The organism is Isoptericola sp. F-RaC21, from assembly GCF_038593535.1.
Taxonomy (GTDB): domain Bacteria; phylum Actinomycetota; class Actinomycetes; order Actinomycetales; family Cellulomonadaceae; genus Isoptericola.
Genome location: NZ_JBCFYX010000003.1, coordinates 334,726 through 450,068, shown reverse-complemented (window position 1 = coordinate 450,068; position 115,343 = coordinate 334,726). Strand labels below are relative to the sequence as shown.

Here is a 115,343-nt window from a genome sequence, read left to right as displayed (position 1 = left end):
ACAGCGTCTGCAGCGTCGTGAGCATGAGGTTGGTCGAGATGCTGCGGCGGATGGTCGGGAGCGTGACCCACACCAGGCGCTGGGCGGCGTTCGCGCCGTCGACGGTCGCGGCCTCCGTGATCTCCGGCGGCACCTCCGCGATCGCGGCGGAGTAGACCATCATCGAGAACGCGGTGCCGCGCCAGATGTTCGCGAGGATGACGGCGAGCATCGGGTACTGGAACAGCCAGTCGGGGCCGGCGATCCCCACACCCGCCAGCAGCGAGTTGAGCGTGCCGTCGGCGTGGAAGAACGCATAGGCGGCGAAGGCGGCGACGATCTCAGGCAGCACCCACGCCGTCACGACGAGCGTCGAGACGACGGCCCGCACGGGCTTGAGCGCGGACCGCATGAGCATCGCCAGGCCCAGCCCGGCCACGTTCTGACCGACCACCGCGGACGCGATGACGAACAGCACCGTGAGCCACAGGGCCTTCGGGAAGTCCGGGTCGCCGAGCAGCGCGACGTAGTTGTCGAGCCCCACCCATTCGGGGGCCAGCGCGTTCGGGCCCGTCAGCGCCGCGTTGGTGAACGAGCCGTAGAACGACCACACGACCGGCCCGAGCATGAACAGCGCGAGCAGGGCGACGGCGGGGAGCATCGGGACGAGGCGGCCGGCGGTGCGGCGCGCGTGCGCGCGCCGCACCGGCGACGGCCACGCCCCGCCGACGGGGGCGAGGGTGGCGGTCACGTCGTCAGCCGTTCGTCGTGTGCTCTTCGCCGACCTGGGCGATCACGGCCTTGTCGTACACGGCCGCCGCCTCCTCGGGGGTCTGCTGCCCGGTCATCACCGACTCCATCGCGACCTGGATCGCGTTGGAGATCTGGGCGTAGTCGGAGGTGGCGGGGCGGAAGTTCGTCACCTCGACGAGGTCGGAGAAGAACGGCACCGTCGGGTTCGCCTCGGAGTACGACGGCTCCTCAGCGACGTCGGTGCGCACCGCGATCTGGCTGTTGTCGATCGCGAACCGCAGCGAGTTCTCCTTGTCGAGCGCGTGTGTCAGCACGTCGAACGCCACGTCGGGGTTCTTCGACCCGGCGCCGATCGCCATCGTCCACCCGCCCGACATGCTCACCGCGCCGGGGGCCTGGCCGTCCTGGGTGGGCATCGCGGCCGTGCCCATGACGTCGGTCCACTCCGGCCAGGGCGCCGTTCCCTCCTCGAGCCACGTGCCGGGCATCCACGAGCCGTCCAGGGAGATGCCGAGCTTGCCCTTCGGGAGCCACTCGGCCGAGACGGTGTTGCCGACGTTCGGGTCGAGCGCCTGCTGCGGCGTCGGGGCGAGGCCCTCGGTGTAGATGGTCCTGATGAAGTCGAGCGAGTCGACGAACTCCTGTGACCCGACCACCCACTTCGAGGAGTCGGTGTCGTAGAGCGTGCCGCCGGTGCCGTACAGCAGCATCTCGAAGCCCTGCATCGTGGAGCCCTCGCCCATCGGCTTGCCCGAGTAGACGTTGAGCGGGATGACGTCCGGGTCGGCCTTCTTGATCGCACGGGCGGCCTCGAGCAGCTCGTCCCAGGTCTTCGGCGCCCAGTCCTCGGGCAGCCCGGCCTTGGCGAGCACCTCCTTGTTGAACCACAGCCCGCGCGTGTCGGTGCCCATGGGGACGCCGTAGGTCTTGCCGTCGTCGCCCAGCCCGGCCTGCTTGGCCTGGTCGACGAACTGGCCCCAGTCGTCCCAGTCGGCGAGGTAGTCGTCCATCGGCAGCAGGTACCCGGCCTCGACGTCCGACTTGATCATGAACGTGTCCTCGTACATGAGGTCGGGCGCCGTCCCGGGCGACCGGTTCATCAGGGCGAGCTTGGTGAAGTAGTCGTTCTGGCTCGCCTCGATGGGCACGAGCTCGATGGTGACGTCCGGGTTCTCCTTCTCGTACTCGGCCTTGACGTCCTTGAACAGCTCGTCGGCCTGGGTGAAGTTCCCGAACTTCTGGTACGCGATCTTGATCGTCGCGTCCCCGCTGCTGCCCTCACCGTCCGAGCCGCAGGCTCCGAGGGTCAGGACGAGCGCCGTGACCGCGGTCCCCGCGGCGAGGTGTCGTGCCAGTCGCATGCTGCTCCTTTGCCCACATGAGTGGCCCGACGACGCCGGGCCGGCTGACGCGAATTACTCAACCGAATTGAGTTATTCCTGTCAAGGCTCCGCACCCGGCGGTTCGGGGTCGATCTCGCGCGGTCGTCGCCCGGGGCTACGGCCGGGCGACAGCTCGCGCCGCCACGCCGCCGACGAGGCCGGACGGCCGCGGCGTGAACAGCCCGTCGAGCACCAGGCTCGCCGCCCCCACCGCCCCGACGTGGTCACCGACGGCGGAGCCCAGCACCTCGACGGCGTGCACCTCGCGCAGGGTCGCCTGCAGCGTGAGCTCCCGTCGCACGACGGGCAGGTAGTGCGGGGCCAGCCGCGCCCACGCCGGGCCGCCGAAGACCACGACCCCCGCGTCCACGAGGTCGGCCACCACCGTGATCCCGCGCGCGACCCGCTGCGCGGAGGTCGCGAGGATCCCCGCAGCGACCGCGTCGCCGTCCGCCGCGGCCCGGCACAGCGTGGTGAGGGCCGCGTCGAGCTCGGCGGGCGTCGACGCCGGCGTGCCCGCGGGCAGCACCCCGCCGCCGACGGCCTCGGCCACCAGCGTCGCAGGGGCGGCGGAGATGCCGATGCACCCCCGCTGACCGCAGCCGCAGAGCGGGCCGTCGTCGTCCACCATCAGGTGGCCCACCTCGCCGGCGTTGCTCGACGATCCCGCGAGGAGCTCGCCGTCGTGCGCCACCGCCACGGCGACGCCGAAGCCGGTGTAGAAGAAGAGGGACGTGCCGCGCAGCATCCGGTTGCCGCGCCACAGCTCCGCCACCATCGCCGCGGACACGTCCTTGTCCAGCACGACGTCGAGCCCCGTCGCGGCAGCGATGAGGTCGCGCACCGGGACCTCCCCCCAGCCGTCCAGGAGCGGCGGGCGGATCACGGTGCCCGCGGCGAGGTCCACCGGACCCGGCGCCGCCACCCCGAGACCGAGCACGGCCGAGCGGTCGACGCCGGCCCGCTCGAGCATCGCGGCGGCCGCGGCCGCGACCACCTCGGCCACCGCCTCGGGCCCGGTCGGCGTCGGCTCGACGACCTTCTCCACCGTGCGGCCGTCGAGGTCCACGAGCACCGACGTCACCACCACCGGGTCGATGTGCACGCCCAGCGCGAACGCGCCCTGCGGCTCGAGGTAGAGCATCGTGCGAGGCTTGCCGCGACCCTCCGCCCGGCGCTCCCCCTCGACGACGTACCCCAGCGCGATGAGCCGCGCCACGATGTTCGACACCGCCTGGAGCGACAGCCCGGTGCTCGCCGCGAGCTCGCTGCGGCTCGTGCCGTCGGACGCCCGCCGCACCTGGTCGAGCACGACCATCTGGTTGAAGTCGCCCACCCGCGGCAGGTTGGTCCCTCGTCGCACCGTGTCCTCACCTCGCCCGTCCGACTGGTCGCAGCGTAGACGTCCAGCGCGGGGAAACGTTCTCCACGGCCGACTGCCGGGCCGCTACAGTGCAGCCCGACGCCGCATCGCTGCGTGACGTGCCGCAGGAGTCCCGGAGGAACCGATGGCCCAGTTCGACCTGCCCGTGCCCGAGCTCGAGGCCTACGTGCCCGAGATCGACGAGCCCGCCGACTTCGACGAGTTCTGGTCCGCCACGCTCGTCGAGTCCCGCGCGCACGACGACGCCCCGACGCTCGAGCGCGCGGACACCGGCCTCACGGAGCTCGCGGTGGACGACGTGACGTTCCCCGGCTTCGACGGGCAGCCGGTCAAGGCGTGGTTGACCCGACCCGCACGGCACGACGCCGCGGTCGACGGCCCGCTGCCCGCCGTCGTGGAGTTCGTCGGCTACGGCGGCGGCCGCGGCTTGGCGCACGACCACCTGGGCCTCGCCGCCGCGGGGTACGCGCACCTCGTCATGGACACCCGCGGGCAGGGGTCGGGCTGGGGCCACGGCGGCGACACCCCCGACCCCGTGGGTAGCGGCCCGGCGTCCCCCGGCTTCATGACGCGCGGCGTGCTCGACCCGCACGACCACTACTACCGGCGCGTCTTCACCGACGGGGTACGCGCCGTGGACGCTGTGCGGCGCGTCGAGGGGATCGACCCCGCGCGCGTCGCCGTCGCCGGCACGAGCCAGGGCGGCGGCATCGCGATCGCCGTCGCCGGCCTGGTGCCCGACGTCGCCGCCGCCGTCCCGAACGTGCCGTTCCTGTGCCACTACCGCCGCGCCGTGCAGATCTCCGACGCCTTCCCGTACGGCGAGATCACGCAGTACCTGTCCGTGCACCGCGAGCACGAGGACGCCGTCTGGCGCACGTTCTCCTACCTGGACGGCGTCTCGTTCGCGCGCCGCGCCCGCGCGGCCGCCCTGTTCTCGACCGCCCTGCGCGACGACGTCTGCCCGCCGTCCACGGTGTACGCCGCCTACAACCAGTGGGGTGCCCACGGCGAGACGGCACCCGACACGGCGATCGACGTCTACCCCTACAACCGCCACGAGGGCGGCCAGGGCTACCGCTTCGCGCCCACCCTCGCCTGGCTGGCCAAGCACCTCTGACGCCGCAGTCTCGCGAGGTAGTCCGCCGTCTCGCGAGGTAGTTCGAGATCCCGCGAGGTAGTTCAGAGCCCGGCGAGGTAGTTCAGAGCCCGGCGAGGTAGTCAGGAAGTCGGCGAGGTAGTTCGAGACCTGACGAGGTAGTTCGTTCGGGCCCAGTCTGCACGGGTAGCCGTGAAGCTCGAACTACCTCGCGGGATCTCGGACTACCTCGGCCGAGCTCGAACTACCTCGGCAGATCTCGAACTACCTCGCGGGGATCCGGGACTACCTCGGCGCTCAGGGCAGGAGGCGGGCGCCGTGCGCGGGGCCGGAGGTGCACCACACGGAGTCGGCGGCGCCCTCGGCGGTCCACGACGCGGCGATGGCCAACGCGTGCTGGCGCGATCGTGCGAGCGCGGCGACGGTGGGCCCGGAGCCGGAGACGAACGCGCCCAGCGCACCGGCCTCGTGCGCGACGGCGATGGTGCGCTCCAGCTCCGGCCGCAGCGAGAGCGCCGCGGCCTGGAGATCGTTGTGCAGTGCCCTCCCGAGGGCGTGCGCGTCGCCGGCCCGCAGCGCCTGCATGAGCGCCGTGTCCTCCGCGAGGCCGGGGTCGTCGACCGCACCGCTGCCGCCCGGGCCGGCCAGCTCGTCGAAGCGGCCGTAGACGGCGGGCGTGGACAGGCCCTCGGCCTGGGCGGCGAAGACCCAGTGGAACTCCCCGCGGGTCATGGCGGGCGTCAGCAGGTGGCCGCGCCCCGTCCCGACGGCGGTGTGCCCCAGCAGGGCGAAGGGGACGTCCGACCCCAGCTCCGCCGCGAGCGACGTCAGGTCCTCGCGGCTCAGGCCCGTCTGCCAGAGCGCGTCGCAGGCGACCAGCGTGGCCGCGGCGTCCGCCGACCCGCCCGCCATGCCGCCGGCCACGGGCACGCCCTTGGCCAGGTGCAGCGCGACGTCCGGCGCCGTGCCGACCCGGGCGGCCAGCGCCTCGGCCGCTCGCCAGGCGAGGTTCGTCCCGTCGACCGGCACGAGGTCGGCCTGCGGGCCGTCCACGGTGATCGTCACGCCGGCACCCTCCGGCACCTGCGTGGCGGTCACCTCCTCGTAGAGGGCCACGGCCTGGAAGATCGTCGACAGCGGGTGGTAGCCGTCGTCCTGCACCGCGCCGACGCGCAGCGACAGGTTGACCTTGCCGGGCGCGTGCACGCGGACCGACGGCGAGGGGGCGGCGGCGAGATGCGTCACGCGTCCACCGTGCCTGCCGCGACGGGAAGCTGCTCGGCGATCCGCGCGAAGTCTCCGACCTCGAGCCGCTCGCCCCGCAGCCCGGGGTCGACGCCCGCGGCCCGCAGCGCCTCCTCGGCGGCGGCGCCGGAGCCGAACGTCCCGGACAGGGCGGCGCGCAGCGTCTTGCGGCGCTGGGCGAACGCGGCGTCGACGACGGCGAACACCTGCTCGCGCGTCGCGGTCGTGACCGGGGGCTCGCGCTTCTCGAGCGCCACGAGCGCGGAGTCCACGTTGGGCTCCGGCCAGAACACGTGCCGGCTGACGTTGAGCGACCGGCGCGCCTCGGCGTACCAGGCGGCCTTGACCGACGGCACGCCGTAGGTGCGCGACCCGGGTCCGGCCGCCAGGCGGTCGGCCACCTCGGCCTGCACCATGACGAGCACGCGCTCCAGGGACGGGAACCGCTGCAGGAACGTGAGCAGCACCGGGACGGCCACGTTGTAGGGGAGGTTCGCGACGAGCGCGGTCGGAGGCTCCCCCGGCAGCTCGGTGACCTCGAGGGCGTCGGCGGGCACCACCTCGAAGTCCGCCTCGGGCGCGTGCGCCCGGACCGTCTCGGCGATCTGGCCCGCCAGCACGGGGTCGATCTCGACGGCGACGACGGACGCCCCGGCCTCCAGCAGCCCCAGGGTCAGCGACCCCAGCCCCGGGCCGATCTCGACGACCCGCTCCCCCGGCCGCAGCCCGGCCGCACGCACGATCTTGCGCACCGTGCCGGCGTCGTGCACGAAGTTCTGCCCGAGCTGCTTGGTGGGGCGCACACCGAGGCGCCCTGCCAGCTCGCGGATCTCCGCAGGGCCGAGCAGGGCGCCAGGGGTGTTCGTCATGGGTGGGAGTTTATGCGGCTCAGTACCAGCCCACCGACTGCGAGTGGCCCCACGCGCCGCACGGCGTGCCGTACACGTCGGCGATGTAGCCGAGGCCCCACTCGATCTGCGTGGCGGGGTTGGACTGCCAGTCGGAACCGGCCGAGGCCATCTTCGAGCCGGGCAGCGACTGCGGGATGCCGTAGGCGCCGGACGACGGGTTGGACGCCGAGGCGCTCCAGCCCGACTCCTTGGTCCACAGCGACTCGAGGCAGGACCACTCGGAGCCGGTCCAGCCGCGGGCGGCGGCCATCTGCTTGCCGATCGACCGGGTCGAGCCGGAGTAGGTCGGCGTCTTCGGCTCGGGCTCCGGGCGCTTCTTGGTGCCCTTCACCAGCACGCCCGTCACGGGCTTGGTGGTGACCTCGTCCGACACCTTGGTCTTCTTCACGACCTTGCCGTCGATCGTCGTGACCTGGTGGACGATCGTCCGCTCGCCGTCCTTGCCGCGCTTGGCGACCTTCGGGTCGAGGTCGGAGTACCGGTCGCCCGACTTCTTGGTCGTCGTCTTGTGGTCGACGGCCTGGGTCGTCGTGACCTTCTTGGTCTCGACGCGCTGCACGACGACGGCGACCTGCGGCGCGGCGGCCGTGGCGTCGGCGGCGGGCTGCTCCGCGGCGACCTGCTCGGTCTGCGCGCCGTCCTTGCCGGACGTCGCGGCCTGCTCCGTGGCTGGCTTCTCGACCTTCTTCCCGGCCTGCTTCTTCTCGTCCGCGACGGCGGCGGCGACGTGCTTCTTCACCTCGCCGTTGGCGGCGGCGGTGACGTGCACCCGGTCCTTCGCCCCGAGCTCCACGTCCGCCTCGGCCAGCACGGCGTCGACGTCGTCCGCGCCCTCGACCACGTCGGCCGTGCCGTCGTGCACCACGGCCACGGGGCCGTCGGTGTCGACGTCCACGGGCAGCGAGGCGCGCTCGCCGTCGCGGGAGGCCACGATGCGCACGTCGCCGCCGCGGGCGGTCAGGGTGTCGAGCGCCTCGTCGGCGTCGAGCGCGGTGACCCAGGCGTCGGTGTCCTTGCCGTCCACCTGGAGCGAGAGCTCCTTGCCGGAGCGGACGACGACGTCGGCGCCGTCCTCGAGGTCGGCGCCGGCAGCCGGCGTCACGAGGTCGCGGTCGCCGACGACGACACCCTGGGAGGTGAGCAGGTCGTCGACGGAGCCCGAGTAGGAGGTCACGGTCTTCACGTCGCCGTCCACGTCGAGCGTGACGGTCTTGCGGGCGTCGGCGTAGGCGACGGCACCGCCGGCGACGACGACCGCGGCGGCGGTCGCGGCGGCCAGGAACGGCCAGCGTCGGCGGGTGCGGGTCGTGGCGGGCGCGGTGGTGTCGGCGTCCGGCACGGCGGGCACGGGAGAGTTCTGGGAGGAGCGGGTCACGAGAGTCCAGTCGTCGTGCTGTCCGGGCACGGTCGTCGGGAGCGGGCCTCGACGACCCGTCACGCACCGGGGCGGCGCGGTCGCGCCTCGCTCCCGGCCCCTGCGCCCGAGGGCGCCGAGTACCGACCCACCGATCCGGCGGTCCAGGGCCCGCGTCGCATACACCCGAAGGGCATGTCTCGCACGCGGGACACCCGACCGTAACCGATTCGTTATCGACGACCTAATCCGTAGGCCCCGTCGTGACGAGTCCCACTCGCGGAGGAAGCACGGCGGTCGAGCCTGTCGACACGACGAACCCCCGCTGATCGAGCGTGTCGAAATCCGGTGCGGGTTCCGACACGCTCGGTCAGCGGGGGTTCCGACAAGCTCAACCGCCGCGGCTCAACCCAGCGCGGTCAGAGCAGGCCGAGCTTGGCCGCGCACCCGGGCCACTGGCCCCAGCCGGACTGCGCCTGCAGCTTCTGGGCGATGCGGGTCTGCTCGGCGGCCGAGTTCTCGGACGGGAGGCCGGAGCCGCCCATCGCGTGCCACGTCTCGGCCGAGAACTGGTACAGCCCGTAGTAGCCGTTGCCCGTGTTGGTGGCGGGGTTGCCGCCCGACTCGCACTGCGCGAGGTCGGCCCACACGCCCGCGGGCGCCGAGCCCGTGGCCTGGGAGCTGCTGCTCGACGAGGACGAGGACGAGGACGAGCTCGACGAGGACGAGCTGGAGGAGGACGAGGACGACGTCTCCTTCGGCTCGGGCTCGGGCTCCGGCTCGGGGCGCTCCTTGGTGCCCTCGACGACGACCTCCGTGACCGGCTTGGTCGTCACCTTGTCCGAGAGCTTCTTCTTGGCGACGACGTCGCCGTCCACGGTCTTCACGCGGTACGTGAGCGTGCGCTCGCCGTCCTTGCCCTCCTGGGTGACCTTGCTGCCCAGGTCGGCGTAACGGTCGTCGTCCTTCTCCGTGCGCGACTTGTGGTCGACCGCGACCTTCTTGGTGACCTTCTTGGTCTCGACGCGCTCGATGACGATGCGCACCGCGGGGTCGCCGTCGGCCTTGGCCGCCTGGCTCTCGACGAAGACGTGGTCGTCGGAGTCCACCGTGAGCCCGAGGCCCTGGAGGATCGCGTCGAGCCCCACGGAGCCGTCGTCGACGACCGTCATGGTGCCGTCCGCGACGACGGCGACCGGCTGGTCGGCGTCGAGCTGGAGCGGCAGCGACGCGCGGTCGCCGGAGCGGGAGGCGACGAGGGAGACGTCGGAGCCGCGCGCGTCGAGGCCGCGCAGCGCCTCCTCGGCGTCGAGCGCGGTGACCCAGACGTCGTCGTGCTCGCCGTCGACGTCCACCGTGAGCTCGTGCCCGGAGCGGACCACGACCTGGGAGCCGTCGCGCAGGGCCGCGTCGGTGCCGGGGGTCACGGCGTCGCGCTCGCCCACCTCGACGCCCTGGGCGTCCAGCAGGCCGGCGACGGACCCGGAGAAGGTCTCGACGGTGCGCGTCTCGCCGTCGACGTCGAGCGTCACGCTCTTGCGCGCGTTCTCGTAGGCGGTGGCCGCACCGCCCGCGACGACGAGCGCGCCGGCGGCGAGACCCGCGATGAGCGGGAGCCGACGACGACGCCGCGTGGCGGTCGTCGCGGGGGCGGCCGCCTCGGGCAGCGACTCGGCCGAAGGATGGGGAGTCTCGTTCGAGGGGTTCACACAGGTCCAGTCGTCGTGCGGTCCGGCCACGACGAACGGGTCCCGGCTGGGTGTCGGGTCCGCGGTCGATCCGGTGGCTCCGAAGACCGTAACCGGATCGTGACCATCGGCCAAGCCCGGTTATGGTACGGATGCCCGCGTCTGTCCCCTGCCGTCCGATAAGTCGGGACGAAACGCGTGGCCCGACTCACACCCGTCGGTCAGTACCAGCCCACCGACATCGAGTGGCTCCACGCCCCGCACGGGGTGCCGTACCGGCCGGAGATGTAGCCCAGCCCCCACTCGATCTGCGTCGAGGGGTTGGTGCGCCAGTCGGAGCCGGCGGTCGCCATCTTCGAGCCCGGCAGCGACTGCGGGATGCCGTAGGCGCCGCTGGAGGCGTTCTCGGCGTTCCAGCGCCAGCCCGACTCCTTGTCCCACAGCTTCTCGAGGCAGGCGTACTGGTCGGAGCCCCAGCCGCGCTCGGCGGCCATCGCCTTGCCGATCGCCTTCGCGGAGCCCGGGTCGGGGTTCGCCGTCGACACCTCGAGCGTGCCCACCACGACGACCTCGTCCACCGGCTCGCGCGTCACCTCGCGGTCGACCACCGTGCGCTCCACCTCGGCGCCGTCCAGGGTGCGCACCTCGTACGTCGTGACGCGCTCGCCCGGCACGCCGGCCGTGCGCACCACCTCGTACCCCTTCGGCAGCTCGTCGGACTCGACCTTCTTCGTCTCGAACGGGATGACCTCGGTCTTCCGGTCGGCGTCGGTCTCGCCGCGGCTGACCATGACGACCATCCCGTCGACGGCCGCCGCGCCCAGCGGCACCGACGTGCGGTCGTGCTCGCCGAGTGTGATGCCCGCGCTCGCGAGCACGTCGCGCACCGTGGACTGCGTCGTGCGGATCGGCAGCACCAGGCCGTCCACCGCCACCTGCACGGTCTTCGTCGTCGAGACGCGCACCGGCGTCCGGTCCAGCGGGGCGGTGCGCGACGCCGACGTCACGGCGTCCGCGCCACGCGGCCCGAGCGCCGCCAGCAGCTCGCCCACGGTGTGCGCCGTCGTCGGGAACGTCGAGACCTCGCCGTCGATCTCGACCGTCACGTCGCGGCTCGAGCGGACCACGACCTCGCCGCCGTCCGCGGCCGCCGACGACGCCGTGGGCTGCACCAGGTCGTCCGGGCCGGGGGTGATGTGGTGGTAGCGCAGGACGTCGGCCACCGAGGCGCCGTAGGAGTCGACCGTCGCGACGTGGCCGTCGTAGTCGATCGTCACCGTCTTGTGCACCTGCGTGACCGCGGCCGTGCCGCCGACCAGGGCGACGACCACGGCGCCGTGCACCACGTGCCTGGCCGGACCGGCGAGCGGCCCGCGCCGCGGGGTGGACGAGGGAGCCGTCGACCCGCCCGACGTCTGCTTCGCCCTCGACCTCCGCACGAGCACCAGACCGTAACGGAACCGTGACCAGGGCGGAAGCCCCTTCGTCGTCACCGACCGCTCACCAGGCGCCGTAGACGCGCTCGGACGTCGCCGAGATCGCGCGGCACACCTCGTCCAGCGGACGCTCGAGCACGTCTGCCATCGCGCGCACGGTGTGCGCCGCGACGTACGGCGCGTTCGGCTGCCCGCGGTACGGGTGCGGCGGCAGGTACGGCGCGTCGGTCTCGACCAGCACCAGCTCGAGGGGCACGGCGCGCAGCGCGCCGCGCAGGTGGTCGTTCTTCGGGTACGTGACCGGGCCCGCGAACGAGAGGAACCAGCCGTGCTCGGCGGCGAGCGCGGCCATCTCCTCGTCGCCCGAGTAGCAGTGGAACACCGTGCGCTCGGGGGCGCCGTCCGCGAGCAGGACGTCGATCACCTGCGCGTGCGCGTCCCGGTCGTGGATCTGCAGCGCCAGGCCTAGCTCCTTCGCCAGCGCGACGTGCGCGCGGAACGCCTCGCGCTGCACCGCCTCGCCCTGCGGGCCGGTGCGGAACAGGTCCATGCCCGTCTCGCCGATCGCGCGCACGCGTGGGTGCGCGGCGGCCTCCGCGACGCGGGCGAGCGCGTCGTCGAGCGGGACGCCGTGGTGCGGCGCCGGGTCGGGCTCCAGCCCGTCCGGGCCCACCTCGCGCACGCCCGCGTGCAGCACCGCCTCGTTCGGGTGGATCGCGACGGCACCGAGGACCTTCGCCGGTCGAGCCGGTCGCGACCCGCGGGTTGAGCCTGTCGAAACCCGGGTCTCGACCGGCTCGACCACCGGATGGCTCAGCAGCTCCATGGTCCAGTCGATGCCGGGCAGGTCGCAGCCCACCTGCACGACGCGGTCGACGCCGGCGGCGGCCGCGCGGGCCAGGTGGTCGGCCGCGGTCGGGACGGGCCCGCCGCCGAGCACGCGCTCGTCGAGGACGCCCGCGATCGCGTCCAGGTGCGTGTGGTTGTCGGCGACCGGGACGGGCAGGGGCGCGGGGTCCGCCGGGAACCCGCGCTCGCGCTTGCGCGCCACGATCAGGCGTCGTCGGCGAGACGCGGGAAGAGCGCCGCACCCTTCGTCACGGTCGTGCCCGCGGGCAGGACGCCGAAGCGCGCCGCGCCCGCGACCGGCTGCGCGTCGAGCGCCCCCAGCACGGGCTCCGCGCCCAGCGCGTCCCACAACGCCTGCGCCGCCTTCGGCGTCACCGGGTTGAGCAGCACCGCGAGCGCGCGCAGCGCCTCCGCGGCCGTCACGAGCGACGTCGCCAGCCGCCCGCCGTCCACACCACGTCCGTCGTCGTCCGTCTCGCCCTCCGCCTTGGCGACCTTCCACGGCTGCGTCTCGGTGAGGTACACGTTCGTCGCGTCGACGAGCGTCCACGCCGCGCCGACGGCGTCGTGGATCGCCAGCCGGTCGATGGCGGCCTCGGCGTCGGCCACGGCCTTGGCGGCGACCGCCTCGAGGTTCGTCTCGAGGTCCGTCGCCGGCCCCGGCTTCGGCAGCGTGCCGCCGAAGTACTTGCCGATCATCGCGGCGGTGCGCGACGCCAGGTTGCCGAAGCCGTTGGCCAGCTCGCCGTTGTAGCGGGCGACCATGTCCTCCCAGGAGAACGAGCCGTCGCCGCCGAACGCGATCGTCCGCATGAAGTAGTAGCGGAACGCGTCGGAGCCGAACGTGTCGATGATGTCCGCCGGGGCGATGCCCGTGAGGCGCGACTTGCTCATCTTCTCGCCGCCCACGAGCAGCCAGCCGTGCGCGAACACCTGCTTCGGCAGCGGCAGGCCGGCGGCCAGGAGCATGGCCGGCCAGATGACCGCGTGGAACCGCAGGATGTCCTTGCCGACCAGGTGCACGTCGGCCGGCCAGGTCCGGGCGAACTTCGCCCGCCCCGCCTCGTCGTCGGCCCCGTAGCCGATCGCCGTCGCGTAGTTGAGCAGGGCGTCGAACCACACGTAGAGCACGTGCTTGTCGTCCCACGGGATCGGGATGCCCCAGTCGAACGTGGACCGCGAGATCGACAGGTCCTGCAGGCCCTGCTTGACGAAGCCGATCACCTCGTTGCGGGCGCTGGCCGGCTGCACGAACTCGGGGTGCTCCTCGTAGAGCGCGAGCAGGCGGTCCGCGTAGGCGCTCATGCGGAAGAAGTAGTTCTCCTCCGCGAGCATCTCCACCGGCTTGAGGTGGATGGGGCACAGCTTCTGCCCCTCGTACTCGCCGGTGCCGTCGATCAGGTCGCCCGGGAGCTTGTACTCCTCGCAGCCCACGCAGTACGGGCCCTCGTACGAGCCGGCGTAGATCTCGCCCTTGTCGTACAGGTCCTGCAGGAAGGTCTGGACCGCGGTCTCGTGCCGCTCCTGCGTGGTGCGGATGAAGTCGTCGTTGCGGGCGTCGATGGTCTTCAGCACCGGCTTCCAGGCCGACTCCACGAGGCGGTCCGCCCACTCCTGCGGGCTGACGCCGTTCGCCTCGGCGGTGCGCAGCACCTTCTCGCCGTGCTCGTCCGTCCCGGTGAGGAACCAGACGTCCTCCTGGCGCTGGCGGTGCCAGCGCGTGACGACGTCGGCCGCGACCGTCGTGTACGCGTGCCCGATGTGGGGGGCGTCGTTGACGTAGTAGATCGGCGTCGTCAGGTAGAAGGTCTTCGCGGGCTCCGGCATGGTGCCCATCGTAGTTGCGCGGCGGCACCGGTCTCACGGTGTTTCACGCCGCCGGCCACGGTGGCGCTCACCCCAGGCCGACGCGCACCAGCCGGTCGTCGCCGTCGCGCGGGGAGCCGCGGCCGTCGGTGTTGTTGGTCAGCACCCACAGGCCGTCGCCGTCCCCGCCGCCGGGCTCGACGGGCGCGACGTTGCGCAGCCGGCCCAGCTCGCCCGCGAGCAACGCCTGCGGCTCCCCCAGCGCACGGACGCTGCCGTCGGCGTCGACGGCACCCCTGCTCGGCGCGGCCTCGTCGGTGGGCCCGGCGCCCTCGCTCGCCCCCGACGACGTGTCGCCGAAGGGCACGCGCCACAGCCGCTCGCCGCGCAGCCCCGCGAGGTACACCGCGTCGTCGGTCACGGCCAGGCCGGACGGCGACGCGTCGGACGTCGGCCACCAGGCGACCGGCGCGACCGTGCCGTCGCCCGCGCCGTCGGGCCCCTCGGCCTGCGGCCAGCCGTAGTTGCCGCCCGGCTCGATCTGGTTGAGCTCGTCCCAGGTGTTCTGCCCGAACTCGCTCGCGAACATGCGGCCGGAGCCGTCCCAGCCGAGGCCCTGCACGTTGCGGTGGCCGAGCGTCCAGACAGGCGAGGCGGGGGCGTCGCTGTCGAAGACCGGGTTGCCGGGCGCGGGGTCGCCGTCGGGCGTGACGCGCAGGATCTTGCCGGCGAGCGACGCCCGGTCCTGCGAGGCCTCCCCGTCGCCCGCGTCGCCGGTGCCGACGTAGAGGAACCCGTCGGGCCCGAAGGCGAGGCCGCCGCCGTCGTGGTGCCCGGCGCGCGGGATGCCGTCGAGGACGGTCGTGAGGTCGCCGAGCCGCGTCCCGTCCAGCGCGCCGCGCAGCACCGCGTTGTCGTCGGCGCCGGTGCGGTACACGAACACGTCGCCCGAGGCCGGGTCGCGCGCGACGCCGAGCAGCCCGCCCTCGCCGTCGGGCGTGGTCTGCGCGGCGAGCGCGTCCGCGCCGGGGCCGGTGACGTCCGTCGTCGTGCCGGCGTCCGGGTCCACGACGACCAGGCGGGCGTCGTCGCGCAGGCTGAGCAGCAGCGTGCCGTCCGGCAGGGGGGCGAGGCCCCACGGCACGTCGAGGCCGTCGACGACCGTCTCGACGGTCACCTCCGGCGTCCCGGCCGCGGAGGCGCCGCCGGGCTCCGGGCCGACGGCGCCGGACGGTGCGGACGTCGCCGGCGCCTCGGGGCCGGGCCCGCCGCCGGGAGCCCCGCAGGCGCCGAGCAGGGCCAGGAGCCCCACGACGGGGACGGCGACCGCCGCGGAGCGGCGCGGGTGCCGGGACATGCCCCCATCCTGCTGCTCCGCGCCGCCGCCGTCGACACCGACGCGGACCCGGTGGCATGATCCCCCCAAGCAACGGTCAAGGGAGACTGCGATGTCGTTCACGAGATCGATCACGGAACGCCTGCGCCGCCTGCTCCGGCGGTACGACGAGCCGCAGCTCGAGAGGTCGTGGGCCCCGGCGCCCCAGCCCCTGGCGCAGGAGAGGGACAGGCCCTCGGCCGGCACCATGGCGGTCCAGCCGCTCTACCGTCCCGGTTCACCGAGCGGCGGCTGCTGACTTCCTCGAGCGGCCCGTCCGCACCATCGGCGGTGCCCCGGGAGACCGTCGTCGACACCCCCGGCTTCTGGACCTACTCTTGACACAGGTTTTCCTTGGTGCGGGTCCGGAAAAGGAGTCGTCATGAAGATCAGAGCGATGCTGCGGACCACCTTTCACCGGCGCGAGAAGCTGCCGCCGCTCGACCGCGCCGAGCGCCGCCCGCCCTCCTGGGCCGGCGACCCCCGTCTCGAGCCGGACAGGATGGACATGCACAACCGCCGCTCCGCGGACGTGTTCGGCATGGGAGTCTTCGACGCCGGCGGATTCGGTGACGGCGGGGGCGGCGGCGACAGCGGAGGCGGCGGCAACTGAGCCGCACGTTCGTGGCAGGCTGGGCCGCATGAGCGACGACGTCTTCGCCCCTGTCCGCGCCCTGGTCGTCGTCGACGTCCAGCCGACGTTCTGCGAGGGCGGCGAGCTCGCCGTCGACGGCGGCAACCAGGTCGCCCAGGACGTCGCCGCCTATGCGGCCGCGCACCGCGACCGCTACGAGATCGTCGTGACCACGCAGGACTGGCACGTCGACCCGGGCGACCACTTCAGCGACCACCCGGACTTCGTGGACTCCTGGCCGCCGCACGGCATCGCCGGCACCCCGAACGCCGAGCTGCACCCGGCGCTCGCCGACCTGCACCCCGACGTCTCCGTGAAGAAGGGCCAGTACGCCCACGGCTACTCCGGCTTCGAGGGCACCGACGCCGACGGGCGCACCCTGGAGCAGGCCCTGCGCGACGCGCGCGTCGAGGCCGTCGACGTCGTCGGGCTCGTCGAGTCGCACTGCGTGAAGCGCACCGCGCTCGACGCCGTCGGGCTCGGCCTGGACACGCGCGTGCTCACCGACCTCACCATCCCCGTCAGCCCCGAGCAGGGCGAGCAGGCCCGCGCCGAGCTCGCCGCCGCCGGCGTCGAGCTCACCCCCTCCACCGCGAGGTAGTTCAAGATCCGGCGAGGTAGTCCGAGTCCCCGCGAGGTAGTTCAGATCCCGACGAGGTAGTTCACGGGCCGGCGAGGTTCGAACTACCTCGTGCCTTCGTGAACTACCTCGCGGGGATTCGAACTACCTCGGCAGAGATCGGACTACTTCGCGGCGAGGGCGGCCGCGTAGAGGTCGCGCTTGGGCACCCCGGCAGCGGTGGCGACGTCGGCGACGGCGGCCTTGAGCCGCTCCCCCGCCTGGACGCGGGCCAGGACCTCGGGCACGAGGTCCTCGACGCTGGGCGCCGCTCCTGCGGGTGCGCCGCCGACGACGACGCAGATCTCGCCGCGCAGTCCGTCGCCGGCGGCCGCGCGGGCGTCGGCCTCGGCGACGACGTCCGTGAGCGGGCCGCGGAGCACCTCCTCGTACGTCTTGGTCAGCTCGCGGCAGACGGCGGCGGGACGGTCGGCGCCGAACGCCTCGGCCATCGCGTGCAGCGTGTCGGTGATCCGGTGGGGCGCCTCGAAGAAGACCATGGTGCGCGGCTCGGCCGCGAGCGCCCCGAGCCAGCGCGACCGCTCCCCCGCCTTGCGCGGCACGAACCCCTCGAAGGTGAACCGGTCGGTGGGCAGCCCGGACAGGGCGAGCGCGGTGAGCACGGCCGACGGGCCGGGGGCGGCGGTCACGCGCAGGTCCCGCTCCACGGCGCGGGCCACGACGCGGTAGCCCGGGTCGGACACCGCCGGCATGCCGGCGTCCGACACCACGAGCACGGTGCCGCCGTCGGCGACGACGTCGAGCAGCTCGTCGGCCCGCGCCTCCTCGTTGTGCTCGTGGTACGACGTCACGCGCCCGGCCACGGTCACGCCCAGGCGCGCGGCGAGGGCGTGCAGCCGGCGCGTGTCCTCCGCGGCGACGACGTCCGCCTCCGCGAGCAGCCGCCGCAACCGGGGCGATGCGTCCTCGGCGTTCCCGATGGGCGTCGCCGCGAGCACGACCGCGCCGGCCTCGGCGTGCGGGACGGGGCGGGGTGCGGCCGAGGGCGCGGGGGAAGGCTCGGAGGTCATGGTGACCAGGTTCGCACGGCACCTACGATGACCCGGTGACCGCCCCCGACGCCGACGCCACCACCACCGGCGATCCCGCGCCCGCGGGCACGTCGCCGAGCCGCGCGCGCCACCGCGCGGCCGACGCCCCGGACGGGCCGCCCGAGACCGACGGCGCACCGGGTCTCGCGCCGCAGGAGCAGGGCCCACCCCCGCCGGCGTTCCCCGGCAGCCCGACGCCCGCCCTCCCGCCGACGCCCCCGGACGGCGACGGCCGCACCACGCAGGCGAAGCTGCTCGAGCGGCTGCTCGGGGCGCGGCGCATGCGGCTCGACCTGCGCCGCCGGGACCGGTTCTGGGGCTGGCTCGGCACGGTCGTCGTCACGCTGCTCGCCGCGGCGGCCCGGCTGTGGCAGCTCGGCCAGCCGCACAAGCTCGTCTTCGACGAGACCTACTACGTCAAGGACGCGTTCACGCTCGGGCGCCTCGGCTTCGAGGCGCAGTGGCCCGACGAGCCGAACCCGGCGTTCGAGGCCGGCGACGTCCTCACCTACCTCGACAAGGCCGCGTACGTCGTCCACCCGCCGATCGGCAAGTGGATGATCTGGCTCGGCATGGAGGCGGGCGGGGGCGCGACCAGCTCGTTCGCGTGGCGGCTGTCCAGCGCGATCATCGGGATCCTCGCCGTGTTCCTGCTGGTGCGGATCGCGCGGCGGCTGTTCGCGTCGTCGACGATGGGGATCGTCGCGGGCCTGCTGCTCGCCGTCGACGGCGAGGCGATCGTGCACTCGCGCACGGCCCTGCTGGACCAGTTCCTCATGTTCTGGGTGCTCGTCGCCTTCGGCTGCCTGGTCATGGACCGCGAGCAGGCACGCCGCCGGCTGGCGGGCCGGGTCGCGGAGATCCTCGACGCCGGCGGCACGGTGGCGCGCTACGGCCCGCGGCTCGGCTTCCGCTGGTGGCGGCTCGCCGCGGGCGTCAGCCTGGGCCTCGCCTGCGGCACCAAGTGGTCGGGGCTGTGGTTCGTCGCCGTCTTCGGCATCCTCACCGTGCTGTGGGACCTCGCGGCCCGGCGCGCCGCCGGCGTCGGCCGCTGGTGGGAGGACTCGCTCGTCGTCGACGCCGTGCCTGCGTTCCTCACGATCGTGCCCACCGCGGTCGTCGTCTACCTCGCCTCCTGGTGGTCGTGGTTCGCGAACCAGGGCGCGTACCTGCGGCAGTGGGCGGCCGACCACCCCGGCGAGGGCGTCACCTGGCTGCCCGACCCGCTGCGCAGCCTGGTCCACTACCACCAGCAGATGTGGGAGTTCCACACCGGGCTCTCCTCCGACCACCCGTACGCGTCCCACCCGCTGGGTTGGATCGTGCAGTGGCGGCCCACGTCGTTCTTCTGGGAGAAGGAGGCGCCCGGCCAGGGCACCTGCCCCGCCGACGCCGCGGACGCGTGCGCCCGCGCCGTCACGTCGCTCGGCAACCCGCTGCTGTGGCTGCTCGGGGCGCTCGCCATCGTCGCGACGATCTGGCTCGGGGTCCGCCTGCGCGACTGGCGCGCCCTCGCCGTCCTGAGCGGCACCGCCGCCGGGTGGCTGCCGTGGTTCGCCTACGCGCCGCCGTTCAGCGACCGGACGATCTTCACGTTCTACACGATCGTGTTCACGCCGTTCGTGGTGCTCACGCTCGTCTATCCGATGGTCGTGGCGCTCGAACGCACGGAGGGACGACGGCGCGAGCGCGGCCTCGTCGTCGCGACGATCGTCGCCGTCCTCGTGGTGATCCTCGCCGTGTCGGCGATCTTCTACCCGCTGTGGACGGGCATGCAGGTGCCGTACTCGTACTGGCAGAACGTCATGCGGCTGGAGTCCTGGATCTAGGCTCCCTCGCTGGTTGAGCCTGTCGAAACCCGGCCACCCGCTGGTTGAGCTTGTCGAAACCTCGGAACAGGGTCTCGACAGGCTCGACCAGCGGGTTCGGCGGTCCTACCAGTCGACCTGCGGGGTCTGGTGGAAGGCCCAGCCGCCGGCGCGCCAGGCGGGCGCCTGCGCGGCGGTGCGGGCGCGGAAGGCCTCCCAGTCCTTGCGCTCGGGCGCGGTCCAGGCGACCTCGGCGACGGCGCCGAGGCGCGGCAGCAGCATGGAGAACAGCTCGTCGCGGGTGGTGAGGGTCTCGGTCCAGACGGCGGCCTCGACGCCCTCGACGGCGTCGGCGGGGAGGCCGTCGATGACGGCGGTGGGCTCCCAGTCGTAGGAGTCGCGCAGCTCGACGTACCCCGCCCAGTGCAGGCCGAGGTCGTGCTCGGGGGTGTACTTCATGTCGAGGTAGGCGTGGTTGCCGGGCGACATGATGAACCGCGCGCCGGCGCGCGCCGCCGCGACGAAGCGCGCGAACTCCTCGCCCTTGGGCTCCCAGTACTGCAGCAGGGTGCCGGGCTCGACGGGGCCGCGGGCGCCCTCCTGCCAGAAGATCGGCGTCTTGCCGTGCTCGCGCACGATCCTGGCGGCGAGCTCGACGAACTTCGCGAACTCCTCCACCTCCATCGTGTGCACCTCGTCGCCGCCGACGTGCACCCACTCGCCCTGCGTCATGCTCGCGACGTCGCCGATGACGTCGCGCAGGAACGGCTCGGTGGCCGGGTTGTCGAACCAGAGGCGCGAGAACCCGACCTCGATGCCCTCGTACGGCTCGGTGGGCAGGCCGTCCTTGGTCAGCGCCCCGTAGACCTGCGTGGCGGCGTTGATGTGCCCCGGCATGTCGAACTCGGGCACGATCGTCACGAACCGCGCCGCCGCGTACTCCTGCAGCTCACGGAAGTCGTCCACCGTGAGGAACCCGGCCGTGCCGCCGCCCACCTGGCTGTCGGACGCCTTCTCCAGCTCCGGGCGCGACGGCGTCTCGATCCGCCAGCCCTGGTCGTCGGTGAGGTGCAGGTGCAGCACCCGCAGCTTGAACGCGCCGACCAGGTCGACGACGGCGCGGATGTCCTCGGGCCCGAACCAGTGCCGCACGACGTCGAACGACAGGCCGCGCCACCGGTACCGGGGCGCGTCGTGCACGACGACGGCGGGCACCTCGCGCACGCCCTCCGCCGCGCCGGCCGCAGGGACGAGCTGGCGCAGCGTGCGCACGGCGTGCAGCAGGCCGACGGGCTCGGGGGCGGTGGCCTCGACGCCCGCCGCGGTGACGCGCAAGGTGTACCGCTCGGGCTCGGCGGAGCCCCCCGGGCCGGCGGCGGCGTCGAGCCGCAGCACGACCGGCGTGGCGCCGTCCTCCTCCGCGGCCCCCGCCTCGACGACGCGCACCCCCGCCGCCTCGAGCTGCTCGGCCGCGACGGCGGCGAGGGCGTCGTCGGGCGCCACGAGGCGGGCGGCGCGCAGGGCGAGCGGGGCGGCGTCCTGCCCGTCCACGACGGTGGGCAACGGGATGAGGGACAGCACGATGATCGGTCTCCAGGGGCGCGGGTCGACGGCGCCCGGTCGGCGCCGACGGAGGATCAACACGTTACGTTAGCGATCCTGCCGAATAGGCCGAACCCCTGTCAACGACGCCGCCCGCCGGCCCGCGCGGCCCGTCAGGAGGCCGCGATCAGCACGGGCGCAGGGTCGGTGGGCACGACCGACGCGGCCGCCCCGGACGCCGGCCCCGACCACCCGAGGTGCACGCCGTCGGGCAGATCGGCGCTCACCTGGTTCCAGACCCACTCCCCGGTCGTCGCGCCGCCGGTCAGGTCGGCGAGGACCAGCGTCTCCACCTGGGGCACCGACCGCAGCCGGGCCCGGTCGGGCACCGACTCCGGCCGCGTCTGGTGCACGACGAGCAGGCTCGGCGGGAGCCCCTCGCGCGACACCAGGTCGGCCAGGTAGGCGCTCACCTCGTCGAGCTCGGCGGCCGACATCTGGTGCGACGTCGTGCGGGCGCCGTCCCCCACCCGCGACTCGGGATGCAGGGCGACGCCCACGCCGGGCGTGCGCAGCAGCGGCTCGGCCGCGCGCACCTGCTCGACCACGGGCGCCGGGCCCGCGCCGACGTCGAGCAGCACGTACACCCCGGCGTCCCGCGCCGCGGCGACGAGCGGGCGCAGCGCGTCCACGTCCTCCTGCGTCACCCAGTCGCCGTCCTCGCCCGGGCCTCCCGAGGTGGCGCTCACCGGCAGCACCAGCGTCGGCACGACGGGCCCGGCATCGTCGTCGGCATCCGGGCTCGCCTCGTCGTCGGACGGCGTGTACGCGGCGGCGGCCGCCTCGGCCCGCGCGACGGCGGCGGCCGGGTCGTCCCAGACGCTCGCGCCGACCGCGACGTACCGCGCGGGCAGCAGGTGCTGGGACCCGGTGGGCAGCAGCGCCGCGCGCTCGGCCGCGGCCACCCGCCACGCGAAGGTGCCGGCGTCGCCGAACGACCGCCCCACGCCCACGACCGTGAGCGCCTGTGCCCGGTCCACCGTCTCCACCACGTGCCGGGACCCCAGGTCGCCGTCCGGCACCTCGGTCGTCACGGCCCCGGCGGCGCGCAGCGACGCGATCGCCGCCTCCTGGCCGTCCTGCGGGTCGACGAGCGCGAGCACCTCGCGCAGCAGCCGCGGCTCGCCACCGGCCGCGCCCGAGCCGGAGGGGGACGCGCCCGGGCCGTCGCCGAGCAGGTCGTCGAGCCGGGATCCCAGGTCCTCCAGGTCGTCGTCCTCGAGGGTCGGGCCCGCGCCGTCGCCGTCGTCCCCGCCGACGACGTCGGGGGTGAGCTCGAGCGTCTGGACGCCCGCCGCGTCCGCGACCCGGCGCGAGGCGTCCCCCGGGGCGGCGTCGGTGTCCTCGCCGCCCGGGGTCGCGGCGTCGTCCTCGGCGTCGGCGCGCTGCTCGTCGCCGGTGACGACGACCGCCACGCGCGCCCCGAGCCGCCCCAGCTCCTCCGCGACGCCCGTCCCGCTGCCGTCGGTGTCGACCAGCAGCGCCGGGGCGTGCACGGCGACCGCCGTCGCGGCCAGGGCGTCGCGCGCGGCCGCGTCGTCGGTGTCCGCGAGCACCACGACCTCCGAGCGCGCGTACACGGTCTGGCTCGTCGTGAGGGCCAGCTCGGCCGGGTCCGCGGCGTCGAGGAGCACCGTGTGCGTCGCCAGGTCCCGCACCGCGACGGCCGGTGCGCCCGTCGACGGGCTCGACGACTCGCCGGGCGGCGACGTCGCGCAGCCGGTGAGGGCGAGCGCACCGGTCAGGACGACGGCGGGCAGGACGAATCGGACGTTCCGGAGGGGCACGCCCCTCATCTTGGCGCATCCGCGGCGGGCCGGTCGACGCCGTTCGCCACGCTCGCGTGGACCCGTCGCGACGGGTGCAGGATCGGGGGATGCCGAGCGACCTCCTGATGCGCATCCACGGGCCCGAGTTCCGGGCCATGTCCGAGCGGGTGCTGCGCGCCACCGAGCTCACCTCCCGCCTCAACGTGCTGCCGTTCGACGACGCGACGGGCAGGGCGGACCTGTTCGAGCAGATCCTCGGCCGTCCTCTGCCCGCGACGGCGACGATCTACCCGCCCTTCTTCACCGACCACGGGCTGCGCCTGGACCTCGCCGACCGGGTGTTCGTCAACCAGAACTGCACGTTCCTCGACTACGCCGGGATCCGGCTGGCCGAGCGGGTCATGGTGGCGCCGCGGGTCACCTTCGTCACCGTGGGCCACCCGGTGGACACCGACGACCGCAAGGTCTGGCTGACGGGTGGGCCCATCGACGTCGGCGAGAACGTGTGGATCGGCGCGGGGGCGACCATCCTGCCCGGCGTGAGCATCGGCCGGGACTCGGTGATCGCCGCCGGGTCCGTCGTCGCCGACGACGTGCCGCCACGCACCCTCGTGGCCGGCGGCAAGGCGACCGTGCGCCGCACCTGGTGAGCAGGCGCGGGTGAAATGCGGCCCGCCGGTGGAGAGCCGCCCGCGCCCGCTCCTACGCTGCTGAGGTGTCCGAGGCGGTGCGCGACGACCCCAGCACCTCGAGCCGCCGCCTCCGCCGCGAGGCGTGGGGCTTCGCCGTCGGGTCGCTGTGCTTCCTCGTCGGCGCCCTGCCGCCCTACGCCGACGCCGTGGGGGCGGTCGGGGCGGGCGTCACGTTCGTCGTCGGGTCGGTCTTCTTCACCGCCGCCGCCGTCGTCCAGCTGGGCCTCAGCGGCCGCCGGCCGCCCCGCTCCGGCACGCACCCCGCCGACCGGTGGGACTGGTGGGCCGCGGCGGTCCAGCTGGCGGGCACGGTGTGCTTCAACGTGAGCACCACGGCCGCCCTGGTCGCCTCGGTCGCCGACCCCGCGCGGCTCGGCGCGGGCTGGCGGCCCGACGCGTACGGCTCGGTGGCCTTCCTCGTCTCGTCCACGTTCGCGGTCGTCGCGACCCGCGACCGCGGCCATCTGTGGGACCGGGACGCGCGGACCTGGCACGGCACGTGGCTCAACGCGATCGGGTCGGTGGCGTTCGCCGCGTCGGCCGTGGGGGCGTACGTCGAGCCGTCCACCGGCACCTACCTCAGCGCGTGGTGGGACCAGGCCGGCACCCTGCTCGGGGCCGTCTGCTTCCTCGTGGCCGCGCTGCTCTCGCGCCGCGCGGCCTGACCGCGAGGAGGTCCGGGAACGACGACGGCCGCCGCACGAGGTGCGGCGGCCGTCGGCCTTCGGTGGAGCTAGGGGGATTCGAACCCCCGACCTTCTCATTGCGAACGAGACGCGCTACCAACTGCGCCATAGCCCCGAGAGCGGTGCCAACATTAGCACCCCGTCACGGCCGGTCGCCAAATCGGCTCAGCCGGCCGCACGACGCCGGGCGAGGATCTCGTCCAGCGGCAGGCCGAGCGTCTCGGTGCGCGGCCGGGGCTCGTCGCCCGCCGTCAGGTCCGCCGTGCCGTCGGCGGCCGACGACGCCGCGCCCAGCGTGCCGGGGGCGCGCTCGGCGGCCGGGGCCCCGGCGGGGGTCGCGGTCGGGCCGAGCGTCGCGCGCATGGTCGCGGCCAGCGCCGCGCCGCGGTCGGCGTCGCCCGCCGGCAGCGCACGGCCGGCGCCCGACGCCGGGAGCGGCCTCGGCTCGCGCCGCGGCGCCGCGGGCTTCGTGACGTACGTGGGCAGGGGCACGGGGACCGGCTCCCAGGGTTCGCTGCCGACGGGCGGCGGGCCGGCGGGGGCGGGCTCCCCCGGGTCCACGACGACGACGGGCTCGGGCTCCGTCGTCGGCTCGTCGGCGCGGACGTCGAAGACGAGGCGCTCGGACGACGCGGGGCTCCGGCGGGCCGGGGCCGGCTCGGGCTCCGCGCTCTCCTCGCCGCGGGCGTCGTCGGCGGGCACGGTCGCCCGAGAGCTCGGGGCCGGCTCCGGGCTCCGCGTCGTCCGTGCGGACGTGCGGGCCGCGGGCTGGGCCCCGGCCTGCGACACGCGCGGGATCATCTGGGTGTGGGCGGCCGACGGGCGCACCGCGTGGCCGGTCACCCGGGGGCGGTTGCGGGGCGCGTGCGGCCCGCCGTTCGCGAGGGCCCGCGCCTCGGTCGCCTGCCGCTGCGCGGCCTTGCGCTCCGCGACCCAGCGCGCGTCGGCGCGACGTGCCTGCAGCACCGCGACCCGGCCCAGCACCAGCACGACGAGCAGCAGCGCGGACGGCACGGCCCCGGCGTACCAGCCCACGAGGCCGAGGCCGACCACCACCCAGCCGCCCACCGTGAGGAGCAGCAGCAGGACGGTCAGCAGGAGCCGACGACGCGCCCGGGCGGCGCGCTGCTCGAGCAGGGCGAGGCGGGACTCACGGGGGCGTTCGGCCTGCTCCGTGGCGCGCGGGGCCGCCAGGGCGCGCGACACTCCCCTGTCGTCGTCCAGACCCATCGGTCGCTCCCCTCGTCCGCCCTCGGACGGCGTGCCGGGCACCAGCAGCGGCGCCGCGCCGCCGGTCGGGGTCGTCACCCCGCGCGTGCCGCCCGCGCCCGCCACCGCCAGCACCCGGAGCCCGCCGGAGAACCTGTCGTCCACCCGCGCGTCCAGCAGCTGCTGACGGTGCCGCAGCCGGTGCGGCACCCAGAAGCCCAGCCACAGGACGAACAGCGCGAGCACCGCGAGTCCTGCCGCCGACGTTTCCACACACGCGACGGTAGGGGACGCGACGACGCCGCGGACGCACGCCGCCGCGGCGTGTCCGTGGTCGGGACCCTGTCAGCCGCCGTCGCGCACCTGCTGCCAGCGGGCCAGCAGCCCCTCCGGCACGTCCTCGGTGGTGAGGGCGAAGGTGCGGTGGTCGCGCCACCGGCCCTGGATGTGCAGGTAGCGCTCGCGCACGCCCTCGTCCCGGAAGCCGAGCTTCTCCACCACCCGCAGGCTCGGCGCGTTCTCGGGACGGATGTTGATCTCGATGCGGTGCAGCCCGAGCACCGCGAGGCAGTAGTCGCCCGCCATGGCGACCGCCGTCGGGATGACGCCCCGGCCCGCGACCCCCTGCGACACCCAGTACCCGATGCTCGCGGAGCAGAGCGAGCCGTAGACGATCTGGGAGACGGTCAGCTGCCCGACCAGCGCGCCGTCGAGCTCGACGGCGAACGGCAGCGTCGTGCCGGCGCGCGCCTGCGCGGACAGGGCGCGCAGGTAGTCGCCGAACGTCGAGGCGGCGGGCCGCTCCCCCGGCGAGGTCGCCTCCCACGGCTCGAGCCAGCTCGCGTTCACGGACCGGAGGCGCAGCCACTCGGGGCCGTCCTTGCGCCGCAGCGGGCGCAGCACGACCGTCCCGGAGGGCGCGTCCTCGCGCAGCGTCACCGGCCACGGCCGGGACACGGCCCATCCCCGGGCGTGCTTGTGCGTCATGCCACCTCGTTCCGTCCCGACGCTGCCGCCCCCGCCCGCTGGCCGGAGCCGTTCTCGGCGTCACCGGCGCGCGCCGGGAACTCCCCGCACGGGACCCTGCCACAATGGCCCCATGCACGGCGACCGCAAGGGATCGAGAGCACACCAGCCGTACCCCGTCGTCGCCGGGATGGAGCCCGCGGACGCCAAGGAGGAGCTCCGTCGGGCCATCCGCGCCCACCGCGCCGAGCGCTCCCCGCGCCTGCGGGACCAGGCCGCGCACGCGTTCGCCGAGGTCCTGGCCACCGTGCCCGCCGTCCGCGACGCCGGCGTCGTCGCGACCTACGTCTCCCGCCCCACCGAACCGGGCACCCACGTGCTCCTGGAGCAGCTCGCCGCGCGCGGCGCCCGCGTGCTGCTGCCCGTGCTCGGCGCAGGGCTGGCCCGCGACTGGGCCGAGTACGCCGGGCCCGACGACCTGCTGGAGCGCGCCCCGGGCCGGCCGCCCGAGCCGAGCGGACCGACGCTCGGCGCCGAGGCGATCACCCAGGCCGACGTCGTCGTCGCCCCCGCGCTCGCCGTCGACGACCGCGGGGTGCGCCTCGGCCAGGGCGGCGGCTGGTACGACCGGCTGCTGAAGATCCGTCGCCCGGGCGTGCCCGTCGTCGCGCTCGTCTATCCCGAAGAGCTCTACGACTCGGCCACCCATCCCCTGCCCGCCGAGGAGCACGACGTGCCCGTGCACGCCGTCGTCACCCCCGACGGCTGGCGGGACCTGTCGCCAGCCGTTGGTTGAGCCTGTCGAAACCCGGTCACCGGATTTCGACAGGCTCAATCACCGACTCAGGGGACGAGCGTGGTGCGCGTCTTCGCGGCGGACTCGACGGCCTCGCGGCTGAACGGCCACGCGAACGTCCTTCCGGCGGCCCACTCGTCGAGCTGGTCGTCGTAGTGCTTCGACGCCGGGTGCCCGGAGACCCCGGTCACCGTCACCCACGTCGAGGCGTCCAGGTCGGCCATGTCCACCACCATGCGCATGGACGGGCCCGTCGTCACGGCGAAGCTTCCGGTGCCGGCGTCCCACCCCGTCGCGTTGACGATGGACGACCCGCCGGGCATCTTCACCGGATCCGGGTTGACGAGGTCACGCACCAGCCCGGGCACGCTCGAGCCGCCGAGCACCGGGTGCTCGAGCCGCAGCGTGTGCAGCGTGCCCCAGTCCCAGTCCGACGGTTCCTTGGACAGCTCGACCGTGAGGTCGCGACGCGCGCTGGTCAGCGCGCGCGTGAGGATCTCGTCGCGCGACTCGACCACGTTCGCCGTCGTGCGGTCGTCCCAGAACGTGTCCTCGGAGCGGTCGAGCATCGACTTCACCACCAGCAGCCACTGCGACCCGCCGTCGGGCCGCATGCTGGGCGGCAGGTCGTCCCAGAACGCCTCCTGCAGGAGGTTGCGCCACACGGCCGCGAAGTAGGCGGCCGCCGGGGAGTCGGCGTCCATCCGGTAGTCCCAGTCCGCGAGCAGCTCCTGCCCGGCCGCGACGTACGAGTCGTCGAGGTCGATGTCGAGCAGCGTGGGCACCAGGGCCTCCGCGAACGCCGACCAGTCGTCGTTCTGGATGCGGTTCATGTCCTCGGCGGTGAACGGCCGGCCCGCCGCGATCTGCTCGGACAGCAGGGTGCGGATCCGCTCCGAGCGGTAGCCGTAGTCCCAGTCGTCCGCGAGGTACGGGCTGGACCCGTCGCGCAGCACGGCCTGGTTCGCGGCGACGATGAAGCCCTCCCGCGGGTCCAGGGAGCGCGGCATGTCCTCGGCCGGCACCCAGCCCTGCCAGTCGTAGCGCGGGTCCCAGCCCGGGCGCGGCCAGGTGCCGTCGGACGGCACGGGGCCCTTCACCTTGGCGCGCGTCGGGATGCGGCCCGGCGCCTGGTAGCCGATGTGCCCGTCCGTCGTCGCGAAGACGATGCTCTGCGCCGGCACCTCGAACAGCTCCGCCGCGGCGCGCACGTCGTCGGCGTCCTGCGCCGTGTCGAACGCGAAGACGGCGTCGGCGGTGCGGCCGGGCTGCAGCGCCGTCCACTCCAGCGCGACGGCGTACTCGCCGAACTCCGTGCCCTCCGCGGTGGGAGAGCCCACGACGTCCCCGACGTCGAGCACGTCCGAGACGATCGGGCCGTGCGCGGTGCTGCGGACCGTGAGGTCGACGGGCGTGCCGCCCGCGACGCGGATCGTCTCCTTGCGCGTGTCGAGCTGCTCCCACTGCTCCGCGCCGGCGTCCTTCAGCCACGTGTCGCCGCGCACGCGCTCGATGAAGAAGTCGGTGACGTCGGCGCCCATGTTGGTCAGGCCCCACGCCAGGTCGCCGTTGTGCCCGATGACGACGCCGGGGAAGCCCGCGAAGGAGAAGCCGGCGACGTCGAACGGGCACTCGGCGCTCACCTCGTTGCAGTGCAGACCCACCTGGGCCCAGATGCCGGGGGCGGACAGCGCGAGGTGCGGGTCGTTCGCGAGCATCGGCTTGCCCGACTCCGTGTGGTCACCCGACACGACCCACGAGTTGGAGCCCGCCGCGTCGCCGCGACCCACGAGCACCGGCACCGCGTCCAGCGCGCTGCGGGCGGAGTCGACGGCGGCGCCCAGCGCCTCGGAGGCCGCGGCCCGGCCGGTCGTGCGGCCCGTGAGCGCCGACGTCAGCTCGGCGTCGGTCGCGGTGCCGGTCCCAGAGTCGTCCGTCGACGCCTCGTCGCCCGAGGTCTTCGCGGGGCGCTCGTTGGCCAGGTCGCGGCTCCGCAGCACGGGCTGGTTGCCGCTCTCGCCGTACGCCGGGAAGAGCTCGTCGACCAGGTCCGTCTCCCCGAGGGTGCTGTACGCCAGCGCACGGTCGAGCTCGCTGTCGTAGTTGCCGCGCAGGTCCCAGGCCATGGCCTTGAGCCAGGCGAGCGAGTCGACGGGGTCCCAGGGTTCCGGCTCGGCGACGTCCACGCTCGCGCCGAGCACGGTGTACTCGACGCCGAGCTCCTCCGGGTCGCGGCTCTCGAGGTAGGCGTTGACCCCCTGCGCGTAGGCCTGCAGGTAGGCCCGCGAGTCGTCCGAGATGAGGTTCCACTCCTGCTCGGCCACGCGTCGCCACCCGAAGGTGCGGGTCACCTTGTCCGCCTCGATCGCCGACGGCACGTCGCCGACGAGCTCCGCGAGGCGCCCCGACGTCACGTGACGGCGATAGTCCATCTCGAAGAAGCGGTCCTGGGCCTGCAGGTAGCCCTGCGCCCGGAACAGGTCCTCCGGCGTGTCCGCGTAGACCTGCGGCACGTCCTGGGCGTCGCGGCGCACGTCGACGGCGGCGCTGAGTCCCGGCAGCTGCTGCGAGCCCTTGTGGTCCGGCAGCGGGCGGCGCAGCGTGACGACCGTGAAGACCGTGGTGGCCACGAGGGCCAGCACCACGACGACGGCGACGCCGACGACGGCGCTGCGGAGCCGCGACCGCCGACGGGGTGTCTCCTCGGTCTCCGTCACGTCCGGGCGGGGCTCCGGGTCGGACGGGTTTCCGGGTTCTGCAGGGGTGGCGGTCGCTGACACGCAGGCGAGACTACCGTCCGGCGTATGATTGGCACTCGCATCACCCGAGTGCCAGCACCGCCGGTCGCGGCGGGTGCCGGCGTCCGCCCCGAGGAGATCACGTGCCCACCTACGCGTACCGGTGTGCCGACTGCGGCCACGCCTTCGACGTCCACCAGTCGTTCACCGACGAGTCGCTGACCGTCTGCCCCGAGTGCGGCGGCACGCTGCGCAAGCAGTACGGCTCCGTGGGTGTGACGTTCAAGGGCTCGGGGTTCTACCGCACCGACTCGCGGTCCGGGTCGGGCAAGGGCTCGAGCACGACGTCGAGCTCGTCCTCGACCGGGTCGTCCGGCAGCTCTTCCGGCAAGGAGGCCTCGAGCAGCTCGTCGTCGAGCTCGTCGAGCACCTCGTCGTCCGGGTCGTCGAGCACGTCCAAGGCCGCCTCCTCCTGACCGCCCGCGCGCGCCCGGCGGACGACGCCGCGGCTGCGCTCCGGGCACGGACGCTGCCCCCAGGGCACCGTCGTCCACAGGCCGCCGTTCCGCGATGATGTCGCGGCCCGCGGCGGCCTAGCGTCGCCCGCATGCCGCTGCCCGACACGCTCCCCCGCCCCTCCACCCGACGCCGCCCGGGGTCGCCATCCGGGCCTGCCCGTCCCCCGGAGCGCGGCGGCCCGGGCGGACGACGGCGGACCGCGCGCCGCCTGCGGTCCGTCCTGTGGCGCGCCCGCTTCGTGCTCGCCGCCGCGTGCTGCGGCCTCGCGGCCGCCGCCGTCGTGCAGGCCGTGCGACCGGCGCCGCCGCCCACCGTGGACGTCGTCGTCCCCGCCCACGCGCTCCCCGCGGGCGAGCCGGTGGCCGCCGCCGACCTCACCACCGTCGGCGTGGCCGCCGACCTCGCCCCCGACGGCGTCGCCACCGACCCCGCCGACCTCGTCGGGCGCACGCCCACCACCGCCCTGCCCGCCGGGATCCCGCTCCACCCCGACCTGCTCCCCGGGGGCGGCGTCGTCGCGCAGGCCCCGCAGGGGACGGTCGTCGTGCCCGTGCGCCTCGAGGACACCGCGACGGGCTGGCTGCGCGCCGGGGACCGCGTCGACCTCGTGCTCACCGGCGAGGCGGCGCGCGCCGCCGGCTCGGACGGCGGTGAGGAGGGCACCGACGAGGACGGCCGGGGCGACGACGCGTACCTCGCCCGGCGGGCGCTCGTCCTCCCCCGGCCCGAGGCCGCAGCGCCCGCCGACGGAGGCCTGCTGGGCGGCGCGACCGGGACGGCCGAGGGCTCCGACGTCACCCTGGTGGCGGTCTCCGCCGACGAGGCTCCAGGGCTGTCCGCCGCGTCCGGGTGGGGCACCGTCGGCGCGGTGCTCGTGCGCTGACCCGACGAGCCTGCCGTTGCAGCACCCGGCGTCCCCCGCGAGAATCGGCGACCGTCGGCCCGCGATCGGGCCTCCGGCACACCAACCATCCAGGGGGATCACATGAAGAGCCTGCTCGCAGGGTTCAAGGAATTCGTCATGCGCGGCAACGTCGTCGACCTGGCCGTCGGCATCGTTATCGGCGGCGCGTTCACCGCCGTCGTCACCGGGCTGCTCGACGGCATCATCAACCCGCTCATCGCCGCAATCTTCGGCCAGCCGGACATCTCCGGCGTCGGCCACTTCGTGATCAACGGAGCGAACTTCAGCATCGGGCTGTTCCTCAACGCCGTGCTGAACTTCCTGATCATCGCCGCGGCGCTCTACTTCATCGTGGTCGCACCCCTCAACCACCTGGCCGAGCGCCGCGCGCGCGGCCAGGAGGAGGAGCCGGAGCCGCTGGCGCAGGACACGGTCCTGCTGCAGGAGATCCGCGACCTGCTCGCCGCGCAGTCCGGCCGCTCGCAGTACTGACGTCCGGCACCGACGCTCGCCGCCCACGGCACGAGCGACGAACCGCGCGACTCCCGACGCCGCCGGCCGCACCCGTCGAGACCACGTCTCCGGGAACGGCCGGCGGCGTCGTCAGCGTCGGCCCCAGTGCGGCGGGACGTCGCGCAGCAGGCGGTCGTCGTTGTCGTCGTGACCGCCGCGGTCGTCCGCCGTCTCGCCCGGGACCGTCTCGCGTTCCGTGCCCTGGCGCACCACACGGCGGCGTGGCCGCCGGCGCGGGGTCGCGTCGTCCGACGGCACGCCCTCCGACGGGCGGGTCGGCTCGGAGGTGTCGTTCACCCGACCATTGTCGGCCATCCTCGACCAACCGGTCGCAGGCGGGTCAGGCCTCCGGCCGCGCCTCGTCGTCGCCGGTCGACGCGTCGCGGGCCGCCTCGGGCACCACCTCGGGCTCTTCGGGGACTACCTCGCGGCCCTCGGGAACTCCCTCGGCATCCTCGCGAACTACCTCGCGGTCCTCCGGAACTACCTCGGCATCCTCGCGAACTACCTCGCGGTCCTCCGGAACTACCTCGGCATCCTCGCGGACTACCTCGCGCTCCTCCGGAACTACCTCGGCATCGTCGCGGACTACCTCGACGCCCTCCGGGGTGGCCTCGGCGTCCTCCGCGACCACGTCGACGACGTCGGGCGCGACGTCGAGGTCGGCGGGCGGCTCGTCCTCGTCCGGGAGCACGGGCACGACGACCTCGCGCGGAGGGACGACGCCGCCGGCGGTGCCGATCCGCTCGTCGCGCACGCGCTGCACGAGCCGGCGCACCCGGTCGGCCTCGCCGTCGGGATCGAGGAAGGCGGCCGCCGACCAGACCTGCGTCACGACCCACCCCAGGCGCTCGAGCCGCTCCGCGAGCTGCCGGTCGCGCACCCGCACGGATGGCTCCGCGACGTACGCGGCGTCGTCGGTAAGCACGGCTACCAGCAGCTCGCCCGGCAGGTCGGGGTGACCGACGACCAGCGGGATGCGGTCGCCGTCCGGGGCGCCGTAGTCGGTCTCGACGAGGTAGCCGAGCTTCCACAGCCGCTCGCCGAGGTCCACCAGCAGCCGGTCGGGGGCCCGGCCCACGTCCACGCCGTTGCCGAGCCGCACCTGGTCGGCGAGCCCGGAGCGGCGCTCGGCCAGCTCCAGGGTCTCAACGAGGAGCCGCGGGCCGGCGCTGCGCAGACGCTCGGGGTCGAGCGCGTCGGCGGTGAAGCAGGACACGACGTGCAGGCGCTTGCGGGTGGCGGCGAGCGCGCCGACCAGCATGGCCTCGCCCCCTGCCTCGCCGAGCACGCCGAAGCGGTGCAGCACGCGGCCGTGCGGCGTCCGGCCGAAACCGACGGATAGCAGCACCGTGTCGCGCGACAGCCCGGCGACGCCGGTGATGTCCGCGACGACGACGGGCTCGGGCCGCGAGCCGGAGAAGAACGGCGCCAGCGCGGGGTTGGCCCGCACCTCGGCGAGCAGCGCCTCCCGCACCCGGTCCGCGTGCGCGGCCGTCACGGTGACGATCGCGAACGTCTCCTCCGGGCGGGTCAGCGCGTGCTCGATCGACACCTCGACCACGCGGTCCACCTCGGCCTGCGTGCTCTCGACCGTGCCGGAGACCGGGTCCGGCATCCCGGTGCCCTCCACGACGTCGAGGTGCACGAGCGCCTCCGCACGGGGCAGGGGCGCCGGCCGCAGCAAGCCCTCGTACCCGTGCGCGGCGAGCAGCCGGGTCAGCTCCGGGTCGCGGCTGTGCTCGTGGGGCTGGAGCGTCACCGTGGGCAGCAGCGCGGACAGCTCGTGCACGCTGGTGCCGGACGCGGACCGCGGGTCACCCACCACGACGACCTGCCGCCCGCGGGCGATGGCCGGCACCACCACCTCGGTGGGCACGTGCTGCACGGCGTCGAGGATCACGACGTCGGCGGTGCGGTGCTCGGGCAGCAGGTGCGGCACCAGCGTGGGCGTCGCGACCAGCGCGGGCCGCAGCCGGCGCAGGATGTCGCCGTGCCGCTCCGCGAGGTCGCGCAGCGTCGTCATCCGCCCCTCGATGAGCTCGGTGAACAGCGCCTCCGCGGAGTCCCGGTCCTCCCGCATGGCCGCCCCGAGGTGCGCCCGCGCGGCGACACGCACCGGCTGGGACAGCGCGGCGAGGTGCTCGCGGTCGAGGTCGCGGAAGCGGCGGGCGAGCGCGTCGAGGCCGACGCCGTCCTGGCCCGCGAGCACCGGGTCGGCGGCGAGCAGCTGCTCGAAGACCGACGACCACCAGGCCAGCTCGAGCTCCGCGGCGACGAGGTCGCCGGGCACCCGCCGGTCGGTGAGATCGTCCACCAGGTCTCCGACGCCCGCGCTCCGGGCCGCGCGCAGCAGGCTGGTGCGCTCGGGCAGCACCGCCAGGGCGTCCGAGTCCGCGGCGAGCCGCTGCAGCCGCTCGGCGAGGCCGTCCAGGTCGAGGTCGAGGAGGTGGCCGCCCAGGGTGGTCGGGGCGAGCACCGGCTCGAGCGCCTCGAGGTCGATGCGCACCGCCTCGTACGTGTCCTCGATGGACGCGAGCCCCTCGGGGAGGGTCGGCCAGCCGCCCCGCTGGGCGTGCTCGGCCCACACGTCGCGCTGCTCCTGCACCTGGACCAGCGCCTCGTGCAGGTTCGGCACCCGCACGCCGGGCCGCACCATGTCCTTGGCGCGCTTGCGCAGCCGGCGGCGGGCGAACCAGCCCATCTCGATGCCGTGCTCGGCGCGCCAGCGCCGCGTCGCGGTCGCCTGCACCAGGTCGGCCGCCGTCCGCTCGAAGACCATCGGGTGGAACAGGTCGAGCGTGCTGCGCATACCGCCGAGCATCGCGAGCTGCTCGCCCCAGCCGCGGACCGTCGTCGGCGTCGTCAGGCCCGTGACCTCGCCCGTGTACGCCAGCTGGCGGCGCAGCTGCGGCAGCGTGACGTCCCGCAGCCGCTCCACGCGCACCAGGGTCTGGCGCGCGTCGTCGTCGGTCAGCAGGTGCGCCCCGTACCAGGGGGTCGACGACGGGCGCAGCGTGAACGCGCCCAGGGTCGCGGCCCGCTCCAGGCCGGCGGCGATCTCGCGGCGCCGCTCGGGCGTCAGCGCGAGCACCGACTCCGAGGCGAGCCGCACGGTGGTGGACGGCGCCGGCCGCTCCGCGGTCAGGCGCGCGAGCGCCTGCAGCGCGTCGTACGCGGACACCTGCCAGGGCGAGCGCGGCTGGTGCAGCGCCTCGATGTACCCCGTGAGCTGGGAGCGGGTGCCGATCAGCGCGTCCCGGATGCGGGCGGCGCCGTCGACGTCCACCTGCTCCGGCTCGCTCGCCATCGCGGACAGCAGCCGCCGGGTCACGTCCTCCCGCCAGGTCGGGTACGGCGGGACGTCGAGCAGCAGGCTCTCCAGCCCGAGCGAGTCCAGGCGCAGCGCCAGCCGGTCCGCGGCGCGCCGGTGGCCCGTCACGTACAGCACGGAGCGGCCCGCGGCCGTGGCCTCACCGACGACGGCGGCGAGCGTGCCCGCGACGTCCGAGCCGACCGGCGCGTCGACGAACAGGTGCCCGCCCGTGGCCAGCGCGTCCAGCACCGAGCGCTGCTGCGGGTCGAGGTCGCCCACGCCGCGCTCCCGCGTCGGGTCCGCGTCGCCCCGCCGCGGGGCGGGCAGCTCCAGCGCGGACAGCCGCTGGGCCGCGTCCTCCACGCCGGCGAGCGCCGCCACCACCTCGTGCCGGTGCAGCGACGGCGCCAGCTGGTCGAGGTCGTCCACCAGCGCCTGACCGGGGTGCACGAACGTGCCGACGAGCACGCGCCGGTCGAGCTGGAAGTCGTCCAGCACGGCCTCGCCGAGCGCGGCCACACGGGCCAGTACGTCGGTCGGGTCGAACCCGGCGAGCGTGAACGTCGCCTTGGCCAGCGCCGCCGGGTCGAGCAGCGCGCCGTGCGCGCGCAGCGTGCGCGCCACCACGGGGTTGATCTCGACCGTCGGCTCGAGCGTGAGGTCGTAGTCGGCGCCGCCGTCCCCGCGCGGGGTGAGCGTCACCGGCCGCAGCACCACGGGTGCGTGCACCACGCGGCCGGCGGTCGGCTCGGCGTCCGGGTCCGACGGCGTCGCGCGCGGCGCAGCGGCCGGCTCGCGGGACGCCATCGACACGACGGGGATCGACGTCGTCAGCGCCGGTCCCTCGGCGTCCGGGTCGTCCGCTCCCGCTCGGCCGGCCGCGGGGGCGGCGTCGGCGTCCGGGGTCGGCGTCGTGCCCGGCTCGGCTCCGTCACCGGCGGCGTGCTCCGCGTCGAGGGCGGCGTCGCCCGGGTCGTCCCCGGCGGCGGCCGACGCCGTGCCGGACGAGGCGACCCGCGCGAGCGCCGCGACGTCGTGCCGCTGCGGTCCGCCGCCGCCGAACGGGACCTCCGGGCCGTCGTCGTGCTCCGTCCAGGAGGCGACGCCGATCGCGAGGTACGTGGGCGCCACCCCGTACCGAGAGGCGTGCTCCGCGGCGCGCGCCGCCACCGCCCGTGCGCGGCGCCGCGCGGCGGGCAGCGCCTCACCCTCGCGCACCAGGTTGGACAGGCGGGTCGGTCGCCCCGCGAACAGGCCGGCGACCCCGTTCGGGTGGGCCTTCGACAGGTCGACGATCGCCTCGCCGAGCAGGCCGACGTCGGACAGCGACGAGCCGCCCACCATCTCGACGAGCGAGGCCCGCCAGCGGCGTGTGGCCGCCTCGACGGACGCCGCCGCGGCGGACGACGCGCTCTCCCGCCGACCGTCCGCGGACGGCGGTCCGGGCGGTCGGGGGGCCTGCCGCGCGCCGTCGTCGGCGGGCGCGGCGGAGGTGTCCTCGGGGGCGTCGGGCCCGGCCGCCGGGCCGCCGTCCGCGCCCGCCCGCGAGGACGGGGTCGGCGCGGCGGGGTCCCCGGCAGAGGGGGCGACCGCGGTCGTGGCGGTGGATCGTCGGGCGGCTCTCACGCCAGCACGGTAGAACGGGCGACCCCCGCGCGGACGTCGGCGCGCCGACCCCGCGGCGGTTGGGCCCGTCGAAAACTCGGCGAGCGCGGGGCCTTCCGGCGGCCCGGGACGCATTGACGCCCCCTCGGCGGGGGGTCCGAAGGGGCGTCGGGCCGGGCTCGGCCCGGCTTGGGACAGCGCGCACCGCGCAGGGGGCGGGCGATGCGCGCCGTCACCGAGAGTGTGCCGCCCAGCAGGGACGACGTCAATAAGGCACCGGGGCGAACCTCGCAAGCCGTCTGAGGAGAATCAGAGGCAGGCTGCCTGCCCGGGGCATCTAGGCTGGTCGCCCGTGAAGCGAGTGGTCGAGGCGGTGGCCCCCGCCCGGATGGGCACCGGGTTCCGGTGGCTGATGTCGGCATCCTGGGTGAGCAACATCGGCGACGGCGTCGCCCTCGCCGCGGGCCCCCTCCTCGTCGCGTCGCAGACGAGCTCGGCCATGCTCGTGGCGCTCGCCGCGATGCTGCAGCGCCTGCCCTGGTTGGTGTTCGGCCTGTGGGCCGGCGTGCTCGCCGACCGCCTCGACCGGCGGCGCCTCGTCATCGTCGCGAACCTGCTGCGCGCCGTCGTCGTGGCCGCGCTCTGCGTCGTCATCGTGACCGGGCACGTGAACATCGGCGTCGTCCTGGTGGCGATGCTGCTCATGGGCGTGGCCGAGGTCTTCGCGGACACCACGTCGCAGACCCTCCTGCCCATGCTCGTGCGCCCCGCCGACCTCGGCATCGGCAACTCGCGGCTGCAGGCCGGGTTCCTCACCGCCAACCAGCTCGTCGGGCCGCCGCTCGGCGCCGCCCTGTTCGCCGCCGGGGCCGCGTGGCCGTTCGCCGCCCAGGTGCTGACCGTGCTGCTCGCCGTCCTGCTCGTGCGCAAGGTGGTCCTCACGCCCGTGCCCCCGGCCGAGGGCGCCGACCCCGCCGCCCCGCGCAAGGTGCGGCACGACATCGCCGAGGGCCTGCGCTGGATCTGGACCAACCCGCCCGTGCGCACCCTCGCCCTGGTGATCCTCGTCTTCAACGCCACCTGGGCGGCGCCCTGGGGCATCCTCGTGAAGTACTCGCTGGACTACCTGCACATGGGCCCCGTCGGGTACGGCCTGCTCACCACGGCCGCCGCCGTCGGCGGGCTGATCGGCACCTTCTCCTACGGCAGGCTGGAGCGGCGGTACTCCCTCTCCGCCCTGATGAAGGTGTGCCTGAGCCTCGAGGTGCTGTTCCACCTGGCGCTCGCCCTCGCGACGACGGGCTGGGCCGCCATGGCGATCCTGTTCGTCTTCGGCGCGTACTCGTTCGTCTGGGGCACCGTGTCCAACACCGTGCGGCAGCGCGCCACGCCCACCCGCTTCCAGGGCCGCGTCGGGTCCGTCTACATGATGTGCGTGTTCGGCGGCATCGTCGTGGGCAACGCCGTCGGCGGCGTGCTCGCCGAGCACTGGGGCCTCACCGCACCCATGTGGTTCGGGTTCGTCGGCGCCGGCCTCACCCTCGTGCTCGTGTGGCGGCAGCTCGCGCACATCGCGCACACCCAGGCCGACTGACCGCGAGGTAGTCCAGCTCTCCGCGAGGTAGTCCAGGCCCCCGCGAGGTAGTTCCGGATCTGGCGAGGTAGTTCCGGATCTGGCGAGGTAGTTCCGGATCTGGCGAGGTAGTTCCGGCCCCCGCGAGGTAGTTCCAGAGCCCGCCAGGTAGTGCGGGCTACTCCCCCGTCGCACCGTCGCTGAGCTCACGCGCGACGTCGAGGTGCCCGGTGTGCCGGGCGTACTCCTGCAGCACGTGGAAGCAGATCCACAGCAGCGTGGGCGGTTCGCCCTGGTCGGCCGTGAACCGCCCGCCGACGACGGCCCGCTCGGTGAGGTCGTGGCCGGTCAGGATGTCGCGCGTCCGCTCGCCGCCCGCGTGCAGCGCGGCGATCAGCTCCTCCCGCCCGACGCCGTCGAGCACCCGCCACGGGTTCTCGGGAACGGCGTCCGCGTTGTCGCCCCACGGCCGGTCGACCTGCTCGCCGAGGAAGCCCCACACGAACCACCGGCGCTCCATGTGCACCAGGTGCGTGAGCAGCTCCAGCGGAGACCAGCCCGACGGCAGCAGGCTGGTGCGCAGCTGCGCGTCCGTCATGCCGTCGAGCTTCCGGTCCACCGTCGCGCGGTAGTAGTCGAGGAAGTCGACGAACTGTTCGGACGGGTACACGGAGTCCGAGCGGGGCTCGGACACAGGAGAAGTCACCACGTCAGCGTAGGTCCACTCCGCGCGGTAGCAGCCTCACGGCCGCTCAAACCACTGACCTGCATAGATTGCGAAGTCTTGACCAAAGTGCGCCTGAGAGGATTCGAACCTCCGACCTACCCTTTAGGAGAGGGTTGCTCTATCCACTGAGCTACAAGCGCATGCACCCTCGGCGAAGAAGGCGACCCACAGCCTAGCGCCCGCTCGACCTGCGGCCGGAATCTCGCCGGGTGTCGCCTTCCACGGCCGACGGTCGACCGGCGCGGCAGTTCGGGATCAGATCGGTAGTTCGAACTGCCTCCCAGAACGCGAACTGCCGCCTTGACGAGTCCGCCCTCAGACCCACTGCGCCGGATCCGCGACGACCGACCGCAGCACCTCGCGCGCGCCGCCGGTGAGGGCTGCGTGCGGGCCGGCGGCGGCGGGGCGGACGTCGACGGGCGCGAAGGGTGCGGCGAGCGCGCGTTCCTCCACCACCCCGCCGACGACGTGCCCCACCCAACCGAACAGCTCGGCGTAGGTGCCGCCGAGCACGATCGTGGAGACGTCGACGAGGTTGACGAACGTGGCGAGCGCGGCGCCCAGGGCGCGGCCGGCGCGGCGCACGGTGTCCAGGGCGGCGTCGTCGCCGGCGCGCAGCAGGTCGACGACGGCGTGCACGGGCGCGGTGGCGGGCAGACCGGCGCCGCGCAGCAGCACCTCCTTGCCGGCGTACTGCTCGAGGCAGCCGGTGGCGCCGCACGAGCAGCGCGGGCCGGCGGGGTCGACGACGACGTGCCCGATCTCGCCGTTCCAGCCGCGCTCCCCCAGGAACAGCTGCCGGTCGACGACGATGCCCGCGCCGACGCCGACGTCGCCGGACACGTAGAGGAAGGACGACGGGACGTCGCCCGCCAGCTCGGCCAGGGCGGCGAGCTTGGCCTCGTTCGCCACCTCGACGTCGAGCGCCCCGCCGCCACCGGAGCGCAGGTCGAGCTCCGGCACCGGCGCGACCGACGACCAGCCGAGGTTGGGCGCCACCTCCAGCCGGGCGCCGCGCGCGTCGACCAGCCCGGGCAGCGCCAGGCGGGCCCCGGCCACACGCATGCCGCCGGACTCGACCTCCGCAATCGTCTCGGCAGCGAGGGCGCGGAGCCTGCCGAGCACCTCGCGGGGGTCGGAGTCGTGCAGCGACCCGGTGACGACCCGCTCGGCGACGACGTCGCCCACGAGGTCGAGGGCGCGCGCGCCGAGGTAGTCGACGTTCACCTCGAGGCCGAGCCCGACGACGGACCGGGCGGCCGGCACGAGCGGGACGGCGGGCCGGCCGGCACGCTGGGCGGCGACGGGCGGCAGCTCGGCGACGAGCCCCCCGGCCACGAGCCGGTCGACGAGGGTCGAGACGGTGGCGCGCGTGAGACCGGTGGCGGCGGCGACGTCGGCGCGCGACGGTGGTGCGGAGGCCTCGAAGACGGCCGCGGCGACGAGGCGCAGGTTCCGCTCGCGGAGGGTGTGCTGACGCGACGCGGCCCCGCCGTCGGGCACGCGGGGCGCCGCGGCGGGCGTCGTCGTCGAGGTAGCTGGCACGTGTTGACTCTAGCCCAGCGACGCGCAATAGTTCAGCCGTACAACAAAACTCGACGAGGAGAGATCCGTGAGCGACATCAAGTACTCGTTCGGCCTGTGGACCGTCGGCTGGCCGGCCAACGACCCGTTCGGCACCGCGACCCGCCCCGACCTCGACCCGGCGGAGTCCATCCGCAAGCTCGCGGACCTGGGCGCGTGGGGCTTCACGTACCACGACAACGACGTCTTCCCCTTCGGCACCGAGGGCGCCGAGCGCCAGGAGCGCATCGACGCGGTGAAGAAGGCCTCGCAGGAGACCGGCCTCGTCTGCGAGATGGTCACCACCAACACCTTCAGCCACCCGATCTTCAAGGACGGCGCGTTCACCTCGAACAACCGCGCCGTGCGCCGCTACGGCCTGAAGAAGGTGCTGCGCAGCGTCGACAACGCCGCCGAGATGGGCGCCTCCACGTTCGTCATGTGGGGCGGCCGCGAGGGCACCGAGTACGACAACTCCAAGGACCTCATCTCGGCGCACGCCCGCTACGCCGAGGGCATCGACACGGTCGCCGCCTACATCAAGGAGAAGGGCTACGACCTGCGCATCGGCCTGGAGCCGAAGCCCAACGAGCCCCGCGGCGACATCTTCCTGCCGACGATCGGCCACGCCATCGCGCTGATCAACACGCTGGACAACGGCGACATCGTGGGCCTCAACCCGGAGACGGGCCACGAGCAGATGGCCGGCCTCAACTACACGCACGGCATCGCCCTGGCGCTGTACTGCGGCAAGCTGTTCCACATCGACCTCAACGGCCAGCACGGCCCGAAGTACGACCAGGACCTGGTGTTCGGCCACGGCGACCTGCTCTCGGCCTTCTTCACGGTCGACCTGCTCGAGAACGGCGCCCCCAACGGCGGCCCGCGCTACGAGGGCCCGCGCCACTTCGACTACAAGCCGTCGCGCACCGAGTACCTCGACGGCGTGTGGGAGTCGGCCAAGGCGAACATGGCCACCTACGACATGCTCGCCGCCAAGGCCAAGGCCTACCGCGAGGACCCGGAGGTGCAGAAGGCGTTCGAGCACGCCGGCATCTTCGAGCTGGGTGAGTCGACGCTGGCCGAGGGCGAGTCGTTCGACGCGTTCCTCGCCGACACCTCCGCCTACGAGGACGTGGACGTCGACGCGCTCGCCGAGCGCGACTACGGTCTGGTGCGCCTGCACCAGCTCGCGCTCCAGCACCTCATCGGCTGACCTGCCGACACAACCCCGGACGTTGTGAGCGGGCGTTTGGCCCTGTTTCGGTCACGGAACAGGGCCAAACGCCCGCTCACAAGACTGAACGACCCGAGAAGGAAGCAACGATGCCCCTCGTCGCCGGCGTGGACACGTCCACGCAGTCCTGCAAGATCGTCGTGCGCGACGCCGAGACCGGCGCGCTGGTCCGCTCCGGCACGGCCAAGCACCCCGACGGCACGTCGATCGACCCGCAGCACTGGTGGGACGCGTTCCGCGCCGCCGCGCAGGAGGCCGGCGGCCTCGACGACGTCGCGGCGATCGCCGTGGGCGGGCAGCAGCACGGCCTCGTCGCGCTCGACGCCGACGGCCACGTGATCCGCGACGCCATCCTGTGGAACGACAACCGCTCCGCCCCCGCCGCCGAGGACCTGATCCGCGAGCTCGGCGACGGCGACCTCGAGGCCGGGGCGCAAGCCTGGGCCGACGCCACCGGCTCCGTCCTCGTCGCCTCCCTGACGATCACCAAGCTGCGCTGGCTGCGCGACGCCGAGCCGGAGAACGCCGCGCGCGTCGCCGCCGTCGCGCTCCCCCACGACTGGCTGACCTGGCGCATCGCCGGCTACGGGCCGGAGGGCGAGTCGCCGCTCGGGCCGCGGCTCGACGCCCTGTTCACCGACCGGTCCGACGCGTCCGGCACCGGCTACTACGACGCCGAGGCGGTTTCGACGAGCTCAACCACCGGAAAGGGCGCGTACCGGGCGGACCTGCTGAAGCTCGCCCTCGGGCGCGACGACGTCACCCTCCCCCGCGTGCTCGGCCCGGCGGAGTCGGGCGGCGTCGCGCACGCCTCGGTCGCCGGCGCGGACGTCGAGGGCGGCACGCTCCTCGGGCCGGGCGCCGGCGACAACGCCGCGGCCGCGCTCGCGCTCGGCATGACGCCCGGCGACATCGCGATCTCCATCGGCACCTCGGGCGTCGTGTCCGCCGTCGCGCCGACGCGCACCGCCGACGGCTCGGGCGCCATCAACGGCTTCGCCGACGCCACGGGCAACGCCCTCATGCTCGCCGTCACGCTCAACGCGGCCCGCGTGCTGGACGCCGCCCGCGCGGTGCTCGACGTCGACGTGCACGAGCTCGCCGACCTCGCGCTCGCCGCCCCGCCCGGCGCCGACGGCCTCGTCCTCGTGCCGTACCTCGAGGGCGAGCGCACCCCGAACCGGCCCGACGCCACCGGGACCCTGCACGGGGTCCGCCTGGCGACGTCGACCCGCCAGCACCTGGCCCGCGCGTACGTCGAGGGCATGCTCTGCGGCCTGGCCGACGGGCTCGACGCCCTGCGCGCCCAGGGCGTGCCGATCGAGCGCGTCATGCTCATCGGCGGCGCGGCGCAGTCCCCCGCCGTGCAGCAGGTGGCCACGCAGGTCTTCGGCCTCGCGATCGGCGTGCCCGAGCCCGGCGAGTACGTGGCCGACGGCGCCGCCCGCCAGGCCGCGTGGGTGCTGACCGCGGCCGACGACGCCGGCGCGCCCGCCCCGGCGTGGTCGACGACGGTCGCGACCACGCTCGACGCCGACCCGCGGCCCGTGGTGCGCGAGCAGTACGCCGCCGTGCGCGACCTGACCTGAGCCGCCGGGCCCTCCCGAGCGGCGCTCGGCGAGGGCCCTGGCCCGGCGGGAAAGCGGTTACTAGGCTGGCCGGATGATCGCACCGCACCCGCTCGTCGAGCGCGCCGCCGCGCACGACATCGCCCTGCACACCGTCGACGCCCGCGTGGGCGACGACAGGCTGGTCGCCGCCGCGGCGACGACGAGGGGGCCGGGCGTCCCGCAGCGGATGTACTCCGTCTCCAAGACGGTCACCGGCCTGGCGGTCGGCCTCCTCGCCGCGGAGGGCGTGCTCAGCCTCGACGACCCGGTGGTGAAGCACTTCCCCGACCTGGTCGACGGCCACACCGTGCACCCGTGGCTCGAGGCCACCACGCTGCGGCACATGCTCGCGATGGTCGGCCCGCACCGGTCGACGACGTACAAGGTGCGCGAGGGCGGGTGGCTCGAGTCGTACTTCCGCGTCGAGCCCACCCACCCGCCGGGCACGCTGTTCACCTACGACACCAGCGCGTCGTACACGCTGGCGGCGCTCGTCGAGCGGACCACGGGCGGTTCGCTCGCCGACTACCTGCGCCCGAGGGTGCTCGACCCGATCGGCATCTCCCCCGGCCTGCGCTTCCTGCCCGGACCCGACGGCTTCAGCCACGGCGGCTCCGGCCTGATCTGCACCCCCGACGACCTGGGCCGGCTGGCCCGCCTGCTGAACGACGGCGGCGTGCACGACGGCGCCCGGCTGCTCCCGGCGGACTACCTCGCCGCGGCGACGACCCCGCAGTCCGACCCCGCCACCCAGACCTGGGGCGGCACCTTCCGCGCGGCGTACGGATATCAGCTCTGGCTGCCGCCCGTCGGCGGCTGGCTCATGTTCGGCCTGGGCGGGCAGATCGTCTACGGCGACCCGGAGCTGGGCGTCACCGTGGTCGTCACCGCCGACTCCCAGGCCGCGGCGAGCGGCGACCAGAAGCTGCTCGACGCCGTCCTCGACCACCTCGTCGGGCCGGCGCGCGAGGTGGCACGTGATCGGGAACGGTCGGGCATGGCCGGCACGACCTCTCCGGCGGGCGACGAGTGCATCGACCTCGCCTGGCCCGCCCCGCGGCACGACGCCGCGCACGCACGCCCGCTCGCGGGGACGTGGACCACCCTCACCCCGGACGCCGGGCCGGGCTCCCTGACCCTCGACGTCGGCGCCGGGGGCGGCACGGTCGCGTCGTCCGACGGCTGGTCGGTCACGCTCGACACCGCCGGCCCGCTGGCCACCCGCGTGCACGACGAACCGGCCGTGGTCACGGCGGGCTGGTCCGCCCCGGACACCCTCGACGTCCGCGCCGGGACGCACGGCGACGAGCTCGCCACGCTCCGGCTGCGCCTGGCCCTGGCCGACAACGGCACGCTCGCCGTCCAGTCGCAGGGCTTCGGCGAGACGCTCGACCCGCGCTGGACGTTCCACGCGGCGTACACGCCGATCGCTGGTTGAGCCTGTCGAGACCACGCCCGGGTTTCGACAGGCTCAACCAGCGGGGTTCAGCGGGGGTGTCAGCCCTTCACGGAGCCGATCAGCGCGCCCTTGACGAAGAAGCGCTGGATGAACGGGTAGACCAGCAGCATGGGCAGGGTCGCCACGAAGATGACGGCCATCTTCACCGACTGGGCGGGCGGCACCACGTCGACGGAGCCCTCGTCCGCGTTCATGCCGGACGCCACGATGACGATCTGGCGCAGCAGCACCTGGATGGGCCACTTCTCCGAGTCGTTGATGTAGAGGATCGCGCTCTGGTAGGTGTTCCAGTAGTAGACCGCGTAGAACAGGCCGATCGTGGCGATCGACGCGAGCGACAGCGGCAGCACGATCCGCCAGAACACCCCGAGCTCGGAGCACCCGTCGATGCGCGCGGCCTCCTCGAGGCTGTCGGGGATGCCCTGGAAGAAGCTGCGCATGATGACGAAGTTGAAGGCGTTGATCAGCACCGGCAGGATCAGCGACCACAGCGAGTCGATGAGCCCCAGCTTCTGCACCACGATGAACGTGGGGATCATGCCGCCGCTGAAGAGCATGGTGAAGACGACGAGGAAGTTGATCACCCGGCGCCCCCGCAGGTACCGCTTCGACAGCGCGTACGCCATGAGCGCGGTGATCAGCAGGCTGAGGAACGTGCCGACCACGGTCACGAAGACCGACACGCCCATCGCCTGGAAGATCGTCGACGTCGACAGGATGTAGCGGTAGGCGTCGAGCGAGAAGGTGTGCGGGATCAGGATGAACGGCCGGGTGGCGATCTCGCCGGGCGTCGCGAGCGAGCTGCCGAGCACGTTGAGGAACGGGATCAGGCACAACAGCGCGAAGCCGGTCAGGACGACGACGTTGACCACCTGGAAGACGCGCACGCCGACCGAGGGCTTGCGGGCACGACCCGTGCTGGGGGTGGGCCGGGCGGCAGGCGCTGCCGCGACGTTGTTGCTCATCTGGAACTCCCAGTCTCGGGATGCTGATCGGGACGACGCAGGGCGAACAGCCCTGCCGTGACGAAGAACCCGAAGGCGATCGGGTAGAGGAGGAGCTGGCTGCCGAGGAGGCAGGCGAGCCCCGCCGCGAGGAACCACCACCCGCTCGAGCGGCGGGCCGGTCGGCGGCGCGCGACCGCGAACCCGACGGCGGTGAGGCCGAGCACGACCACCACCGTGAAGCCGAACCACGCCGCCAGCGTGCGGGTCGCCTCGTAGGCGGCGTCGACCGAGACGCCCGCGCCGCCCGCGACGCCGGCGTCGGTGAGCAGGGGGTAGAGCGTGCCGGCGAACGTCTGCTCGTCGACGCCGTTCACCACGAGGGCGAACGCGCCGAGCAGGAGCGTCGTCAGCGCCGCCGCCACGCCGGCCACCCAGAGCTCGGCGGTGCGCCGCACGGGCGGGTCCGCCGGCGCGTCGGGGGCCACCGGGGCGTCGGCTGCGGGCGTCTCGGTCATGGCCATGTCAGCCGTTCACCTCGGCGTAGGCCGCGGTGAGCTCCTGCTCGATGTCGTCGAGGCCCTGGCCGCGCAGCTTCTCGATGGCGGCCTCGTAGTCCGCCATCTCGATCTGGCCCACGATGTACTTGTTGTACGCGTCCTTGGCCGCGTCGTGGACCGTGGTCCACTGCCGGTCGTAGGCGTCGGAGGACAGCGACTGCGTCGGGTTGACGACGGCGTACTTCTCGTTCTCGAGCATCTTCTCGTTGCCCTCGTCGACGTAGGGCTCGGTGCTCTTGTACGTCACGACCTTCTCGGACAGCCGCGACGAGGAGTAGGGCTGGACCTCCTGCTCCCAGGCGGTCTGGTCCTCGATCGTCACCACCCCGTCGTCGTCCATCGAGTAGTGCTCGCCCTCGATGCCGTTGGTCATGAGGCCGTACGCCTCCTCGTCGAGCAGCTTGTCGGCGAACCCGAGCACCCGCTTCAGCTCGGCCTCGTCCTTCACCTCCGACTTGGGGAAGGACAGCCAGCCGCCGAGACCGCCGGCGGTGTCCGTGAGGATGCGCCGCGGCACGTCCTCGAAGGTCATGTCGTTGACGAGGGCCCACTTCATCGGGGTCTTCGGGTCGGCGTCCTGCGCGAGTGCGAGGTATCCCTTGGCCTCGAACAGCCCGGTGACGATGATGCCGCCCTTGCCGCGGGCGATGGCGTCCTGCTGGTTCGTCTTCTGCATCGTGACGAACTCCTTGTTCACGCCACCGGCCTCGTAGACGCCGCGGTACCACTCCATGGCCTGCTTGAACGCGTCGCTGTCGAACGTCGACCGCACCTGGCCGGCGTCGTCGACCTCGAAGTCGTCCCCGGCGCCGAAGTACCCCGAGAGCGACCGGAAGCCCAGGTCGAAGCTCTCCTCGCGGTCGAGGAAGCCGGTGGTGTCGTTCTTGCCGTTGCCGTCCGGGTCGTCCTTCGCGAACGCCTCGGCGACCTTTGTCAGGTCCTCGATGGTGTGCGGCACCTCGAGGCCGAGGTTGTCCAGCCAGTCCTGCCGCACGACGACGCCGTAGCGCGCCTTGATCTTCTGGAACGGCACGCCGTAGAGCTTGCCGTCCAGCCGCGCGGCGTCGAGGGTCTGCGGGTCGATCTTCGACAGGTTCGGGTAGTCCTTGAGGTACGGCTCCACGTCCCAGAACATGCCGGACGTCAGCGACTGCCGGACGGTCGAGCTGTCGACCGGCGCCATCGACACCATGTCGGCGAGCGCGCCCGAGGACAGCGCCGCGTTGAGCTTCTCCGCCGACGACGCGGCGGGCACCCACTGGAACTTGAGGTCCTCGCCGGTGTACTTCTCCAGCGCGGTCTGGACGGGCCCGTCCTCGTCCGGCGTCGCCGGCGTGTGGAGCGTCGCCATCCAGGTGATGGGGCCGTCGCCGCCGTCGCTCGCCTCGTCGCCGGAACCGCCACCGCTGCACGCGGTGAGGGCCAGCGCCGCGACGGCCGCGGCCGCCGCTCCCCTGGTGAACAGCCTTGTCCTCATGCGGTCTGCTCCTCTCGTGACGCCTGCTCCGTCGCAGGCGCGCTCGGTGCGCGGGAGACGTCGTCGTCGTCCCGCTCGATGTGACCGGTCGTGTCGGTGATCCGCAGGGTCGGGCTCGCCTCGACGGACACCTCGGGCCCGTGCGCCCCGACCACGCGGACGCGCGAGAACGTGGAGTCCGCCAGGTAGCCGACGCGGAGCCCGGCGCGCGCCACCGGCTCGACGCCGTCCGCCATGGCGGGCACGCCTGGGCGTGCGTCGTCGGCGAACGAGATCGCGACGTCGTCGAGCGTGATCTCGCTCAGCGGCGCCTCGGGCAGCCCGTACAGGTGGGCCGCGGCGGCGTGCACCCCGCGCGCCGTGACGTGCGCCAGGTGGATCCGCCGGAACGCGGGCGTCCGCTCGTCCACCGGGTAGGGGTTGCGGTCGGCCACCCACGGCTCCTTGCCGTCCGGGCCGCAGAAGTAGAAGGGGTTGATGACGAACGGGCACAGCACCCCGTCCATCACCACGTTCGTGACGCGCACGTCCTCGACGACGCCGCCGCGGCCGCGGCGCGACTTCAGCCGGATCCCTCGGTCGGTGCCCTGGAAGACGCAGCCGGTGATGACGACGTTGCGGATGCCGCCGCTCATCTCGCTGCCGAGCACCACGCCGCCGTGCCCGTGCACCATGGTGCAGCCGGTGATGGTGACGTTCTCGCACGGCACCCGCTGGGCGGTGCGCTCGGTGCCCGCCTTGATCGCGATGCAGTCGTCGCCCACGTCGATGTGGCAGTCGCTGATCCGCACGTTGCGGCACGACTCGGGGTTGATCCCGTCGGTGTTGGGCGAGTCGGCCGGGTTGTGGATCCGCACGCCGGACACGCTCACGTCCTGGCACAGCAGCGGGTGCACGGTCCAGGCCGGGGAGTTCGTCAGGGTGACGTCGCGGATCGTCACGTGCTCGCACTCGTGGATGCCGAGCAGGGTCGGCCGGGGGTGGGCGAGCGAGCCGCGGTCGTGGCGGAACGTGTCCCACCAGGCGGCGCCGCCGCCGTCGATCGTGCCCAGGCCGGTGATCGCGACGCCGGTCTCGCCGTGCGCGTACAGGCACGGCTGGTGGATGGTGGAGGTGGCCCCCTCCCACCGCGCCTCGACGGGCGGGTAGAGCGCCGGGTCGGGCACGAACTCCAGCCGGGCGCCGGCCTCGAGGTGCAGCTCCACGTGCGAGCGCAGCCGGAGGGCGCCGGTGCGGTGCGTCCCGGCGGGCACCACGACCGTGCCGCCGCCGGCCGCCGCGGCGTCGTCGATCGCGGCCTGCAGGGTGGCCGTGGCCAGGGTCTCGTCGATGGTCTGCACGTTCGCCTCTCGCTTGTCGGTGGTTGAGCCGGTCGAAACCCGCTGGTCGAGCCTGTCGAGACCGTGCGACGTGGTCTCGACAGGCTCGACCGACGGGGATCGTCAGCCGTTCACCTTGGCGTAGGCCGCGGTGAACTCCTGCTCGATGTCGTCCAGCCCCTGGCCGCGCAGGTCCTCGACGACGGCCTCGTAGTCGGACATCTCGATCTGGCCCGTGATGTACCGGTTGTAGGCGTCCATGGCCTTGTCCTCGATCGTCGACCACTGGCGGTCGAAGGTGTCCGAGGTCAGCGACTGCGTCGGGTTGATGACCGCGTCGGGCTCCTGGGCCGCCATCTTCTCGTTGGCCTCGTCGACGTACGGCTTGCTGCTCTTGTAGGTCACGACCTTCTCCGACGGGCGCGACGACGAGTACGGCTGCACCTCCTGCTCCCAGGCGGTCTGGTCCTCGATCGTCACCACCCCGTCGTCGTCCATCGAGTAGTGCTCACCCTCGACGCCGTTGGTCATGAGGCCGTACGGCTCCTCGTCCATGAGCTTGTCGATGAAGCCGAGCACCTTCTTCACCTCGGCCTCGTCCTTCACCGCCGACTTGGGCAGGGCGAGCCAGCCGCCCATGCCGCCGCCCGTGTCGGTCAGGATGTGGTGCGGCTGGCCGTCGTGGGTGATGTCGTTGATCAGCGCCCACTTCATCGGCGTCTTCGGGTCCGCGCTCTGGGCGATGTCCATGTAGTTCTTGGCCTCGAACAGGCCGGTGACGACGATGCCGCCCTTGCCGCGGGCGATGGCGTCCTGCTGGTTCTGCTTCTGGACGGTGACGAACTCCTTGTTGACGCCGCCCTCCTCGTACACCCCGCGGTACCACTCCATCGCCTGCTTGAACTCGTCGCTGGTGAACGCGGCGTGCACCTGGCCGGAGTCGTCCACGGAGAACTTGTCGCCGGCGCCGAAGTAGCCGCTCAGGGAGCGGAACCCGACGAGGAAGCTCTCCTCGCGGTCGAGGAAGCCGGTGGTGTCGTCCTTGCCGTTGCCGTCCGGGTCGTCCTTCGCGAACGCCTCGGCGACCTTCCCCAGGTCCTCGATGGTGTGCGGCGCCTCGAGACCCAGGTTGTCCAGCCAGTCCTGCCGCACGACGACGCCGTAGCGCGCCTTGATCTTCTGGAACGGCACGCCGTAGAGCTTGCCGTCCAGCCGGGACGCCTCGAGGGTCTCCGGGTCGATCTTCGCCAGGTTCGGGTAGTCCTTGAGGTACGGCTCCACGTCCCAGAACTGCCCGGCCTTGAGCGCCTGGCGGACCGTGGTGCTGTCCGTGACGGTGAGCGAGACGATGTCGGCGAGCTGGCCGGACGCCAGGGCGGAGTTGATCTTCTCCTCCTTCGACGCGTCCGGGACCCACTGCATCTTGAACTCCTGGCCGGTGTACTTCTCCAGCGCGGTGTGGATCGGCCCGTCCTCGTCCGGCGTCACCGGCGTGTGGAGCATGGACATCCAGGTGATCGGGCCGCTGTCGGCCTCCCCGCCGCCGCCGTCTCCCGACCCGCCACCGCCGCACGCGGTGAGGGCGAGCGCCGCCACCGCCGCAGCGGCCGCGCCCTTCACGAACATGGCCTTGCTCATGGGTGTAGCTCCTCTCATGACACCTGCTCCGTCACAGGTGTGTTCAGGTGGTGCACGAAGCGCCCCGGCACGTCCGGGGACTCCGTCAGGGGGCGGAAGACGGCCCGGGTGACCAGGCCGACCGCGAAGGCAGGGATGCCCGCCCCGAAGAGCAGGAGCATCGGCGTGGCGTAGGTCCACAGCAGCCACTCGACGACGCCGACCGCCGTCGCGCCGATGATCGTCCAGTGCAGCGAGCCGAAGCCGATCAGCAGCGCCGCGGCGAACCGCCGGCGCAGGGTGACGACGTCGGTGGCGGCCATCACGGGGAACACGTACGCCGTCGCGATCGCGAGGACCACCAGGGCGAGCACGTTCACCACCTGCAGCAGCCAGGTCGGGGCGGCGAAGACGTTCGTCACGATCACCGCGCCGGCCGCGAGCACGATCCAGCCGGTCACCATCGCCTGCCGGGTCTGCTCCTGGAGGTAGGCGACGAAGGTGCGCGTGGGCGAGGGCGTCTCGCCGTGCCGGAGCCACCGGTCCATGTACTTCGCGGTGGCGTAGCACGCGGGCCCGAACCCGAAGACCCCGAGGCCGAGCACGGTCGTCGCGAGCCACAGCAGGTTCAGGTACGCGACCCGGAACACGCCCCGGCAGAACGCGTCGATGCGCACGAAGCCCTCGAAGGAGAACACCGGCCGCCCCTTTAGTAGACGCCCTCTTCGCCGAACCGCTTGGCGAGCCGGTTCGCGAAGACGACGAGGATCAGGCCGACGAGGCCCTTGAAGAGGCCGACCGCGGCCGCGTAGCTGAGCTGCCCGTTCTCGATGCCCGCGGTGTACACGTACGTGTCGAAGATGTCGGCGACGTCGCGGTTCAGGGAGTTCATCACGAGGAACATGTGCTCGAACCCGAGCTCGAGGAAGTCGCCGATGGCGAGGATGAACATGACGATGATCGTGGGGCGGATCGCCGGCAGCGTGATGTGCCAGGCCTGGCGCAGGCGGCCGGCGCCGTCGAGCTCGGACGCCTCGTAGAGCTGGACGTCGACGGCGGTCATCGCCGCGAGGTAGACGATCGTGCCCCAGCCCGCGCCCTTCCAGATCTCCTGGAAGATGTACATCGGCCGCAGCCAGTCGGGGTCCGTGAGGAACGGGACGGGGTCGAAGCCCCAGGAGACGAGCAGGTTGTTGACCGACCCGCCGTCGGTGGTGAGCAGCACGTAGAAGATCGACACGACGATCACCCACGACAGGAAGTGCGGCAGGTACACGACCGACTGGATGCTGCGCTGGAACCACTTGGTGCGCACCTCGTTGAGGAGCAGCGCCAGGATGATCGGCACGGGGAACGAGAAGAGCAGCATCCCCAGCGAGATCATCAGCGTGTTGCGCAGGAGCACGTAGAACGTGTCCTCGGTGAAGAACCGCACGAAGTGGTCGAAGCCGACCCAGGGGCTGCCCGTGATGCCGAGGAACGGCAGGTAGTCCTGGAAGGCGATGACGAGCCCGCCCATGGGCGCGTACTTGAACAGCAGGAAGTACAGGATGCCCGGCAGCGCCATCAGGTAGAGCGTCTTGTGCTTCCACAGCGCCGACGCGCGCTTCCGGCGCGGGGGCGCCGGCGTCGCGGCGCCGGGCGCCGGCGTCGTCGGCGCCGCGCTCTTCGCGGCGGTGACCGCGCTCACTGCGCGAGCCCCTCGTCGTTCATCACAACCACCATTGGCGTGCCCCTCTGCTCGTCCTCGAGCCTGTTCGCGCTCCTGGTGAAACGCGCCGGTAACCGGTTTCTCGGAAACGTACCGGACGAGTACCGGAATCGGCAAGCGCCTTCCACCGATCGGTGTCGAGATCGTGATGAGACGGCCGGAAACCCGTCCCCCGTCGCCGTGCGCCGAGGTGGTCCAGGGCCCGCCGAGGTAGTCCGAGCGGCCGCGAGGTAGTTCGAACTACCTCGCGGGGCGGGGGGCGCGGGCGTAGGTGAGCACGCGGTGGCGCAGGCCGCCCGGGCCGGACGACGTCGCCCACGCGCCGTCGTCGACGACCTCCCAGGTGGCGCGCTCGACGACGGGGGCGAACGCGTCGCCCTCGACCTCGAGGTCGACCTCGGTGACCACGAGGCGGTCCGCGAGCGCGAGCGTCGCGGCGTAGACGTCGCCGCCACCCATCACCCACACCTCGTCGCCCCCGGGCGCGGCGGCCGCGAGCGCCACGGCGTCGCCGAGCGACGCGGCGGCGACGGCGCCGTCGTCCGACCACCCCGGGCGTCGGGTCACGACGACGTTGGTGCGGCCGGGCAGCGGGCGACGCGGCAGCGACTCCCAGGTGCGACGCCCCATGACGACGGGGTGCCCGGCAGTGGTCGCCTTGAAGTGCGCGAAGTCCTCGGGGATCCGCCACGGGATGGCGCCGCCGGCGCCGATGACGGGCCGGCCCGCGGCGTCGCGGGCCTGGGCCCAGATCATTCCGATCACGTCAGCTCGATCGGGCTCAGACGGCGACCGGGGCCTTGATGCCCGGGTGGTGCTGGTAGCCGAGCACCTCGATGTCCTCGTAGGTGTAGTCGAAGATCGAGTCGCGCGGCGCGAGGCGGAGCGTCGGGTAGGGGTACGGGTCGCGCGCCAGCTGGGTGCGCACCTGCTCGACGTGGTTGTCGTAGACGTGGCAGTCGCCGCCGGTCCAGACGAACTCGCCCACCTCGAGGCCGGTCTGCGCGGCCACCATGTGCGTGAGCAGCGCGTAGGAGGCGATGTTGAACGGCACGCCGAGGAACAGGTCGGCGGAGCGCTGGTAGAGCTGGCAGCTGAGCTTCCCGTCGGCCACGTAGAACTGGAACAGCAGGTGGCAGGGCGGCAGCGCCATGTCGGCGAGCTCCGCCACGTTCCACGCGCTGACGATGAGGCGGCGCGAGTCCGGGTTGACCTTGATCTGGTCGATGACGCCGGCGATCTGGTCCACGTGCTGCCCGTCCGGCGTCGGCCACGACCGCCACTGCACGCCGTACACGGGCCCCAGCTCGCCCTCGGGCGACGCCCACTCGTCCCAGATCGTCACGCCGTGTTCCTGCAGCCAGCGCACGTTGGAGTCGCCGCGCAGGAACCACAGCAGCTCGTACGCGACCGACTTGAGGTGCACCCGCTTGGTGGTGATCAGCGGGAACCCCTGCTGCAGGTCGTACCGCAGCTGCCGGCCGAACACGCTGCGCGTGCCCGTCCCGGTGCGGTCCTCCTTGTGCGTGCCATGGGTCAGCACGTCGCGCAGCAGGTCCTCGTACGGGGTGGGGATCGCGGCCATGCGGCAACCCTACGACCCCGGGGCCGACGGCGGGCGCACCGACGTCTGCGACGTCACACCGCCAGCACGTCACGCGATGACGGGCTGCGCGGTCGACGTGGTGAGAGCGCCCGACGGGGCGCGAAGGAGGCAGTGATGCGACGCATCGTGATCGTCGGTGGCGGCTACGCGGGCTTCACGGCGGCCCGGGAGCTGGAGAAGGGGCTGCGGCGGGACTTGCGGCACGGCGACGTCGAGCTGGTGCTGGTCGACCCGCGCCCGTACATGACGTACCAGCCGTTCCTGCCCGAGGTGGTGGCCGGTTCGGTCGAGGCGCGGCACGCGGCCGTGTCGCACCGCCGCCACCTGCGCCGCACGCGGCTGGTGGACGGGTCGGTGACGCGGGTCGACCACGCCGACCGGGTCGTCGTCGTGCGGCCGCGCTCGGGCGAGCCGTACCGCCTGCCCTACGACATCGTGGTGGTGACGGCGGGCGCGGTGACGCGCGTCTTCCCGGTCCCCGGGGTCGCCGAGCACGCGATCGGCATGAAGCACGTGGAGGAGGCCGTCGCCATCCGCGACCGGCTGCTGACGTCGTTCGACCGGGCCGCGAGCCTGCCGCGCGGACCGGAGCGGGAGCGGCTGCTCACCGTGACCTTCGTGGGCGGCGGGTTCTCCGGCGTCGAGGGCTTCGCCGAGCTGCTGTCGCTGGCGCACGACCTGCTCCCCCGCTATCCCGAGATCGACGCCGACGAGCTGCGGTTCCACCTCGTGGAGCGCAGCGACCGGATCCTGCCGGAGGTGACGGACCGCCCCGGCCGGTGGGTCGTGGAGCAGCTCGAGGGCCGGGGCGCGCGCGTGCATCTCGGCACCGGCCTAGAGTCCGCGACCGGCGGCGTCGTGCGCCTCTCGACCGGCGAGGAGTTCGCGTCCGGCCTGCTGGTGTGGACGGCGGGCAACGCCGCGAACCCGGTGGTCGCGACGCACACCGACCTGCCGGTCGACGCCCGCGGCTACGTCGTCGTCCGCCCGGACCTGCGGGTGGGCACGGTCGACGCCCCGGTCGACGACGCGTGGGCCGCGGGAGACGGCGCCGCCGTGCCGGACCTCGCGGTGCCGCGGCCCGGCGCGCTCGCCGTGCCGAACGCGCAGCACGCCGTCCGGCAGGGACGCCGCCTGGCCCGCAACCTCGTCGCGACCCTGCACGGCCGCCCGACGCGTCCGTACGTGCACGGCAGCCTCGGCGTGATCGCGACGCTGGGTCTCGGCTCGGGGATCTTCCAGTCCGGCCGGCTCGTGGTGCGCGGCCGCCTCGCCTGGCTCGTGCACCGCGGGTACCACCTGCTCGCCGTCCCGACGTGGGAGCGCAAGGCCCGCGTCCTCGCGGTCTGGCTCACCGCCGCGGCGTTCGGGCGCGACGTCGTCTCCCTGGCCTCGGTGCAGACGCCGCGCGCCGCGTTCGCCGCGGCGACCGCCCCGGCCGAGGCGTCGGGGGCCGCACGGGAGGCCGCTCAGGACGCCGCGGCGTAGCCCGCGAGCTTGTCGGGGTTGACCTGGATGTACAGGTGCTCGACCCGTCCGCCGACGACGTCGAGCGCGAGGAGCGCGTACGGCGCGCCGTCCAGGTCGACCACGACCGCGGGCAGGCCGTTCGCCTCGACGACGCGCACCGTGCCGGCGTCCCAGTACTTGCGCCACACGTTGTCGAGGAACAGCGACACCCGCGCCAGGCCGACCAGCTCCACGCGCGACGCGTGCACCCGCCCGCCGCCGTCGGGCCGCGCGACGACGTCGTCGGCCAGGTAGCGCTCGAAGCGGGCGAGGTCGCCCTCGTGCGCGGCGGCGACCAGCTCGTCGAGCAGGCGCCGGTGCTCGCCCGGGTCCACGGGCACGGCCTCGCGCGTGCCCAGCCGGTCCCGGGCCCGCCGCCCGAGCTGGCGCGCGTTCGCCTCGGTGAGGTCGAGGATCTCCGCGATCCGCCCGTACGGGTAGCCGAACGCCTCCCGCAGCACGTAGACGGCCCGCTCTACCGGCGTGAGCCGCTCCAGGAGCAGCAGCGTGGCCAGCTCGAGGGCCTCCGCCCGCTCGGCGCCGAGCGCCGGGTCCTCCGACGTGTCCACCGGCTCGGGCAGCCACGGCCCGACGTAGGTCTCGCGCCGGGCGCGGGCCGACGTCGCCGCGTTGATGGCGAGCCGCGTCGTCACGGTCGTGAGGAAGGCCGCCGGGTTGCGGACCGCGCCCCGGTCCGTGCCCTGCCAGCGGATCCAGGCGTCCTGCACGACGTCCTCCGCCTCCGCCACGCTCCCGAGCATCCGGTAGGCGATGCCGAACAGCTGCGGACGCGCGGCGAGGAACGCGTCGAGCGCCCCGGCGTCCTCGGTGTCGAGGGCGCCGGGGCGCTCGGGCGCCGGCGGGTGCGTCGTCATGCGGTCAACGTACGCCCGCCCGCGGGACGAGGGCGGCCGTCACGAGGCGGCGCGCGAGGTGAAGTCCGCGAACGTCACCGCGCCCAGCCGGGCGTCGCCCTGCGGCACGATCGAGTCCTCGTCGAGCACGGCCCCGAAGTACGGCGCGGCCGGGTCGGCCACCACCCGGCGGGCGTCTCCGGCCGCCGCGAGCGCGGCCGCGATGAGCTCGTCGAACCGGACCCGCTCCGGGCCGGCGACGTCGAGCACCCCCTCGGACGGCTCCGCGGTCGCGGCGTCGGCGACGAACCGGGCCACGTCCGCCGAGGCGATCGGCTGGAACGCAACCGGCGGGATGCGCACCACCCCGTCGACGGTCGCGCCGTCGGCGATCCGCCGCGCGAACTCGAAGAACTGCGTGGCGCGCACGACCGACCACGGCACCCCGCCGGAGCGCACCAGCTCCTCCTGCGCCACCTTCGCCCGCAGATACCCGGAGTCGGGGTTGCGGTCGGCGCCCACGATCGAGAGCGCGACGTGGTGCCGCACGCCGGCGCGCTTCTCGGCGTCGAGCAGGGTGCGCGTCGACGTCGTGAAGAAGTGCAGCACGTCGTCGTCGGCGAAGGACGGCGAGTTCGACACGTCGACGACGACGTCGGCGCCCGCGAGCGCCGCGTCCACCCCGTCGCCGGTCAGGGTGTCCACGCCCGTGCTCGGCGCGGCGGCGACCGCGTCGTGCCCGGCGTCCGTGAGGTGTGCGATGACCTGCTTCCCGATGAGACCCGTCCCACCGACGACCACGATCTTCATGCGAGTGTCCTCTCTGCGTGCGCGGCCCCTGCGGCCGCCCGACACCTGCTCGACCGGGCCGGGCGAGGGTCCGTGACAGGTGCCGGCGTGTGACCCTCGACACGCCGGAATCACGTGCCGTCCTCGCACGTTCTCCATCGGAGCGCCCGGACGTCCCCGGGCGACCAGTGGGAGGATCACCTCATGACGGACCAGAGCATCGCGGCCGACACCGCGGCCGCCACCGAGACCGACACCCCTGCTCCCGTGACGCCGTCGCCCACCGACCCGCTGTGGGTGGAGCGCACCGGCAGCCGCACGTACCGGGGCCACACCGCCCGCGGTGCGAGCGTCGAGATCGGCCCGGTCGAGGCCGGCGCCGTGTTCACGCCGGGCGAGCTCCTCAAGATCGCGCTCGCCGCGTGCGCGGGCATGAGCAGCGACACGAAGTTCGCCCGCGCGCTGGGCGACGCCTACGAGGCCGTGATCCGCGTCGAGGACGCCAAGGACGTGGACGAGGACCGCTACCCCGTGCTCACCGAACGCTTCGAGATCGACCTGTCGGGGCTCGACGAGGCCACGCGGAACAAGACCCTGCTGCTGGCGCAGCGCTCCATCGACCGGGCCTGCACCGTGGGTCGCACGCTCAAGGCGGGCGCGCTGGTGCCGCCGGCGGTCTTCGAGCAGCCCGGCGAGCCGGCAGCCGCCGGGGATCCCGAGGACGCCACGTCGTGACGCGCGCGGGAGGTCCAGGAGACGACCCGGCGCCGGGCGGCGAGGTCGTGCGGCCCGACGGCCCGGGCGACGAGGTCGCCGAGGTCCAGGACCCGGCCGCGCGACGCGAGGAGTGGGCGAAGTACCGCCCGACGCCGCTGCTCGACGCGCTGCTCGACAAGGCCGTGACGATCCCCTCGGCGGCGATCCACAAGCACGTGGACCGGCTGCGGGCGCGCAACCCCGAGGCCGACCCGGCCGGGGTCGTGCGGATCCTGGAGAAGGAGTACCTGGCGCTCCTGACGACGGCGGGCGGCGCCGTGGGCGCGGCCGCCGCGGCCCCGTCGGTCGGGACGGCGGCGGCGACGGCGCTCACGACCGGTGACGTGGCGACCTTCTTCGGGGCGTCGGCGGCGTTCGCGCTGGCCGTCGCCGACGTGCACGGCATCGAGATCGACGACGTGGCACGCCGGCGTGCCCTGCTGCTGGCCACCGTGCTGGGCGACCGGGGTGCCAAGGACGTCGAGAACGCGATCGGCGGCTCGTCCGTGGCGTGGGGCAAGGTGCTGCTCACGTCCATGCCGCAGACGACGATCAAGCGGGTCAACAAGACCCTCGCGCGCCAGTTCCTCAAGCGGCAGGTCGCCAAGCAGGGCTCGCTCGCCCTCGGCCGGCTGCTGCCGTTCGGCGTCGGGTTCGTGGTGGGCGTCGCGGGCGGCCGGGCCCTCGGGCACGGCGTCGTCGCGCAGTCGCGCCGCGCCTTCGGCCCCCCGCCCGAGCACTTCCCGCGCGTCGTGGAGGCGGTGCTCGAGCCCGGCTCCGAGGTTCCCGAGCTGCGGGCCCTCGACACGCCGCGGCGCACCTCGCCGAGCCGGTGGCTGCCCCGCCGCAGGGGCCACGGCCGCGGCCCGGAGGACGACGCCTCGTGACGCCGGCCCCGGGGGCGCGCCGACCCCGCCGCGTCGAGGTGGCGCGGGTCGTCCCGGTGGAGGCGTCCGTCGCGTTCGCCTGGGTCGCGGACCTGCGCACCCACCCGCGCTGGATCGTCGCCACCCGGCTCGAGGGGTCCGCCGCGCGCGGGCCCGAGGTCGGCGACCGCTGCACGATGGCGAGCGGGCCGGGCGCGCGGCGCGACCCCCGCAGCGCCCTGGGCCGCCTGGTGGTCACCGACCGCATGGTCGTGGAGCAGGTGGAGCGCCCCTCCACCGCGGCGGCCCGGGTGGGCCGCACCCGGCTGCGCAAGCTCGGCCCGGTGCTGCTCGGCGACGCGGGCTTCGACGTCGTCCCGATGGACGCCGGCCGCAGCCGCGTCGTGTGGTGGGAGGAGGCGTACCTCGCCGGCCCGCTCCCTCGGGCCGTCACGGACCCGCTGGTCGCCCTGGCGCTGGGGGCGTTCATGCGCGTCTCGCTGTCCCGGCTGTCCCGCCGCCTCGCCGGTCGGGGCCGGTAGAGTCGCCGACGTGAGCACCGAGCCTGCCCCCGCCGTCCACGGTCACGACCTCACCGCACGCCTCGACGACCTGCGCCGCGCGTACGCGGACCTGCAGGCCCGCGGCCTGAAGCTCGACCTCACGCGCGGCAAGCCGTCGGCCGAGCAGCTCGACCTCTCCGAGCCGCTGCTGTCGCTGCCGGGCGAGGGCGTGCACACCGCCGAGGACGGCGCGGACACGCGCAACTACGGCGGCCTCGCCGGCCTGCCCGAGCTGCGCCGCATCTTCGCCGAGCTGCTCGGCGTGCCGGTCGACCAGCTCCTCGCGCAGGGGAACGCCTCGCTGACGCTGATGTACGACACGATCGTGCAGGCGCTGCTGTTCGGCGTCCCGGGCTCCGAGCGGCCCTGGTCGCGCGAGGAGCAGATCACGTTCGTCTGCCCCGTGCCCGGGTACGACCGGCACTTCGCGATCTGCGAGGAGCTGGGCATCCGCATGGTCACCGTGCCGATGACTCCGGACGGCCCCGACGCGGAGGCCGTCGCCGCGCTCGTCGCCGACGACCCGTCGATCAAGGGGCTGTGGGTCGTGCCGACCTACGCCAACCCGGACGGCTCGGTCGTCTCCGAGGCCGTGGCCCGGCGCCTCGTCTCGATGCCCGCCGCCGCGCCCGACTTCCGCATCTTCTGGGACAACGCCTACGCGGTGCACCACCTCACGGAGCACGAGGCGAAGTCCGCGAACGCGATCGACCTCGCCGCGGAGGCCGGCAACCCCGACCGCGTGCTGCTGTACGCGTCCACCTCCAAGATCACGTTCGCCGGGTCCGGCGTCGCGTTCTTCGCCGGGTCGCCCGCCAACGTCGCCTGGTTCACGAAGCACCTCGGCATCCGCTCCATCGGTCCCGACAAGATCAACCACCTGCGGCACGCCCAGTTCTTCGGCGACGCCGAGGGCGTGCGCGCCCACATGCGCCGGCACCGCGAGATCCTCGCGCCCAAGTTCCGCGCCGTCGTCGACATCCTCGACGAGCGCCTCGGCGACCTGGGCGTCGCCAGCTGGACGCGGCCTGACGGCGGCTATTTCGTGTCGGTCGACGTCGTGCCGGGCACGGCGGCGCGCGTCGTGCAGCTCGCCAAGGAGGCGGGCATCGCGCTCACCCCGGCCGGCGCCACCTTCCCGTACCACCGCGACCCGGACGACCGGAACCTGCGCCTCGCGCCGACGATGCCGCCGCTGGACGAGGTGCGGGTCGCGATGGACGGCGTCGCCACCTGCATCCTGCTCGCTGCGGCGGAGGCCGCCGCCTCGTAACCCCGTCGTTGTGGGTGTGATCGTGGCCCCGTTCCGGGTCGGAACGGGGCCACGATCACACCCGCAACGTGCGAAGACACAGGATCTTCGCGCTTCCTCTCGGGGCGGGTCACGACGACCCGCTGCGACCTGCACACGCCCGGCCTAGGCTGCTGGGGACGCCCGCGGCAGACGCCGGAGCCCGCGGCGCGCGGCCCTCGTGCCGGCGGGTGCGGCGGGCGTCGGACCGACGAACCCGACCTGGACGCGACACTCCGTGACCTCTCCTCCCCACCCCTCCGCCCCGGGCGAGCCCGACGACGGCCCGCACGACGACGCGAAGGACGCCCCCGCCACGACCCGGCTCTCGCTCACCCAGGTCATCGCGAGCGCCCTCGCCGCGGTCAGCGCCACGGTGCTCATGTCGTTCTTCGGCGTCGCCGGGACGATCATCGGCGCCGGCCTGGCGAGCGTCGTCACGGTGATCGGCAACTTCCTCTACACCCGCTCGATCGAGAAGACGCACGAGCAGCTCAAGCCCGTCGTCACCAAGGTGGTCGCGCGCACCGGCCCCGGCGCCGTCCGGTCGCGGACCGCCGCGATGCGCGTCACCGGCACGGCGACGACGGCGCGCGGCACGGTGGTCAGCACGTCGGACGCCGCGGACACGCTGGCTGCCGACGACCTCGCGGGCGACGCCGAGGCCGCTGCTTCGCTCGACGCGACGCAGCCCCTCGGCGAGACCCGTCCGATGGACGCGGTCACCGACGCCGAGCCGACCGCCGAGGACGGCGCCGACGTGAGCGGCGAGGCCGCCGAGGCGCCCGAGGAGGAGGCCGAGCCGCGCAACGCCTGGCTGCGCTTCGTGGAGAAGCACGGCACCGGCAAGGTGCTCGCGATGTCCGCGGCCGCCCTGTTCGTCGTCGTCATGGGCGTGGTGCTGGTCGTCGAGCTCGTCATCGGCAAGCCGCTCTCCGACGCGGTGCGCGGCCAGGAGGGCTCCGGCACGAGCTTCAGCCGGACCTCCTCGGGCGACTCCGACGACTCGACCACCGTGCCCAGCCCGACCAGCCCCGCCGAGGACCCGGCGAACATCCCCGGGGACGACTCCGACACGGGCACCGGCTCGGACGACTCCACCACCGGCACCACCGGCGGGACCACCGACCAGCCGACCGACGGGTCCACGCCCGACGGCACGACCGGCACCGACCCGGGCACGGACACCTCGACGGACGGCTCCACCGACGGCACGACCGGCGGCGGCACCGACACCGGCGACGGCACCGACGGCTCCACCGGCGACGGTTCGTCCGGTGGCACCTCGGGCGGCACCTCGGGCGGCACGGACGAGGGTTCCGGGACGGACACCGGCTCGGGCGGCGGCACGGACACCGGCGACGGCACCGACTCGGGGGCCGGGACCGGCTCCGGCAGCACCGACCCGGACGCCGAGCAGGGCTCCGGCTCGACGTCGGGCGGCTCCGCCGAGGACGGCGTGTCCTCGACGCCGAACCCGACCCCGGCGTCCTGAGCCCGGGCTACCGCCACCCCGGACGCCGAACAGGCGGTCGCCCCCGCTCCGACGCGCCGTGACGCGTGGGAGCGGGGGCGACCGCCTGTTCGGTAGGACCCGGGAGCGTCAGCTCCCGAGCACGGCCTTGAGGAACTCCTGCGTGCGCTCGTGCGTGGGGTTGGTGAACATCGTCTCGGGGTCGGCCTCCTCGACGATCTTGCCGTGGTCGAACATCAGCACGCGGTTGGAGACGTCGCGCGCGAACTGCATCTCGTGGGTCACGAGCAGCATGGTGATGTCCGTGGTGCGGGCGATCTCGCGGAGCACGCCGAGCACGTCGGCCACGATCTCCGGGTCGAGCGCCGAGGTCACCTCGTCGAGCAGCAGGATCTCCGGGTCCATGGCGAGGGCCCGCGCGATGGCGACGCGCTGCTGCTGACCGCCGGAGAGCTGGTTGGTCTTGAAGTCCCGCTTCTCCGACATGCCGACCTGCTCGAGCAGCGCCTCCGCCCGCTGGACGGCCTCGGCCTTGCTCTGGCCGAGCACGTGGATCGGCGCCTCGATGATGTTCTCCAGCACGGTCATGTTGGGGAACAGGTTGAACTGCTGGAAGACCATCCCCACGCGCTTGCGCACCTCGCGCCGGCGCTTCTCCGGGATCTCGACCCACTTGTCGCCCTTGTACTCGTGCGTGTAGGGGTCGCCGTCGATGAGGATGAGCCCGCCGTTCGCCTCCTCGAGGGTCATCAGCAGGCGCAGGATCGTCGTCTTGCCGGAGCCGGACGGGCCGATCAGCGTCACGCGGTCGCCCTTGGCGACGCTGAAGTTCAGCTTGTCCAGCACGACGTTGTCGCCGAAGCGCTTGGTGACGTCGCGGAACTCGATCGCGGGTGTGTCACCCGTGGAATGGGTCATGGTCTGGCTCCCAGCGGGGATCGTCGGGTCAGGCAAGGCGGATCTCCATCCGGCGCACGAGCAGCGCCGCCGGGTAGCTCACGATGAGGAACAGCAGACCCACCATCGTCAGAGCCTCGATGTACGAGAAGGTCAGAGCGCCGAACTGCTGCGCCGCCTGGTACATCTCCACGACCGAGATCGCGAAGAGGAACGGCGTCTCCTTGAACATCGAGATCGCGTAGTTGCCCAGGCCGGGCAGGGTGTTGCGGATCGCCTGCGGCAGGATCACGGCCCGCCACGTGCGGGCCTTCGGCAGGTTGAGCGCCGTCGACGCCTCCCACTGCCCGCGCGGCACCGCCTCGATCCCGGCGCGGTACACCTCGGACATGTACGTCGCGTAGTGCACGCCCAGGACCGTGAACCCGACGACGAGCGTCGGCACGGCCGGGAGCATCAGCCAGACGAACACCAGCTGCACCAGCAGGGGTGTCATCCGGATGAAGTCGATGACGAATCGCAGCGGCGCACGCACCCAGCGGGTCGGGGCCCGCATGGCGAGCGCGAACACGAGGCCGAGGATCGAGGCGATGATCATGCCGACGACCGTCGCCTCGATGGTGATGACCAGCCCGTCGAGAAGGTCGGGGAGGACCCGCCAGGCCTTCTCCCAGTCCCAGATGCTCTCGTTCATGCGACACCTCCCTGCGACGGAAGCTGGCTCGTCACCATCATGGGCTTCGTCCGCAACGCCTCACGCAGCGACGGACGCGTCCCCCGGCCGAGCCGGCGCTTCGCCCGCTCCTCGAGCCAGTTCATCCCCCAGGTCAGCAGGTAGGCGATCACGAAGTAGATCAGCAGGCCGACGGTGAAGCTGAAGAAGATGTCGCTGGTCGCACGGCGCAGCTGGGTAGTCCAGAAGAACAGGTCGTGCAGCGTGATGTAGTACGCGAGCGCGGAGCCCTTGAGCAACTGGATCAGCAGGTTGGTCAGCATCGGGATCATGAGCGCCCACGCCTGCGGGAAGATCACGCGCCGCACGCGGTGGAACCAGCCCATGTTGAGGGCGACCGTGGCCTCCCACTGCGCCTTCGGGACGGACTCGATCGAACCGCGCACCACCTCGGCGCCGTAGGCGCCGTAGTTGAGGCCGAGCGCCACGATCGCGACGGCGAGCGCCTCCATCTTGAAGCCGAAGACCGGCAGCACGTAGAAGATCCAGAAGATCTGGACCACCAGGGACGTGCCCCGGAAGAACTCGATGACCACCCGGGACGGCCCGCGCACCCAGAGGGTCTGGGTGCGCGCGCCGAACCCGAGCAGGAGGGCCACGACCATGGCGAGCACCGCGCCACCGAGGGTCATCTCCAAGGTGACCAGCACTGCGTCGCCGAGCGCGGGCAGCCTCTCGATCAGTGTCTGGATGTCGTCTGACATGCGGTCAGGAATCCAGCCCCAGCTCGTCGGAGATCTTCTTCAGGTCGCCCTCGCAGAGCATCTCGGCGGTCAGGCCGTCCGGCGGGAACTCCGCCTCGGTGAACCCGAAGGGCTCCATGATCTCGAGCCAGGCGTCCTTGTCCTCGAGGATCGGCTTGAGCTTCTCGTTGTAGGCGTCGAGGAGCTCCTTGTCGTCCTTCCGGAAGACCTCCGCGCCGGCGCCGATCTGCGGGACGCCGTCGATCGTGGCGACGAACGCGTCCGTGGCCTCGACCGGCTTGTCGGTGCCCTCGGCCAGCGACCGGATCGAGATGCCGGTCAGGGCGAAGGCGTCGGCGCGACCGGACGCGACGGCGTCGAGACCGTCCTGCGAGCTGCCGACCGTGATGGTCTCGACGTCGGTCTGCTGCGCGTACCCGTCCTCGATGGCGCCGCTGGTGACGGCGAGCTTGATGTCGGCGTCCTCCACCGACTGCCAGTCGGTGAGGTTGTCGGGGTTGCCCTCGGGCACCAGGAACGCCGTCGTGTACATGATGGTGGGCAGCGCGAACGCCGCCTGCTCGCAGCGGTCGGGCAGGATCGACATGCCGGCGCTGACCGTGTCGTAGTGCCCCGCGGTGAGGCCGGGGATCAGCGAGTTCCACTCGGTCTCGGTGCCCTCGACCTTGTCGACCCCCAGCTCGCCGAAGATCTTCTTGTCGAGCGCGATGGTGGCGCCGGTGAGCTCGTCGCCGTCCATGTAGCTGTAGGGCTTCTCGCCGTTGAACGCGACGTTGACCGTCCCGGCGTCCTGGATCTTCTTCAGGGTCGAGCCCTCGCCGTCCCCCGATCCGCCCTCGTCGACGCTCGAGCAGGCGGCCAGCGCGGCCATCGTGAGGACGGAACCGGCTGCGAGGAACGCCCGGCGGCGCTTCGTGGTCCTGGTGGACGACACGGTGTCTCCCTTCGTCGCCCGGCGGGAGTCCGCGCCGAGCCGTTGGTCTGGACGGTGCGACACGGTAGCCGCGATGCCGACGCTACGACAATCTATGTATCCACATGTCGGATTGTCTACAATCAGCGAGGGCGCGCCGCTCCGACGTGCTCTGCCCGACGACGTCGCAGGTCAGAGCGGTGCCGCCGGAACGCACGGCCGTCTCGGGCGGGCGCAGAACACCCGAAAACGCAGTCATGCCATGGTCACAAGAGGGTCACGATCTGGCCGGAGGCCGCCGCGCAGGGATGATATGTCCGGTCGGGCGGCCCCCGACCACCTGGAAGGAGAGCAGATGACCCCGTCGTCGCCGGCCCCCGCGGGCAGCGCGCCGTTCCTGTCGCCGGTGACACGCCCGTCGACGGTCGACCTCATCACCGTCGAGCTGCGCAACGCCGTCTACTCCGGCGCGCTCCCGGTGGGGTCGCCGATCCGCGAGGTCGAGATGTCGAGCCAGCTCGGCGTCAGCCGCGGACCGTTCCGCGAGGCCGCGCAGCGCCTCGTCCAGGAGGGGCTGCTCCGCTCCACCCCCGGCCGCGGCCTCAGCGTGGTGCGCGTCGGCGCCGACCGCGTGCGGTCGCTGTACGAGGCGCGGACGACGGTCGAGACGTCCGCCGCCCGCCTCGCCGTCGAGCGCGCCACCGAGGCCCAGGTCGCGGCGGTCCGCGGCGCGCACGACGCCCTCGTGGTCGCCGAGCGCAGCGAGGACGCCCGCCGGGTCGGCGACGCCGACCTCAACGTGCACTGGTCGCTCGTCGCGGCCAGCGGCAACCCGTGGCTGCTGCGCTGGATGACCACGCTCATCGTGGAGGTCCGGATCGCGAGCTTCACCCTCAGCGAGGACTACGCGGTCCGCAAGGACGCCGCCGAGTCGCACGTCGAGCTGGTGGAGCGCCTCGAGGCCCGCGACGCCGAGGGCCTCGTCGCCGCGATCCGCACCAACCTGGAGGACGCCGTCGCCCGCCTGCTCGAGCCGGAGACCATCGAGGTCGAGACCTTCGACGAGCCGCGCCCGTCCCCCGCGCCCCGCCTCGACCCGATCACCCCGACGTTCCCCGAGCCCTGACCGTTGTGAGCGGGCGTTTGGCCCCGTCAGAGCGCCAGGTCGGGGCCAAACGCCCGCTCACAGCACACGCCGGGCGGCGAGCTGCGCGCGCCGCTCGCTCTCGTAGTCCTCGGCGCGCCACGACGTGAGCCCGCCGACGACGATCCCCGCCGGACGGCCGCCGTCGCCGGGCAGCACCTCGACCCGCTCGCCCGGCGCGCCGAACCCGTCGTCGGCCGGCAGCCGCAGCGCGTCCCCCTCGACGACCAGGCGCTCGGCGCGGGCCAGCGGGTCGTCGTGCCGCGGGTCGACCAGCCAGAGCCCGCGGCCCAGCCGGACGACGTCGGTCAGGCCCCACAGGTTGGCGAACCGGCCGGTGCTGCGGCCCAGGACGGCACCCTCCTCGGGCGTCGGCGCGCCGGCGTCGAGCGCGGTCGCGACCAGCGCGAACAGGCCCGTGGCGATCGTGTCGGCCGGGCCGTCGACGGCGTTCGTCAGCACGGAGACGACGACGCCGCCGGCGAGGTCGGCCCACGTGCGGCTGAGCTGCCCCGGGAACGCGCCGCTGTGCCCGACGACGCGGCGCCCCTCGATCTCGCGCGTCTCGAAGCCCAGCCCGTAGCGCCGCCGCCGGGCGTGCGGGCGGTCGATCACCGACTCGTCGCGGTGCAGCAGGCGGCGCGTCTCGGGGCGCAGCAGGTCGGAGCCGTCGGCGTGCGCCGCGAACCACCGCACGAGGTCGGACGCGGTCGAGCAGAAGCCGGTCGCCGGGGCGAGCGCCCCCGTGCGCACCGGGGCGACCGGCAGCCGCCCGTCGTCGGCGACGCCCCGGGCGGAGTGCCCGACGACGGCGGGGGCGGCGTCGTCCAGCTCGGGCGTGGTGCGCTCCAGGCCGAGCGGGACGAGCAGGTCGTCGCGCACGTGGCGGCCGAACGGGGCCCCCGTGACCGCCTCGACCACCAGCCCGAGGAGCCCGTAGGCGAGGTTCGAGTACTTGAAGGCCTCGCCGCGCCCGAGGACCGGGCCGTCCGCCCGCACCGCCGCGACCAGGGCGCCCCGGTCCGGGAACGGCGCCCCGAGCTGCCAGAAGTCGGCGTCGGTGCCGTCCCGCCGCACGCCGCCGGTGTGGCCGAGCGCCTCGCGCAGCGTGACGCGCCCGGCGGCGGTGCCGGCGAGCTCGCCGAGGTGTGCCTCGAACGGGTCGTCGAGGCGCAGCACGCCCCGGTCGGCGAGCCGCGCGACCGCCGTCGCCGTGAACGTCTTGGAGTGCGACGCCACCCGGAACACGTGGTCGGTGCGCAGCGGCTCGCCGGTCGTGACGTCGGCGACGCCCCAGGCCCCCTCGAGCACGACGTCGTCGCCGACCCGGACCGCGTACTGCACGCCGGGCACGCGCGCGAACCCGGCCTGCGTGCCGACCCAGGCGGCGAGGTGGTCGGCGTCGAACAGGTCGCGGGTGGGGTGCGGGGAGGTCATGGGCGACACCCTGCCACGGTCGGCAGGTCCGTCCGGCCGCGATGAGTTCGGCGTCGGAGGGCCGTCCTAGCCTGGTACGTGACGCACGTCACCTCGACCCCGGGAGAGCACATGTCCGCGTCGGACACCGGGCCTCCGCGCGACGACCTCGCCGTCGACGCCCGCGGCCTCGTCAAGCACTTCACCACCCGCAAGCAGGTCACCAAGGCCGTCGACGGCGTCGACCTGAGGATCCCGACCGGCAGCGTCTTCGGCCTGCTGGGCCCCAACGGCGCCGGCAAGACCACCGTCGTGCGCATGCTCGCCACGCTGCTGCGGCCGGACGCCGGCACCGCCCGCGTCCTGGGGCACGACGTCGTGGCCGACGCGGACGCCGTCCGCTCCGCCGTCGGGCTCACCGGCCAGTACGCGTCGGTCGACGAGGACCTGACCGGCACCGAGAACCTGCTCATGCTGGCCCGGCTGTACGGGTTCGCCGGGGCCGCGGCGCGGCGCCGCGTCGACGGGCTGCTCGACGCCTTCAGCCTGTCGGACGCCGGGCCGCGGCAGGTCAAGACGTACTCCGGCGGCATGCGGCGGCGCATCGACCTCGCCGCCTCGCTGGTGCTGGCGCCGCGCGTGCTGTTCCTCGACGAGCCCACCACCGGGCTCGACCCGCGCAGCCGCAACCAGGTGTGGGACATCGTCCGCGTGCTCGTGGCCGACGGCGCCACGGTGCTGCTCACCACCCAGTACCTCGAGGAGGCCGACCAGCTCGCCGACCGGATCGCCGTCATCGACCACGGCACCGTCATCGCCGAGGGGACGTCGACCGAGCTCAAGCAGTCCGTCGGCCAGGGGGCGGTGTCGCTGCGGCTGGCGGACGCCGGGCAGCGGTCGGCCGCCGCGAGCGTCGTGGAGAAGGTACTGGGCTCCGCGCCGACCCTCGCCACCGACCCGTACGCCCTCACCGCCCGGGTGCCCGACGACGGCGCCGACGCGGTGGCGCAGCTGCTGCCCGCGCTCGGCGAGGCGGGCATCGCCGTCCCGGAGTTCACCCTGGGCCAGCCGAGCCTCGACGAGGTGTTCCTGACCCTCACGGGCAAGCCGCTGCCCGCCGACGCGGACCAGCCCGCCGACGCCCAGGAGGTGTCCCGATGACCGCGTCCGCCCCGGCCGACCGGGCCGAGATCACGACCACCACGCTGCGCCAGGCGGTGGCGCTCCCCGAGCGGCCCGCGCGGCCGTCGGCGCTCGCCATGACGCTGACCTTCGGGTGGCGGGCGCTGCTGAAGATCAAGCACGTCCCCGAGCAGCTGTTCGACGTGCTCGTCTCCCCCGTGATCTTCACGCTGATGTTCACGTACCTGTTCGGCGGCGCGCTGGCCGGCTCGACGTCCGCGTACATCCAGTTCCTGCTGCCGGGCATCCTGGTGCAGACCATCGTCATCGTCACCGTGTACACCGGCTACACGCTCAACACGGACATCACCAAGGGCGTCTTCGACCGGTTCCGGTCGCTGCCGATCTGGCGGCCCGCGCCCATCGTCGGCGCCCTGCTGGGCGACACCGTGCGCTACTCGATCGCGTCGGTCATGACCATCGGGCTCGGCCTGATCCTCGGGTTCCGCCCCGACGGCGGCGTCGTCGGCGTGGTGCTGGGCGTGCTGCTCCTGCTCGTCTTCGCCTTCTCGCTCAGCTGGATCTTCACCATCCTGGGCCTGCTGCTGCGCACGCCGAACGCCGTGATGGGCGTCTCGATGATGGTGCTGATGCCGCTGACCTTCGCGTCGAACATCTTCGTCGACCCGTCGACCATGCCCGCCGCCCTGCAGCGGTTCGTCGAGATCAACCCGGTGTCGCACCTCGTCACCGCCGTCCGCGGCCTGATGGCCGGGCAGCCCGACGGCGGCGAGATCGTCTGGGTGCTGGTCGCGTCCGTCGTCCTCACCGGCGTCTTCGGCCCGATCACCATGCGCCTGTACCGCACCCGCCACTGACCCTCCCGCCTGTTGTGAGCGGGCGTTTGGCCCCGATTTGCGACCAAATCAGGGCCAAACGCCCGCTCACAACAGCAACCTGTGGATGACGTGCACCTGACTCCGTCTCGCCTCGCCACGCTGTGACGATGGATGATCTCTTCGGTGACAGCCCGCCCCCGTTCACCGTGACCGATGGAGTCCGAGCAGGCCTGAGCCGCAAGCAGCTCCGCGCCGGACGGCGGTGGGACGCGCCATTCACCGGGGTGCGGCTCCCCGCCGGCTCCAGCACGGAGCTCCACGACCGGTGCCGGGCCTTGTGCCTCATGCTCGACGACGACGTCGCGTTCAGCCACACCACCGCCCTCGACCTGCTCCGCGTCGAGCGCCCGTGGACCCACGCCGACGACGAACGCTTGCACGTGGTCACCATGCGCAGCGGGGACCGGGCCGAACGCCCCGGCGTCGTCGCGCACTGGACCCGGCAGTCGTTCCTCGACACCGTGGAGATCGACGGGCTCCTGGTGACGTCGCCCGCACAGACGTTCACTCACATCGCCTGCGAGCTCCGCCTGCCGGACGACGTGGTCGTCCTCGGCGACGCGATGATGCGTCGCAAGCACCGGCTGACGTCGCCCGCCGAGCTGCTCGACGTCAGCTCGCGGACGCACAAGGTCAAAGGCATCGTCCAGGTCCGGGACGCCATCCCCCGGATGCGGCCGAACACCGACTCGTCGACCGAGACACGCACGAGGCTGCTGCTCGTGGATGCCGGCCTCCCGTGCCCCCGTGTGAACGAGGTGGTCTTCGCGCCCGACGGGGCCTACGTCAAGCGGGTCGACCTGCTCTACCTGGAACAGAAGGTCGCGATCGAGTACGACGGTGACCACCACCGCACGGATCGCGAGCAGTGGCAGGAGGACATCAGACGCCGCCGGCTCCTCGAGACGCTCGGCTGGACCGTCATCGTCGTCGTCGCGGAGGACCTCCGCCGGCCCGAGCAACTCGTCGCCCGGGTCCGCGGTGCCCTGCGCGGCGCGTCGCGCGTGTGAGCGGGCGTTTGGCCCCGATTCGGTCACGAATCGGGGCCAAACGCCCGCTCACAGCGTCAGGCGGCGGAGGCGGAGTCCGCGCCGTCCTCGCTGAGCTCCTCGTCGCACTTGCGCGTCACGACCAGCACCGGGCAGGCGGAGTGGTGCAGCACCGCCTGGCTGGTCGACCCGAGCAGCAGGCCGCGGAAGCCGCCGCGGCCGCGGGAGCCGACCACGACGAGGTCGGCCCCGGTGGAGAACTCGGTGAGCAGCTCGGCGCCCGTGCCGTCGAGCACGTGCCGCTTGATGGTCACGCCGGGGTTCGCCGCCTGGGCTCGGTCCACGGTCACGTCGAGGCCGGCCTTGACGTCGGCCAGCACGGTCTCGTGGTCGATCTGCGACGGCAGCCACGCCAGGATCCCGGCGCCCCCGCCGAGCGGGACCCCGGCGACGGCGACGAGTTCCGCGTCCCAGGCCTTCGCCTGGGCGACGGCGTGCTTCAGGGCGATCTCGGCCGAGGGCGACCCGTCGACACCGACGACGATGCGGCGCACCTCGTGCACGACGTCGCCGTCCCGCCGGTCGGCGGCATCCGTGCTGCCGCCGTCCCCTCCGCGGTACGGCACGACCACCGTGGGGCAGTGTGCGTGCGCCGGTAGGGCCGACGAGACGGTCCCGAGCAGCCGCTCGGTGAACCCGCCCTTGCCCCGGGTGCCCACGACGGCGAGCGCGTGCTCCCGCGACATCTCGACGAGCACCCCGGCGGCGTCACCCGTCGCGACCGTCCCGGTCACCGGGACGCCGGTGGCGGCCGCTCGCTCCTCCGCCTCGGCGAGGACCGCCTTGGCGCCCTCCTGGATCGCCGTGTCGTCCAGGGCCGCGTACCCGCCGTCGAGCGACGCGGCCGTGAACGAGGGCAACGAGTAGGAACACACGACGTGCAGCCCCCACCCCACGCGCCGCGCGTACGCGGCGGCCCAGTCGAGGGCATGCAGGCTGGCTGCAGACCCGTCGACACCTACCAGGACGACCTCAGGCCGTGTCATCTCGCGCCTCCTGTCCGCTGGCGAGGAGTCCGCCCTCGTCGTCGAGGGCGCCTGGTTCAAGCGTAGCGAAAGGATGGCGCAAGGCACAGCAAAGCCGGCCAAGACACGTCGACCCCCGTGCTTGCGGGCACGGGGGTCGACGAGGGTCGCGTACGGCCAGGTGGCCGCAGCGGGTCAGAACACGCGCAGGGCGACCGAGTCGGACGCGGACTGCCACATCTTGTGGTAGCCGGTCTCCCAGTTGATCGGGCGGGAGGCCTCGACGACCATCCCGTCGCCCGCGTAGATGCTGATGTGGCCCGGGCTCCAGATGAGGTCACCCGGCTGCAGGTCGGAGAACGGGATCTGCGTGCCCGCGTAGCGCTGGTCGGAAGACGTGCGCGGCAGGTCGACGCCCAGCTGGCCGTAGACGTACGACGTCAGGCCCGAGCAGTCGAAGCCGGACGGGCTGGCGCCGCCGACCACGTAGGGGGTGCCGATGTAGCGCATCGCGATCGACACGGCCTGCTGGCCGAGCGACGAGTTCGACGAGGTCTCGGCCTCGGCCGGCGCCTCGGTGCGCTCCGCGGAGCGGGAGGCGGTCTCGGTGGAACGCGCGTCGGTCGAGTCGGTCGAGGTCTCCTCGACGACGGGCTCCGGCTCGGGCTCCGGCTCGGGCGCCGGGGTGATCTCGGCCTTGGCCGCGATCTTCTTGTTGATGGTCTCGACGTCGACCTTGGCCTTGGCCTCGACGGTGACGACCGGGGCCGCCTCGAGGGCCTCGCGGGCCTGGTCGCTCAGGGCGCCCAGGTCGACGGTGCTGAGCTTCTTCGACGCGTCGGTGTCGACCGGGGCCGCCTGCGCGGCGCTGGCGCTGGCGAAGGTCGAGACGAGCAGGCCACCGGCGGCGGCGGCGACGACGGCCCGACGACCGGTCACCGAGGCGCCGACGCTCTGGACCAGCCCGCCGAGCGGACGGCGCGCGGCACGGTGCCGGGCGCGCGTGGTACGTGCGTTCACGTGTTCCCTCTCCTGTCGCCTACGAGGTCAGCTGTCGGGTTCGGGTGGGAGAAACACCCGGCCTCACGGACCAGGGTCCGTGCGACTTCACCCCAAGGACGCCATCGATCGACGCCCAAAATTGGGTCCCCCGCCCCTGCGTGCGGTCAAGGTCCCCGACCGGCTGCAGGGCTCGGCGTTCCGGTCGAGACTCGACGGATGCCCGCCGAGTGGTTGACACCGTAGCGGACCGCGAAGGCAATGTCACGTTTCGATCACAGCACCTGTGGACGACGTGCGATACGCCACATCCGCCCAGGTCGAACCGGTTACCCACGCACGACGAAGCCCCGCCGCGCGGAGCGCGCGGCGGGGCTTCGTGGACTGCGTCGGACGGACTCAGCCGACGCGGATGAAGGTGGGGTTCGACTGCCAGATCGCGCGGTACTTGACGACGTCGCCCGGCTTCGGGGCGTCGATCTGCATGCCGCCGCCGGCGTAGATCGCGACGTGCCCCGGCGTCCAGATGAGGTCACCCGGCTGGGCCTCCGAGGAGGAGACGACGGTGCCGGCGTTCCGCTGCGCGGACGAGGTGCGCGGCAGGCTGATGCCGGCCTGCCCGTAGACGTACTGCGTCAGGCCCGAGCAGTCGAAGCCGGACGGGCTGGTGCCGCCGGAGACGTAGGGGACGCCCACGTAGCGCATGGCGATGGAGACGATCGCGGAGCCGTTGGCCGAGGCGGGCGCCTCGACGGCCGTGCGCTCCTCGGAGCGCGACGCGGTGTCGGTGGAGCGCGACGAGGTGGAGTCGTCGGCCGTGGTGGCGGAGGTGGTCGAGGCGACCTCCTCGACCACGGGCTCTGGCTCCGGCTCGGGCGCCGGGGTGATCTCGGCGTCGGCCGCGATCTTCGCGGTGACCTTCTCGACGTCGACCTTAGCCTTGGCGTCGACGGTGACGACCGGGGCGGCCTCGAGGGCCTCGCGGGCCTGGTCGGTGAGGGCACCGAGGTCGACGGTGCTGAGCTTCTTGGCGGCGTCGGTGTCGACCGGGGCCGCCTGCGCGGCGCTCGCGCTGGCGAAGGTCGAGACCAGGAGGCCGCCTGCGGCGGCGACGACGGCCGCGCGGCGGCCGGCCGTACCGGACGGGGCGAGGGCGATCGGACGACGGGCGGCGCGGTGCCGGCCGTGGTTCGTGCGTGCGCTCACGTGTCTACCTCTCCTGTCGCCTGCGAGGTCAGCTGTCGGGTTCGGGTGGGAGAAACACCCGGCCGTCCGTGCCCGTGACCGGGCCCGTCCGGCTTCACCCCGAGGACGTCGTCACCGACGCCCGAAGTGGGTCCCCCGCTCCTGCCGTGCGGATGTCCGTGGAGCTCGGCCGGTGGCAGGGTTCGGCGTCCGGTCGAGCGCCCGCGAGATGAACTCCGGCGAGCGCCCCGACCGTACCGGACAACCCCGGGCGATGTCACGCTGCGGTCACGATGTGGCGCGCCGTCCTGGGGGCCGGCCCCGCCGGGCGGCCGCGCCGCAGGTCAGCGGCTCGCGACGAACAGGTGCTTCGCCAGCTCGTCCGGCAGGTCGAGCACCACGCCGGTGCCCTCGACCTCGACCGCGACGTCGTCGCCGGCCGCGCGCGCGGTGATCTGCGCCCCGGGCACCACACCGGACTCGGCGAGCCGGGCCAGCAGCTCGATGTCCACCTGCAGCGGCTCGGCGATCCGCTGGAGCACCAGCTCCACGCCGTCGCCGTCCGCCGCCGCGGCCGCGCCGCGCGCCTCGAGCACCGCGGGCAGGGACTGCACGCCCTCGAGGAAGGGCACGTCCTTGTACTGCTCGCCCAGCTCCGACAGCCCGGGGATCGGGTTGCCGTAGGGGTCGGCGTGCGGGTGGTCGAGCAGGGTGACGAGCCGCTTCTCGACGAGGTCGCTCATCACGTGCTCCCAGCGGCACGCCTCGGTGTGCACGTGCTCCCAGTCGAGCTTGATGACGTCGGTGAGGAGCCGCTCGGCGAGCCGGTGCTTGCGCATCACGCGCGTCGCCTTGGCCTGGCCGGCCTCGGTGAGCTCGAGGTGCCGGTCGCCCGTCACGACGACGAGGCCGTCGCGCTCCATGCGCGCCACCGTCTGCGACACCGTCGGTCCGGAGTGCCCCAGGCGCTCAGCGATGCGGGCGCGGAGCGGCGGGATGCCCTCCTCACCGAGCTCGTAGATCGTCTTGAGGTACATCTCGGTGGTGTCGATCAGGTCGGTCACGTCCACTCCCGTCTTTCGGCGCGGCCTAGTCTATTCGCACGCGTGGGCGCAGGCGGGGTCGCGCGGCGCCGTCGTGCGTGCTCCCCGGCGGACATCCTGCCCTGCCCCACCGACGACCGCTCCCCCCGCCCCGGAACCGGAGACACCATGCCCGCCGCGTCGAGCCACCCGAGCCCTTCGAGCCACCCGAGCCCTTCGGACGTGGTCATCCCCGCGTCCCTCCTGCCGGCCGACGGCCGGTTCGGCTCCGGCCCGTCCAAGGTGCGCCCCGCCCAGGTCGCCGCGCTCGCCGCGGCGGGCGACCCGGCGGCCCCGGTGCTCGGGACGTCGCACCGGCAGCCGGCGGTCAAGGACCTGGTGCGCCGGGTCCGCGCCGGCCTCGGCGAGCTGTTCGCCCTGCCCGACGGGTACGAGGTGGCCCTCGGCAACGGCGGCTCGTCGGCGTTCTGGGAGGTGGCGGCGGCCTGCCTCGTGGAGCGCCGCGCGCAGCACGCCGTGTTCGGGGAGTTCGGCGGGAAGTTCGCCGCGGCGACGACGCGCGCCCCCTTCCTCGCCGACCCGCACGTGGTGCAGGGCGCGCCCGGCACGGTCGCGCGCCTCACGCGGGTCGACGACGTCGACGTGTACGCGACGCCGCACAACGAGACGTCCACCGGCGCGATGGCGCCGGTGCGCCAGGTGCAGGACGCCCGCGCCGACGGGTCCCTGCTGCTCGTGGACGCGACGTCGGGGGCGGGCGCCCTGCCCGTCGACGTCGCCGACACCGACGTCTACTACTTCGGCCCGCAGAAGGTCTTCGCCGCCGACGGCGGCCTGTGGCTCGCCGTCTGCTCCCCCGCGGCCGTCGAGCGCGCCGAGCGCGTCGAGGCGTCCGCCGGGACGGGCACCGGCCGGTGGGTGCCGGAGTTCCTCTCCCTGACGACCGCGCTCGCCAACTCGCGCCTCGACCAGACGCTCAACACGCCGGCCGTCGCCACGCTGGTGCTGCTCGCCGAGCAGGTGGAGTGGCTCCTGGAGTCCGGCGGCCTCGCCTGGTCGAGCGCCCGGACCGCGGAGTCCGCGGGGGTCCTCTACGACTGGGCCGACGCCCGCGACTGGGCCACGCCGTTCGTCGCCGACCCGGCCGAGCGGTCCACCGTCGTGGCGACGATCGACCTGGACGACGCGATCGACGCGTCGGCCGTCGTCCGGGTGCTCCGCGAGAACGGGGTGCTCGACGTGTTCCCGTACCGCAAGCTCGGCCGCAACCAGCTGCGCGTGGGCGTGTTCCCCGCCGTCGAGCCCGACGACGTGCGGGCCCTCACGGCGTGCGTCGACCACGTGGTGGCGCACCTCGGCTGAGACGCCACCCGGCGGACGTCGCGCGTCGTCGCAGGTCAGCGGGCACTTTTCACCCGCTAGGTCACGGGCTGATAACGTGCCGCCTCGTCATAGACGGGCGACGTAGCCGGGAGGCCCCGCATGCCGGAGATGCACCACTTCACCTACGGGCTGATCACCCCGCTGCTCGCGTACGTCGCGTCGTGCCTGGGAGCGGCGACGGGGCTGTCGGCCACGTCGCGCGCCCGCGCCGCGACGGACAACAAGACGCGCGCCGCGTGGCTGCTGGTGGGCTCCGTCGCCATCGGCGGCACCGGCGTGTGGGTCATGCACTTCATCGCGATGCTCGGCTTCACGGTCACCGACATGCCGATCAACTACGACGTCCCGCAGACGATCCTCAGCGCGCTCGTCGCGGTGGTGGTCGTGGCGATCGGGCTGTTCCTCGTCGGCTTCGCCGGCGACCGCCCCCTGTGGCTGATCTCGGGCGGCATCGTCGCGGGACTGGGCGTCGCCGCGATGCACTACATGGGCATCGCCGCCATGCGCATGACCGGTCACATGGAGTTCTCGCTGCCCGTCGTCGCGCTCTCCGTGGTCATCGCGATCGTCGCGGCGACGGCGGCCCTCTGGCTCAGCGTCAACGTGCGCGGCCGTGCCGCGACCCTGGGCGCGGCCCTCATCATGGGCGTCGCCGTCAGCGGCATGCACTACACGGGCATGGCCGCGCTGACCATCACCGGCACCCCCGGCGTGCCCACGAGCGGCACGACCGCCATCGACCTCCTCGGGCCCCTCATCCTCGGGATCGCCGCCCTCACGGTCGCGCTGATCTTCGTCGTCCTGATGTGGCCGAACGAGGAGGAGATGCGCGACCAGCAGGAGTTCGAGGCACGGATGCAGCGGCGCGCGAACGGCATCACCCCGCCGTCGCGCCGCAGCTCCCGGCGCGAGCCGGCGGGGCACCGGCACTGAGGGCACCGGCGACGGCCCCCGCCCGGACCGCGGTCCGGGCTCAGGCCGTCGTCGGCACGCGCTCGGCGTCGGCGCGGCTCAGCTCGCGGCGGACGCCGTCGCGCGTGGCGACGCCCTCGAGCACCTCCCGGTCGAGGTAGACGACCTCGAGGTGCGGGCGGGACAGCACCCGGTAGCGCACCCGCAGGTGCCAGCGCCGCACGGCCCAGACGGTCGCGGCCGCGGCGACCAGGAACGTGGCGATCGAGCCCACGAGGATGGACCAGCGCGGGCCCCACGCCTCGCCGATCCAGCCGACGATGGGCGACCCGATCGGCGTCGCGCCCTGGAAGATCATCACGTAGAGGGCCATGACCCGGCCGCGCATCACGGGGTCGGTCGACACCTGCAGCGCGCTGTTGGCCGCCGTCATCATGGTGAGGGACGCCAGCCCCACGGGGATGCACGCCAGGACGAAGGACGAGTAGGTCGGCATGAGGCCGAGCACCGCCGTCGTGACCGCGAAGGCGAACGCCGAGCCGATGACGAGCCGCACCCGGGGCCGGTCCCGGCGGGCGGCGAGCAGCGCCCCGGCGAGGGAGCCTATGGCCAGCACGGACCCGAGGATCCCGTACTCGCTCGCGCCGCGGCCGAACTCGACCCGCGCCATGAGCGCCGAGGTGAGCTGGAAGTTCAGGCCGAACGTCGAGACGACGAACATCACGACCATGATCACGACGATGTCGGACCGCCGGCGCACGTAGCGCACGCCCTCGCGGATCTGCCCCTTGGCCCGCGGGGCGGCCGGCTGGGGCCGCAGCTCGCGCACGCGCATGAGGGCCAGGGCCGCGATCGTCGCCCCGAAGGTGACGCCGTTGATCATGAACACCCAGCCGGCGCCGACGGCCGCGATGAGCAGCCCGGCGACGCCGGGGCCGATGAGGCGGGCCGCGTTGAACGACGCGCTGTTCAGCCCGACGGCGTTGGGCAGCTTGTCGGCGGGCACCATGTCGGCGACGAACGTCTGGCGCGCGGGGTTGTCGAGCGCGGAGACGACGCCGAGCAGCAGCGCGAACACGTAGACGTGCCAGAGCTCCGCCCGCCCGGACAGCACGAGGGCGCCGAGCGCGAGCGCCAGGACGCCCATGCCGCCCTGCGTGACCATGAGGAGACGACGGCGCGGCAGCCGGTCGGCGAGGACGCCGGCCCACGGGGACAGCAGGAGGAACGGCACGAACTGGAGGGCCGTGGTGAGGCCGACGGCGATGCCGGAGTCGTCGCTGAGGTCGGTGAGGACGATCCAGTCCTGGGCGATCCGCTGCATCCACGTGCCGACGTTGGCGACGAGGGCGGCCGCGAACCAGATGCGGTAGTTCGTGTATCTGAGGGAGGAGAAGGTGGCGCTCATCGGTCGAGCTCCCCGGTCGGTGCGTCGCTCGCGGGGGCCACGTGTCTCCTTCTCCTCGGGGTGTCGTCGACCTGGGCAACAGGCTATCGAATCGTTCTATTCCTCGCCCGGGAAGTGACGCGTCCCACGGCGTCCGCGGAGTCCAGTACGGTATGCGCCGTGCGCACCGAGATGTCCCTTGCGGAGACCCTGAACGAGCTCGGCCTCCTGGGAGGCCGGACCCTGCCCCGCTTCGTCACGTCCGTCGGCGGCGCCGGCGACGAGCTCGAGGTCGTGGCCGACGCCCGGGCGGTGAAGAACCTGCCCGGCCCGCTCAAGCTCGCCACCCGCCTCGTGCCGGCCGTCCGGTCGCGCCTGCGGGTCGAGAGCTTCGACGGCGGCGTCGCGGTGCTGGCCGTCGACGCCAGCGCCGGCGGCCTGCCCGCGCACAAGCTGCTGGGGCTCGCCCGCAACCGCATCGAGTCCGTGCTGGCCGCCAAGGGCCTGCCGACCGGGTCCGTCCAGATCCGCCCGGACGCCCGCATCGCCCTGGACGTGCAGCGGCTGCTCGCCGCCCGCTACCCGGGCACCGTCGTGCAGGGCATGGCGTTCGCCGACGGCCGCGTCGCCGTCGACACCGCCGCCTGACAGTCCGCACGTCGGTCGAGCCTGTCGAGACCACGTCCCTGGGTTTCGACAGGCTCAACCACCGGGACCGGGCTCGCTCTGCGCTCAGCCGCGCGCGGCGATCGCGTCGGCGAGGCCGGAGGCGTCGAGGTAGTCGTCCCAGCGGTAGCCGATGACCTTCTGCACGTGCGGCCGCGCCAGCGCGACCTGCCGGTCGAGGGTCGCCAGGTCGGTCGGCGCCCGGTCGCCGACCTCTCCCGGCGGCCGGAAGGCCTCGACGTTCGCCCACACGGTCGCGCCGCGCACGCGGGCCGCCTCGGCGTAGAGCGTCACCGTCGAGCCCGCGTACGCCGCGCCGTAGGTCGCGTCCCCCGCGACGCCGCGCAGGTCGGCCCGCACGGGGCGGTCGCGCTCGTCCGGGGCGAAGACCCCCACCCGTCCGGTGCCGCCGCCGTCCTGCGGGGCGAGGATCATGCGGGTGCCCGCCGCGGTGTCCGCGATCCGTTGCAGCGCCGGGCGCACGGCCGCGACCGGGGTGGCGCCGCGACGCAGATCGGCGTAGGGGCTGACCAGCACCCGCTGCTTGTCGCGCGGCAGGCGGAAGCCGACGATGCGGTGCTGCATCTCGTACACGCGCAGGTTCGGCGCCCACGTGGCCTCGTCGGTGAAGACCCCGGTCTCGAGCGACTGGTAGACGCCCGCGAACGCCTTCTGGCGCCCGTACCGGGCGCTCCGGTCCGCGAGGACGCGGGACGTGAAGCCGCCGAGCGTCTGGGTGTACGAGTCGTCGGCGACGTACGGGGTCGCGGGATCCGGCGCGGGCTTCGGCAGGCCGAGGTACACCGACATGCCGAAGCGCTCGGCGTCCGCGAGGAGCACGGCGTCCGCGTCCGTCGTGGAGGCGCTGTACGCGACGACGAGGTCGTAGGTGCGGCTGGGCGAGTCGCAGTCGCTGTACCCGCCCTCGACGGGCAGCAACCACCAGGTGTAGGTGCCGTGCGGCGTCGTCGACCGTCCGTCGCGCCCGGGGCAGAACAGCGCGGCGTCGCCGAACGTGGCCTTGGCCGCGTACGTGTAGACGTGCCGGACGGCGCCCCCGCCGGTCCGCGCGACGGCGTGGTCGTAGCCGTCCTCGCCGCCGACGGTGAAGCCCGCGAACCGCTCGTCGTCGCCGCCGGGCCGCAGGTCGGCGGGCGAGGCCGGGGACAGCTCGGTGCCGAACGTCACGAGGGTGTCGGCGCCGACGGCGTGCGCGCCCTGCACCTTCGCCCGCGTCGCGCAGCGGTCGGGGGTGGTCAGCACGAACCAGCCGGTGACGGCGTAGGCCGCGCGGACCGTGCGGTCGGGCCGGTCCAGCCGACCTCCCCACGGGCACGACGGCACGGGCGTCGGGCTGCTCGCGGGCGCCGCGCCGGCGCCCGGCGCGGGCGGGGGCGAGGCCGGCCCGGAGGCGGATGCCGACGCACCGGACGGTGAGCCGGCGTCGGGCAGCTCGCAGCCGGCGAGCCCCAGCAGCAGCGCGACCGTCACCAGGACGGCCGCGAGCGGGGCGGCCCGGCGGGGGGACGCCATCCGCGGCCGGCTACTTGACCGTGGCCGGGAGCACCTCGAGGTCGTCGGCGTGCTCCTTGACGTAGCTGCCCGCCTCGTCCTTCGCGATCGCCTTCATCAGCGGGTCGAAGCGCTCGCGGTCGAGCACGACGATCGACTGCCCGTCGTCGCTGCGGCCGGTGCCCGAGTAGGGCGCGGTCATGAAGTCGACGTCGTTGGTGCTCAGCCCGCGCGCGCTCATGTAGAGGTTGCGCATGCGGTCGATGGTGAACCCGTCGTCCGCGGCGACCGACTTGCTCACCGTGGTGAAGAAGTCCGTCATCATGCCGACGTCGTTCCGGTTGTTGTTCACCTTGGCCAGGATGGCGCGCATCCAGTTCTGCTGGCGCTGCACGCGGCCGAAGTCGCCGTTGGTCAGGCCGTGGCGCTGGCGCGTGTACTTCAGCGCCTCCTCGCCGGACATCATGTGCACGCCCTTGGAGAAGAAGACCTGCTTGCCGTCGCCGATGTCCTCCGGCACACGGATGCGCACGCCGTCGAGGGCGTCGGTCATCGAGGTGAACGACTCGAAGTCGGTGACGACGAAGTGGTCGATCTTCACCCCGGTGAGGTCCTGCACCGTCTGGATCATCAGCGACGGTCCGCCGTAGGAGAAGGCGGCGTTGATCTTCGCCTCGCCGTGCCCGGGGATGGGGACCCACGAGTCGCGCGGGATGGAGACCACCTGGGCGCTCTTCCGGTTCGCCGGGAGGTGCACGAGCATGATCGCGTCGGTGCGCTGCGCGCCCGCCTTCCACTGCCCGGGGTCGCCGGCCGAGATACGGCTGTCCGAGCCCAGCACGAGCAGGTTGACCGCCTCGGTCTCCTCCGCCTCGGGCTGGGGGGTGGTCTCGACGTCGGCGAACGGGTCGCCCAGCCGCTCGATGTTGGTGTCCAGGCTGTGCTGGAACCACCAGGCGGCGCCGAAGCCCCCGGCGGCCAGGAGCAGCACGAGCACCCCGACGACGGCCAGCGCGCGACGGCTGCGTCGGGCCTCGGTACGGGCGTGGCGGTAGGGGGCTGGGGCTCGGCTCACAGGGCGGGATCCTACGGCCCCGGTCGCGGAGATCCTGTGTTCCGCCGGTGAGGCTTCCCGCCGTACCATTCGCCGGTGCGCCGCCGGACAGGCCGCGGCGCGCCGCGAGCGAGACGAGGGACGAGACGATGCAGGGCACCGGGACGACGTCGTCGGGGCGCTCCCGCATGCTGCTCGTCACGCACCACTACCCGCCCGAGCACGGCGCCCCGCAGCGTCGCTGGGACACGCTGACGCCGCGCCTCATGGAGGCGGGCGTCGACGTCGCCGTCCTCGCCCCTCCCCCGCACTACCCGAGCGGGCGGCTGCAGGACGCCGGCGCGGACTACCGGCCGGGGTCGGTCTCCCGGGGTCGGCACGGCGAGCGCGTGGTGCGCACGCGGTTCCGCCCGCACGCGGCCGACCTGCTGTCGCGCACGGCGGACCAGGCGGTGGCGGCGGCGAGCGCCGTCGTGCTGGGCCTGCGGCACTTCCGGCGCGGGGCCGTGCGTCCCGACGTCGTGGTGGGCACGGTGCCGGGCATCCCGTCGATGTTCGCCGCGTGGCTGCTGGCGCGCCTGCTGCGCGCCCGCCTGGTCATCGAGATGCGCGACGCCTGGCCGGACCTCATCGAGCCCAGCGGCGTGCTCGACGCGCGCCGCTCGCTGGCGTCCCGCGTCCTGGCGGGTGCCCGCGCCCTGGCGCACCGCGCGGTGACGCGGCTGCAGGCCCGGGCGGACGCCGTCGTCACGACCACCGAGACCTTCGCCCAGGTGCTGCTCGAGCGCGGGGTGCGGCGCGTCGCCGTCGTGCGCAACGGCACGTCGTTCCAGCCGCTCACCGCCGCCGACGCCGAGGGCGCGGCCGACGTCTCGAGCCCGCCCGACGACGGCGCGACGCCGCCCGCGCGGCCGCTGCGCGTCGTCTACGCGGGCACCGTGGGGCGCGCCCAGGACCTGCAGTCCGTGGTGTGCGCCGCCGCGCAGGTGGCCCGCCGCGGCCTGCCGCTCGACGTCCGGGTGGTCGGGGCGGGCGCGCGCGTGCCGTTCCTCGAGGGCCTGGCCGCGGAGCTCGAGGCGCCCGTGACGTTCGTCGGCCCGGTGCCGCACGACGAGATCCGCCGCTACTACGCCTGGGCCGACACCGTCGTGGTGTCGCTGCGGGACTGGAAGCCCCTGGAGTGGACCGTGCCGTCGAAGCTGTACGAGGTGATGGCCTCCGGCGCCTACGCGACCGCGTGCGTGGCGGGCGAGGCGGCCGCGCTGGTGCAGCGCTCCGGCGCCGGGTCGGTGGTGCCGCCCGGCGACGTCGACGCCCTGACCGAGCTGTGGTCGGGCTGGGCCGCGTCGGGCGACGTGCCCGCCGCCGACCCCCTCGCCGCGCAGTGGGTGGCCCGCAACGCCGACGACGACACGCTCGCCGCGCGGTACCTCGACCTGCTGCGGTCGCTGGTCGAGGAGGACGCTCGATGACCCGTCTGGGCGAGCTGGCCCGCAACGCCCGCTTCGCCGCGTCGTTCGTGGGCGGCGCGCTGCGCACGGACCCCGCGTGGCTGGCGCTGCAGGCGGCGCGGCGGACGCCGGCGCGGGTGAGCGCGGTCGTCGTGCCGTGGGTGGAGCGGGCGCTGGGCGACGGGACGTCCGGGGAGGCCGGGCGGCTGCGTGCCGCGTGGCAGGAGGGCGACGTCGCGGCGCTGCGCGCGGCCACCCCCACGACGCGCGCCGGTCGCCGGGTCCGGGCGTCGCTGCTCGGCCAGGTGGCGGTGCTGGAGGACGCGCGGAGCCCTGAATCGTCTCAGGATGCGGACGGTTTCCCGGGGCGAGCGGGTGAAAAATTGCCGCGAAACGGACCGGGTGAAATTTCGGGCCGTCCCGCCGGCCCGATGGCGGTCCACCACCACCTGACCAACTCGCTGCCGCACACGCAGAGCGGGTACACCCTGCGCACCCACGCCATCCTCACGGCGCAGCGCGCCGCCGGGCACCCGGTCACCGCGACCACCCGCGCCGGCTACCCGCTGATGATCGGCGCGCTCGGCGCCCGCGGCACCGACGTCGTCGACGGCGTGGCCTACCGGCGCCTGCTGCCGCGGTCGCTGCCCGCCGACCACCGGCGCCGCGCCGCCGACGGCGTCGACCTGCTGGTGCGGGCCCTCGACGCCGCGCGCCCCGCCGTCGTGCACGCCACCACCCCGTGGACCACCGGCGACGCCGCCCGCGCCGCCGCCCGGCGCGTCGGCCTGCCCTGGGTCTACGAGGTGCGCGGCCTGCCGGAGGAGACGTGGGCCGCGTCGCACCCGACGCCCGAGGGACGCGAGCGCGCCGCCGCGTCCGAGCGGTTCGCGCTGCTGCGCGCCCGCGAGACGGACCTCGCGCTCACGGCGGACCACGTCGTCACCCTCAGCGGCACGATGCGCGACGAGCTCGTGGGCCGCGGCGTGCCCGGCGAGCGCATCACCGTGGTGCCGAACGCCGTCGACGCCGCCCTGCTCGCCCCGGCGCCGTCCCCCGCCGAGGCGCGCGCCGCGCTGGGGCTGCGGACGGCGCCGTTCGTCGTCGGCACCGTGAGCAGCGTCGTCGGGTACGAGGGCCTGGACACCGTGCTGCGCGCCGTCGCGCTGCTGCGGTCGCGCGGCGTCGACGTGTCCGCGCTGATCGTGGGCGACGGCGTCGACCGGCCGCGCCTGCTGCGCCTCGCCGCCGAGCTCGGGCTGGGCGAGCACGCCCTCCTGCCCGGCCGCGTGCCGCGCGACGTCGCGCGGACCTACCTCGCCGCGCTCGACGCCGTCCTCGTGCCGCGCCGCCCCGACCGCGTCACGCGGCTGGTCACGCCGCTCAAGCCCGTCGAGGCGATGGCCCTCGGGCGGCCCGTCGTCGCCAGCGACCTGCCCGCGCTCGCGGAGGTGCTCTCGCCCCTCTCGTCGGTTGAGCCTGTCGAAACCGCTCCGGTGGTTGAGCCTGTCGAAACCCAGCCCTCGCTGGTTGAGCCTGTCGAAACCGAGCACCGGGTTTCGACAAGCTCAACCAGCGGAGTGGCAGGCGTGCTCGTGGACCCCGACGACGTCGAGGAATGGGCCGACGCCGTCGCGCGCGTGCTCGACGACGGCGACCACCGCGCCGCGCTCGTCGACGCCGGGCGGCGCGTGGCCGCCGAGCGGACGTGGGAGCGGCTGGTGGCCCGGTACGCGGACGTCTACGCCGCGGTCTCTGCCCCGCGTCGCTGACGCGCGTCAGCGACGCCCGAGCGCCCGGTACTGCCAGCCCGCGTCCGTCCAGGCGGTGCGGCTCAGGGCGTTGCGGCCGTCGAGGATCGTGCGCTGGGCGACGAGCGTGCCCACCCGCTCGGGGTCGAGGTCGCGGTACTGCTTCCACTCCGTGAGCAGCAGGACGGCGTCCGCGCCGGCGAGCGCCGCCTCCAGGTCGCGCTCGTAGCGCAGCTCCGGCTGCTTGGCGCGCGCGTTGTCGATGGCCTGCGGGTCGTGCACGGTCACGACGGCGCCCAGCTCGGCCAGGCGGGCGGCGACGTCGAGGGCCGGCGAGTCGCGGACGTCGTCGCTGTCGGGCTTGAACGCGGCGCCCAGCACCGTGACCTCGGCCCCCTCGACCATGCCGCCCAGCACCTCGGACGCGAGGTCGACCATCCGGGCGCGGCGGCGGGTGTTGATGGCGTCCACCTCGCCCAGGAAGGCGACGGCGTCCCCGGCCCCGAGCTCGTCCGCGCGGGCGCGGAACGCGCGGATGTCCTTCGGCAGACAGCCGCCGCCGAAGCCCAGGCCCGCGTTGAGGAAGCGGCGGCCGATGCGCGCGTCGTGACCGATCGCGTCCGCGAGGCGGGCGACGTCGCCGCCGGCCACCTCGCACAGCTCCGCCATGGCGTTAATGAAGGAAATCTTGGTGGCGAGGAACGAGTTCGCCGCCACCTTCACGAGCTCCGCCGTCGGGTAGTCGGTGACGATGCGCGGGACGCCCTCCGCCAGCGGCGCGGCGAACACCTCGTCGAGGACGGCGGCCGCCCGCTCCCCCGCCGCGCCGTCGGGCACGCCGTACACGAGGCGGTCCGGGTGCAGCGTGTCCTGCACGGCGAAGCCCTCGCGCAGGAACTCCGGGTTCCAGGCCAGGACGACGTCGGGCCGGGCTGCCGTGACGACGCCCGCGAGGCGCTCCGCGGTGCCCACCGGCACCGTGGACTTCCCCACGACGATTTCACCCGCTCCGAGGTGCTCGACCAGCTCCGCCACGGCGGCGTCGACGTAGGCGAGGTCGGCCGCCTGGCCGTCGCGCCGCTGCGGCGTCCCGACGCACACGAAGTGCACCCGCGATCCCGCCACGGCCGCCATGTCGGTCGACACGGTCAGCCGCCCCGTGGCCGTGACCTGCGACAACAGGTCGTCCAGGCCCGGCTCGAAGAACGGGGCCTTGCCCGCCCCCAGCGCGTCGACCCGCGCGGGGTCGACGTCGACCCCCACCACGTCGTGCCCGAGCTGCGCCAGGCTCGCCGCGTGCACCGCGCCGAGGTACCCCAGACCGATCACCGAGATCTGCACGTTCGCTGCCCTTCATCGAGGCATCCGTGGGATGACAGCGCGTCCGTCGGACGCCCGCGCTCACTCTAAGATGCGGGTCGATGACGTACGAGACCGATGTTCGGCAGGGCGCGGAGACGCGCCCCGCCGACCTGTACGCCGAGCTCTTCGGCAAGCAGGCGTCGACCCTCGAGGTTGTCTCCACCGGCCGGCTCTCGCAGGTGGGTGCGCGGCCCCCGATCCGTACCTATCTCTCGCAGCTGTGGAAGCGCCGGCACTTCCTCTGGGCCGAGGCGCGGGCCAAGGTCACCAGCGGCACGCGCGAGACGCTGCTCGGGCAGGCGTGGCTGGTCATCAACCCCATGCTCAACGGGCTGGCGTACTACCTGATCTTCGGGCTCGTCCTCGGTGCCCGCGGCGACATCCCCAACTTCCTGGGCTACCTCATCATCGGGGTGTTCCTCTTCCAGTTCACCACCCAGTGCGTGACGGGCGGCGCGAAGTCCATCGCCAGCGGGCGCAACCTCATCCGCGCCTTCACCTTTCCGCGGGCGTCCCTGCCGATCTCCGTGGTGCTGCGCGGCATCCTCAACCTGGCCCCGACCCTCGGCGCCATGATCGTGCTGATCCTGGTGCTGCCGACGCAGGAGCACTGGACGGCAGCCGCCGCCCTGTTCCCCGCGGTCCTCGTGCTGCAGGTCGTGTTCACGACGGGACTCGCGCTGCTGCTGGCCCGCGCCGCGGCCGCGCTGCCTGACCTCAACCAGCTCATCAGCGTGCTCATGCGGTTCTGGTTGTACGGGTCGGCGGTGTTCTTCTCGATCGAGCGGTTCGAGAACTACCCGTGGATCGTCGGGATCATGGAGGCCAACCCGATGTACATGGTGCTCGACGCCGCGCGGGACACCCTGCTGTACGGCGTCGTGCCCGCCGTGTCGACCTGGGTCGGGCTCGGTGCCTGGTCGGTGGGCATGCTCGTGGTCGGCTTCCTCGTGTTCTGGCGGGCGGAGGAGTCCTATGGCCGTGTCTGACCTCGCCGTCGCCGACCCCTTCGCGCAGGCGACCGTGGCAGTGCAGGACGTCAGCGTCCGGTACCGCGTGCCGTCCACCGACGCCGCCGAGCGCAAGCGTCGCGTCAACCCCGTGGTGCGCGCCGCGCGCACCGTGCTGGGCAACGACCCCAAGGTGCTGGTGCGTGCTCTGTCGGGCATCTCCTTCGTGGCGAAGTCGGGCGAGCAGATCGGCCTCGTGGGGCAGAACGGCTCCGGCAAGAGCACGCTGCTGCGCATCATCGCCGGGCTGGAGAACCCCGCCAAGGGCCGGGTGCTCGCCGAGAGCACGCCCGTGCTCATCGGCGTCAACGCCGCCCTGGTGCCCGACCTGTCCGGCGAGGAGAACATCCGCCTCGGCTGCCTGGCCATGGGGCTGACGCCGGCCCAGGCCGAGGCCGCCGTGCCGGAGGTCAAGGAGCTCGCCGGCCTCGGCAAGTCGATCTACCTGCCGATGAAGACCTACTCGTCGGGTATGGGCGCCCGCCTGCGCTTCGCCATCGCGACGGCGTCCAACCCGCACATCCTGCTCATCGACGAGGCGCTCGCCACCGGTGACGCCGCGTTCAAGGAGCGCAGCGAGGCGCGCATGCAGGGCCTGCGCAAGAGCGCCGGCACCGTGTTCCTGGTGTCGCACGCCGCGCAGACCATCGAGGAGACGTGCACGCGAGCGATCTGGCTGAACCACGGCCGGCTCGTCCTCGACGGCCCCGCCGAGGACGTCGCGCTGCGCTACCGCAAGTGGGCGTGGGCCGTCGCCAAGGACAAGCCGGACGAGGCGAAGCAAATCATCGAGACCGCGTTCGCCGAGCGCGAGCAGACCACCGTCAGAGTGGAAGAGGCGCGGTCTTCACGCCGCTACACTTCCCGGCACGTGAGGCCGCCAATGACGTCGCGGCGTCGCAACCAAGGAGACAAGAACAAGTGACTACTCCGCGTCCGCGCATCATGACGGTGTACGGCACCCGCCCTGAGGCCATCAAGGTGGCCCCCGTGATCAAGGCCCTCGAGGAGAGCGACTCGCTCGACTCGATCACTGTGGTCACCGGTCAGCACCGCGAGATGCTGGACCAGGTCAACGAGATCTTCGGGATCACCCCGGACCACGACCTCGACATCTTCGAGCACGGGGCATCTCTCTCGACGATCGTCGCGCGCGTTCTCGAGCGCCTCGACCCGGTGCTGGAGGCCGAGAAGCCCGCCGCCGTGGTCGTCCAGGGCGACACGTCGACGTCGACCGCCGCCGCCCTCGCCGCGTTCCACCGCGGCATCCCGGTGGTGCACGTCGAGGCCGGCCTCCGCTCGGGGAACATCCACTCCCCCTTCCCGGAGGAGGCGAACCGTAAGATCACCTCGCAGATCGCGGCCTTGCACCTGGCCCCGACCTCGACGAGCAAGGCCAACCTGCTGCGCGAGGGCGTCGACGCCGACGACATCGTCGTCACCGGCAACACCGTGATCGACGCCCTTCTGATGACGGTCGAGAAGAAGACGCCGTTCAGCGACCCTGCCCTGGAGGACCTCGCCGACTCCGGAAGTCGCATCCTGCTCGTCACCACGCACCGCCGAGAGAACTGGGGCGGCGCGATGGAGGGTGTCGGTCGGGCGCTGGCGCGCCTGGCGAAGGCGTTCCCCGACGTCCAGGTGGTCCTGCCGGCCCACCGCAACCCGGTGGTCCGCGAGGCGGTGCTGCCGCACCTCGAGGGCCTCGACAACGTCACCGTGACGGAGCCGCTGGCGTACGGGGAGTTCACCCGCATGCTGTCGCTCGCCACCGTGGTGCTCACGGACTCCGGCGGCGTGCAGGAGGAGGCTCCGAGCCTCGGCAAGCCCGTGCTCGTCATGCGGGAGAACACCGAGCGCCCCGAGGCCGTCGATGCAGGCACGGTGAAGCTCATCGGCACCGACGAAGAGCGGATCGTCGACGAGGTTACGACCCTCTTCACGGACGAGGTCGCATACGAGGTCATGGCTCAGGCCACGAACCCGTACGGGGACGGGCAGGCCGCGCGTCGTTCCGTCGAGTCGATGTCTCACGTCCTGGCGAACGGTGAGCGACCCGCGGAGTTCGCTTGATGCGCGTCTTCATCCACGGTAGTTGCGTCTCCCGAGACGTCGTCGCACTTCTCGACAGCGCCGGCGTCGAGCTCGCCTTCTACTCGCCTCGCCAGTCACTCGTCCCGATCGGGAGACCGATCGACGGCCTCCAGCAGCATCTCGACCTGAGCTCGACGACGTCGCGGTTCCAGCGGCGTGCGGCCGAGGGGACCATTCGCGCCGACATGCTCGAGCAGCTCGCACGGCATCGGTCGGTCTCTGACCTGATTCTGTGGGACCTCACGGACGAACGCCTCGGCGTCTACGAGCATCGGAACACCTACGTGACGCGCTCGCTCGAGCTGATGTCCGTAGGTCTCGACGCAGCCCTCGCCCGAACGGCACGCCACATTCCGTTCGGGTCGGACGAGCACTTCGACCTGTGGTCGGAGGGCCTCCAGAACTGGGCAAGCAAGCTGCAAGAGCTCGGCCTCGAGGACCGCGTCGTGCTGCTCGCGCCGCGCTGGGCCGCACGGTTCGACGACGGCACCCCGACCCCCTCGAGCTTCGGCACGAGCGCCGATAAGCACGCCGAGCTCGCGCGCGACTACCTGGCGCAGGCCCGGCACGTCCTGCCCGACCTGCGTACCCTCGGGACCACCCTCGAGACGTCGGCCGGGCGAGACCACCAGTGGGGTCCCGCGCCGTTCCACTTCTCCGCCGCGACCAACGCCGCGCTCGCCGCCGAGATCCGGGCGACGATCCTCGACCCGGCGCAGTCGTTCCCGCCTCCGCGGCCCGCGGTGATCCGAGCCTCCGAGTCGGAGTTCGTGGTCCACGCCCCGACCTCGTGGGCCGACGAGTTTGCGCTATACGTCTACAAGCGCTCACACACGGGAACCGAACGCACAATAGAGAGAATTTCCTACCAGAAGCAACAGGCATTCAATATTACGATTGAACAACCCGGCACCTATCGCTTCCGAGTGTTTCACAAACGCGGCTCAATAAAAACAACAGTAGACGCCGAGCTTCAGGTAGTTGCGCCAAACGGCTAAAACGCCCGGGACGCTACAGTGGAGCTGGAGATGCGGGGCCGTTCGCCTTGTGCACCTTCCTGTCAATTGAGCCGAGCCAACCGGAACGGCACCCTCGCGCAGAGGCCAATCGAGCAGCACGCCCTCTAGGGCACCCAACGAAGGGTTGAGATGACCGGATATCTTGTCGCGATCGGCGCGCACGACCTTGTTGATCGCGTGTCGACGCTAGTTGTCGAAAATGAGGGTCACTCAATCGCCATCGACCATCGCACGTCTCTTCTATACGTCTCCCGCACGGGAACCTTGGGCGATGGGCGCATCTTCCAGGGGTATGCGATGGATCACGAACGTGACCGCATGGTCTTCGCCGATGCGCCTTCGAACGCAATCCCAGACCCGGCCGTCCCGCTGGAGGGAACGTACTTCACGGCAACGATTGAGGGTACTACCATCCGTTGTGGCCGGGATCTTTATGGCTTTGTGCCTTTGGTCTGGTCCTCGGCAAAAGGGCTTCTCCTGGTATCGGACTCATATACCAGCATCATTGCGATTCGAAAAGGCCTCGGACTTCCGGTAACGCCGGACGAAACAACGATCGCGGGTCGCATGTGGACAAACTCGATGGGGGCGCAGCAGCTCGGTGTCGAAACATACTGTTCGGAAATAAAGTACGCCCCGGCCGGCACCCAGTTGCGATACGAGGCGGCCGATGGGTCGGTGCACCTCGACACCTTCAATGCCCGCACATACTTCGCTCGTTCCGTCAGCGGGCACGCCGAGGCAGTCACGGATGCAGCAATTCGCATGGTTCGAAGTATCAAGACCTACGCCGCAACCGGTGGCATCGTATCGCTTAGTTTGTCGGGGGGTACGGACTCGCGACTCTGTCTCGCGGCCGCGCTGGCGGCCGACATCGGCGACTCACTTCATGTCGGATGCATGCCCAATAGTCAACTCGACTTCGAAATCGCGACCGACCTATCCAAGAACCTTCATTTCCCCTTGAACCAGCCTAGCGACAGGGTTCGCGGCAACGTCGTTCGCAATCATGTCGCCGCGAACTGGGCTGGGTTCTCGATGGGAATATATGACACGCTGTACATGCCAAAGTCCCGCAACTATCGAGACGTCCCATTCTTCAACATCGGCGGGCACGGCGCCGAAGCTTCCAAGGGGAACTACGGCTGGCGCACGATCCAGTCAGTGGGGATGCCCGAGCCCGGCCTTGAACAGGCGGAGCGCGGCCTGGAAGTCATCGGCATTGAGCCCAACGATCGATGGGGTTCGGAGTGGCACTACTTCGGATTTCGAAACGCACTGCACGGCGGGAGGGCGATCCTCTCAAACCAGTACGTGGCCCGTCCAGCTGCCCAGATACCCCTCATCGGACTTAGCCGTTCGGAATACAATCAGTTTCCGTCGCCGTCCAAGGGCGCTCCGAGTGTCATCCTCGACACGATGATCAAACTGTCGCCTGAACTCGCACTGCTCCCGTTTGACACTGCCCGCAAGAATTCGAACCAAGAGTTCGTCGAGAATCGAACTTCCGCTCTCGGCGGACGACTCGATTGTTCCGCGCTTTCTCCGTACACAATTGTCGGCACTCCCACTCCAGATCAGCCGCCGCTTGAAACGCACTTGGAACTTGCGCGTTCCGAAGGGTTTACCGGTGGCCTCATGCTGAAGAATGAAGTCCCGCGTATTGCCAGGCCTGTGCGGGAGTTTCGACACCTCGCCACCTCCGGAGTGCGAGACATGCTCGATGCGCTCATCAGCGGTAGCAAACCGATCGATTCCTTCAACGCTCGTGACATAACCCTGGTCGGGAAGATGCTCGCATTGACCCCACTCATGAGGTAGGGCCGCCCAGCGCGAACACGGAAACACTCATTCTTCCCGATGGGCAGCAAAGTGACCACGGTTATGCCTGACGATTGATGGGTTGGTCACGGCGATTCCATCAACCGTCGATTCCGCAGTTTCGCGCTACCTGACCCACGAAGTATCGGCAACGCGTTTTCCGCGTCGCGCCGGATCTAGAAGAGGACACAGATATGGACCACGAAGCGCTTCGCTAGGGTAAGGAGGGCGCAGCCTTACCGATGCGTTCGGCCCGGCCTCCACTCATTTGCGTTCGGCCAACTCAATCTCCCACGAGACGCCAATGTGACGCAATCCCGCGCGCAGTTGTTTTGAACGTCCTTCTACCCCGGGGTCGTTGTTGCCCGACAAGAAGGGGACAATAATCCCCGTTCCGATGCGCAGACTGCGAACGAATTTTTCCGCGCTTGGCAGATGATTCCGCACGTACCACCAGTTGTCGGCGTTGTACGCGATGATGACGCGAATGTCCCCTTGTCCGAAGAGATCAAGAGCGCGAAGCACATCCAGCCGTGCCATTACGTCGGAATCAAACGACTGGTCGCCGAACACATCGTTCACAAATTCCTGCGAGCGCGCCCCGTCATGTCCCGTAATTGACATCTCAGGAGAGAATGCGACAACCGTTCCTGTTCCCATACGCAGTGCAACGTGCAGTGCCGCATAACCGCCCGGGCCGCGACCAACGAGGCGCACGTCGCCGTTTCGGTTCGAAAGCTCCCGAACCTGAACGGCCAGGCCCGAAAGCACGTCACCGTCTCGGTTGCCCACGTGCCACGTCGTGGTCATCTCGGGGAAGCAGGACAGTCCTGCGTCGGAGAACGCGTAGAAGGGCGCCTTCGTGTCTAGTGTCGGGACAGGTCTCCTCCGGCTGCCCGGCCGCACCGCAGGGGCCAGTTCGACGACTGGAACGCCCTCTCCCGGGCTCCGGGTGACCGTACTCTTCAGGCCGGGCGCCACCAAGACTTCAGATTCAGCATGCCGCATATCAGCTAGAGAGGTTTCGAACTCATTGGCTTTCTCCCCTATGGTAACCACGGAGTACGGACTCTCTGACTCACCACCCATTGGCTCATGCCATTCGCGGACAGCATCTTCAATAAACTGTTGCCATTGATTGACGCTCGGACTCGTGTGGCCTGGTGCGCCGTTATAGGTCAGGGTCATTAGAGGAAATGGCGAACCGCCGCGCGACACTATTCCTTCGAGGAACGGCCGCTGGTGAAGCCTCACGTGCGAATGGTCGTTGGCGTTCTGGATGTAAGTGACCCTCACGTCCTGGCGCGGTCGAGCGTTCGCCCAGCTATCAAGTATGGAGAATCGCTCGCCCCAACGAACTCGCGCGTCGTGATCTGCGGCGGCGTTGAATCCGGCGTCTAGTGCCATCCGAGTAAGCTGTGGCGAGTACCTAAATGTATCTGTCTGGGCATTTACAGGCAGAATCACTGCGCACTCGAGGAGGGGTGCGAGCCGTAGCGCAAAGAATCCACCTCCACTTGAACCTGACACCACTGAAAGGTCGGCTCCAACGTTTTGGCGGAGGTGTTCGATTGTCTCGGCTACAACTGGCGCAAGGTCATCGGATTGCGTCCCGATGAACCACGCCAGGGTAGAGTCTGGGATCAGTTCGTACGTTGGATCTGAGAAGGCAATGTATGGCGCATCCTGCCTCCCCAGGGAGGCGACTCGCACGAAGTATGGAATTCTCGTGTCCCGCTTGCGAGCTCCTGGCAGTGAGACATGGAGTCCGTCACTTGGTTGCCAGCCTGCCCGTGCGCCTCTGACCAGTACCGGTAGGCGAAGTCCACTGCTCATTTCGAGGAGGTAGATCCTGGGATCGTCACCAAGAGCTATCTCTTCGACGGTAGACGCCTCAAATACCGGCACGTTGTAGAACGGGTCAAGCTTGACCTTCGCGATCTTCAACGAGCGTCACCTTTCCCCGACTAGTTCGCCACCGATACCGAGCCTGCCGTAGACTGCTTCAGCGATTCTCGCGATCTTGGTCCAGCTGCGTTCGCGAATTACCCAGGCCCGCGCTTGCTTTGCGATCGATTTGCGGCGGGACTCGTTCTCAAGTATATCCTCGAGTACGTCCGCCAATGATTCTGCATCGTCTTTCCTGAAGAGCAATCCATTGACGTCATTCTGGATTATTTCGGCGATCGCGTCGACGTCGGAACCGACGACGACCTTGCCCATCGCCATCGCTTCGAACGGCTTGAGCGGGGAAACCATCTCCGTCACGGGGAGCGACTTGCGGGGCAGCGGTGCGATGTCGATCAGCGAGTAGTAGCGCTCGACCTGGTCGTGCGGGACTCGTCCGGTGAAGGTCACGTGAGGACCGAGCCCGAGCTCGGCCGACAGCTGGCGCGCCCGCGGCAGGAAGTCCCCGTCACCGACCACGAGCACGTGGAAGCTCGCACGACGGTCTGCGAGGTGTCGAGCTGCACGCAGCAGCACGTCGATCCCCTCGTAGTCCAGGATCGACCCGACATACCCGACCACGGGGACATCCGGAAGCCCGAGCTGCCGTCGCAACCCGTCGTCGGCGGCACGGGGCTGGAACCTCGATGCGTCCACCCCGTTGGGGAGGATCACGATCTTGTCGGCGTCCACGCCGCGGTCGACCATCTCCTGCTTGAGAGCACGGGTCAGGGCGAACACGGCGTCAGCCGCCTTCGCGGCGTCGGCCTCCATCGCGGCCATGAAGCGGTACTCGTCGCTGTCGTGCCACTGCGGTTCCCGCGAGATCCGCGTGATCTCCCAGAGGCCTCGCACCTCGTAGATCGACGGGAGCCCCAGCCGACGGGCCGCACGCGCGGCAGCCAGCCCGTTCCAGTGGTTCGACGCCGCGTGGATGGCCCCCGGGCGCACGTGGCTCGCGAGCTCGACGACACGGTCCTCGTACGCTTCGACGTACGGCACCAGCGGGCGGCGGCTCAGCTTCTCGAAAGAGGTCGAGAGGCGGTGGTACGGCACCCCGTCGATCCGGTCGACCTCGGGGATGTCCTCTCGGGAGACGCCCGTCGCGCGGTCGTAGGGGAAGGCAGGCCGCGTGACCCCGTGCATGGACCAGCCCTGCCCGGTGAGACCCGTCAGCAGCCCATGGGTCCGCGTGGCGTAGCCCGCGGAGCTGTACGGGAGCGAGTTGTGGAGCAGGTACAGCACCGTCCGGGGGTCGGCCTCGGTTGACGGCTCCTGCCGTTCGGGGACCGGGAAGCCGTGCTGGACGAGACGCGTCTGCTCCTGACCCACCACCGACGCGGTGTGCAGGCGTTCGATCTCCTGGAGGAGTCCACGGGCCCACGAGTCCTCGGGCTTGCCGCGCAGGAAGGCCTCGATGAGCGGGCGCGCTCGCTCGAGCTTCCCGTTGGCGCGCTCGCGCCGGATGGCCCGGCGAAGCGACGCGAGAGGAAGCCTCTCGGCATCGAGCTTCGGGAGCAGGCTGCGGATCACCTGTCGGCGTCCGCGCGCCAGCGCCACCCGCAGGAGCAGCACCGACGGATCCACCGACTCCTCCGCCGCGATCCGGGACGCCTCACGACGCAATTCCTCGTCGTCGGCGCCGCGTTCCGCGACGAGATGCAACTGGGCGAGGGCCCGTGCCATGGGCGACGGCGCCGTGCGCATGTCGTCGATCACCGACGGCAGCGAGAACTGCGCGGCGTAGTCGTAGGCCTCGCCGAGCCGGTGCGGTCGCTTGACGACGTGCTGCCCGAACGCCCCGATCACCTGACGGCGCCTCTTCGTCGACGCTCCAGCCCGGCGATGAAGCTCCAGGTAGAGCTCCAGCGTGTCGACGTGCGAAGGGTCGAGCTCGAGGGCCGTCTTCACCGCCTCGAACGACGCCTCCGGATGCCCCGTCTCGACAAGCTCCCGCGCGTACAGGCGCCAGGCTTCGGCCGACGCAGGGCCCTGTGTCGCCGCACGGCGGAAGAGCTGGAGGGCGACGCCCCGTTTGCCTTTATCTCGTTGCCGTCGGGCCTTGTTCAGCAGTTCGTCCTGCTCAGCGGAGGCCGAGGCCACACGCTGGGCGGCGACCCGGTCGCCGACAGCTCTTCCGAACCGCGTCCCGGCCGCCGACCGGATTGCCCGGTTGTACAAGCGCGCAGCGAATCGCTCCGTCACCGGGCGATCCCACGGGTGTCGATGATGTCGGTGCCGCTGAGCTCGCCCGCTCCGAGCCGCTCCTTGAACTCGGTGTGGTCGACGAGCACGACGGTGACGTCAGCAGCCTTCGACGCCTCGGCGAGGTTGTCGAGCCGGATGTTGCGCCGGTTGGCAAGCTCCGGAGGAAGGGTCTCGATGTGCGGCTCGACCACGACGATCTGCGCGTGCGGCAGGCGGTCCGCGAGGTCGGCGACGATGCGGCGCGCAGGCGACTCGCGCAGGTCGTCGATGTCCGCCTTGAACGCGAGGCCGAGCGCGGCGATGGTCGGTGCCTCGATCCCCTGGACCGCGGCGACGACCTGATCGATGACCCACTGCGGCTTGCTGTCGTTGACCTCGCGCGCGGTGCGGATGAGGCGCGCCTGCTCGGGGTCGGCGTCGACGATGAACCACGGGTCCACGGCGATGCAGTGGCCGCCCACGCCGGGGCCCGGCTGCAGGATGTTCACGCGGGGGTGGTGGTTGGCGAGCCGGATGAGCTCCCACACGTCGATGTCGAGCTTGTCGGCGATGAGGGAGAGCTCGTTCGCGAAAGCGATGTTGACGTCGCGGAACGAGTTCTCGACCAGCTTCGCCATCTCGGCGGTCACGGCGTCGGTGAGCAGGATCTCGCCCTGGCAGAAGACGGCGTAGAGGTCCTTCGCCATCTGCGCCGCCTCGGGCGTGAGCCCGCCGACGATGCGGTCGTTGGTGACCAGCTCGATCATCACCCGGCCGGGCAGCACGCGCTCGGGGCAGTGCGCCACGTGGATCTGCGGGCGGCCGTCGGCCCCGTCGAGGCTGAGGTCGGGCCGGGCCTCGAGCACCCACTCGGCCATCTTGCGGGTCGCGCCGGGGGGCGAGGTCGACTCGAGGATGAGCAGCTCGCCGCCCTGCAGCTGCGGTGCCACCGCCTTGGCGGCCGACTCGATGTAGGAGAGGTCGGGCTCGTGGTCACCCTGGAACGGCGTCGGCACCGCGATGATGAAGGCGTCCGCCGGCTCGGGAGTGTCCGTGGCGCGCAGGGTGCCCTGCTGCACGGCACCCGCCACGTACGTCGCCAGGTCCGGCTCGACGAACGGCACGTCACCCCGGTTGATGGCCTCGATGTTGGACGGCTTCACGTCCACGCCGATCACCTTGACGTCCTTCGACGCCAGGATCGCTGCGGTCGGGAGGCCGATGTAGCCCAGGCCGATCACGCCGACGGTGTTGATCTCCATCGCTTGTCCTTTTCAGATGAGGACGTGCCGGTCGGCACGTCCGTAGAAGGCGACCGAGCCGCTGGCGAGCAGCTCGGCGTCGGTGACGGTCCAGGTGTGCCGGCCCTCGCCGGAACGCATCTGGACGAAGTTGAAGCGGTCCGCGGAGTACACCCGCGCCCCGTGGTCGACGACCCGGCGGAGGAACTCGGTGTCCTCGCCCCTCGCCGTCTCGCCGAAGCGCGCGTCGGCCGCGACGGCGCGGCGCGCGACGATCGTAGGGCCCATGACGAAGTCTGTGAACCGGTGCTCCCGCTCCGCGAAGCGCAGCACGGTGGCGTCGTGGCCCTCGAGGTACATGTGGTGCGCCTGCTTGCCCACGACGTCGGCGCCGCTGTAGTCGAGCGCGTACAGCTGGTCCGACAGGTACTGCGGGCCGTACAGGTCGTCGTCGTCCAGCTTGGCGACGACGTCGCCGTCCGCGGCGTCGAGCAGCAGGTTCAGGCAACCGCCGAGCGGCACGTCGGTGCTCGCGTGCAGCAGCACGACGTCCTCGACCCCGGCCTCCTTGGCGCGCACGCGCAGGTCCGCCGCGTCCACCTCGAAGCCGTGCGTGAGCAGCGCGAGCTGCACCTCCACGCCGGCCTGCGCACCCACGGTGCGCAGCACGTCGTCGAGCCGGTGCGGGCGGTTGGTCGGCACAAGGGCCGTGACGCTCGGCCGCGGCACCTCCACCGACGGCGCCAGGCCGACGTCGTGCAGCACGCGCTGCACGCGCGAGCCGTACGTGTGCTCGCGCCAGATGCGTCGCTGGCCCAGGTGGACGGCGCGGTCGCGCAGCTCGGGCGACCGCACGAGCGCGCGCACCGTGTCGGCGGCCTCGGCGCGGGTCGTCACGGCGAAGACCTCGTCGGCGGGGAAGAACTCCCCCGTCGCGGCGCTGGGGGCGGTCACGACCGGCGTGCCGCAGGCCGTGATCTCGAAGATCCGGCGCGCGCACATGCTCGGCGAGTCCACCACCGAGTTCACGTTGAGGAACGCCTTGTAGTCGCGGTACGCGGTGAGCATCTGCGCGTAGTCGAGCGACCCGACGACCCGCGACGCGTACGGCTCCGGGAACTCGTACTGGTCCCCCTGCCCGCGGAACCGCGAGAAGATCTCCAGCCCGGTGGCCATGCGCGGCGAGACGTCGAGGGCCCCGCACAGCAGCATCTCGGCCTGCTCGCGCCGCTCCGGGTACTTGTGCGCGAACCAGGTGCCGGCGAACGCGACGTCGCGCCCGGGGCCGTCGCCGTGGGTGCGCAGGGGGTTGTGGATCGCGGGCTGCGCGCCGAACTCCAGCACGCCGACGCGGTCGTGGCCGAGCCGCTCGCGATAGGCGTCGAGGCGGCCGACGTCGGTCGTGTACACGCGGTCGAACAGCGCCGCGGTGTCCACGAAGTCCTCGAAGTGGACCGGGTCCTCCTTGTTCCAGAAGACCGTGGGGATGCCCCGTTCCCGCGAGGTTTCGACAAGCTCAACCAACGAGGGGCGCGGGGCCGACGTGCCGGTGAGGTGGTACTGCCACGCCCCGCCGTTGCCCTTCCACGCAGACTCGACGAACACCAGGTCCAGCCCGTCCAGCTGCTCGCGCCACGACGACGGTTTGAGGAGCACCTGCTCCCACTCGTAGCCGAGCGCGAGGCGCGAGAAGTCGTCCAGGATCACGCCGGCACGCAGCGCGCGGGCCGGGTCGCGGCGCGGCATCGGCCACGGGGCGAACGTGAGGCCCTCGCTCGTCATCCGGCCGGCACCGGACGGCTGCTCCCCCACCGCCCGGCGCCGCCGGAGGAACGACCTCAGCTGCGGCACACCGCCGTGCCGCAGGTGCCACAGGGCCTTGCGGACGGTGGTCGACGACCACCGGCGGTCGGCTCGTGCAGGCATGCGTTCATTCCTCGGTCGGGGGCGGGCGCGCTGCTCGTCGGAGAAGGCTTCCCGCATCGCCGTCAGGACCCTCCCAGGCGGCCGCGGTAATGGTAGCGGCGGGCCCGTGTCCCGCCGCACCGGGTGACCACGGATCGGTCACCCTCAGCCGCGGAAATCCGCCACAACCGGGCAGAAGCCGCAGAACTTTTCACCCGCTCACGACGGCGGCCCCGGCCGGTCGCTCAGACCGTGCCGGGGCCGCCGTGCGACGTCGTCGCGCGAAGGTCAGAGACCCAGTGCCGTCTGGATGGGCTCCAGCGTGAAGTACACGACGAACATGGCGGCGGCGACCCACATGAGCGCGTGGATCTGGCGCACCTTGCCGAGCGCGAGCTTGATGATGACGAACGCGATGAAGCCGGCGCCGATGCCGTCGGCGATGGAGTACGTGAACGGCATGATGATGATCGTGAGGAACGCGGGGATGGCGATCTCCACGTTGCGCCAGGAGATCCCGGCGACCTGCGCCATCATCAGGTAGCCCACGAAGACGAGGGCGGGGGCGGCGGCCTCGTAGGGCACCAGCGCGACGACGGGCGACAGGAACGTCGCCAGCAGGAACAGGACGCCCGTGACGACGGCGGCGAAGCCGGTGCGGGCGCCGGCACCCACGCCCGTCGTCGACTCCACGTACGCGGTGTTGGACGACGTGCTGCCCATGCCGCCGAAGACGGCGGCGAGCGAGTCGGCCACGAGGATGGCGCGGGTGCGCGGCGGGTTGCCCTCGCCGTCGAGCAGCTTGCCCTCGGCGCCGACGGCGACCATGGTGCCCATCGTGTCGAAGAAGTCGGCGATGAGCAGCGAGAACACGATGAGGATCACGGACACGGCCGCGATGTTCTGGAACGAGCCCAGCAGCGAGAACTGACCGATCAGGCCGAGGTCCGGCGTCGTGACCACGCCGCTGAACGTGGGGGCGTTGAGGTTGAACCCGTCCGGGTTCTCCGCCGTCTTGGCGCCGATGTGCAGGGTGTTCTCCAGCACCACCGCGAGCGCCGTCGCCGTGATGATGGCGATGAGCATCGCGCCGCGCACCTTGCGCACGGAGAGCACGATGGTGAGCACGAGGCCGACGACGAACACGACGATCGGCCAGGTGCCGAGGTTGCCGAGCGCCACGATGGTGCCCTCGCCCGGCACCACGAAGCCGGCGTTGACGAGGCCGACGAGCGCGATGAACATGCCGATGCCGACGCTGATCGCCGTCTTGAGCTCGACGGGCACGGCCTTGAACACGGCCTCCCGGAACCCGGTGAGCACGAGGATCAGGATGATGATGCCCTCGATCACCACCAGGCCCATGGCGTCGGCCCAGGTGACCTTGTCGATGCTGGCGATCGAGTACGCGACGACGGCGTTCAGACCGAGGCCGGCGGCCAGGCCAAGGGGGTAGTTGGCGAAGACGCCCATGACGAGCGTCGCGACGCCGGCCACCAGCGCGGTCGCGGCCGCGACCATGCCCAGCGACTCGGGCGAGGCCTCGGCCCCGCCGCCGAGCACCTGGCCGGTGCCGTCGGGCACGGTGCCGATGATCAGCGGGTTGAGCACGATGATGTAGCTCATCGCGAAGAAGGTCACCAGACCGCCGCGGATCTCCGCGCCGATGGTGGAGCCTCGCTCGGTGATCTTGAAGAAGCGGTCGATCGCGCTCAGCTCGCTCTGCGGCGGCGCGGTGGTCTGGTTCGCCATGAGCAGAATCGTGCCAGATCCTGTGAAGGGCTCCTGCACGGAAACCGTGTGGTGACGTGGATTTCACACCGGCGACGGGTGTCGACAGGCTCCACCCGCCGGGGGCTCAGTACGCGCCCCGCCCTGTGACCACGGCCTTCGCGGTGCGGGCGAGGATGAGCAGGTCGCCGAAGACGGTCCAGTTCTCGGCGTAGTACACGTCGAGCCGCACGCCCTCCTCCCAGGGGAGGTCGGACCGCCCGCCCACCTGCCACAGCCCGGTGAGGCCGGGCTTGACGCGCAGCCGGCGCCGCACGCGCGCCTCGTACCGGGACACCTCCGCGGGCAGCGGCGGCCGCGGCCCGACGAGCGACATCTGCCCGGAGAGCACGTTGAACAGCTGCGGCAGCTCGTCGAGGGACATCCGGCGCAGCACCCGCCCGACGGCGGTGACGCGCGGGTCGTCGCGCAGCTTGAACAGGACACCGGAGCCGTCGCTGGGCCCGGCGAGCACCGCCTGCTCGCGGTCGGCGCCCTGGCGCATGCTGCGGAACTTCAGCATCTCGAAGGTGCGACCGTCGCGGCCCACCCGGTCCTGGCGGAACAGCACGGGCCCGCGGCTGGTGAGCCGGACGGCGACGGCGACGGCCGCCATCACGGGCAGCAGGAGCAGCGTGATGAGCGCGGCGCCCGTCCAGTCGACGACGGACTTGAGCACGTACCGCGGCCCGGTGAAGCGCGGGGTGTCGACGTGCAGCAGGGACACCGACTGCTCCGGCGTGACGGTGATGCGGGGCCCGGCGACGTCGGCCAGCTCGGCCGTGAGCATGAGGTCCACGCCCGCGGGCTCGAGCTCCCACCCGAGCCGCCGGACGACGTCGGCGGTGATGGCGTCCGACCCGCTGACCGCGACGCAGTCGGCGCCCACCTGGGCGGCCATCGTGCCCGCGCTGCGCAGGTCGCCGAGCACGGGGACGCCGAGGATCTCCTCGCCCGGCCGCACGTCGTCCGACGTCGGCACGCACACCCCGACGACGCGGTAGCCGGACGTGCGGTCGTTGAGCTCGTGCACGAGCCGCTCGACCTGGTCGCGCAGCCCGACCGCGAGGACGAGGGTGACGCACCCGCCCTCCTGGCGCCGCCGGTGCAGCCAGCCGCGGCACAGCCAGCGCCCGAGCAGGAGCGCGACGACGCCGGTGGGCACCGCGACGAGCAGGAACGTGGACACCCCGGGCCGCGCGAGCAGCAGCGCGAGCAGCGCGAGGGGCGCCACGAGCCGCCACGACGCGTCGAACACGCGCTGGTACTCGGCGGGCCCCGACGCGAACACCCGCACGTCGTAGGCGCGGGCGGCCCACAGGCTGCCGAGCCACGTGGTCACCAGCACGGCGACGGACAGCAGCTGGTCGACCACCACCCACGGCGTGACGTGGTCGGGCACGAGGAGGCCGCGCACGACGGCGGCGACCAGGGCCGCGACCACCACGACGACGACGTCCGTGCGGACCAGGCGGCGCCGGTAGGCGGTCTGCCAGGAGCCGGCCCGGAAGGAGTCGCGCACCTCCTTGAGGCGGGCGGCCCGCAGCGCGGCGGTGCGCGACCGGAGCGGCTGGCCGGTGTCCGGGACGGTGATCACGGCGGGCCTCCTCTCCGGGTCGGGCACCGCGTCCGTACGCGGTGGCGTCACCCAAGGTAGGAGCGTCTCGGGGCCTTCGGAGAGCCTTCCGGGGGCCTTTCACCCCGGCTTTCACCCGACCCCGTTTTCACCCCCTGACCTGCGGTTTCACCCGCTTTTCAACCGCACCCCGGCGTCATGGTCGGGGTGCCTCGGACGACTGCCGCCGCGGGCCACCGGTCGCGGCCCCGCGGCCTAGAATGAGCCGGTGCCCTCCCTCGTCCGTCTGCTGACCCACCCCGAGGAGCGCCGTCCCGGTCCGCCGCCGCTGCGCGTGGACCTGCGGCGCGTGATGCTCGGCGGCATCGGCCTGTGGGCGGTGGCGCTCGTCGCGACGGTCGTCGTCTACGTGCTGGGCGACGCGACGGCGGAGGCGGTCGTCACCTGCGTGGCCGGCATCCTCCTCGGCGGCGCGGGGCTCCTGTGGGAGCGCAAGCACCGCAGCGAGTACCGCGGCGAGGACTGAGCCCTCAGCGCCCCCACTTGGCGGCGGGCGCGCGCCAGGCGTCGAGCGCGTCGAGGAGCGCCGTCGGCGTGTCGGCCACGACCAGCGCGTCACGATAGGTCGGCGCGAGGAACCCCTCGGCGACCATGTGGTCGACCATCGCGAGCAGGGGCTGCCAGAACCCCCCGACGTCGTACAGCGCCACCGGCTTGGCATGGATGCCGAGCTGCTGCCAGGTCCACACCTCGAACAGCTCCTCCAGGGTGCCCGCGCCGCCCGGCAGCGCGACGAAGCCGTCCCCCAGCTCGCCCATCCGCAGCTTGCGCTCGTGCATGTCGGCCACGACCTCCAGGCGCGTGAGGCCCCGGTGGGCGATCTCGCCGTCGACCAGCGCCTGCGGCATGACGCCCAGCACCTCGCCGCCGCGCCCGAGGGCGGCGTCCGCGACCTCGCCCATCAGCCCCACCCGGCCGCCGCCGTAGACGACGCCGACGCCGCGGCCCGCCAGCTCCTCGGCCAGGGCGCGCACGGCCGCCGCGTAGCGCGGGTCGCGGCCCGGCGACGAGCCGGTGAAGAGGGTGAGGCGGCGCAGCGCGCCCGCGGTCGGCGACGTCAGGTTCTCCGGTTCGAGCACCCGGACATCCTAGGGACGCCGGGGCGCTCGACGGGTGCCGGCGTCAGCCCCAGGCGGTCGTGACCCACAGCTCGGCGGCGCGCTCCGGCGCGGCGAGCACGGTGGCCAGGAGCGCGCAGCGGTCCGGCCGGCCGAGGACGTCGGCGAGCGCGGCGGCGAGCCCGGCCCGGTCGGTGGCGTGCGCGCGCCCCTCGGCGTCCACCCACCACGGCACGGGGCTGCCGGCTACGGACAGCCGGCCGTGCTCGAACCACACCGCGGGCAGCCGCGGGTCGAGGGCGGCGACCCGCTCGTCGAGCTCCCGCTCCCGGCCCGGGCCGTCGGGGGCGGGCAGCCCGTCCTCGCCCACGACCGGCAGGTCGAGCAGGTCGGCGACGGCCGCGACCTCGGCCTCGGGCACCGGCAGCACCGGGCCCAGCACGGCCCAGCGCGCCGTTCCGGCCACCTCGACGTCGTCCGCCCGGCGCACGACGACGTCGCTCGCGTCGAGCGCGGGCAGCCGGTCGGGCAGCGGGTCGAGCGCGGCGGCCCGGGCTGCCGGCGCGAGACGCACCGCGAGCCCGGCGAGCCCCCGCCACACGCCCAGGGCGGCGGCCAGGGGCACGGAGGTGCCGACGTCGGGGAGCCGGTCCAGCACCGCCGGCCAGTCCAGCGGGTCGAGGCGGTCCAGGCCGTCGACGACGCCCAGCGCGCGGCGCACCTCCGGGTCGAGCGCGGCGACCGCGGGCGGCGCCGGGGGCAGCAGCGGCACCCCGTCGTGCGCGGCGAACGGCGCGCCGAGCCGGTCGCGCAGCCACCACGCCGTGTACGACGGCGCCCCCGCGACGGGGGTGACGAGCGCGCGGCGCGCGTCCGGGTCCGCGACGACGGCGGCGAGCACCGGCCCCCACAGGTCGTCGTCCTCGTCGCTGTCGGAGCTGTCGTCGATGTCGCCCACCGCGTCGAGGTCCGCGACCGCCTCCACGTCCCCGACGTCGACGCCCGGGCCGACGCGGTCGGCGAGGAACCGCAAGTAGTCCTCCCAGCCGGACAGCCAGCCGGCGGGGTCGTCGGGCCCGTGCTCGGGCTCCGGGTCCGCGGGGTCGGGCGTGAGGACGTCGGCCACCCGGTACGTGTCGACGTCGGCCCGCACGCCCAGGGCGACGAGCAGCGGCGACGGGTAGTACGCGACGGCGGCCCGCGTGACCGGCGCGAGCCCCGGCATCGACCCGGCCGCCCACGACCCGGGCAGCACCGACTCGCGCGCGGGCCGCCAGCCGTCCTCGGTCGGCACGGGCAGCTCGCCGAGCCAGAAGGGGAAGTCGTGCCCGCCGCCCGCGTGCGCGAGCCGCGCCAGCGCGAGCACGTTCTGCACCACCTCGCGCGGCCCCTCGTCCACCGGCCCCACCAGCGTGGGCGCCCGGACGGCGCCGACGTCCGGCACCTCGGCCGCGCCGTCGAGCAGCGCCTCGGACGCGGCCAGCGCCAGCGCGCGCACCCCGGGGTCGTCGAGCAGCGCGCGGGGGCTGGTGGACGCCGCGCCCGCCCGCACCAGCAGCGGGTGCGCCGCGTCCGGGTGCACGACGCGCACCCCCAGCGTCCGGGCGACGGCCGCCAGCGCCGGGTCGTCGTCGTCCTCCGGCAGCACGACCGTGCCGCGCACCCCGGACGCCGTGCGCCCGTCCGCGAGCGGCACCCGCGCGCCGGCGAGCGCCTCCAGCACCCCCGGGTCGACGGCGTACGGCTCGAGCGCGTCGCACAGCGCGTACCAGCGCGCGGCGGGCAGCCCGCCGGGCAGGTCGGCGACGACGTCGGCGAGGGTGGTCGGCGTCGCGCCCAGCCGACGCGCCGCGCCCTGCTGCGCCGTCGTGAGCGCCACCAGCCCCGGCACGACGCCGGCCAGCACGCCGACGAGCCGCGGGTCGTCGCCCGCGGCCCCGACCAGGACCGTGGCGTCGGCGGGCGCGACCATGGCGGCGACGGGCCCCTCGTCGCCCTCGTCGTCCCCCGGGCCCGTCGTGTCGGGCGGCGCCGGCAGCAGCGGCGCGGACCGCAGCGCGTCGAGCGCGGCGTCGCGGACGGCGGCGTCGACGTCGCCGGCGGGCATGCCGCCGGGCACGAGGTCGAGCACGTCCGCGCCCCGCTCGGGGGCCAGGTCGGCGAGCAGGTCCGCGTACGCGCGGCCGGCCTCGACCGCGAGGCGGTCCGTGAGCGGCCCGGGCAGCACGCGGCGGCGCCCCGGGTCGACCGGGAACGACGCCACCAGCAGCGCCGGGAACGTCAACGGCACGTCCGTCGGCGTGGGCGCGTACAGCACGCCGCTGGCGTCCGACCCCGGGCCCTCGTCGAGCGTCGGGCCGTCGTCCCGGCGCACCGCCCACGCGACCGACCAGCGCGGGCGCCGCTGCTCGAGCGGCAGGTCCGCCGTCTCGTCGTCGCCGACCGCGCCCGACCGGCGCAGCACCACCCACCGGTCGTCGACGTCGGCGAGCACCCGCGACGTCGTCCCCCCGTCGTCGCTGTGAGCGGACGTTTGGCCCCGTTCCGGGCCCGAATCGGGGCCAAACGTCCGCTCACAGCGCTGGACGGTGATCGAGGCGAGCGCGGGCAGGGCGAGCAGCAGCGCGTCGTCGACGGCGTCGAGCTGCGCGCGCACGGACGCCAGCGCCTCGGCGTCGCGCAGGACCAGCTCGACGACGGTGGCGTACCCGCCCCACTCGTCGTCGGCCCCGTCGGGCGCCTCGCCCAGCGCCGGCGCGGGGAACGGCAGGCGCAGCACCGGCAGCTCGTCGCCGCGCGCGGCCACGGCGTCGCGCAGCGCCGAGCCCTCGGGGGCGACGTCGTCGAGCAGGTCGCGCGTCGCCGCGAGCGAGAACTCCACGCCGCCCGTGGTGGAGCGCACCGTCGCCTCGTCGGCGACCGCCCGCACCGCCGCGAAGCCGACGCCGAAGCGGCCGACCTCGCCGGTGATCGAGGCGCCCGCACCGCTGGTCGAGCCAGTCGACGCGCGACCACCGCTGGTTGAGCCTGTCGAAACCCGGTCCGTGGTCTCGACAGGCTCGACCGACGAGGCCGTGGTCTCGACAGGCTCGACCGGCGGAGCCGACTTCGCCGAGGCGCGCAGGGACGCGAGCGACGCGACGCCGTCGGCGGTCAGCGGGGCGCCGGAGTTGGCGGCGACGAGCGTGGCGACGCCGCGCGGGTCGTCGGTGAGCTCGGTGAGCCGCAGCAGCAGCCGCCCGGGGGAACCCTCCCGCGCGGCGGCGTCGGCGGCGTTCTGCGCGAGCTCGGTCACCACGCGGTCGCGGTAGTAGCCGCGGGCGTGGTCCTCCTCCGCGTTCGCGTCCTCCCGGAAGCGCGTGCCCGACCCGAGCCACGCCTCCGTGACCGCGTGCCGCAGCGCAGCGGTCCCGAAGACGTCGGCCGTCACTCGGCGTCGGGGCGCTCGGGAGCGGCGTCCGCCTCCGCGGCGTCGGTCGTGCCGGCGCGGGCGGCGTCGGCTGAGGTGCCGTCAGAGGTGCCGGCGGGTGTGGCTGCGCCGTCGGCCTTCCGCGCCCCGACGGTCACGGCCTCGACCCGGAGCTCGTCGATGAGCGGCGCGTCGGCCGGCCAGTCGCTCGGCGGGTGCGGGGCGTCCGTCTCCGAGTGCGCGCCGCAGCCGTGGTCCAGGGACACGACCTTGCCGTCGTCGGGCGACCACGCGTTGGCGCAGACGCCGAAGAGCTGGCCGAGCGGACCCTGCAGCGGCACGAGGAATCCGCACGTCGTGCACTCCGCGGGGGACGCGACCGCGCCCGGCGCCGTCGGCCCGCGCGACCCGCGGTACCAGCGCTCGGCGGCCTCGTCGCGGCCCTGCGGGGAGAGCACGCGCTCGCGCGCGAGGGCGAGCTCGTCGATCGCGACCGAGTCGAGCTCCTCGTCGCCGGTGGCCTTCCAGCCCGGCTCGAGGCGCGGGTCGTCGGCCTTGAACGGGAGGGTGTCGCCGGGGCCGATGTCGCCGGGGCGCAGGCGCTCGGCCCAGGGCAGCCAGGCCGGGGCGAGCAGGGCGTCGTCGCCCGGCAGCAGCTCGACCTCGCACACCGTGGCGACCTTCCCGCGCGGCACGCGCGCCAGCGTCACCGTCCAGTGCCAGCCGCGGTAGCCGGGCATCGTGGCGGCGAAGCGGTGGGACATGAGGCGCTCGCCCTCGGCGACCGTGCCCAGGTGCTCGCCGACGTCGGACGGCGAGGTCGCGCCCTCCTGCGCGGCCTCGCGCGCCAGGTCGACCGCGCCCAGCAGCACGGCGTCCTTGCGTGCGCGGGAGCTGACCCGCGTCGTGCGTGCGGGTGCGTCAGCGGCAACGGTCACCATGTCGTCGTCCTCTTCGTGCTCGTCATGTCCTCGTCTCGTGGCCCTCGGTCCGGGCGGGGCGTCGGCCGGAGCGTCAGGAATCGAGGTCGTCGGCGACGGCGCGCAGCAGCGTCGCGACGCGCTTGCCCGCCGTGCCGTCCGGGTACTTGCCCCGCTTCAGCTGGTCGCCCACGCGGTCGAGCACCTTGATGAGGTCCTCGACGATGCCGGCCATCTCGGACGGCGCCTTCCGCTTGGCCTTCGCCACCGACGGCGCCGGGTCCAGGAGCTGCACGGACAGCGCGGACGGGCCGCGGCGGCCGTCGGCCACCCCGAACTCGACCCGGGCGCCCGGCTTGACGCTCGTCACGTCCGCCGGCAGCGCAGAGGCGTGCAGGAAGATCTCCCCACCGTCCTCGCTGGCGATGAAGCCGAACCCGCGCTCCGCGTCGTACCACTTGACCTTGCCGGTGGGCACCTGAACCTCTTCGTGCTCGTCGTCGACTACGGCCCCGCGCCGGTGCGCGGAGCCGGATCCGGCCGGTGCCCGGGCGCGCGCCCGGCACGCGGCCAGGCGCCCAGGCTACCGGCCGGCGCCGCCCGGTGCCGCATCCGTCCGGGTCGGCGTCCCACCCTTCGCGCCGAACAGGCGGTTGACACCGTTATGGGGTGCTTTCGGGGCTCAATTCGACATCAACCGCCTGTTCGGCGCGACCGGATGATGCCGAGGTCGTCCGCGAGGCGGAGCGCGACCGCGTCGAACCACTCCCCCGGGTCGGTCACGGAGCCGACGAGGTGCCCGAAGATCTCGAACGACACCGTGCCGAACAGCGTGGTCCAGGCCATCAGCGCGCGGGCGACCAGCTCCGTGGGCGCGTCGTCGACGATGCCCCGCGCGGCGACGAACTGCCGCGCCGGGTCGACGACGGCGGTCGCGTCGGGGGCGCCGTCCGGCGCGGGCCGTGGTTCCGCGCCGGTCGCGTGCGCGCCCGCCACCACCGTCACCAGCACGCGGACGACGCGCGTGGCCGGGTCGACCGTGTCGCGCGGCGCGGCGTACCCCGGCACCGGCGTGCCGTAGAGCAGGCCGAGCTCCGCGGGGTGCGCCACGGCCCACCCCCGCAGCGCGCGGCACGCGGCGAGCCAGCGGGCGGCGACGTCGTCGCGGTCGGCGACCGCGGCGTCGGCGTCCTCGACGGCGGCGCCCAGCTCGTCGTAGCACTCGACGATCAGCGCGGTGAGCAGGGCGTCGCGGCTGGGGAAGTACCGGTACACGGCGGACGAGACCATCCCGACGTCGCGGGCGACGGCGCGCAGCGACAGGGCGACCGGGCCGTCGGTCGCGAGGCGGGCGCGGCCCGCGGCCAGGATCTCGCGGGTGAGCGTCTCGCGGGCGAGCGCGCGGGCGGTGTGGGGGGCGTCGGCCATGCGCCTCACCCTGGCACGCGAGAGCGGCGACCACAAACGAGAGCACCGCTCTTGCCATCGGCGCGGCAGCGTGCCACGATCGGCACAACAGAGAGCACTGCTCTCGGATTGGAGCAGCAATCATGACCGACCGTCACCTGATCGTCGGCGCCGGCCCCGTGGGCCGGCACGTCGCCGCCCTGCTCGCGGAGCGCGGCTCCGACGTCACCGTCGTCACCCGCAGCGGCCGCGACACCGGGATCGACGGCGTCGCGCACGTCGCCGTCGACGCCGCCGACGCCGACGCCCTGGCCCACGCGGCCGACGGCGCGGACGTCCTGTACAACTGCGCCAACCCCGGCGACTACACCCAGTGGGAGCGCGCGTGGCCGCCGCTCGCGGCGGCGCTCCTCGCCGCCGCCGAGCGCTCGGGCGCCGTCTACGCCATCACCGGCACCCTCTACCCGTACGGCCCGGTCGACGGCCCGATGACCGAGGACCTGCCCGACGCCGCCACCGACCACAAGGGCCGCCTGCGCGCGCGGCTCTGGTCCGACGCCCGCCGCGCCTTCGAGGACGGGCGCCTGCGCGGCGCCGTCGAGGTCCGCGCGTCCGACTACATGGGCCCCGGCATCGGCGGCAACGGTCACGTCTCGCGCGTCCTGCCGGCCGCGCTGGCCGGGAAGCGCGTCACGATGATGGGCCGCACCGACCTGCCGCACACCTTCACCGACGTGGGCGATGTCGCGCGCACGCTCGTCACCGCGGCCGAGGACCCGGGCTCCCACGGCCGCACCTGGCACGTGCCGAGCAACGCCCCGCGCACGCAGGCGCAGGCCCTGACGGACACGCTCGCCGCCGTCGGGCACCCGCCCGTCCGCGTCGGCTCGCTGCGCGGCCCCGCGCTGGCCGCCGCGGCCGCCGTCTCCCCGTTCATGCGCGAGCTGCGGGAGCTCATCTACCAGTGGGAGCGGCCCTACGTCCTCGACGACTCCGCCGCCCGCGACCGTTGGGGCATCGAGCCCACACCCTGGGACGAGGTCTGCCGCCGCACCGCCGGTTCCTGACCCGCCCCCGCCGTCGCCGAACAGGCGGTTGACACCGTGATCGCGCCTCGAGCGGGCCGATCACGGTGTCAACCGCCTGTTCGGCAGCGGGCGGGCGGCGCGTAGCATCGATCAGATGGCCAGCACGTCGCCCCGGGGCACGGCGGAGGCCGACGTCGCGGACGGCGCCGGCGCCTCGGACGCGCCCCGTACGTTCACCGAGGCGATCCGCACCCGCGACGACGACGAGCTCCTCGCGCTGCTGCGCGCCCGGCCGGACCTCGCCACCCCGTCGCCGTCCACGCTGCGCTCCCTCGCCGCCCGCGCGTCCAGCCGCACCGCGCTCGAGCGGGCGCTCGCGCACGCCGACGCCCGCACGCTGCAGGCGCTCGAGGCGGTCGTCGCGCTCGCGGACGAGGGCCCGGTGACGCCCCAGGACGTGCGGCGGGCGGTCGGCGCGGACGACGCCGCGCGAGAGAGCGAGGGAGACGACGAGGCAGATGCCGGCTCCGCCGTCGAGCGCGCCCTCGCCGACGCGCTGACCGCGGCGCTGCTGTGGGACGCGGGCGAGCCCGGCCGGCCGGACCTGCGCCCGGCGCCGGGGCTGGACGACGTCCTCGGACCGCACCCGGCGGGGCTCGGACCGGCCCGCCCCGCCGAGCGGCGCGCCCCGGCGCCGGACGCCGCCGACGACCTGCCCCGCGGCGGCCGCGAGGTGCTCGACGCGCTGGCGTGGGGCCCGCCGATCGGGCTGGTCCCGGCGCCGGGCACGGCGGCGCGCACCGCCGTCGACGCCCTGGTCGACGCGCGGCTGCTGCTGCGCACGGACGCCCGGCACGTGACGCTGCCGCGCGACGTCGGTCTGGCGCTGCGCGGCGGCCGCACGCACCGCTCCCCCGAGCTCGCCCCGCCCCGGCCGGACGGGCGCACCGTGCCCGGGCCCGTCGTCGACGCCGAGGCCGCGAGCGCCGCGCTCGAGCTGGTGCGCCGGGTCGACCTGCTCGTCGCGGCCTGGGACGACACCGCGCCGGCGGTGCTGCGCAGCGGCGGCCTCGGCGTGCGCGACCTGCGCCGCACGGCCCAGGCGCTCGGCGCCGACGAGGCGGACACGGCGTTCGTCGTCGAGCTCGCCGCCGCCGCGGGCGTGGTCGCCGACGACGGCGAGGCGCCGCCGTCGTACCGGCCCACGACGGTCGCCGACCGCTGGGAGGACCTGGACGACGCCGAGCGCTGGGCGCTCCTCGCCGCCGCGTGGGCGGGCTCGCGGCGCACGCCGTGGCTGGTCGGCTCGCGCGACGAGAAGGGCAACCTGCGGGCGCCGCTGTCGCCCGACCTGCACCGGGGCTGGGTGCCGCGGCTGCGTCGCCAGGTGCTGCAGGTGCTGGCCGCCCAGCCGGGCACGGCGCTCGACTCGGGCGCCGTCATGGCCGTGCTGCGCTGGCACGCCCCGCGCACGGTGCCGCCGGAGCAGGCGGTCGCGGGCCTGCTGACCGAGGCGGCGCTGCTCGGCGCGACGGGCGCGGGCGCGCTGTCGGGCCCCGGCGCGGCGGTGCTCGACGACGCGGACCACGCGGGCCTCGCGGGCGCGATGCGCGCGGCGCTGCCGCCGGAGGTGGACGAGGTGCTGCTGCAGGGCGACCTCACCGGCATCGTTCCGGGCCGGCCGTCGCAGGCCCTGGCGCTGCTGCTGGAGCGGTCGGCCGACGTCGAGTCGCGGGGCGCGGCGACGACGGTGCGGTTCTCCCCGTCGTCGGTGACGCGTGCGCTGGACCACGGCACGACGGCGGACGAACTGCTCGAGGCGCTCGCCGAGCGGTCGCGGGTGCCGGTGCCGCAGCCGCTCGAGTACCTGGTGCGCGACACGGCGCGGCGCCACGAGTCGCTGCGGGTCGGGTCGGCCGGGTCGTACGTGCGCGCGGCGGACCCCACGGTGCTGGCCGGGCTGGCGGCGGACCCGCGGCTCGCGCACCTGGGCCTGGTGCGCCTCGCCCCCACGGTGCTCGCCGCGGCGGTCCCCGCCGCCGAGCTGCACGACGCGCTGCGCGCCCGCGGCCTGCTGTCCGCGGTCGAGGGCCCGGACGGCCGCGTGCTCAGCGCCCGCCTGCGCCGCCCGCCGCGGCCGGACCGCACCGCCCGCGACGCGCGCCGGGGCCCCGCGGCCGAGCCGGAGACGACGTCCGACGACGCCCGCGCGCACCTGGTGGCCCGGCTGCGCGCCGCCGACACCGGGGACGAGACGGCCGTGGACCGGCTGGCCGGCGCCCACCGCGCCGCCGACGCGCCGTCCGGCACGAACGGGTCGCGCGCGGCCGGGCCGGCGAACGGGACCCGGGGCACCTCGACGGCCGGCCGCACGCGCGCCGTCGAGCCGGGCGACGCGCTGGCCACCCTGCACGACGCGCTGCGCGACGGCCGCGTCGTGTGGATCGAGATGGTCGGCGCGTCGGGCACGCTGGAGCGCCGCGCGCTCAAGCCGCTGCGGCTCGACGGCGGCCGGCTGCGCGCGCTGGACCCGGCGCGGGAGGCGGAGCTCACCGTCGCCGTGCACCGCATCGCCGCCGTCGAGCCGGTGGAAGGCTGACGTCGACAGGTACCCGTACAGCCACGACACGTCTCCGGTCCATATCCCGCCAGGTAAGGCCCAAGACAGCGGGGGTCAGCGCCAGATTTCTGGGCTCAGCAGCTTCGTGCGCTCGATCGGTGGTAGGCCGTCATCCAAGCCACGAAGTCGCGCATAGATCTCGCGCATCTCCGTACGGCCGGGCAGGTATTCGCCGCCCGCGGCCTTCTCCAAGACCGTATGTGTGCCGATGAGCTGCACCATGCCGACGTCGGCACCGGCCGCCTTCATCCTTCGCAGGCGCGCAATCTCCGACGACGCGTGAGCAGCCCCACCGCCGTCGTCCATCAAGATCGTCACGTTGTGCCCTTCCTGCGCCGCGACCACGGCATGCGCGATCACCATCGTCTCACCGAGGTCCTTGCGCTGCTTGATCCGTTCGCTCATGGGAAGTTGTGTCAACCGCTGCACGACCGCCGCAAGCTCCGGCGTGGTTTCGTCGGGCAATACCTCCATCAGACGTGGAGGAAGTTTCCGCCACACCTGCTCCGCCGCGCGAAATCGTTCGTCCGACCTCGCCTTGCGTTGGACTTCCAGTTCTACGGTCTCGGGAGCGCTCAGCGGACCGAGGGTTCCGATGAGAAGCCGTTCCTTGTGGATCGAGAAGAAGTTGAGTCCGGGACCGGCGTCGATGATCGGTCGACGCGTCATCCGTGCGCCCGATCTGGACCGCCGTCCTCGTCAAGATCAGACAGGTCGACGTCGACGTCCGGGAGATCGGCGGCCGACGACCACGCCACTTGAGATGGCGACGGCGTGATCCCTGCCAGGGCGAACTCTGACTCGACCTCGTCCACCGATACACCACGCAGGGTCGCAATTACTTGTGCAGACAGCACACCGGCGACGTATCCATTGATGGCGCGCTCGAGCAGTCTCTGCGGGGCCCGGCGTTGGAGCGAGTCTGCCTGGAGCGCCCGGTAGTGGTCGCTCCACCCAAACCGCGCGGCGACCTGTGGTGTCGTGAGCGCCATCCACTCTTTCTTCGCCACAGCGTCGATGTAGCCCGCGTCGCAGAGCGCGATAGATGCTACTGCCGGGGACACGAGAAAGCGTTGGACGACCGCCGAGAGACTCGAGAGCCCAACTTCAGTTCGCGACCCTAGGAGTTCACGGACACCGTCCACCGGCACAAGCAGATGACGTGCGAAGGCGTCCGCACGCACCTCCTGCGGGCTGCGCGCACTCATGGCCCCGCGATCAATGCTCGCCCAGTCTCCGAAAGTGACGTGGCCGAGCTCGTGAGCCAAGGAACTGCGCTGCCGCATCGGCTTGTCGGTGCGGGCTACCCCGATCACGACCATGCCATGGTGCGGATCCCGCATCGTCAAACCGTGCTCGTCCGGCCCGGCGTCAAGCACCGCGACATCGATCCCGGTGACTTGCTCGATGATCGCGATCAGGTCGCCAAGAGGTTGCACGCCCAGGCGATGCTCGCGTCGAAATCGGGATGCAGCCTCACGGGCCTCCGCCTCGGCCGTCATGACCGCTGGTTGCGGGCCGGGGCCCCCG

The 115,343-nt window shown here is 73.1% G+C and carries 96 protein-coding genes, 2 tRNA genes, 1 pseudogene and 2 riboswitches (2 of these 101 only partly in view); of the genes and pseudogenes, 37 read left to right on the top strand and 62 right to left on the bottom strand.

What is annotated here, in order from left to right:
• The 3 genes from AAG589_RS12610 to AAG589_RS12600 form a co-directional block, all read right to left on the bottom strand.
• A protein-coding gene (locus AAG589_RS12610) for a carbohydrate ABC transporter permease (protein ID WP_430568023.1) crosses the window boundary here: on the bottom strand, positions 1-640 show its 5' portion. It extends 197 nt beyond the left edge of the window; 640 of the gene's 837 nt are visible here — the first part of the coding sequence; it begins with the start codon at positions 638-640; its stop codon lies off the left edge, out of view.
• 94 nt (positions 641-734) lie between these two features.
• Complete coding sequence (locus AAG589_RS12605; protein ID WP_430567593.1) at positions 735-2,093, bottom strand: ABC transporter substrate-binding protein; 1,359 nt, start codon at positions 2,091-2,093, stop codon at positions 735-737.
• A 136-nt stretch (positions 2,094-2,229) separates the two neighbouring features.
• Positions 2,230-3,477, bottom strand: a complete 1,248-nt coding sequence (locus AAG589_RS12600) for an ROK family transcriptional regulator (RefSeq protein WP_430567592.1) — start codon at positions 3,475-3,477, stop codon at positions 2,230-2,232.
• 145 nt (positions 3,478-3,622) lie between these two features.
• On the opposite strand from AAG589_RS12600, the gene AAG589_RS12595 reads away from it, so the two are divergent.
• Positions 3,623-4,618 (top strand): acetylxylan esterase, encoded by a 996-nt coding sequence (locus tag AAG589_RS12595; protein ID WP_430567591.1) that lies wholly within the window; start codon positions 3,623-3,625, stop codon positions 4,616-4,618.
• Positions 4,619-4,894: 276 nt separating this feature from the next.
• On the opposite strand, the gene AAG589_RS12590 is transcribed toward AAG589_RS12595, so the two are convergent.
• From AAG589_RS12590 to AAG589_RS12555, 8 genes are all read right to left on the bottom strand, one after another.
• Positions 4,895-5,842, bottom strand: a complete 948-nt coding sequence (locus AAG589_RS12590) for a 4-(cytidine 5'-diphospho)-2-C-methyl-D-erythritol kinase (RefSeq protein WP_430567590.1) — start codon at positions 5,840-5,842, stop codon at positions 4,895-4,897.
• Positions 5,839-6,711, bottom strand: coding sequence for a 16S rRNA (adenine(1518)-N(6)/adenine(1519)-N(6))-dimethyltransferase RsmA (rsmA, locus tag AAG589_RS12585; RefSeq protein WP_430567589.1), 873 nt, complete (start codon positions 6,709-6,711; stop codon positions 5,839-5,841). The genes AAG589_RS12590 and rsmA overlap by 4 nt, the downstream gene beginning before the upstream one ends.
• Positions 6,712-6,730: 19 nt before the next feature.
• The gene (locus tag AAG589_RS12580; RefSeq protein ID WP_430567588.1) at positions 6,731-8,128 is read right to left on the bottom strand and encodes an aggregation-promoting factor C-terminal-like domain-containing protein; all 1,398 of its coding nucleotides are present in this window, start codon (positions 8,126-8,128) and stop codon (positions 6,731-6,733) included.
• Positions 8,129-8,526: 398 nt separating this feature from the next.
• The gene (locus tag AAG589_RS12575; protein ID WP_430567587.1) at positions 8,527-9,846 is read right to left on the bottom strand and encodes a transglycosylase family protein; all 1,320 of its coding nucleotides are present in this window, start codon (positions 9,844-9,846) and stop codon (positions 8,527-8,529) included.
• Positions 9,847-10,016: 170 nt separating this feature from the next.
• Entirely contained in the window at positions 10,017-11,234 is a 1,218-nt protein-coding gene (locus AAG589_RS12570; protein ID WP_430567586.1) for an aggregation-promoting factor C-terminal-like domain-containing protein, read from the bottom strand.
• 61 nt (positions 11,235-11,295) lie between these two features.
• On the bottom strand, positions 11,296-12,282 hold the full coding sequence (locus AAG589_RS12565; RefSeq protein WP_430567585.1) for a TatD family hydrolase: 987 nt from the start codon (positions 12,280-12,282) through the stop codon (positions 11,296-11,298).
• A 2-nt stretch (positions 12,283-12,284) separates the two neighbouring features.
• Positions 12,285-13,907 carry a methionine--tRNA ligase gene (gene metG / locus AAG589_RS12560; protein WP_430567584.1) on the bottom strand — a complete coding sequence of 541 codons (1,623 nt, stop codon included), beginning with the start codon at positions 13,905-13,907 and terminating at the stop codon, positions 12,285-12,287.
• Between the two features lie 67 nt (positions 13,908-13,974).
• A complete protein-coding gene (locus AAG589_RS12555) occupies positions 13,975-15,243 on the bottom strand; it encodes a PQQ-dependent sugar dehydrogenase (protein ID WP_430567583.1) in 1,269 nt (422 codons plus the stop codon).
• A gap of 400 nt (positions 15,244-15,643) precedes the next feature.
• On the opposite strand from AAG589_RS12555, the gene AAG589_RS12550 reads away from it, so the two are divergent.
• Both AAG589_RS12550 and AAG589_RS12545 read left to right on the top strand, forming a co-directional pair.
• Positions 15,644-15,874: a hypothetical protein gene (locus AAG589_RS12550; protein WP_430567582.1), complete on the top strand. Its 231-nt coding sequence runs from the start codon at positions 15,644-15,646 to the stop codon at positions 15,872-15,874.
• Between the two features lie 28 nt (positions 15,875-15,902).
• Positions 15,903-16,496, top strand: a complete 594-nt coding sequence (locus AAG589_RS12545) for an isochorismatase family protein (RefSeq protein WP_430567581.1) — start codon at positions 15,903-15,905, stop codon at positions 16,494-16,496.
• Between the two features lie 143 nt (positions 16,497-16,639).
• Here AAG589_RS12545 and rsmI read toward each other — a convergent pair whose 3' ends face one another.
• Complete coding sequence (rsmI, locus tag AAG589_RS12540) at positions 16,640-17,545, bottom strand: 16S rRNA (cytidine(1402)-2'-O)-methyltransferase (RefSeq protein ID WP_430567580.1); 906 nt, start codon at positions 17,543-17,545, stop codon at positions 16,640-16,642.
• A gap of 35 nt (positions 17,546-17,580) precedes the next feature.
• Between rsmI and AAG589_RS12535 the strand changes: the two genes are divergently transcribed.
• Positions 17,581-19,395: a dolichyl-phosphate-mannose--protein mannosyltransferase gene (locus AAG589_RS12535; RefSeq protein ID WP_430567579.1), complete on the top strand. Its 1,815-nt coding sequence runs from the start codon at positions 17,581-17,583 to the stop codon at positions 19,393-19,395.
• A 105-nt stretch (positions 19,396-19,500) separates the two neighbouring features.
• Here AAG589_RS12535 and AAG589_RS12530 read toward each other — a convergent pair whose 3' ends face one another.
• Together AAG589_RS12530 and AAG589_RS12525 are read right to left on the bottom strand one after the other, a co-directional pair.
• A complete protein-coding gene (locus AAG589_RS12530) occupies positions 19,501-21,015 on the bottom strand; it encodes a family 20 glycosylhydrolase (RefSeq protein ID WP_430567578.1) in 1,515 nt (504 codons plus the stop codon).
• 74 nt (positions 21,016-21,089) lie between these two features.
• Positions 21,090-22,763, bottom strand: a complete 1,674-nt coding sequence (locus AAG589_RS12525; protein WP_430567577.1) for a hypothetical protein — start codon at positions 22,761-22,763, stop codon at positions 21,090-21,092.
• Positions 22,764-22,852: 89 nt separating this feature from the next.
• Between AAG589_RS12525 and AAG589_RS12520 the strand changes: the two genes are divergently transcribed.
• Positions 22,853-23,395, top strand: a complete 543-nt coding sequence (locus tag AAG589_RS12520; protein WP_430567576.1) for a sugar O-acetyltransferase — start codon at positions 22,853-22,855, stop codon at positions 23,393-23,395.
• A gap of 65 nt (positions 23,396-23,460) precedes the next feature.
• Entirely contained in the window at positions 23,461-24,102 is a 642-nt protein-coding gene (locus AAG589_RS12515; protein ID WP_430567575.1) for a hypothetical protein, read from the top strand.
• A gap of 63 nt (positions 24,103-24,165) precedes the next feature.
• Here the strand turns inward: AAG589_RS12515 and AAG589_RS12510 are convergent.
• From AAG589_RS12510 to AAG589_RS12500, 3 genes are all read right to left on the bottom strand, one after another.
• A tRNA-Ala gene (locus AAG589_RS12510) sits at positions 24,166-24,238 on the bottom strand.
• A gap of 50 nt (positions 24,239-24,288) precedes the next feature.
• A complete protein-coding gene (locus AAG589_RS12505) occupies positions 24,289-25,605 on the bottom strand; it encodes a hypothetical protein (RefSeq protein WP_430567574.1) in 1,317 nt (438 codons plus the stop codon).
• A 72-nt stretch (positions 25,606-25,677) separates the two neighbouring features.
• Positions 25,678-26,319, bottom strand: a complete 642-nt coding sequence (locus AAG589_RS12500) for a GNAT family N-acetyltransferase (protein WP_430567573.1) — start codon at positions 26,317-26,319, stop codon at positions 25,678-25,680.
• Between the two features lie 112 nt (positions 26,320-26,431).
• Here AAG589_RS12500 and AAG589_RS12495 point away from each other — a divergent pair, with 112 nt between their 5' ends.
• On the top strand, positions 26,432-27,094 hold the full coding sequence (locus AAG589_RS12495; protein ID WP_430567572.1) for a 5-formyltetrahydrofolate cyclo-ligase: 663 nt from the start codon (positions 26,432-26,434) through the stop codon (positions 27,092-27,094).
• 47 nt (positions 27,095-27,141) lie between these two features.
• Here AAG589_RS12495 and AAG589_RS12490 read toward each other — a convergent pair whose 3' ends face one another.
• Positions 27,142-29,874: a penicillin acylase family protein gene (locus tag AAG589_RS12490; RefSeq protein ID WP_446719734.1), complete on the bottom strand. Its 2,733-nt coding sequence runs from the start codon at positions 29,872-29,874 to the stop codon at positions 27,142-27,144.
• Between AAG589_RS12490 and AAG589_RS12485 the strand changes: the two are divergent.
• Positions 29,790-30,116 (top strand): annotated as a pseudogene (locus tag AAG589_RS12485) (FmdB family zinc ribbon protein); the annotation flags it as partial. The gene AAG589_RS12490 and the pseudogene AAG589_RS12485 sit on opposite strands and share 85 nt — an antisense overlap.
• Before the next feature lie 14 nt (positions 30,117-30,130).
• Here AAG589_RS12485 and AAG589_RS12480 read toward each other — a convergent pair.
• Positions 30,131-30,292, bottom strand: a complete 162-nt coding sequence (locus AAG589_RS12480; protein WP_430568047.1) for a hypothetical protein — start codon at positions 30,290-30,292, stop codon at positions 30,131-30,133.
• Positions 30,293-30,439: 147 nt separating this feature from the next.
• Between AAG589_RS12480 and AAG589_RS12475 the strand changes: the two genes are divergently transcribed.
• Together AAG589_RS12475 and mscL are read left to right on the top strand one after the other, a co-directional pair.
• Positions 30,440-31,234 (top strand): SAF domain-containing protein, encoded by a 795-nt coding sequence (locus AAG589_RS12475; protein ID WP_430567571.1) that lies wholly within the window; start codon positions 30,440-30,442, stop codon positions 31,232-31,234.
• Positions 31,235-31,336: 102 nt separating this feature from the next.
• Complete coding sequence (mscL, locus tag AAG589_RS12470; protein ID WP_430567570.1) at positions 31,337-31,747, top strand: large conductance mechanosensitive channel protein MscL; 411 nt, start codon at positions 31,337-31,339, stop codon at positions 31,745-31,747.
• 111 nt (positions 31,748-31,858) lie between these two features.
• Here mscL and AAG589_RS12465 read toward each other — a convergent pair whose 3' ends face one another.
• Complete coding sequence (locus AAG589_RS12465) at positions 31,859-32,065, bottom strand: hypothetical protein (RefSeq protein WP_430567569.1); 207 nt, start codon at positions 32,063-32,065, stop codon at positions 31,859-31,861.
• 43 nt (positions 32,066-32,108) lie between these two features.
• The gene (locus tag AAG589_RS12460) at positions 32,109-36,710 is read right to left on the bottom strand and encodes a hypothetical protein (protein WP_430567568.1); all 4,602 of its coding nucleotides are present in this window, start codon (positions 36,708-36,710) and stop codon (positions 32,109-32,111) included.
• A gap of 331 nt (positions 36,711-37,041) precedes the next feature.
• Here AAG589_RS12460 and AAG589_RS12455 point away from each other — a divergent pair, with 331 nt between their 5' ends.
• Positions 37,042-38,283, top strand: coding sequence for an MFS transporter (locus AAG589_RS12455; protein ID WP_430567567.1), 1,242 nt, complete (start codon positions 37,042-37,044; stop codon positions 38,281-38,283).
• 157 nt (positions 38,284-38,440) lie between these two features.
• Here AAG589_RS12455 and AAG589_RS12450 read toward each other — a convergent pair whose 3' ends face one another.
• From AAG589_RS12450 to AAG589_RS12440, 3 genes are all read right to left on the bottom strand, one after another.
• Complete coding sequence (locus tag AAG589_RS12450; protein WP_430567566.1) at positions 38,441-38,968, bottom strand: DinB family protein; 528 nt, start codon at positions 38,966-38,968, stop codon at positions 38,441-38,443.
• An 88-nt stretch (positions 38,969-39,056) separates the two neighbouring features.
• Positions 39,057-39,129, bottom strand: a tRNA-Arg gene (locus AAG589_RS12445).
• Between the two features lie 175 nt (positions 39,130-39,304).
• On the bottom strand, positions 39,305-40,534 hold the full coding sequence (locus AAG589_RS12440; protein ID WP_430567565.1) for an ROK family transcriptional regulator: 1,230 nt from the start codon (positions 40,532-40,534) through the stop codon (positions 39,305-39,307).
• 67 nt (positions 40,535-40,601) lie between these two features.
• Between AAG589_RS12440 and xylA the strand changes: the two genes are divergently transcribed.
• The 3 genes from xylA (at position 40,602) to AAG589_RS12425 (ending at position 44,837) form a co-directional block, all read left to right on the top strand.
• On the top strand, positions 40,602-41,768 hold the full coding sequence (gene xylA / locus AAG589_RS12435) for a xylose isomerase (protein WP_430567564.1): 1,167 nt from the start codon (positions 40,602-40,604) through the stop codon (positions 41,766-41,768).
• A 110-nt stretch (positions 41,769-41,878) separates the two neighbouring features.
• Entirely contained in the window at positions 41,879-43,378 is a 1,500-nt protein-coding gene (locus AAG589_RS12430; protein ID WP_430567563.1) for a xylulokinase, read from the top strand.
• Between the two features lie 73 nt (positions 43,379-43,451).
• Positions 43,452-44,837 carry a serine hydrolase domain-containing protein gene (locus AAG589_RS12425; RefSeq protein ID WP_430567562.1) on the top strand — a complete coding sequence of 462 codons (1,386 nt, stop codon included), beginning with the start codon at positions 43,452-43,454 and terminating at the stop codon, positions 44,835-44,837.
• A 59-nt stretch (positions 44,838-44,896) separates the two neighbouring features.
• Here the strand turns inward: AAG589_RS12425 and AAG589_RS12420 are convergent, their stop codons facing one another.
• The 9 genes from AAG589_RS12420 to AAG589_RS12380 all read right to left on the bottom strand — a co-directional run bounded on the left by AAG589_RS12420 (position 44,897) and on the right by AAG589_RS12380 (position 54,071).
• The gene (locus AAG589_RS12420) at positions 44,897-45,823 is read right to left on the bottom strand and encodes a carbohydrate ABC transporter permease (protein ID WP_430567561.1); all 927 of its coding nucleotides are present in this window, start codon (positions 45,821-45,823) and stop codon (positions 44,897-44,899) included.
• Positions 45,820-46,320: a hypothetical protein gene (locus AAG589_RS12415; RefSeq protein WP_430567560.1), complete on the bottom strand. Its 501-nt coding sequence runs from the start codon at positions 46,318-46,320 to the stop codon at positions 45,820-45,822. Before AAG589_RS12415 ends, AAG589_RS12420 begins: the two co-directional genes overlap by 4 nt.
• Positions 46,321-46,327: 7 nt before the next feature.
• A complete protein-coding gene (locus AAG589_RS12410; protein WP_430567559.1) occupies positions 46,328-47,839 on the bottom strand; it encodes an extracellular solute-binding protein in 1,512 nt (503 codons plus the stop codon).
• Complete coding sequence (locus AAG589_RS12405; RefSeq protein ID WP_430567558.1) at positions 47,836-49,179, bottom strand: glycoside hydrolase family 28 protein; 1,344 nt, start codon at positions 49,177-49,179, stop codon at positions 47,836-47,838. The genes AAG589_RS12410 and AAG589_RS12405 overlap by 4 nt, the downstream gene beginning before the upstream one ends.
• Before the next feature lie 102 nt (positions 49,180-49,281).
• Entirely contained in the window at positions 49,282-50,796 is a 1,515-nt protein-coding gene (locus AAG589_RS12400; RefSeq protein WP_430567557.1) for an extracellular solute-binding protein, read from the bottom strand.
• Positions 50,797-50,810: 14 nt separating this feature from the next.
• Entirely contained in the window at positions 50,811-51,473 is a 663-nt protein-coding gene (locus AAG589_RS12395; protein ID WP_430567556.1) for a YesL family protein, read from the bottom strand.
• Between the two features lie 11 nt (positions 51,474-51,484).
• Positions 51,485-52,465, bottom strand: a complete 981-nt coding sequence (locus AAG589_RS12390) for an ABC transporter permease (RefSeq protein WP_430567555.1) — start codon at positions 52,463-52,465, stop codon at positions 51,485-51,487.
• Positions 52,466-52,726: 261 nt separating this feature from the next.
• A complete protein-coding gene (locus AAG589_RS12385) occupies positions 52,727-53,242 on the bottom strand; it encodes a dihydrofolate reductase (RefSeq protein ID WP_446719745.1) in 516 nt (171 codons plus the stop codon).
• Positions 53,243-53,267: 25 nt separating this feature from the next.
• Positions 53,268-54,071, bottom strand: coding sequence for a thymidylate synthase (locus tag AAG589_RS12380; protein ID WP_430567553.1), 804 nt, complete (start codon positions 54,069-54,071; stop codon positions 53,268-53,270).
• 135 nt (positions 54,072-54,206) lie between these two features.
• Between AAG589_RS12380 and AAG589_RS12375 the strand changes: the two genes are divergently transcribed.
• Positions 54,207-55,580 (top strand): NAD(P)/FAD-dependent oxidoreductase, encoded by a 1,374-nt coding sequence (locus tag AAG589_RS12375; protein ID WP_430567552.1) that lies wholly within the window; start codon positions 54,207-54,209, stop codon positions 55,578-55,580.
• On the opposite strand, the gene sigJ is transcribed toward AAG589_RS12375, so the two are convergent.
• Both sigJ and AAG589_RS12365 read right to left on the bottom strand, forming a co-directional pair.
• Positions 55,562-56,476 (bottom strand): RNA polymerase sigma factor SigJ, encoded by a 915-nt coding sequence (gene sigJ, locus AAG589_RS12370; RefSeq protein WP_430567551.1) that lies wholly within the window; start codon positions 56,474-56,476, stop codon positions 55,562-55,564. The two genes, AAG589_RS12375 and sigJ, sit on opposite strands and share 19 nt — an antisense overlap.
• 39 nt (positions 56,477-56,515) lie before the next feature.
• Positions 56,516-57,265, bottom strand: a complete 750-nt coding sequence (locus AAG589_RS12365; RefSeq protein ID WP_430567550.1) for an SDR family oxidoreductase — start codon at positions 57,263-57,265, stop codon at positions 56,516-56,518.
• 183 nt (positions 57,266-57,448) lie between these two features.
• On the opposite strand from AAG589_RS12365, the gene AAG589_RS12360 reads away from it, so the two are divergent.
• The 5 genes from AAG589_RS12360 to AAG589_RS12340 all read left to right on the top strand — a co-directional run bounded on the left by AAG589_RS12360 (position 57,449) and on the right by AAG589_RS12340 (position 62,215).
• Positions 57,449-57,979, top strand: coding sequence for an OsmC family protein (locus AAG589_RS12360; protein ID WP_430567549.1), 531 nt, complete (start codon positions 57,449-57,451; stop codon positions 57,977-57,979).
• Positions 57,976-58,887: a hypothetical protein gene (locus tag AAG589_RS12355; protein ID WP_430567548.1), complete on the top strand. Its 912-nt coding sequence runs from the start codon at positions 57,976-57,978 to the stop codon at positions 58,885-58,887. The genes AAG589_RS12360 and AAG589_RS12355 overlap by 4 nt, the downstream gene beginning before the upstream one ends.
• Positions 58,884-59,408 (top strand): SRPBCC family protein, encoded by a 525-nt coding sequence (locus tag AAG589_RS12350; protein ID WP_430567547.1) that lies wholly within the window; start codon positions 58,884-58,886, stop codon positions 59,406-59,408. The genes AAG589_RS12355 and AAG589_RS12350 overlap by 4 nt, the downstream gene beginning before the upstream one ends.
• Before the next feature lie 10 nt (positions 59,409-59,418).
• A complete protein-coding gene (locus AAG589_RS12345) occupies positions 59,419-60,702 on the top strand; it encodes an aminotransferase class I/II-fold pyridoxal phosphate-dependent enzyme (RefSeq protein WP_430567546.1) in 1,284 nt (427 codons plus the stop codon).
• A gap of 256 nt (positions 60,703-60,958) precedes the next feature.
• The gene (locus AAG589_RS12340; RefSeq protein ID WP_430567545.1) at positions 60,959-62,215 is read left to right on the top strand and encodes a hypothetical protein; all 1,257 of its coding nucleotides are present in this window, start codon (positions 60,959-60,961) and stop codon (positions 62,213-62,215) included.
• A 108-nt stretch (positions 62,216-62,323) separates the two neighbouring features.
• Here the strand turns inward: AAG589_RS12340 and ehuA are convergent, their stop codons facing one another.
• From ehuA to AAG589_RS12320, 4 genes are read right to left on the bottom strand one after another with little or no spacing between them, the layout of a single operon-like run.
• Positions 62,324-63,112, bottom strand: a complete 789-nt coding sequence (gene ehuA / locus AAG589_RS12335) for an ectoine/hydroxyectoine ABC transporter ATP-binding protein EhuA (RefSeq protein ID WP_430567544.1) — start codon at positions 63,110-63,112, stop codon at positions 62,324-62,326.
• 28 nt (positions 63,113-63,140) lie between these two features.
• Complete coding sequence (gene ehuD / locus AAG589_RS12330; protein WP_430567543.1) at positions 63,141-63,785, bottom strand: ectoine/hydroxyectoine ABC transporter permease subunit EhuD; 645 nt, start codon at positions 63,783-63,785, stop codon at positions 63,141-63,143.
• Complete coding sequence (gene ehuC / locus AAG589_RS12325) at positions 63,782-64,528, bottom strand: ectoine/hydroxyectoine ABC transporter permease subunit EhuC (RefSeq protein ID WP_430567542.1); 747 nt, start codon at positions 64,526-64,528, stop codon at positions 63,782-63,784. Before ehuC ends, ehuD begins: the two co-directional genes overlap by 4 nt.
• A gap of 4 nt (positions 64,529-64,532) precedes the next feature.
• The gene (locus AAG589_RS12320; RefSeq protein ID WP_430567541.1) at positions 64,533-65,462 is read right to left on the bottom strand and encodes a transporter substrate-binding domain-containing protein; all 930 of its coding nucleotides are present in this window, start codon (positions 65,460-65,462) and stop codon (positions 64,533-64,535) included.
• A gap of 334 nt (positions 65,463-65,796) precedes the next feature.
• On the opposite strand from AAG589_RS12320, the gene AAG589_RS12315 reads away from it, so the two are divergent.
• Positions 65,797-66,567, top strand: coding sequence for a GntR family transcriptional regulator (locus tag AAG589_RS12315; RefSeq protein ID WP_430567540.1), 771 nt, complete (start codon positions 65,797-65,799; stop codon positions 66,565-66,567).
• A gap of 57 nt (positions 66,568-66,624) precedes the next feature.
• Here AAG589_RS12315 and AAG589_RS12310 read toward each other — a convergent pair whose 3' ends face one another.
• The gene (locus AAG589_RS12310; RefSeq protein WP_430567539.1) at positions 66,625-68,022 is read right to left on the bottom strand and encodes a serine hydrolase domain-containing protein; all 1,398 of its coding nucleotides are present in this window, start codon (positions 68,020-68,022) and stop codon (positions 66,625-66,627) included.
• 111 nt (positions 68,023-68,133) lie between these two features.
• Here AAG589_RS12310 and AAG589_RS12305 point away from each other — a divergent pair, with 111 nt between their 5' ends.
• The 3 genes from AAG589_RS12305 to AAG589_RS12295 all read left to right on the top strand — a co-directional run bounded on the left by AAG589_RS12305 (position 68,134) and on the right by AAG589_RS12295 (position 71,032).
• A complete protein-coding gene (locus AAG589_RS12305) occupies positions 68,134-69,162 on the top strand; it encodes an ATP-binding cassette domain-containing protein (RefSeq protein WP_430568021.1) in 1,029 nt (342 codons plus the stop codon).
• Positions 69,159-70,001, top strand: coding sequence for an ABC transporter permease (locus tag AAG589_RS12300; protein ID WP_430567538.1), 843 nt, complete (start codon positions 69,159-69,161; stop codon positions 69,999-70,001). Before AAG589_RS12305 ends, AAG589_RS12300 begins: the two co-directional genes overlap by 4 nt.
• 128 nt (positions 70,002-70,129) lie before the next feature.
• Positions 70,130-71,032 carry an endonuclease domain-containing protein gene (locus tag AAG589_RS12295; protein ID WP_430567537.1) on the top strand — a complete coding sequence of 301 codons (903 nt, stop codon included), beginning with the start codon at positions 70,130-70,132 and terminating at the stop codon, positions 71,030-71,032.
• A gap of 56 nt (positions 71,033-71,088) precedes the next feature.
• On the opposite strand, the gene AAG589_RS12290 is transcribed toward AAG589_RS12295, so the two are convergent.
• The 4 genes from AAG589_RS12290 to AAG589_RS12275 all read right to left on the bottom strand — a co-directional run bounded on the left by AAG589_RS12290 (position 71,089) and on the right by AAG589_RS12275 (position 75,284).
• Complete coding sequence (locus AAG589_RS12290; protein WP_430567536.1) at positions 71,089-72,057, bottom strand: universal stress protein; 969 nt, start codon at positions 72,055-72,057, stop codon at positions 71,089-71,091.
• A gap of 174 nt (positions 72,058-72,231) precedes the next feature.
• Positions 72,232-73,056, bottom strand: coding sequence for a C40 family peptidase (locus AAG589_RS12285; protein ID WP_430567535.1), 825 nt, complete (start codon positions 73,054-73,056; stop codon positions 72,232-72,234).
• Positions 73,057-73,244, bottom strand: a riboswitch (cyclic di-AMP (ydaO/yuaA leader). It lies immediately after the preceding gene.
• Between the two features lie 190 nt (positions 73,245-73,434).
• Positions 73,435-74,241: a C40 family peptidase gene (locus AAG589_RS12280; protein WP_430567534.1), complete on the bottom strand. Its 807-nt coding sequence runs from the start codon at positions 74,239-74,241 to the stop codon at positions 73,435-73,437.
• A 3-nt stretch (positions 74,242-74,244) separates the two neighbouring features.
• Positions 74,245-74,422, bottom strand: a riboswitch (cyclic di-AMP (ydaO/yuaA leader).
• Positions 74,423-74,564: 142 nt separating this feature from the next.
• Entirely contained in the window at positions 74,565-75,284 is a 720-nt protein-coding gene (locus AAG589_RS12275) for a metal-dependent transcriptional regulator (RefSeq protein ID WP_430567533.1), read from the bottom strand.
• Positions 75,285-75,431: 147 nt separating this feature from the next.
• Between AAG589_RS12275 and serC the strand changes: the two genes are divergently transcribed.
• Together serC and AAG589_RS12265 are read left to right on the top strand one after the other, a co-directional pair.
• Positions 75,432-76,625 carry a phosphoserine transaminase gene (serC, locus tag AAG589_RS12270; protein WP_430567532.1) on the top strand — a complete coding sequence of 398 codons (1,194 nt, stop codon included), beginning with the start codon at positions 75,432-75,434 and terminating at the stop codon, positions 76,623-76,625.
• 120 nt (positions 76,626-76,745) lie between these two features.
• Positions 76,746-77,579, top strand: coding sequence for an MHYT domain-containing protein (locus tag AAG589_RS12265; protein WP_430567531.1), 834 nt, complete (start codon positions 76,746-76,748; stop codon positions 77,577-77,579).
• Between the two features lie 40 nt (positions 77,580-77,619).
• On the opposite strand, the gene AAG589_RS12260 is transcribed toward AAG589_RS12265, so the two are convergent.
• Entirely contained in the window at positions 77,620-78,966 is a 1,347-nt protein-coding gene (locus AAG589_RS12260; RefSeq protein ID WP_430567530.1) for an MFS transporter, read from the bottom strand.
• A gap of 159 nt (positions 78,967-79,125) precedes the next feature.
• Between AAG589_RS12260 and AAG589_RS12255 the strand changes: the two genes are divergently transcribed.
• Positions 79,126-79,593, top strand: a complete 468-nt coding sequence (locus AAG589_RS12255; protein ID WP_430567529.1) for a hypothetical protein — start codon at positions 79,126-79,128, stop codon at positions 79,591-79,593.
• 84 nt (positions 79,594-79,677) lie between these two features.
• On the opposite strand, the gene AAG589_RS12250 is transcribed toward AAG589_RS12255, so the two are convergent.
• The gene (locus AAG589_RS12250) at positions 79,678-81,144 is read right to left on the bottom strand and encodes a DUF4434 domain-containing protein (protein WP_430567528.1); all 1,467 of its coding nucleotides are present in this window, start codon (positions 81,142-81,144) and stop codon (positions 79,678-79,680) included.
• 10 nt (positions 81,145-81,154) lie between these two features.
• On the bottom strand, positions 81,155-82,198 hold the full coding sequence (locus tag AAG589_RS12245; RefSeq protein ID WP_430567527.1) for an LCP family protein: 1,044 nt from the start codon (positions 82,196-82,198) through the stop codon (positions 81,155-81,157).
• 128 nt (positions 82,199-82,326) lie between these two features.
• Here AAG589_RS12245 and AAG589_RS12240 point away from each other — a divergent pair, with 128 nt between their 5' ends.
• On the top strand, positions 82,327-83,649 hold the full coding sequence (locus AAG589_RS12240) for a glycosyltransferase family 4 protein (protein ID WP_430567526.1): 1,323 nt from the start codon (positions 82,327-82,329) through the stop codon (positions 83,647-83,649).
• The gene (locus AAG589_RS12235) at positions 83,646-85,400 is read left to right on the top strand and encodes a glycosyltransferase family 4 protein (protein ID WP_430567525.1); all 1,755 of its coding nucleotides are present in this window, start codon (positions 83,646-83,648) and stop codon (positions 85,398-85,400) included. The genes AAG589_RS12240 and AAG589_RS12235 overlap by 4 nt, the downstream gene beginning before the upstream one ends.
• A 6-nt stretch (positions 85,401-85,406) precedes the next feature.
• Here the strand turns inward: AAG589_RS12235 and AAG589_RS12230 are convergent, their stop codons facing one another.
• On the bottom strand, positions 85,407-86,720 hold the full coding sequence (locus tag AAG589_RS12230; protein ID WP_430567524.1) for a UDP-glucose dehydrogenase family protein: 1,314 nt from the start codon (positions 86,718-86,720) through the stop codon (positions 85,407-85,409).
• Between the two features lie 80 nt (positions 86,721-86,800).
• On the opposite strand from AAG589_RS12230, the gene AAG589_RS12225 reads away from it, so the two are divergent.
• From AAG589_RS12225 to AAG589_RS12205, 5 genes are all read left to right on the top strand, one after another.
• Positions 86,801-87,730, top strand: coding sequence for an ABC transporter permease (locus tag AAG589_RS12225; RefSeq protein ID WP_430567523.1), 930 nt, complete (start codon positions 86,801-86,803; stop codon positions 87,728-87,730).
• On the top strand, positions 87,717-88,676 hold the full coding sequence (locus tag AAG589_RS12220) for an ABC transporter ATP-binding protein (protein WP_430567522.1): 960 nt from the start codon (positions 87,717-87,719) through the stop codon (positions 88,674-88,676). Before AAG589_RS12225 ends, AAG589_RS12220 begins: the two co-directional genes overlap by 14 nt.
• A 20-nt stretch (positions 88,677-88,696) precedes the next feature.
• Complete coding sequence (gene wecB, locus AAG589_RS12215; protein WP_430568020.1) at positions 88,697-89,824, top strand: non-hydrolyzing UDP-N-acetylglucosamine 2-epimerase; 1,128 nt, start codon at positions 88,697-88,699, stop codon at positions 89,822-89,824.
• Positions 89,824-90,843 carry a DUF6270 domain-containing protein gene (locus AAG589_RS12210; protein WP_430567521.1) on the top strand — a complete coding sequence of 340 codons (1,020 nt, stop codon included), beginning with the start codon at positions 89,824-89,826 and terminating at the stop codon, positions 90,841-90,843. The genes wecB and AAG589_RS12210 overlap by 1 nt, the downstream gene beginning before the upstream one ends.
• Positions 90,844-90,993: 150 nt before the next feature.
• Complete coding sequence (locus AAG589_RS12205; protein WP_430567520.1) at positions 90,994-92,685, top strand: hypothetical protein; 1,692 nt, start codon at positions 90,994-90,996, stop codon at positions 92,683-92,685.
• 264 nt (positions 92,686-92,949) lie between these two features.
• Here the strand turns inward: AAG589_RS12205 and AAG589_RS12200 are convergent, their stop codons facing one another.
• The 6 genes from AAG589_RS12200 to AAG589_RS12175 form a co-directional block, all read right to left on the bottom strand.
• Positions 92,950-94,092, bottom strand: coding sequence for a hypothetical protein (locus tag AAG589_RS12200; RefSeq protein WP_430567519.1), 1,143 nt, complete (start codon positions 94,090-94,092; stop codon positions 92,950-92,952).
• Between the two features lie 546 nt (positions 94,093-94,638).
• Entirely contained in the window at positions 94,639-96,837 is a 2,199-nt protein-coding gene (locus tag AAG589_RS12195; RefSeq protein WP_430567518.1) for a glycosyltransferase, read from the bottom strand.
• Complete coding sequence (gene wecC / locus AAG589_RS12190; RefSeq protein WP_430567517.1) at positions 96,834-98,081, bottom strand: UDP-N-acetyl-D-mannosamine dehydrogenase; 1,248 nt, start codon at positions 98,079-98,081, stop codon at positions 96,834-96,836. The genes AAG589_RS12195 and wecC overlap by 4 nt, the downstream gene beginning before the upstream one ends.
• Positions 98,082-98,093: 12 nt before the next feature.
• Entirely contained in the window at positions 98,094-99,986 is a 1,893-nt protein-coding gene (locus AAG589_RS12185; RefSeq protein ID WP_430567516.1) for a glycosyltransferase family protein, read from the bottom strand.
• Between the two features lie 267 nt (positions 99,987-100,253).
• Entirely contained in the window at positions 100,254-101,717 is a 1,464-nt protein-coding gene (locus AAG589_RS12180) for an NCS2 family permease (RefSeq protein ID WP_430567515.1), read from the bottom strand.
• Positions 101,718-101,823: 106 nt separating this feature from the next.
• Positions 101,824-103,332: a sugar transferase gene (locus AAG589_RS12175; RefSeq protein WP_430567514.1), complete on the bottom strand. Its 1,509-nt coding sequence runs from the start codon at positions 103,330-103,332 to the stop codon at positions 101,824-101,826.
• A gap of 247 nt (positions 103,333-103,579) precedes the next feature.
• On the opposite strand from AAG589_RS12175, the gene AAG589_RS12170 reads away from it, so the two are divergent.
• Positions 103,580-103,837 carry a DUF2530 domain-containing protein gene (locus AAG589_RS12170; protein WP_430567513.1) on the top strand — a complete coding sequence of 86 codons (258 nt, stop codon included), beginning with the start codon at positions 103,580-103,582 and terminating at the stop codon, positions 103,835-103,837.
• A gap of 4 nt (positions 103,838-103,841) precedes the next feature.
• Here the strand turns inward: AAG589_RS12170 and AAG589_RS12165 are convergent, their stop codons facing one another.
• The 5 genes from AAG589_RS12165 to AAG589_RS12145 form a co-directional block, all read right to left on the bottom strand.
• Positions 103,842-104,450, bottom strand: a complete 609-nt coding sequence (locus AAG589_RS12165; RefSeq protein ID WP_430567512.1) for an LOG family protein — start codon at positions 104,448-104,450, stop codon at positions 103,842-103,844.
• 43 nt (positions 104,451-104,493) lie between these two features.
• Positions 104,494-107,859: an ATP-binding protein gene (locus AAG589_RS12160; RefSeq protein WP_430567511.1), complete on the bottom strand. Its 3,366-nt coding sequence runs from the start codon at positions 107,857-107,859 to the stop codon at positions 104,494-104,496.
• Positions 107,856-108,779 (bottom strand): DUF3027 domain-containing protein, encoded by a 924-nt coding sequence (locus AAG589_RS12155; RefSeq protein WP_430567510.1) that lies wholly within the window; start codon positions 108,777-108,779, stop codon positions 107,856-107,858. The genes AAG589_RS12160 and AAG589_RS12155 overlap by 4 nt, the downstream gene beginning before the upstream one ends.
• A 73-nt stretch (positions 108,780-108,852) precedes the next feature.
• Entirely contained in the window at positions 108,853-109,236 is a 384-nt protein-coding gene (locus AAG589_RS12150; protein ID WP_430567509.1) for a cold-shock protein, read from the bottom strand.
• 215 nt (positions 109,237-109,451) lie between these two features.
• Positions 109,452-110,186 carry a TetR/AcrR family transcriptional regulator gene (locus tag AAG589_RS12145; protein ID WP_430567508.1) on the bottom strand — a complete coding sequence of 245 codons (735 nt, stop codon included), beginning with the start codon at positions 110,184-110,186 and terminating at the stop codon, positions 109,452-109,454.
• Between the two features lie 122 nt (positions 110,187-110,308).
• On the opposite strand from AAG589_RS12145, the gene AAG589_RS12140 reads away from it, so the two are divergent.
• Both AAG589_RS12140 and AAG589_RS12135 read left to right on the top strand, forming a co-directional pair.
• Entirely contained in the window at positions 110,309-111,232 is a 924-nt protein-coding gene (locus AAG589_RS12140; RefSeq protein ID WP_430567507.1) for an NAD-dependent epimerase/dehydratase family protein, read from the top strand.
• 115 nt (positions 111,233-111,347) lie between these two features.
• Positions 111,348-113,792, top strand: a complete 2,445-nt coding sequence (locus tag AAG589_RS12135) for a helicase-associated domain-containing protein (RefSeq protein ID WP_430567506.1) — start codon at positions 111,348-111,350, stop codon at positions 113,790-113,792.
• A gap of 75 nt (positions 113,793-113,867) precedes the next feature.
• Here AAG589_RS12135 and AAG589_RS12130 read toward each other — a convergent pair whose 3' ends face one another.
• The 3 genes in view from AAG589_RS12130 to AAG589_RS12120 are tightly spaced (each overlapping or abutting the next) and all read right to left on the bottom strand, a layout consistent with a single transcriptional unit that may run on beyond the window.
• On the bottom strand, positions 113,868-114,482 hold the full coding sequence (locus tag AAG589_RS12130; protein WP_430567505.1) for a hypothetical protein: 615 nt from the start codon (positions 114,480-114,482) through the stop codon (positions 113,868-113,870).
• Positions 114,479-115,315: an ImmA/IrrE family metallo-endopeptidase gene (locus AAG589_RS12125; protein WP_430567504.1), complete on the bottom strand. Its 837-nt coding sequence runs from the start codon at positions 115,313-115,315 to the stop codon at positions 114,479-114,481. The genes AAG589_RS12130 and AAG589_RS12125 overlap by 4 nt, the downstream gene beginning before the upstream one ends.
• A protein-coding gene (locus tag AAG589_RS12120) for a helix-turn-helix domain-containing protein (RefSeq protein ID WP_430567503.1) crosses the window boundary here: on the bottom strand, positions 115,312-115,343 show its end. 334 nt of this gene lie beyond the right edge of the window; the window shows 32 of its 366 coding nt (coding positions 335-366); its start codon lies beyond the right edge, outside the window; its stop codon occupies positions 115,312-115,314. The genes AAG589_RS12125 and AAG589_RS12120 overlap by 4 nt, the downstream gene beginning before the upstream one ends.

Bases quoted from the DNA above. Each gene is read 5' to 3' on its own strand.
- AAG589_RS12605 (WP_430567593.1), bottom strand. From the start codon at position 2,093: ATGCGACTGGCACGACACCTCGCCGCGGGGACCGCGGTCACGGCGCTC.
- AAG589_RS12595 (WP_430567591.1), top strand. From the start codon at position 3,623: ATGGCCCAGTTCGACCTGCCCGTGCCCGAGCTCGAGGCCTACGTGCCC.
- rsmA (WP_430567589.1), bottom strand. From the start codon at position 6,711: ATGACGAACACCCCTGGCGCCCTGCTCGGCCCTGCGGAGATCCGCGAG.
- metG (WP_430567584.1), bottom strand. From the start codon at position 13,907: ATGCCGGAGCCCGCGAAGACCTTCTACCTGACGACGCCGATCTACTAC.
- AAG589_RS12555 (WP_430567583.1), bottom strand. From the start codon at position 15,243: ATGTCCCGGCACCCGCGCCGCTCCGCGGCGGTCGCCGTCCCCGTCGTG.
- AAG589_RS12550 (WP_430567582.1), top strand. From the start codon at position 15,644: ATGAAGATCAGAGCGATGCTGCGGACCACCTTTCACCGGCGCGAGAAG.
- AAG589_RS12545 (WP_430567581.1), top strand. From the start codon at position 15,903: ATGAGCGACGACGTCTTCGCCCCTGTCCGCGCCCTGGTCGTCGTCGAC.
- rsmI (WP_430567580.1), bottom strand. From the start codon at position 17,545: ATGACCTCCGAGCCTTCCCCCGCGCCCTCGGCCGCACCCCGCCCCGTC.
- AAG589_RS12520 (WP_430567576.1), top strand. From the start codon at position 22,853: ATGCCGAGCGACCTCCTGATGCGCATCCACGGGCCCGAGTTCCGGGCC.
- AAG589_RS12500 (WP_430567573.1), bottom strand. From the start codon at position 26,319: ATGACGCACAAGCACGCCCGGGGATGGGCCGTGTCCCGGCCGTGGCCG.
- AAG589_RS12495 (WP_430567572.1), top strand. From the start codon at position 26,432: ATGCACGGCGACCGCAAGGGATCGAGAGCACACCAGCCGTACCCCGTC.
- AAG589_RS12475 (WP_430567571.1), top strand. From the start codon at position 30,440: ATGCCGCTGCCCGACACGCTCCCCCGCCCCTCCACCCGACGCCGCCCG.
- mscL (WP_430567570.1), top strand. From the start codon at position 31,337: ATGAAGAGCCTGCTCGCAGGGTTCAAGGAATTCGTCATGCGCGGCAAC.
- AAG589_RS12430 (WP_430567563.1), top strand. From the start codon at position 41,879: ATGCCCCTCGTCGCCGGCGTGGACACGTCCACGCAGTCCTGCAAGATC.
- AAG589_RS12425 (WP_430567562.1), top strand. From the start codon at position 43,452: ATGATCGCACCGCACCCGCTCGTCGAGCGCGCCGCCGCGCACGACATC.
- AAG589_RS12420 (WP_430567561.1), bottom strand. From the start codon at position 45,823: ATGAGCAACAACGTCGCGGCAGCGCCTGCCGCCCGGCCCACCCCCAGC.
- AAG589_RS12415 (WP_430567560.1), bottom strand. From the start codon at position 46,320: ATGACCGAGACGCCCGCAGCCGACGCCCCGGTGGCCCCCGACGCGCCG.
- AAG589_RS12410 (WP_430567559.1), bottom strand. From the start codon at position 47,839: ATGAGGACAAGGCTGTTCACCAGGGGAGCGGCGGCCGCGGCCGTCGCG.
- AAG589_RS12400 (WP_430567557.1), bottom strand. From the start codon at position 50,796: ATGAGCAAGGCCATGTTCGTGAAGGGCGCGGCCGCTGCGGCGGTGGCG.
- AAG589_RS12385 (WP_446719745.1), bottom strand. From the start codon at position 53,242: ATGATCTGGGCCCAGGCCCGCGACGCCGCGGGCCGGCCCGTCATCGGC.
- AAG589_RS12380 (WP_430567553.1), bottom strand. From the start codon at position 54,071: ATGGCCGCGATCCCCACCCCGTACGAGGACCTGCTGCGCGACGTGCTG.
- AAG589_RS12375 (WP_430567552.1), top strand. From the start codon at position 54,207: ATGCGACGCATCGTGATCGTCGGTGGCGGCTACGCGGGCTTCACGGCG.
- sigJ (WP_430567551.1), bottom strand. From the start codon at position 56,476: ATGACGACGCACCCGCCGGCGCCCGAGCGCCCCGGCGCCCTCGACACC.
- AAG589_RS12365 (WP_430567550.1), bottom strand. From the start codon at position 57,265: ATGAAGATCGTGGTCGTCGGTGGGACGGGTCTCATCGGGAAGCAGGTC.
- AAG589_RS12360 (WP_430567549.1), top strand. From the start codon at position 57,449: ATGACGGACCAGAGCATCGCGGCCGACACCGCGGCCGCCACCGAGACC.
- ehuA (WP_430567544.1), bottom strand. From the start codon at position 63,112: ATGACCCATTCCACGGGTGACACACCCGCGATCGAGTTCCGCGACGTC.
- ehuD (WP_430567543.1), bottom strand. From the start codon at position 63,785: ATGAACGAGAGCATCTGGGACTGGGAGAAGGCCTGGCGGGTCCTCCCC.
- ehuC (WP_430567542.1), bottom strand. From the start codon at position 64,528: ATGTCAGACGACATCCAGACACTGATCGAGAGGCTGCCCGCGCTCGGC.
- AAG589_RS12315 (WP_430567540.1), top strand. From the start codon at position 65,797: ATGACCCCGTCGTCGCCGGCCCCCGCGGGCAGCGCGCCGTTCCTGTCG.
- AAG589_RS12310 (WP_430567539.1), bottom strand. From the start codon at position 68,022: ATGACCTCCCCGCACCCCACCCGCGACCTGTTCGACGCCGACCACCTC.
- AAG589_RS12305 (WP_430568021.1), top strand. From the start codon at position 68,134: ATGTCCGCGTCGGACACCGGGCCTCCGCGCGACGACCTCGCCGTCGAC.
- AAG589_RS12300 (WP_430567538.1), top strand. From the start codon at position 69,159: ATGACCGCGTCCGCCCCGGCCGACCGGGCCGAGATCACGACCACCACG.
- AAG589_RS12295 (WP_430567537.1), top strand. From the start codon at position 70,130: ATGGATGATCTCTTCGGTGACAGCCCGCCCCCGTTCACCGTGACCGAT.
- AAG589_RS12290 (WP_430567536.1), bottom strand. From the start codon at position 72,057: ATGACACGGCCTGAGGTCGTCCTGGTAGGTGTCGACGGGTCTGCAGCC.
- serC (WP_430567532.1), top strand. From the start codon at position 75,432: ATGCCCGCCGCGTCGAGCCACCCGAGCCCTTCGAGCCACCCGAGCCCT.
- AAG589_RS12265 (WP_430567531.1), top strand. From the start codon at position 76,746: ATGCCGGAGATGCACCACTTCACCTACGGGCTGATCACCCCGCTGCTC.
- AAG589_RS12260 (WP_430567530.1), bottom strand. From the start codon at position 78,966: ATGAGCGCCACCTTCTCCTCCCTCAGATACACGAACTACCGCATCTGG.
- AAG589_RS12250 (WP_430567528.1), bottom strand. From the start codon at position 81,144: ATGGCGTCCCCCCGCCGGGCCGCCCCGCTCGCGGCCGTCCTGGTGACG.
- AAG589_RS12240 (WP_430567526.1), top strand. From the start codon at position 82,327: ATGCAGGGCACCGGGACGACGTCGTCGGGGCGCTCCCGCATGCTGCTC.
- AAG589_RS12235 (WP_430567525.1), top strand. From the start codon at position 83,646: ATGACCCGTCTGGGCGAGCTGGCCCGCAACGCCCGCTTCGCCGCGTCG.
- AAG589_RS12225 (WP_430567523.1), top strand. From the start codon at position 86,801: ATGACGTACGAGACCGATGTTCGGCAGGGCGCGGAGACGCGCCCCGCC.
- AAG589_RS12220 (WP_430567522.1), top strand. From the start codon at position 87,717: ATGGCCGTGTCTGACCTCGCCGTCGCCGACCCCTTCGCGCAGGCGACC.
- wecB (WP_430568020.1), top strand. From the start codon at position 88,697: ATGACGGTGTACGGCACCCGCCCTGAGGCCATCAAGGTGGCCCCCGTG.
- AAG589_RS12210 (WP_430567521.1), top strand. From the start codon at position 89,824: ATGCGCGTCTTCATCCACGGTAGTTGCGTCTCCCGAGACGTCGTCGCA.
- AAG589_RS12205 (WP_430567520.1), top strand. From the start codon at position 90,994: ATGACCGGATATCTTGTCGCGATCGGCGCGCACGACCTTGTTGATCGC.
- AAG589_RS12200 (WP_430567519.1), bottom strand. From the start codon at position 94,092: ATGGCACTAGACGCCGGATTCAACGCCGCCGCAGATCACGACGCGCGA.
- wecC (WP_430567517.1), bottom strand. From the start codon at position 98,081: ATGGAGATCAACACCGTCGGCGTGATCGGCCTGGGCTACATCGGCCTC.
- AAG589_RS12185 (WP_430567516.1), bottom strand. From the start codon at position 99,986: ATGCCTGCACGAGCCGACCGCCGGTGGTCGTCGACCACCGTCCGCAAG.
- AAG589_RS12180 (WP_430567515.1), bottom strand. From the start codon at position 101,717: ATGGCGAACCAGACCACCGCGCCGCCGCAGAGCGAGCTGAGCGCGATC.
- AAG589_RS12155 (WP_430567510.1), bottom strand. From the start codon at position 108,779: ATGGTGACCGTTGCCGCTGACGCACCCGCACGCACGACGCGGGTCAGC.
- AAG589_RS12145 (WP_430567508.1), bottom strand. From the start codon at position 110,186: ATGGCCGACGCCCCCCACACCGCCCGCGCGCTCGCCCGCGAGACGCTC.
- AAG589_RS12140 (WP_430567507.1), top strand. From the start codon at position 110,309: ATGACCGACCGTCACCTGATCGTCGGCGCCGGCCCCGTGGGCCGGCAC.
- AAG589_RS12135 (WP_430567506.1), top strand. From the start codon at position 111,348: ATGGCCAGCACGTCGCCCCGGGGCACGGCGGAGGCCGACGTCGCGGAC.
- AAG589_RS12130 (WP_430567505.1), bottom strand. From the start codon at position 114,482: ATGACGCGTCGACCGATCATCGACGCCGGTCCCGGACTCAACTTCTTC.
- AAG589_RS12125 (WP_430567504.1), bottom strand. From the start codon at position 115,315: ATGACGGCCGAGGCGGAGGCCCGTGAGGCTGCATCCCGATTTCGACGC.